The organism is Streptomyces sp. SID14515 (assembly GCF_010548505.1).
GTDB classification, from domain to species: Bacteria; Actinomycetota; Actinomycetes; order Streptomycetales; family Streptomycetaceae; genus Streptomyces; species Streptomyces caviscabies.
In genome coordinates, this window is the sequence record NZ_JAAGMH010000148.1 from 1 (window position 1) to 88,740 (window position 88,740).

The window sequence follows — 88,740 nt, forward strand, 5'->3', positions numbered from 1 at the left end:
GGCGGCCGTGCCGCCCGCGAGCGCGCCGACCCCGGCGGCGGCCGGGATGCCGACCTTGGCCGCCTTGCGGCCGGTGCGGTAGTCGCGCAGCCGCCAGTCGCGGGCGCGGGCGTGCTTGCGGAGCTTGGTGTCCGGGTTGATCGCGTACGGGTGGCCGACCAGCGAGAGCATCGGGATGTCGTTGTGCGAGTCGCTGTAGGCGGCGCAGCGGTCCAGGTCCAGGCCCTCGGCGGCGGCCAGGGCGCGGACGGCCTCGGCCTTGGCGGGGCCGTGCAGGGGTTCGCCGACCAGCCGGCCGGTGTAGACGCCGTCGACCGATTCGGCGACGGTGCCGAGCGCGCCGGTCAGGCCGAGGCGGCGGGCGATGATGGTGGCGGTCTCCACGGGTGCGGCGGTGACCAGCCAGACCTTCTGCCCGGCGTCCAGGTGGGCCTGGGCCAGGGCGCGGGTGCCGGGCCAGATGCGGTCGGCCATGTACTCGTCGTAGATCTCCTCGCCGATGGACATCAGCTCGGAGACGCGGTGGCCCTTGACGATGGACAGGGCGCTGTCGCGGGCGTCCTGCATGTGCTCGGGGTCCTCGACGCCGGCCAGCCGGAACCAGGCCTGCTGCCAGGCGAACCGGGTGAGTTCGCGGCGTTCGAAGAACTTCCGCTTGTAGAGGCCGCGGCCGAAGTGGAAGATCGCGGCGCCCTGCATCACGGTGTTGTCGAGGTCGAAGAAGGCGGCGGCGCGGTCGTCCCCGGCGACGGGGAACGCGGGCTCCTCGGGAGCTTCTTCGGGGGTTCCGGTCAGGAGGGCGGAGTCGTCGTCGGCGGCCGAGGTCTTGCGCGCGGCCTCGGCGGCGGCCTCGCCTGCCAGGACGCTCCGTGCGGTAGCGGAACGCCTACGGGGTGTGAGCCATCCAAGAGCGGCCATGCGGTGAGCATAGCCAGTCCGTCCGTACCTGCCCGACCTGCCGCGATGCGGGGGCGTGAACGCTTCGGGTCGGAATGGTGAATCGGGCGATTCCGGGCGGCCCGGGGCGGTGGTCCGCAGGCGCAGAATGAAGGCATGAGCCCTCTGCTGCGCCGTACGAAGAAGAAGCCCGCCGAGCGGGTGGTCACGCTGGTCGGGAAGCCCGGTTGCCATCTGTGCGAGGACGCGCGGGCGGTGGTGAGCGCGGTCTGCGAGGAGACCGGTGCGTCGTGGGTGGAGAAGGACATCACCGAGGACGAGGAGCTGTACAAGGAGTACTGGGAGCAGATTCCGGTGGTGCTGATCGATGACGAACAGCACACGTTCTGGCGCGTGGACCCGGCCAGACTGCGCAAGGCGCTGGGTGCGGACGCGAAACCCGGTTAACATTGCGGGCGTTTTGAGTGGCCTCGGGGGCTTAGTTGTGAGGAGTGTGTACCGCTTTGCCCCCTTCGAGGCTGCAACGGGCTGATGCGGTCCCCGGTTCCGGGATCGCGCGGGAAATGTGCGTGACCCCGGTCACTTTGACCAGACAAAACGGACACTATCTTTGTGCACGCGTTCACAAAGACATAGCCTGCATTCGACGGGGCGGTCTTGGGACATACGGCCGCCTGCAGCCCCGCTCATCCCGCAGGAGCACCGTGGCAACTGGCCGAACTCACCGACCGGCGACCCGTAGCCGAGGAATTCCCGAGGCCACCGTCGCCCGACTTCCGTTGTATCTGCGCGCCCTGACCGCGCTCTCCGAGCGATCGGTCCCCACGGTCTCCTCCGAGGAGCTGGCCACGGCGGCCGGCGTCAACTCGGCGAAGCTGCGCAAGGACTTCAGCTACCTGGGGTCCTACGGCACCCGCGGTGTCGGGTACGACGTCGAGTATCTCGTCTACCAGATCTCGCGTGAGCTCGGGCTCACCCAGGACTGGCCGGTCGCGATCGTCGGTATCGGCAACCTCGGCGCGGCCCTCGCCAACTACGGCGGCTTCGCCTCCCGCGGCTTCCGGGTCGCGGCGCTGATCGACGCGGACCCCGCCATGGCCGGTACGCCGGTGGCCGGGATCGCCGTCCAGCACACGGACGACCTGGACCGGATCATCAGCGACAACGGTGTGTCCATCGGTGTGATCACCACCCCGCCCGGCGCGGCCCAGCAGGTCTGCGACCGGCTCGTCGCCGCCGGTGTGACCTCCATCCTGAACTTCGCGCCGACCGTGCTGTCGGTGCCCGAGGGCGTCGACGTACGCAAGGTCGACCTCTCCATCGAGCTCCAGATCCTCGCGTTCCACGAGCAGCGCAAGGCCGGCGAGGACTCCGCCGCCGAGGACGAGGGCGCGCCCCCGATGCGTGCCACGCCCGCCAGCCGGAAGGGACCCGACGGGGACATGCCCGCCGTGATGCCGGCATGAGCCTCCTCGTCGTCGGACTGAGCCACCGCAGCGCCCCCGTCTCCGTACTGGAACGGGCGTCGCTCGCTGCCGAGACCCAGGCCAAGCTGCTCCAGGACACCCTCGCCGCGGAACCCGCGACCGAGGCCGCCGTGCTGGCCACCTGCAACCGCATCGAGCTGTACGCCGACGTGGACAAGTTCCACGCGGGCGTCGCCGAGCTGTCGACGCTGCTCGCCCAGCACAGCGGCGTCGGGCTGGAAGAGCTCACTCCGTATCTCTATGTGCACTACGAGGACCGGGCCGTCCACCACCTCTTCTCGGTGGCCTGCGGGCTGGACTCGATGGTCGTCGGCGAGGGCCAGATCCTCGGCCAGATCAAGGACGCGCTCGCGCGCGGCCAGGAGCTGCACACCGCCGGACGGCTGCTGAACGACCTCTTCCAGCAGGCCCTGCGGGTCGGCAAGCGCGCCCACAGCGAGACCGGCATCGACCGGGCCGGGCAGTCGCTCGTCACCTTCGGGCTCCAGCAGCTCGCCGCCGGCGCCGACCCCGAGTGCTGGGCCCGCGGCAAGCGCGCCCTGGTCATCGGCGCCGGATCGATGTCCTCGCTGGCCGCCGCGACCCTCGCCCGCACCGGCTGCGCCGAGGTCGTCGTCGCCAACCGGACCCGCTCCCGCGCGGACCGCCTGGTGGAGATCCTCCAGCAGGGCGACGACACGGAGGTGCGCGCGCACGCGGTCGAGATGTCCGCGGTCGGCGACGAACTGACACGTGCCGACATCGTCGTCTCCTGCACCGGTTCCACGGGCCTCGTGCTCACCGCCGACGCGCTCGCCGACGCCCTGGGCGTGACCCTGGACGCCGCGCCCGAGGAGCCCGCGGTCACCGTCACCCCGGCCCCGGCCGACGTCGACCAGCACGCCGCCTGGGTGGAGAACGGTTCCGCCACCTCCGCCGCGCACGCCGGTCCGGCGACCGCGCTGCGCCGGGTCACCGTGCCCGCCCAGTCCACCGGACCGGTCCGGCTCGCCCTGCTCGACCTCGCCATGCCGCGCGACATCGACGGCGCGGCCCACCGCATCGACGGTGTGCGCCTCGTCGACATCGAGTCGCTCGCCGAGGCGTCCGCCGACGCCCCGATGGCCGCCGATGTGGACCGGGTCCGCACCATCGTGTCCGACGAGGTGGCCGCATTCGGCGCCGCCCAGCGCGCCGCGCACGTCGCCCCGACCGTGGTCGCCCTGCGCACCATGGCCGCCGACGTGGTCGCCGGCGAGATCGCCCGGCTGGACGGCCGCCTTCCCGACTTGGACGAGAAGCAGCGCGCCGAGATCACCCAGACCGTGCGCCGCGTCGTCGACAAACTCCTGCACGCGCCCACCGTGCGGGTCAAGCAGCTCGCCAGCGAGCCCGGCGGCGCCGGGTACGCGGACGCGCTGCGAGAACTCTTCGACCTCGACCCGCAGACGGTGGCCGCCGTCTCCCGGGCAGACCTGAACGACCCGAATAGAGGGCGGTCATGACCGACAACTCATCCCCGGGCGCGCGCCATCCCGCGCCGCTCCGGCTGGGCACCCGGCGCTCCAAGCTCGCCATGGCCCAGTCCGGACTCGTCGCCGAGGCGGTTCGCGAGGTGACCGGGCGCGCCGTCGAGCTCGTCGAGATCACCACGTACGGGGACACCTCCCGCGAGCACCTGGCGCAGATCGGCGGCACCGGCGTGTTCGTCGCGGCCCTGCGCGAGGCGCTGCTGCGGGGCGAGGTGGACTTCGCCGTCCACTCGCTCAAGGACCTGCCGACCAGCCAGCCCGACGACCTCGTGCTGGCGGCCGTGCCGCAGCGCGAGGACCCGCGCGACGCGCTGGTCGCCCGGGACGGGCTGACCTTCGAGCAACTGCCCGACGGCGCCCGCATCGGCACCGGTTCGCCGCGCCGCATGGCGCAGCTCAACGCGTACGCCCGTTCCCACGGACTGCGGATCGAGACCGTCCCCATCCGGGGCAACGTCGACACGCGGATCGGGTTCGTGCGTGACGGGGAGCTCGACGCGGTGGTTCTCGCCGCCGCCGGGCTCAGCCGTCTCGGCCGGAGCGGTGAGGTGACCGACTTCCTGCCGGTCGACACCGTCCTGCCCGCTCCCGGCCAGGGAGCACTGGCGATCGAGTGCGCCGCGTCCAGCGCGGACCTCGCCGCCGCGCTCGCCGAGCTCGACGACCCGTACACCCGGGTCGCCGTGACCGCCGAGCGTGCCCTGCTCGCCGCCCTGGAGGCCGGCTGCTCCGCACCTGTGGGTGCGCTGGCCGACCTCCTGGTCGACGGACAGGTTGTCAACGAACTGCGCCTGCGCGGAGTCGTCGGTACCACCGACGGTTCCTCGCTCGTACAGCTGTCCACCACCGGTCCCGTCCCCACGTCGCACGACGACGCGGCGGCCCTCGGTCGCGAACTCGCGGCCGAGATGCTCGCCAAGGGTGCGGCCGGTCTTATGGGGGAGCGAGCACTTTGAGCCCCACCGGCCCCGCCGCATCCGACTTTCCTGTCCTGTCCGCCCAAGGCCAGGTCACCTTCCTCGGCGCCGGTCCCGGCGACCCGGGACTGCTGACCCTGCGCGCCGTCGAGGCGCTCGCGAGCGCGGACGTCCTTGTCGCCGAGCCCGATGTGCTCGACGTCGTTCGCAGCCATGCGCGAGCAGGCGTGAGCACGCCTGAGCTGACGGTTGTTGACGTCTCGTCAACAGCCGCCGGGGTACCCGTTCTCAGGGATGCGGCCAATCTTGTCATGGAGGCCGCGAAGGGCGGCAGGCGGGTGGTCCGTGCCGTCGCGGGCGACCCGGGCCTGGACGGGGACGCGGGGGCGGAAATGCTCGCCTGCGCCGCCGCCGGGGTGCCCTTCGAGGTCGTCCCGGGCATCGCGAACGCCGTCGGCGTGCCCGCGTACGCCGGTGTGCCGCTGCGTGACGCGCAGGGCGCGGACGTCCGCTTCGTCGACGCCCGTACGGCCTCCGACCGGTGCTGGAGCGAGGTCGGCGCGAGCGACGCCACCGCCGTCGTCTCCACCACGCTGGACTCGGTCGCGGCCGCCGCCGGTGAGCTGGTCTCGGCGGGCCGCAAGCCCGACACCCCGCTCACCGTGACGATCGCGGGCACCACCACCCGCCAGCGCACCTGGACGGCGACCCTCGGCACGATCGCCCAGACCCTCAAGCAGGCCAAGGTGCTGCCCTCGCCCGAGGGCCACCGGCCGGTCATAGCCGTGGTCGGAGAGCGCAGCTCCGCCGCCCAGCGCGACCAGCTCGCGTGGTTCGAGTCCAAGCCGCTGTTCGGCTGGAGGGTGCTCGTCCCGCGCACGAAGGAGCAGGCCGCGTCGCTCTCCGACCAGCTGCGTTCCTACGGTGCGGTGCCGCACGAGGTCCCGACGATCGCCGTCGAGCCGCCGCGTACGCCCCAGCAGATGGAGCGCGCGGTCAAGGGCCTGGTCACCGGCCGCTACGAGTGGATCGCCTTCACCAGCGTCAACGCCGTCAAGGCGGTCCGGGAGAAGTTCGAGGAGTACGGTCTCGACGCCCGCGCCTTCGCCGGGATCAAGGTCGCCGCGGTCGGCGAACAGACCGCCGCCGCGCTGATCGACTTCGGCGTCAAGCCGGACCTGGTGCCCTCCGGCGAGCAGTCCGCCGCCGGTCTGCTGGAGGACTGGCCGCCCTACGACCCGGTCTTCGACCCGATCGACCGGGTGTTCCTGCCGCGCGCCGACATCGCCACCGAGACCCTGGTGGCCGGGCTCATCGAGCTGGGCTGGGAGGTCGACGACGTCACCGCGTACCGCACGGTCCGCGCCTCGCCGCCGCCGGCCGACACCCGCGAGGCGATCAAGGGCGGCGGCTTCGACGCGGTCCTGTTCACCTCGTCCTCGACCGTCCGGAACCTGGTCGGCATCGCGGGCAAGCCGCACAACGTGACCGTGATCGCGTGTATCGGCCCGGCCACCGCGAAGACCGCCGAGGAGCACGGTCTGCGGGTGGACGTGCTGTCCCCGGAGCCGTCGGTGCACAAGCTCGCCGAGGCGCTCGCCGCCTTCGGCGCGCAGCGCCGGGACGCGGCGAAGGAGGCCGGCGACCCGGTGACCCGGCCGAGCGAGCGGCGCCCGGGTGCGCGCAGGCGTCGGACGACGACGTAGCAGTTACGCAGGTGGGTGGGCCCGGTCGCTTCGGCGGCCGGGCCCGCCGCCTTTTCCGGGCCGGCGCCTGGGCCTGTTAGGGGGCCTGTGCGCGGCTCTTTCCCGGCGCCGGTGTCGGTAAGACCGTGGGGCGTACGGGTCTATCGTCGAAGGATGACTGCGTACGCAAATTTCCCCGGCTCCCGCCCCCGGCGGCTGCGGACGACCCCGACGATGCGGCGGATGGTCGCCGAGACACGGCTCGACCCCGCGAACCTGATCCTGCCCGCGTTCGTCCGGGAGGGCATCGACGCCCCGGTCGCCATCTCGGCCATGCCCGGCGTGCACCAGCACACCTTGGACACCCTGCGGAAGGCGGCCGTCGAGGCGGTGACGGCCGGGGTCTCGGGGATCATGCTCTTCGGGGTGCCGGAGGACGAGAAGAAGGACGGCCGGGGCACGGCGGGCACCGACCCCGACGGCATCCTCCAGGTCGCTCTGCGCGCGGTCCGCGAGGAGGTCGGCGACGACCTCGTCGTGATGTCGGACCTGTGCCTGGACGAGTTCACCGACCACGGCCACTGCGGTGTCCTGACGGCGGACGGCCGGGTGGACAACGACGCGACGCTGGAGCGGTACGCGGAGATGGCCCAGGTCCAGGCGGACGCCGGGGCCCATGTGGTGGGCCCCAGCGGCATGATGGACGGCCAGGTCGGCGTGATCCGTGACGCCCTGGACCAGACCGGCCACGAGGACGTGTCGATCCTCGCCTACACCGTGAAGTACACCTCCGCCTTCTACGGCCCGTTCCGCGAGGCCGTCGGCTCCTCGCTCACCGGCGATCGCAAGACCTACCAGCAGGACCCGGCCAACGCCCGCGAGTCGCTGCGGGAGCTGGCGCTGGACCTGGCGGAGGGCGCGGACATGGTGATGGTGAAGCCCGCCGGACCGTATCTGGACATCCTCGCCAAGGTCGCGGAGTCCGTGGACGTGCCGGTCGCGGCGTACCAGATCAGCGGCGAGTACGCGATGATCGAGGCCGCCGCCGAGAAGGGCTGGATCGACCGCGACAAGGCGATCCTGGAGAGCCTGACCGGGATCCGGCGGGCCGGGGCGCAGATGATCCTCACCTACTGGGCGACCGAGGTCGCCCAGTGGCTCGGACACGACAGGGGCTGAGCCCCCGCGTGATCACGGCCCACCCGCTCCGGTCTCCTGGAGCCGGTGGGCCTCCTTGATGGAGAAGCGGGCGCTGTCCCGGACGAGCGGGTCCTCGTCGGCCCGTGCGGTGGTGTCGAGGACCGTGGCGACGATCGGGTCGTCGGTGTAGGGCGCCAGCGACATCGCCGCGTACTGGCGGACCAGGTCCTCCTCCGGGTCGCGCAGGGCCGTGAGCAGGGCGCGGCCCGCTTCGTGGCGCAGGACGGGGTCGGCCGGGGGCCACAGGCGCAGGACGGTGGCGCTCTCGACGCGGGCGAGGTCGTATTCGCCCGGGTCCGCGACGACCGAGACGAGGAACGGCAGCGCCTGGGCGTTGGCGTCCAGCTCGGTGATGATCTCGCGCTTGCGGTCGCTGCCCGGCGGCAGCGCGCGGAACTCGGCTATCAGGCGTTCGGCGACTTCGGCCGCTTCCGTCGCGGAGGCGGCTTCCGTCGTGGTCGGGACGTTCGTGTCGTTCATGGGGGTGGACACTTTCTGTCAGGGCCAGTCGACCAGTGCCATGAATGCTACGAAAGTGACCCCCACGGTGGTGGGTGCGGCGAGCGCCAGGCCCACGCGGCGGGCGGCGAAGCGGAGTTGGTGCGGTACGGCCCAGCTCGCGATCAGCACGGCCAGGGCGATGAGCAGGCCGATCCACAGGACGGTCCACCCGATCATCCAGCTGTCGTGGAAGCGCTCGGCCAGCGCACCGTTGCAGGAGTCGCACTCCATGGGCGAGAGCGCCCCGTAGAGCAGGGCGAGCAGCCCCAGCGGCACGGTGACGACCGAGGAGATCAGCGGGGCGATCCAGGCATGGGGGTCGGGTGTCTCGTCGGGGGAGGGTGCGGGGGCGGTCCCGGGCCTGTCGTCGCTCATGTGTCCGAGTGAACCGCCTGGGGCCGCCGCCCGCATGAGTACGAGGGCTCAGTCGGCGGTGGTCCGGTCGGCGCGGGCCTCCAGCCAGGCGCGCGCCGCGTTCACCTCGCCTTCCGTGAGGGGCGGGCGCACCTGGTCCGGGTAGCGGGCGACGCAGTGCCTGCGGGCGGCCTTCATGCCGATCGCGCGGGCCTCGGCGGACAGGCCGGGGTGGTCCGCCACCTCCTGGGCGCGCCGCCACCAGCTGTGGCTGCGCGGGTCGATCGCGTAGTGCCACAGCGGCTGGGCGGGGTCGGTCACGCCGATCAGGACGTGTTCCAGGACGTACGCGCGGACGCCCGGCTCTCCGATCAGCTTCTCCGCGACGAGCAGCGGGTGGATGCCGTCGAGGCGGGCGCGGAGCAGCACCCAGGTCATCAGGTGCCCGGTGTCGTGCCCGCCGGAGACGATGAACTCCCACAGCTCGGCGGCCTTCGCCTCGTCGGGCGCGCCGAGGTGGGTGAGCAGCCGGACCGGGCCCTTCCAGAGCGGCTTGGGCTTCGCCCACCAGGCCGCCAGCGCTTCGGCGGCCGGGTGGCCCAGGTCCTGGGCGAGGCAGGTCAGGGTGACCAGCGGGTGACGCCACTCGGTGTACGTGGTGCGGTACTGCTTGGTCAGCTCCTTCTTCCAGCGGGGGAGGAGGGCGAGCAGTTCCGTTTCGGTCGCCTCGCCGTGGGCGTACAGCAACTCCAGGCAGAACGCGATGCCCTGGACGCCGGTGGACGGGGCGGCGAGCCGGTCGCGGAGCCACTGGACGTCGGACGGGGTGAGGGCGCGGTAGCGGTGCCAGATGTCGCCGAGGCCGCCCTCGTAGCCGGTGAGGTCGGGGCCGGTGCCGGCGAGGAGGTCGTCGCGGGCGGTCTCGTACCGCTCCACGGCGGCCAGAGCCTCGGCCGCTTCGGCGGCGTCGGTGAGGCGTCCGGCCGCTTCGCGCACGCCGTCGGCCGTGTCGGCGGCGGCTTTCGCGGCGGCGACCCGCAGCGGGCGCGGCAGCCGGTCGTCCGTGGCGAACCGGACGGTGGCGAGGAGGAGCGGGAAGAACGCGTCGGAGGCGGGCGGGCGGGGGGTGCTGTGTTCGTCCGTGACGGCTTCCCGCAGCGCGCGGAGGAGGCTTGTCTGCGCGGTCTCGGGCGCGGAGTGGGCCGTCAGCTCCTCGGAGAGCGCGCGGGCCGACCTCACCGGGTCCGGTTCGCGCAGGGCGTGGTGGGCGCGGAACCAGCCGCGTACGGCACCGTCGTCACCGGTCAGCGCCCATGCACGCAGCAGCTCCAGCGAGCGCGGGGACGGATGCGCGGCGAGGGCGTACGCCGCGTCGGCTCCCAGTTCGGCGGCCACCTCCCAGGCCTCCGGGTGCTCCTGGCGCAGCAGCGCGAGGAGCACGGAACGCCAGCCGCGCCAGGCCGCGAGCCGCCCGGCGTACGTCTCCCGCCAGGCGGACAGCAGCCGGGCCGTCTCGTCCGGGGTCAGCGCCTGCCGGTGTTCCAGCGGGGCGGTGAAGCGGACGGCTGCGGCCAGGTCCACGGGGCCCGCCAGCCGGTCGTGGAGCCAGCGTTCCTCGGCGGCGGTCAGCGGGTCGTACTCCCGCGCGCGGGTCTTCCGGCTGCGGGGCTCGTCGAGGCGGGCGAGGAACTGGCGTACGCCCGCGGTGTCTTCGGGGTCGGGCAGCCCGTCGGCGTCCGTCGCCGTGACCCGGTCCAGCTGGAACGCGCCCTGCGGGCCGCCGTTGACGATCCGGTAGCCGGGCGGGCCCTCCCCGAGACCGGCGGCGACCGTGGCGTGGTCGCCGCCCCAGTGCAGATACAGCACACCGGTCAGTTCGCCGGAGCGGGCGAAGGCGTCCTGGGACTGCCAGTGCCAGTAGGCGAAGGAGGTGTCGGTGGCGATGCCTCGGGTCGCGAACATCTCCGCCGCGTCCTCGTGGCCGTCCGACTGGGTGTAGCGGCCACGGGTCGGCGGCGGGAGGACGGCGAAGCGGTCGCCGCCCAGGGTGCGCCACCAGGCCTTGATCCTGCTGAGGTCCGTGTTCAGTCCCACCAGAACGACCACGCTTCCTGGTTGAGAATGGCCTTCTCCGCGTAGACGCCGAGGTCGTACGGCGGGGACTGGTCGATGTTGTCCGGGCAGAACGCGTAGTGCTCGGCGGCCAGGGCGCGGGCCTCCTCGACCGTGGCGGGCGGGCGGCCCACGGAGACGATCATCGTGTCGAAGCCGAGCACCACGACCCGGGCGTCGTAGCGGTCCTCCCAGGAGCGGAGCACCGCGCAGAGCCGGGCCACGTCGTTCTCGTGGTTCATCGGGCCCGACCAGCCGATGGCCGCCGGTATGTCGGCGCTGCGGCGGGCCGGGACGAGGGCGATGCGGGCTCCGCCGAGCCATTCGTCCGCGTCGGCGGTGATCACTCCCACGAGGCCCGCGGCCACCGCGTCCGGGTCCTCGGGGGCCTCCCGGGCGGGGACGGGCGCGAGGCCGGGCCAGGAGCCGGGCCCGCCGGACTGCTCCCCGTCCTCCGCGTCCTCTCTGGCCTCCCCGTTCCTCTCGCTCTCCTCGCCGGTCCCGTCGGCCGCCGTGCCGTCGCCGACCTCGTCGTCCGCGTAATCCGTCCAATACCCTGCGAGGACCTCGTCGGCGTCGTGGTCGCCGGGGTACGAGGTGCCGTCCGGGCAGAGGTCCCAGTCCTCCGGCCACTGGTCGCGCGAGCCGCCGGTGACCAGCACCGGCAGCAGCCCGAGCCGCCGCCCGGACGTCCGCAGGGCCGACCAGCCGCGCTGGTCCGCCGGGCCGTCCGCGTACCAGAGCAGCGGCTCGTGCCAGGGGCCGTCCAGCGTGGCGTCCACCAGGGAGCCGGGCGGGAGATCCAGGCCGGAGGAGGCCAGGGAGGGCAGAGGATTCGGGAGCGTCGCCATGGAGGTGACTCTAGGCCGGGGCACTGACAGCGAGCTTGGCAGGCGGACCCAGGGGCCTCGGGTGCTCCCCGCAGCCGTGCGGCTCCTGCGGCCGGTCAGCCCCCCGAGGCCGGGGTGCCTGACACGGTGCGGCCCCCGAAGGCTTGTCTCAGGTGGCGGGGTGCGAGCGGGTATCGGTGATGAGCCGGACCATCTCGTGCCACAGCCGCCACCGTCGCGGCTGGTCCGCTTCGCCGAGCTCCGGCAGTACCTGTTCCAGCTCGGAGAGCTTGCGGTCCAGGATCCCGAGCCGCCACGCGTCCAGCGAACCGCCATTGTCCAGCCACGATGTCACGCACCCGGCGATGTCGCTGTCCAGTCTCTCCAGGTCGACGCCCGCCCGTTCGGCGCTGTTCAGCCGGGCAGGCCATCGCTCACTGAGAAGTTCCTGGAGCAGGCGGGCCACAACAGCTTCGGGCGCATCTATTTTCGTCACGGGGCTCATCATCCCCCCGCGAGATCGCTCAGGAAGCTGAACATGGCCGGCGCCTCGTCGCCGGCGCCCTCCGCGTGCCGACGCCTGTCTCGGGAGGGCTCACTTCCCGGTGGACCGGGTGCGGGGGACGTATCGTCGAGCCCCGTTGTGCGCCGCCCGGTCACCGTCGACCGAGCCGATCCGGCAGGAGTCTCCGTGAACAGGATCATCACGTCCATCTCGCTCTCCCTCGACGGCTTCTTCGAAGGGCCCGACCAGGACATCGACTGGCACACGGTCGACGAGGAGGTGCACCAGCACTTCAACGACTACCTGCGGCTGGTGGGCGGCTTCGTGGAGGGGCGCGTCACCTACGAGCTGATGGAGGAGTTCTGGCCGACCGCCGATCAGGACCCGGACAACGAGGGTCCGATGGCCGAATTCGCGGGCATCTGGCGGGACATGCCGAAGTTCGTCTTCTCGCGGACGCTGGAGAGCGTGGGGCCGAACGCGACCCTGCTGCACGAGGTCGACCCCGAGCAGGTGCGCGGCCTGCGGGACGCCGCGTCGGGGGATCTGGTGGTCGGCGGGGCGGATCTGCTGGAGTCGTTCCGGCAGGCCGATCTGATCGACGAGTACCGGATCTACATCCACCCCGTCATCCTCGGCCGGGGCCGCCCCTTCTTCCGGGACACGGAGGAGCGGCAGGGGCTCCGGCTGCTGGAGACCCGGACCTTCGGGAACGGGGTCGTACTGCTCCGTTACGAGACGGTCCGGGCGTGAGGCGTGCGATGGACGGCGGTGCGGTCAGGCGGTGGCCGCGTAGGCGGCGAACGCCGACCAGGCGGTGGGCGCGACGGTGAAGGTCGGGCCCTCGATGTCCTTGGAGTCACGGACGTGGACGGCGGCGGGGTGCGCGGCGATCTCGACGCAGGCCCCGCCTTCGCTGCCGCTGTGGCTTGACTTCCGCCAGTCGTAAGCGACTTCGAGGCAGGCGCCGCCTTCGTCGCCGCTGTAGCTCGACTTGAACCAGTTCAGTGCGGTGCTCATGTCTCTCCCAGTAAACGGGCCAGCAGGCGCAGGGTCTCGAAAGGGGTGAGCGCCTGGGCTCGCAGCATCGCATATTTCTGGGCCAGGATGCTGATCTCATTCCGGTCCGAGATCAGGTGGCTGCCGCGCTGGGTCTCGGAGTACGCGGCGTGTTGGTGGTCCGGTGTCTCCAGGAGAATGAAGGGGCCGTTGAGGCCTGCGTGTGCTCTGCTGTCCAGCGGGAGCACCTGGAGGCAGACGCCCGGGAGTTGAGCCATCGCGTAGAGATGGCGCAGCTGCTCCTGGTGGTCCTCGTCCGACGTCAGCTTCATCATCAGGACCGGCTCCCAGATCACCATGCTGATCGTCGGCGGCTTCTTCCGGTCCAGGATCTGCTGGCGTTGCAGTCGCGTCGCCGTCTGCGTCTCGATCTCCTCCGGGCTGTAGACCGGGATCTTGTTGCTGAACACCGCCTCCGCGTACGCCTTCGTCTGAAGCAGGCCCGGGATGACCTGGTTGTCGTACCAGGACAGCGCCAGCGCCTCGTGTTCCATGTTGAGGTAGTGCTCGGCCCACAGCGGAATCAGGTCGTATTCCGGCATGTTGTCGACCGCCGTCGCCAACGCGCCCTTGGTGTCCAGCAGATCGTCGATCGTCTCCGCCAGATCCGGCACGAGCGAGCGTCTGCCCTGCTCGATGGAGGCGATCGTGTCCTCCTGTACGCCTGCGGCCTGGGCGAGTTCGACCTGGGTCATGCCCGCCTCGGTGCGGAACCGGGCCACGAGCTTGCCCACGAGCTTCATCGTCGACGCGTTCTTACGCTGTCGCTTTCTGGGGTGCATACGGTTCCCACTCCCACCCCGGAACCCGCTTCACGCATGCGCGACCCGTACAACAAATCTGTACGGGTCGCCCATGGTTACAGCACGTCAGGCGCTGGCCTGACCTGCGGTGTTCTGCGGTGCTCAGAACATCAGGGCGTTCTCGACGTCCGACTGCCAGTAGGTGACGAAGCCCAGGCTGTCCGTGTAGGTCTCCGCCGGGAGCTTCAGCGTGGCCTCGCCCTTCGCCTTGTTGTTCTTGTCGACCATGATCACGCCGAGGTTGTCGCTCTTGACCGGCTCGTTCTCGCCGGGCTCGCCGAGCAGCGAGATGCCCGCGTAGGCCTCCTCACCGGGGGAGAGCGTGACGACGGCCTGCGGCTTGCTGTCGTCGAGGATCGGGTACACCGCCTGCGCGTCGTCGAAGCGGAGGAACGGCGCCTGGTAAGCGGCGCAGTTCTTCGAGCCGGTGTTGGTCACCGTGAGCAGCAGGTGGTTGATCGGGCGGCTCACCGAGGAGACCTTCACCGTGGAGTTCTTGGGCGTGCAGGCCGGGATCGACGCCGCCGCCTCCGCGTTCGGCGCGGCCTCCGGCTTCTTGCCGTTGCCGCCCGCGTGCTTGCCCTCGGCGGGAACGGTCTGCGTCTCGGGTGCGCCGGCCTCCGGCGCATCCGGCTGTGCCTTGCCGTCGGTGCCGTCGGTGCCGTCGGTGCCGTCGGTGCCGTCGGTGCTCGACGCCGCGGGGGCCGCCGTCTCGGCGGTGCCGGCCGGCTTGGTCCCCATGGCCTTGTCCTCGCCGCCGCAGGCGGTGAGCGAGAGAGCGGCCGCGAGGGCGGTGGCGGCGATGGCGGTGGTGCGGATGCGGTTGATGCGCATGTCGGTGGTTCTCCCCGTACTCGGTTGATCTGCGGTGCTGCCGTGGTCTGGTCCGAGCTTGTGGGGTGGCGGATTCCGGCCGCAACGCCCGCAGAACCATTGGGGATGCTGGAACGTCTACGCGTACGGTGACCTGCGGGAATTCCGCGTCCCTGGAACGCCGTTCCGGGACGCACGAGGAAGGGGAGCGCCGTCGTGGCGACGCCGGAGGCCGTGGAGTTCGCGGCTCTGCTCAAGGATCTGAAGGACCGTTCGGGGCGCAGCTACGGGGTCCTCGCCGGCAGACTGCACGTCAGTACGTCGACCCTGCACCGGTACTGCAACGGTGACGCCGTGCCGAACGAGTACGCGCCGATCGAGCGGTTCGCGCGGCTGTGCGGGGCGAGCGGCGACGAGCTGGTGGAGGTGCACCGGCGGTGGATCGTGGCGGACGCGGCCCGGCGGCGGCCTTCGGCGGCGGAGGCCCCTGCCCCGGTGGCGGAGGCGGAGGCGGAGGCGTCTGAGGCTGCGGTGGTCGCTGCGCCTGCTGTTGTGCCCGAGGTGTCCGAGCCGTCTGTGGCGTCCGAGCCGTCTGTCACGTCCGATGGCGGCGGTGCCGGTCGTCAGGCCCCGGGCTCCCGGTGGTCCCGGCTCTCCCGGCGTACGCGGGTGCTCATCGCCGCCGCCGGGGTCGCCGCGCTCCTCGTGCCCGGCACCGTCGTCGCCGTCGAACTCGTCGGGTCGGGGAAGGAAGGCGGCGGGAGCGCCGCGGACCGGGTGGAGGACGCGGGCGGGGGCCTCGCGGCGGCCCCGGAAGGCTCCGCCTCGGGTACGCCCCGGCCCTCCGCGAGCCCGAGCCCGTCCGGTTCTTCGGCGAGCGCCTCCGGGGCCCCGTCCGGGCCGCCGTCCGGGAAGCCCTCGGCGGGTGCCGGCTCCGGGTCCGGTCAGTCCCAGAGCGGTGGCGGCGGCGGTACGGGCCTCGGGGCTCCGCCGACCGTCAACATCACCTCGTACAACTGGGAAGAACCCTGCGGGCAGCACTATCTGGTCAACCAGGGCCCCGACAAGCTCGATCCGCCGCCCGCACCGCAGGACCGGCGCGACTGGGCGGCGTCGTACGGCGGGGTCGAGGCCGGGAACGCGCTGCTCCAGCTCACCGTGCAGGGCACCTCGCGCGAGGCGGTCGTCCTGAAGGGCATGAACGTCCGGGTGCTCTCCCGTAACGCTCCGCTGCCCTGGTCGGCGTACAAGATGGGCAACGGCTGCGGCAGCGGGATCACGCCGCAGACCTTCGCGGCCCACCTCGACGCCGGGCACCCCACCCTCCGGCCGGTGCCGGGGACGCAGGGGGACGTCGAAGTGCCGGCCGTGGACTTCCCGTACAAGGTGACGTCCGAGGACGTGGAGGTCTTCAACCTCGATATGGAGGCCGTGAATTACGACGTCACCTGGTTCCTGGAGCTGGAGTGGAGCAGCGGCGGGAACGAAGGGACGCTGCGGATCGACGACCACGGGAAGCCGTTCCGGCTCAGCGGGATGAAGGGGCGGCCGGAGTATGTGTACGGCGGGCCCGGCTACGGCTGGGAGCGTGCCGGTCAGCCCTGAGGCCCGGGGCCGCCGGACTTCAGGGCCGTACACGTGTGCGGAACTCGGGAGTACAGTCTGCGAGGCCCTGGCAGCCCGCCGCCGTGCGACGACGGCGTACGGCCGCCCCGATCCCGTCCCGACCAGGTGACACATGTCCGCCACTTCCGCCACTGCTGCCGAAGCCACCGACCGACCGACTCCGGACGACCGACCGGCCCCGGACGACCTGCCGGCCCTGGACGACCGCACCTGCGAGGAGCGGTCCCTGCGGCTCAGACGCAGGCTGGAGCGGCTGATCGGCATCGCCGCCACCGAGGGGAACGCCCTCGTCCCGCTCCGTAACGGCGACGCGATCTTCGGCGCGATGCTGGAGGCGATCCGGGGCGCGGAGCACACCGTCGACCTGATGACGTTCGTCTACTGGCGCGGTGACATCGCTCTGCGGTTCGCCGAGGCGCTGGCCGACCGCGCCCGGGCCGGGGTCCGGGTGCGGCTCATGCTCGACGGGTTCGGGTCGCGGCTCATCGAGCAGGACCAGCTGGACCTGATGGACGCGGCCGGGGTCACCGTCACCTGGTTCCGCAAGCCCCTCTATCTCTCACCGCTCAAGCAGAACCACCGCTGCCACCGCAAGGTCCTCGTCGTGGACGAGCGCACCGCGTTCACCGGCGGCGTCGGGATAGCCGAGGAATGGTGCGGCGACGCCCGCAACGAGCACGAGTGGCGCGACACCCATGTCCAGGTCACCGGGCCCGCCGTCGACGGGCTGGCCGCCGCGTTCGCCCAGAACTGGGCCGAGTGCCACGACGAGCTGTTCGACGAGCGCGACCGGTTCATCACCGAGGAGCACCACGGGGACGCCGTCGTCCAGGTGGTGCGCGGTTCGGCCTCCTTCGGCTGGCAGGACATGCAGACCCTGATCCGGGTCGTCCTGGAGTCCGCCGAGGAACGCCTCCGCCTCACCACCGCCTACTTCGCCCCCGACGCCTACTTCACCGGGCTGCTCTGCGCCGCCGCCCGGCGCGGGGTCGAGGTCGAGATCCTGCTGCCGGGCCCGTACACCGACAAGCGGGTCTGCCAGCTCGCCGGGCAGCGCTACTACGAGGACCTGACCGGCTGCGGTGTGAAGATCCACCAGTACCAGCCGACGATGCTGCACACCAAGACCCTCACCGTCGACCGGGTCGCCTCGCTCATCGGCTCCACCAACTTCAACCGGCGCTCCCTCGACCACGACGAGGAAGTCATGCTCGCCGTCCTCGACCGGGACTTCACCGCCACCCTCGACGGCCACTTCGAGGAGGACCGGGCGAAGAGCGTGCTGATCGAGCGCGGCCGGTGGAAGCGCCGCGACCTCCTCCAGCGGGCCCGGGAAACGGCCGTCGCGCCGATCCGCCGCTTCCTCTGAGCCCACGGCCTCCTAGGGTTGCCGCATGACCACAGAGAACGGCTTAACCACGGAGAGCGGCTCGACCACCGACACCCCGGACTCGTCCGTCACCTTCATCAACGTCTTCGAGATAGCCGCCGACGAACTCGACGCGTTCGTCGCGAAGTGGGAGGAGCGGGCCCGCCTCATGCGGGACAAGCCCGGATTCATCGACTCCCGGATGCACCGGGCCCGCTCCTCGGACTCCCGCTTCCAGCTCGTCAACGTCTCCCACTGGGCGAGCCAGGAGGCGTGGGAGGCCGCCACCGCCGACCCCGACTTCGCCTCCCGGACCCGGGCCGCGCGCGAGCAGACCGCGCGGCCGATCACCCCGAACCCGGCGGTCTACGACGTCGTCGTGGAACTCACCGCCCCCTGACCCGGCCCCGGCATGCGTCGGCCCCGGCACCTGTGACGGTGCCGGGGCCGACGTACGTACAGCCGGGTGCGGGATCAGAGATCAGAGCCGCTCGGGCGTCCGGATGCCCAGCAGCGCCATCCCCCGGTGCAGGGTCCGGGCGGTCAGCTCGACCAGGAAGAGCCGGTTCTCGACGACCTCCGGGGCATTGTCCGGGCTGAGCACCTGGCACTGGTCGTAGAACGTGGTCAGGTGCGAGGCCAGCTGGTAGAGATACGCGGCCAGCTTGTGCGGCTCGTAGCCCGACGCGACCTCGGCGAGCACCTCGCCGAACTGGTCCAGGTGCAGACCGAGCGCCCGCTCGGCCGGGGCCAGCTCCAGCTCCGGGTGGGCGGCCGGGACCGCGTCGCCGGCCTTGCGCAGGATCGACCGGATCCGGGCGTAGGCGTACTGGAGGTAGACCGACGTGTCGCCGTGCAGCGACACCATCTGGTCCAGGTCGAACTTGTAGTCCCGTACGGCGGAGGTCGACAGGTCCGCGTACTTCACGGCCCCCACGCCGACGTACCGGCCGTTCTCGACGATCTCCTCCTCGGACAGGCCCACCTTCCCGGCCTTCTCCCGGACGACCGCCGTGGCCCGGGAGACCGCCTCGTCGAGGAGGTCCTCCAGCCGCACGGTCTCGCCCTCACGGGTCTTGAACGGCTTGCCGTCCTTGCCGAGGACCGTGCCGAACGCGAGCTGCACGGCCTTGACGTCCTCGTTCAGCCAGCCTGCCCGGCGGGCCGTCTCGAAGACCATCCTGAAGTGCAGCGACTGCCGGGCGTCCACCACGTACACCAGGGTGTCGGCCTTGAGGTCCTGGACCCGGTTGCGGATCGCGGAGAGGTCGGTGGCCGCGTAGCCGTAGCCGCCGTTCGTCTTCTTCACGATGAGCGGGACCTTGTTGCCGTCTGGGCCCTTCACATCGTCGAAGAACACGCACAGCGCACCCTCGGAGCGGACGGCGACACCCGTCTCCTCCAGGATCCGGCAGGTCTCCTCCAGCATGTCGTTGTAGCCGGACTCGCCGACGATGTCCGCGTCGGCGATCTCCATGTCGAGCTTGTCGAACACCGAGTGGAAGTAGATCTTCGACTCGTCGACGAAGCCCTGCCACAGCTCCAGCGTCTCCGGGTCACCGGCCTGGAGCGCCACCACCCGGTCCCGGGACCGGGCCTTGAACTCCTCGTCGGAGTCGAACAGAACCCGCGACTCCTTGTAGACCCGGTTCAGCGTCGACATCGCCGCGTCGCCGTCGCTCGCGCCGCCCTCGTGCTTCAGGGCGCCCGGGTGCTCGATCAGATACTGGATGAGCATGCCGAACTGGGTGCCCCAGTCGCCGATGTGGTGCCGCCGGACGACGTTCTCGCCGGTGAACTCCATGATCTTGACCATGGCGTCGCCGATGACCGCCGACCGCAGATGGCCGACGTGCATCTCCTTGGCCACGTTCGGCTGGGCGTAGTCGATGACGGTGGTGCCGGGCTCCGCCTTCAGCGGCACGCCGAGCCGGCCCTCGGCGTCGGCGGCCCGGGCGGCGAGCGTCTCGACGATCGCCTTGTCGCTCAGCGTGACGTTGAGGAAGCCGGGGCCGGAGACCTCGATGTCCTTGATCAGCTCACCCGCCGGGAGGGCGGCCGTGACCTGGGCGGCCAGCTCGCGGGGGTTGCCCTTGAGCTTCTTGGCGAGCGCCAGGATGCCGTTGGCCTGGTAGTCGGCCCGGTCGCTTCGGCGCAGCAGCGGGTCCGCGGCGCCGGCATCCGGCAGAGCTGCCGTCAGGGCGTCCGCCAGCTGCTGCTGGAGCGTGGAAGCGAGGGAAGGGACCGAGGCCATGTCCGGCTGCCGTTTCCGTAGGAGTACAAGGGATCTGCCCAGTATCCCACGGGGTGCAAAGCCGTTTTCGCGCTGCGGGGGGTAGCTGGGAGAATGGTCCGTACCCCATCGGGAAACGACAGACGAGAGAAGGACGTGCCGACCGTGGCCGAGAGTCAGACCAGCACCGAGACCGACTGGGTCTCCCGCTTCGCGGACGATGTCATCGCCGAATCGGAGCGTCGTGCGCCTGGCAAACCGGTCGTCGTCGCCTCCGGGCTCTCCCCGTCCGGCCCGATCCACCTCGGCAACCTGCGCGAGGTCATGACCCCGCACCTGGTCGCCGACGAGGTCCGCCGGCGCGGATACACCGTGCGCCACCTGATCTCCTGGGACGACTACGACCGCTACCGCAAGGTGCCGAACGGCGTCCCGGGCGTGGACGAGTCCTGGGCCGAGCACATCGGCAAGCCGCTGACCTCGGTGCCCGCCCCGGCCGGCTCCTCGTACCCGAACTGGGCCGAGCACTTCAAGGCCGCCATGACGGCGGCCCTGGACGAGCTGGGCGTCGAGTACGACGGAATCAGCCAGACGGAGCAGTACACCGCCGGGGCCTATCGCGAGCAGATCCTGCACGCGATGAAGCACCGCGCCGACATCGACGCCGTCCTGGACCGCTACCGCACCAAGAAGGACCCGGCGGCCCAGGGCAAGGGCGGCGGCAAGAAGCCGCAGCAGCAGAAGAAGGTCGACGAGGCCGAGCTGGAGGCCGCCGAGGGCTCCGGCGCGGCCGACGAGGACGACGGCAGCGGCAACAGCGCCGGCTACTTCCCGTACAAGCCCTACTGCGGCAACTGCGAGAAGGACCTCACCGTCGTCACCTCCTACGACGACGACACCACCGAGCTGAACTACACCTGCTCGGCGTGCGGCTTCGCCGAGACGGTCCGGCTCAGCGAGTTCAATCGCGGCAAGCTGGTGTGGAAGGTCGACTGGCCGATGCGCTGGGCCTACGAGGGCGTGATCTTCGAGCCCAGCGGCGTCGACCACTCCTCGCCCGGCTCCTCCTTCGTCGTCGGCGGCCAGATCGTCCGCGAGGTCTTCGACGGTGTGCAGCCCATCGGGCCCATGTACGCCTTCGTCGGCATCTCCGGCATGGCCAAGATGTCCTCCAGCAAGGGCGGGGTGCCCACCCCGGCCGACGCGCTGAAGATCATGGAAGCGCCGCTGCTGCGCTGGCTCTACGCCCGCCGCAAGCCCAACCAGTCGTTCAAGATCGCCTTCGACCAGGAGATCCAGCGGCTGTACGACGAGTGGGACTCGCTGGGCCGCAAGGTCGCCGACGGCACGGTGCTGCCCGCCGACGCCGCCGCCTACTCCCGCGCCGTCCGCACGGCGGCCGGGGAGCTTCCGAGCACCCCGCACCCGCTGCCGTACCGGACGCTCGCCTCGGTCGCCGACATCACCGCCGGAGCCGAGGACCAGACGCTGCGCATCCTCAGCGAGCTGGACCCGGACAACCCGCTGACCTCGCTGGACGAGGCGCGCCCGCGCCTGGACCGCGCCGAGAACTGGATCACCACCCAGGTCCCGGCCGAGGCCCGCACCATCGTCCGGGACGAGCCCGACAAGGAGCTTCTGGGCTCGCTCGACGACCAGGGCCGCGAGTCGCTGCGCCTCCTCCTGGAGGGCCTGGACACGCACTGGTCGCTGGACGGCCTCACCACGCTCGTCTACGGCGTGCCGAAGGTGCTGGCGGGCCTGGAGCCGGACGCCAAGCCGACGCCCGAGCTGAAGGCCGCCCAGCGGTCCTTCTTCGCCCTGCTCTACCGGCTGCTCGTCAGCCGCGACACGGGCCCGCGCCTGCCCACGCTGCTGCTCGCGGTGGGGGCGGACCGGGTGCGCAGGCTGCTGGGCGCGTAACACCCTGACACGGCGGAGGGCCGCCGCCCGGGAATCACTCCCGGGCGGCGGCCCTCCGCCGTGCCGGGCGGCCGTGGCCGTACGTCAGGCGGTCTGGTCGGCCGTCGACCGCGCCGGGACGTAGGCCTGCTTGAACTCCGGCCACAGGCGCTGGAGCAGTTCACGCGAGTGCGGGTGGCGGACGTTGCGGGTGTCGGCGAGGTGGATGTCCAGAACCTCCGCGCTCGGGTGATGGCCCTGCTCGTCCGTGTACGCGCTGAACACCTCGAAGGCCATGTCGGCGAACTCGGTGTCCTCCTGGGGCCACTCCTCCAACTGCGGCGCGTCCTCGGGGGCGAGGACCTCGGCGTCGGGCCGCGGCAGAGGCTGCTCGGCCTGGGGCTGCCCGGGGCGGGGCTGCTCGGCCTGGGGCCGGTCCTCGGGGGACGGCTCCTCGTGGCGGGGGTGCGGGACCGCGCCGATGGTGCCGACGTCACCCAGCGGGCGGGTGCGGCCGGGGCCCGCGGGGATCTGGACCGGGGTGGGTTCGAGCCCCTCGACGTACTGCGGGTCGTACGCGCTCTCGTGGACGTTGTCCGGCAGCTTCTGGGCGGCGAACCAGGGGCTGTCGTGGGTGGGCGGGCCGGCCGGAACCTGCTTCTGGAGCGCGGCGGGGTGGGGCTGTTGCTGCCGGGGGTGGGGCTGGGCCTGCTCCTGCCGGGGGCCGTGCCCCTGGTGGTCCTGGTGGTCCTGGTGCGGTTCGTACGCCAGCTCGGCCTTCGGGCGGTCGGCCTCGGCGGGCACCGGTGGCAGCAGGGCCGGTTCGATGCCGGCGGCGGCGAGTCCGGCCGGGGCGGTCTCGGCGAGCGGTACGCCGTACTTCGCCAGCCGCAGCGGCATCATCGACTCGACCGGGGCCTTGCGCCGCCAGTTGCGGCCGAACCGGGCCTGGAGGCGGGCCTGGTAGATCAGCCGGTCCTGTTCGAGCTTGATGACCTGCTCGTAGCTGCGCAGCTCCCACAGCTTCATCCGCCGCCACAGCTTGAACGTGGGGATCGGCGAGAGCAGCCAGCGCGTGAGGCGGACGCCCTCCATGTGCTTGTCGGCCGTGATGTCCGCGATCCGGCCCACCGCGTGCCGGGCGGCCTCGACGGAGACGACGAACAGCACCGGGATCACCGCGTGCATCGCGGTGCCCAGCGGGTCGGGCCAGGAGGCGGCGCCGTTGAACGCGATCGTCGCGGCGGTCAGCAGCCACGCCGTCTGCCGCAGCAGCGGGAACGGGATCCGCATCCAGGTGAGCAGGAGGTCCAGGGCGAGCAGGACGCAGATGCCCGCGTCGATGCCGATGGGGAAGACCAGGGAGAACTCTCCGAAGCCCTTGGCCTCGGCCAGCTCGCGCACGGCCGCGTAGGAGCCCGCGAAACCGATCGCGGCGATGATCACCGCACCCGCGACGACGACCCCGATGAGTATGCGGTGCGTGCGTGTCAGCTGCATCGCGGCCACCTGCGATCCCCTCCCCGACCTCTGTGCCCGGACCCGACCTGTGCGCCCGGCCCTGTTTTTCGGCCAGGCTTCAGACGCCCGGCGATGGCACAGCCTGGCACATGCGTGCGAGTTTCGTTACGCGGGGAGGAGTTGTGGGGTTGTTCGCGGGGCTGTTCGCGGGTCCGGTGGGGGCTTCGGCGGCGGTTTCGGCAGAGGCTTCAGCGGGTGCTTCAGCGGGTGCTTCAGCGGTGGCGGCGAGGGGCGCCGCCACCGCCGAAGGGTCACTCGCAGCCGCGCTGCCAGTTCCAGCCGATGAACGTGTTCTTCAGGTCGACCTCGAACTCACAGGACGCGGTCCCGTCGGCCTTGAGGGCCACGGTGGAGCGGTGCGTGTTGGCGTACACGTTGCCCGTCGGGTCGAAGATCCCCTTGTACGTGAACGAGGCGTCGGCCACGTTGGTGGAGACCGCGCAGTTCGCGACGCAGTCGGCGGACTTGCCCGAGGACTTCAGCGACCAGCCCGCGTTCCACGGCTCACGGTTCCACTGCTGGGTCGCGTCGGTGGACGAGGCGGTGACCACCGTGCCGTCGGAGCTCCAGTCGGACGTCGTGTAGAGCCCCGTCATCCGGATGTTGCAGCAGTCGTACATCTCGGACCAGCTCCGGACCTGGCGGTCGCCCTGGGCGGCGGCCCGGGCCGTCCGCGCGTTCGCGGCCGGACCGGCCTTCGCCACCAGCCGTGCGGGGCCGAGGACCGGCTTGCAGTCGGGGCCGATGGAGACGTTCTGCCGTACGGCCATGCCCTCGGGCGGTACGGGCAGGGCGCCGGACAGCTTCACGTCCGCGCACGCGCGGGCGTCGCCCGATGCCGCCGCCCGCGGCTCGGCCGGAGCCGCGGTGGCGGCGGTGGCGGTGAGCGCGAACAGGCCGGTCGTGAGCGCTGCGGCGAGTGCGATTCGATTGCGCAATTCCCTTGCCTTTCCTCGGGGTTCGCCGTGGAGCGTAACGGCGTTCTCGGCGCTCGGAACGGAACCGGGAGAGGGTTGGCATGAAGGTGACAGGCACATGCCGCCGGGGTTTGCCCGAACGCGCGAAACCCGGCCCTCGGGGAGGGCCGGGTTCCGGAAAAGCCGTGCTGGGAGGGGGTGTTCGCGTCAGCTCGACTTCGGCTTCGACGTGGCCTTGCCCTTGGCCGCGTCCTTCTTGCCGTCCTTCCCGCTGTCCTTCTTGTCGCCCTTGGCGTCGTCCTCGGCGTCGCCCTTCGCCGGCGGGGTGGTCTTGGCGTCGGCGGAGTCGGCGACCGCGGCGACCGCTTCCTTCGCGGCCTTCTGGGCGCCCTTGACGATGTCCGCCGAGGAGGGGGTCTTCGCGCCCGCGTAGCCCGCGCCGTTGTACGTCAGGGTGACGACGACATTGCCCGTGCGCGCCACGACGGTGGCGTACGCGAAGTCCTCGTCCGTCTTGCTGAGGCCGTAGGTGACGAGGGTGGCCTCCTCGCCGATGCCGGCGGTGGGCTCAGCGGCGATCTTCTCGGCGCCCTCGGTGGCCTTCGTCTTGGCGATCTGCTTCGCGTAGTCGTCGGTGGCGCGCTTGGCGCCGCTGCCCAGCGACTGGTCCGAGTCGAACCGGGTGAAGCCGACGTCCAGCCAGCGGTACTGCGAGCCCTTGACGCCCTTGTCGTCCAGGCCGTTCCAGGAGCAGCTGCTCCTGGCCGACAGGTCGTTGGACCGGCCCGCCGTGCCGTTCTTCTTCTTGGCCGAGGGCACCAGGTCCTCGATCGTCTTCTTGGCGATCGAGCCGCACGGGTCGGGCAGATCGGCGAACTTCGCCGGCTCGACGGTGGGCTCCGAGGGCTTGGCGCTGGGGGAGCCGGACGACGAGGAGCCCGCGTTCTTCTTGCCGCCGGAGTCGGAGTCCGACGAGCAGCCGACGGCTACGAGCATCACCGGTACGGCGGCGCAGGCGAGGATGCGGGACAGGCGCGGGGCTGATCGGTGCATGGTTCCTTCACTCGGATGGCACGGAGCTCTCGGTGCTGGAGGTCTCGGTTCGTGCGGTGTACGGGCGGGCTCGGTCGCGGGTCGGTACGTCTTCCGGACAGCCACGGTACGACGGGCGGCGGCCGGCCCGTGCCGCCGCCGAGAGCCCCCCGGGGCCGGAATCCGGCCGGTCGGGGGCCCGTCGGACGGGGTCTATTCGCTGAGTGTCTCGGCCAGCTTCCGGGCCAGTGCCTGGGCCTTCTCCTGGAGTTCCGCGCCGTCGGGCTCCTGGGTGACGAGGGCCGGCTGCTCGGCGTACCGGACGGTCACGACCACGTTCGATGTGCGGAATACCACGCTCACCGTGTGGTTCTGTGCGGTGGAACCTGACCGTTTGGGCAGATCATGCAGAAATGCGGCATCTCCGAGGTTGTCGAGGATGCGCGAGGGCAGGACGTCCTCCGGGCTGCCGCTGCTGCTTGCGCTGCCGCCTCCGCCGGGGGTCTTGGAGGGCGAGGCGGTGGACGAGGGGTCCGACGAGGCCGTGGCGTCGCCCGCCGCGCCCTCGGCCCCGCCTTCGCCCTCGCCGGAGCCCTTGCCCTGCCCCTTCTCCTTGCCCTTGTCCTTGCCCTTGTCCTTCTCGTCCGGGGTTCCGGAGTTCTTCTCCGCGTCCGGCCCGGGGGTCGTCGAGGACGACAGCCCCGCGGCCTTCTCCTTCTTCGCGTACACCGTGTCGGCCCGGTCGTCGTCGCTGATCGCCGGGTCGTAGGAGACGACGCGCTCGAAGTCGATGGACAGGCTTCGCGTGGCGTCCGGCGCGTCGGACTTCCAGCCGCAGCCGACCTTGCGGTCGGTGTCGTACGTGACGGACGCCGTGCCCCGGAACACCTTCTCCTGCTGGTCCCCGGGCAGCTCCGCGGCGCCGGGCAGCAGGTCCTTCAGCGTGGAGCGCGGCACGGCACGGCAGGGGGCGGGCAGGGTCAGGTACTTGCCGGGAGGAGCGGGGGTGACGGTCGGGCTGCCCGCCTTGCTGTCGGCGCCGCTCGCGTTGCTGTCGGCGTCGGCGCTGCAGCCGACGACGAGCGCTGCGAGAAGCGCGACGCCGGGTACGTACGCCATGTGTCGCACCGTCCCAGGCTCCCTTCGGTACGGAAAACGGGTTGCCGCTCGAAGGCGGCCGATGGACACAATGTGTATCGCACGCGCCGCTGTGAATGCCGGTCGGCCGACAGGTTTGCCGATCTTGGCACCGGTTTTGCGCTTTCAGTCTTTTCGGGGGAATCGAGGAGTTATGTCGTACGTAGAGGTACCGGGGGCGAAGGTTCCCATCCGGATGTGGGCGGACCCCGCGTCGGTCGAGGACGTCGCGATGCAGCAGCTGCGCAACGTCTCCACGCTGCCGTGGATCAAGGGTCTCGCGGTCATGCCGGACGTCCACTTCGGCAAGGGGGCGACGGTCGGTTCGGTGATCGCGATGCAGGGCGCGGTGTGCCCGGCCGCGGTCGGGGTGGACATCGGCTGCGGGATGTCCGCCGTCAAGACGTCCCTCACCGCGAACGATCTTCCCGGTGACCTGTCACGGCTCCGCTCCAAGATCGAGCAGGCGATTCCGGTCGGCCGGGGCATGCACGACGACGTGGTGGACCCGGGGAAGCTGCACGGGTTCCCGACGGCGGGATGGGACGACTTCTGGGGGCGGTTCGGGGGGATCGCCGACGCGGTCAAGTTCCGTCAGGAACGTGCCACGAAGCAGATGGGAACGCTCGGATCGGGTAATCATTTTATCGAGTTCTGTCTCGATGAGACCGGTTCTGTCTGGTTGATGCTGCATTCCGGTTCGCGGAACATCGGCAAGGAGCTGGCCGACTTCCACATCGGCCAGGCGCAGAAGCTGCCGCACAACCAGGGGCTGATCGACCGCGACCTGGCGGTGTTCGTCGCGGACACCCCGCAGATGGCCGCGTACCGCAACGACCTCTTCTGGGCGCAGGAGTACGCGAAGTTCAACCGGGCGATCATGATGGGGCTCTTCCAGGACGTGGTCCGCAAGGAGTTCAAGAAGGCCCGGGTGACCTTCGACCCGGTCATCTCCTGCCACCACAACTACGTGGCGGAGGAGCGGTACGAGGGCATGGACCTGCTGGTCACCCGCAAGGGCGCGATCCGGGCGGGGTCCGGCGACCACGGGATCATCCCGGGGTCCATGGGCACCGGCTCGTACATCGTGAAGGGCCTCGGCAACGAGAAGTCGTTCAACTCGGCGTCGCACGGCGCGGGCCGCCGGATGAGCCGGAACGCGGCGAAGAAGCGCTTCTCGACCAAGGACCTGGAGGAGCAGACGCAGGGCGTGGAGTGCCGTAAGGACTCCGGTGTCGTGGACGAGATCCCGGGCGCGTACAAGCCGATCGAGCAGGTCATCGATCAGCAGCGGGATCTGGTCGCGGTCGTCGCGAAGCTCAAGCAGGTCATCTGCGTGAAGGGCTGAGGCCCGGCCCGTACCCCCTACGCCCCGCCCGCCAGGTCCGCCTCCGTCAGGGACGCGACCAGGACCGTGCGCGGGCCCGGTTGGATGCCGGGTACCGACGGGACGGCGAGCAGGCGGCACCCCGCGGCCAGCGCGGCGGCCGCGCCCGTGGGGGTGTCCTCGACGGCCAGGCAGTCCCGCGGGGCCACGCCGAGCGCGGCGGCGGCGGCCAGGTACGGGTCGGGGTGCGGCTTTCCGCGTGCCGTCTCGCCCGAGGCGACCGAGGTGTCGAAGCGGTGCCGGCCCAGCGTTTCGAGCACCAGGTCGGCCACGTGCCGCTCGGACGCGGTGACCAGGGCCGTCGGTACGCCGAGCGCGCGTGCCCGGTCCAGGAGGCGGAGGGCGCCCGGCTGGACGGTCACCCCGGCCGCCACCTGTGCCGTGAACTCCCGGTCCAGCCGGGCCGCCGTCTCCGCCGTCGACAAGGTGGTGCGGCCGTCGCGCACGAGCCGGTCCGCCGCGTCGGCCACCGCCGCGCCCGCGTACGGGGCGAGGGCGCCGGCGTCGGCCGGGGAGCCCTGCGCCCGCAGGAACCCGGCGACGGTGTCCAGCCAGGCGTGCTCGGTGTCGACGAGGGTGCCGTCCATGTCGCACAGCAGGGCGGCGGGGCGGGGGAGCGGGGGCATACGGGGCTCGCTGTTCCTGGGGGTGGGCTGCGCCGGGGTGGACCGCCGGCGGAAGGGCGGTGAGGGGGGTGTTCGGCCGGACAGGGGATGTCCGGTAGGCCGAGGGGCGTCCTGCCGGCCGGGGGCGGGGCGGACCGGCGGCGGGTCAGTCGGCGGCGGTGCGGACCAGGGGGTTGGCCTGCACCGAGTTGCGGACGGTGAAGACGACCGAGCCGGGCCGGTAGCGGTCCTCCGAGGTCTCCACGGGGCGGCCCTCGGAGGTGGTCGTGGTGCGGCGCACCCGCAGCAGCGGGGAGCCGCGCCGGACGCCCAGCTCGCGGGCGTCCGTGGTGCCCGCGGCGACCGCGTCCAGGTGGTGCTCGCCGTTGCTCATGACGATGCCGGCCTCCTCGTACAGGCTCCGGGTGACCGACTCGCAGTCGTCCGGCAGCCGTTCGACGGCGGCCGCCGCCCAGCCGGCGTACACCGTGCGCTCCAGGAGGGCCGGTTCGCCGTCCAGGGTGCGTACCCGCAGGATGTGCAGGACCGGGTCGCCGGGGGCGAGTTGGAGCAGGGCGGCCTGGGCCTCGGTGGCCTTTCCGCGGCGTGAGCGGAGCACCAGGCCGCCGGGGGCGCGGTCGCCGGCCCTGGCCCACTCGGCGAAGCTGCGCAGCTCGGTGAAGCTCTGGCTGGGCGTGGTGGACAGGACGGTCCGGCGGGCGCCCTGCCGGGAGCCGATCAGGCCCTCCGACTGGAGCGTGCCGAAGGCCTGGCGGAGGGTGCCCCGGGACACGCCGTGGGACAGGGCGAGTTCGGACTCGGACGGCAGCTCGGAGCCCACGGGGTGGATGCCTTCGGCGATGGCGCGGCGCAGCTCCTCGGCGATCTGCTGGTGCCGTCGGGTCACGTCTCTCCTTGGAGCTTCCGGGGGTGCGCCGGACGCGCGGTGCGGTCCGGGTGAGCAGGGACGATCATGTCATCCGCACGGGGTGCGTCGCATCTTGGAACTGCGCGCAATCGGTGTTCCGCCGAGGTGTGGACCCGAAGTGCGAACCCTGCGTCTAACCGGTTTCGGAGAAGGTAAACCTACGTCTTGATAACGCTTCTGACCTGCACTTTTTACCTCCATAAAGCTTTACCCGCCGCTCACTTGGCTGCTAGCTTCACCTGGCTTACTGACGATGGCTTGTCCATACAGGTGGCTCGCCGCAGACCCAGGAGTACGCATCGTGAAGGCACACCATCCCCGCCGCGTCCTGACCGCCGCGGCCCTCGCCGGCCTCACCGCCCTGGTGGCCACCGGCTGTGGCTCCGCACCCGACGGCGAGGGTGCGAAGAACAGCAAGGCCGCGAAGGCGGAGTCGGCCGCGGCGCTCGGCGGTATGGAGAAGCTCGTCGCGGCGGCGGAGAAGGAGGGCAAGCTCAACGTCTACGCCCTCGCGCCGGACTGGGCCAACTACGGCGAGATGATCGCGGCCTTCGAGAAGAAGTACGCCATCGAGGTCAACAACGAGGACCCGGGCGGCAGCAGCCAGGGCGCGCTGAACGCCGCGGCCAAGCGCAAGGGCCAGGACCGGGCCGTCGACGCGCTGGACCTCGGCACCTCGTACATGCAGGACGCCAAGAAGCAGGGCCTGCTCGCGCCGTACAAGGTCGCGGGCTGGAAGGGCATCCCGGACGCGCAGAAGCAGCCGGACGCCTCCTTCATGAACAACTACGGCGGCTTCATCTCCATCGGCTGCGACGCCAAGGCCGTGAAGAACTGCCCCGAGACGTTCAAGGACCTCCTCAAGCCCGAATACCGCAACAAGGTCGCGCTCAACGGCGACCCGACCGAGTCCAGCTCCGCGCTGGCCGCGGTCGTCGCCGCGTCGCTGGCCAACGGCGGCTCCCTGGACGACGCGCAGCCCGGTCTCGACTTCTTCCAGCAGCTGAAGAAGAAGGGCAACTTCGTGCCCGCGAAGTCCACGCTCGCCACCATCCAGCAGGGCGAGACGCCGATCTCGATCGACTGGGACTACCTCAACCTGGGTTACGGCCAGAAGCTGGCGGCCAAGGGCGTCGACTGGCAGGTCGCGGTGCCCTCCGACGGCCTGTACTCGCGCTACTACAACCAGGGCGTCAACAAGTACGCCCCGCACCCGGCCGCCGCCCGCCTGTGGCTGGAGTTCATCTACAGCCCCGAGGGCCAGAACATCTGGCTCAAGGGCTTCTCCCGCCCGGCGCTCCTGGACGCGATGAAGAAGGACGGCACCGCCGACAACGCCGCCCTGGCCAAGATTCCCGAGGTCCACGGAACTCCCAAGGAGCCGACCGTGGACCAGGAGGCCAAGGCCAAGGAGACGGTCGTGCAGGGCTGGGGCAAGGCGGTCAGCTGAGCATGGCCGACAAGACCGCACCTCCCCCCGCGGGCAGCGGAGCCGCCGTCCTGGCGGCCTCCGCGCCCGCGGCGGGCCCGGCCGCCCCCGCCCGCCCCGCGCCTCCGGTACGGGACGGCGGAGCCCGCCGCCGTGGCGCGCGGCGGCACCGGTGGCCCGTCGTCGTTCCCTTCTTCGCGTTTCTCGCCGTGTGCTTCGGGCTGCCCGCCGGGACCATGGTGTACGGGGCGTTCACCGTCGTCGACCCGGCGAGCGGCGAGGGCCGCTTCTCCACGGAGAACGTCAGCGGATCTCTGTCGGGGGCGTACGCGACCGGGCTCACCGGCAGCGTCGAGCTCTCGCTCATGACCGCACTGCTGGCAACCGTGATCGGCACCCTGATCGCGCAGGCCGTCGTCAGTTCCCCGCGGCCCGCACTGCGCGGCGTCGTCGTCTCGGCCAGCGGGGTGCTCGCCAACTTCTCCGGCGCGCCGCTCGCCTTCGCCTTCATCGCGACGCTCGGCACCACCGGCACCGTCACCCAGCTCTTCCACCTGGACCGGACCGGCTTCAGCCTCTACAGCTTCACCGGCCTGGTGCTGGCCTACCTCTACTTCATGGTCCCGCTGATGGTGGTGACCGTCCTGCCCGCGCTCGACGGGCTGCGCTCCCAGTGGCAGGAGGCCGCCGCGTCCTGCGGGGCGACCCGCGGGCAGTACTGGCGGCACGTCGGCATCCCGGTGCTGACCCCGTCGCTGCTCGGCGGCGCGGTGCTGATGTTCGGCACGGCGTTCGCCTCGCACGCCACCGCCGCGGTGATGGTCGGCTCCTCGCAGCCGCTGATCACCATCCAGATCGCCAACGCCCTCAACGGCAATGTCCTGGTGGGCCAGGAGAACCTCGCCCTCGCCATGAGCCTCAACATGGTCGTGATCGCGCTGCTCGTGATGGCCGTACAGATACCGCTGCAGCGCAGGAGCACCCGATGGCTCGGATGAAGTTGACCTCGCGGGGCGTCGTCCTGCCGCTCGCCGCGCTGTATTTCCTGGTCCCCATCGGCGCCTCGATCTGGTTCAGCGTCAACGAGGTCGAGGGCATCAGCTTCGACGCGTACACGCAGGGTCTCGGCACCGAGGGGCTGACCACCAGCCTGATGCTGTCGGTACGCCTGGGCCTGGCCACCATCGTCTGCGGACTGCTGCTGATGGTGCCGACCCTGGTCGCGATCTCGCTCTATCTGCCGAGGCTGCGCCGGATCGTCGAGATCCTCTGCATGATGCCGCTGGTCGTCCCGCCGATCGCGCTGGTCGCGGGCGTCACCACGGTGCTGTCCTGGGAACAGGACCTGGCCGACACGCCCCTGTACATGACTTTCCAGATCCTGCGGGACGAGGACTTCCCGCTGATCCTCGTGCTCGTCTACACGGTCATGTCCCTGCCGTTCCTGTACCGCTCGCTGGACGCCGGGCTGCGCGCCGTCGACCTGCGCACCCTCGTCGAGGCCGCCCGCAGCCTGGGCGCGTCCCGCCTGCAGACCCTGTGGCAGGTCGTCGTGCCGAACCTGCGGACCGCCGTGGTGGGCGGCGCCGTGCTCAGCCTGGCCATGGTGCTCGGCGAGTACACCGTCGCCTCCGTGCTCTCCTACCGCCCGTTCTCCGTGTGGATGGTGGAGATCAAGGACTCCGAGGCCCAGCTGTCGGTGGCGGCCGCGATGCTCAGCCTGCTGATCACCTGGGGGCTGCTGCTCCTGCTCACCACCCTGGCCGGTGGCCGTAGCCGCCGTCGTACGCGCCCGGGCTCCGTCCGCGAGAACCGCGAGAACCGAAAGAAGACCGTGTCATGACCGTCCCCGTGCAACTCAAGCAACTGCGCCGGAAGTTCGGCTCCACGGTCGCGCTCGACGGACTCGACCTGGACATCGCCCCCGGCGAGATGGTCGCCCTGCTGGGCCCGTCCGGCTGCGGCAAGACCACCGCGCTGCGCATCATCGCGGGCTTCGAGAGCGCCGACGGCGGCGAGCTGCTGATGGACGGCCAGGACGTCACCTCGGTCCCGGCCCACCGCCGTGACATCGGCATGGTCTTCCAGTCGTACAGCCTTTTCCCGAACATGACGGCCGCCGAGAACATCGCGTACGGCCTGCGGGTCCGCGGCCGGGCGAACGCCGAGCGCAAGCAGCGGGCCCTGGAGCTGCTGGACCTGGTCGGCCTGCCCGGCCGCGAGGGCCACTACCCGCACCAGCTGTCCGGCGGCCAGCAGCAGCGCGTGGCGCTCGCCCGCGCGCTGGCCATCTCGCCCAAGGTGCTCCTCCTCGACGAGCCGCTGTCCGCGCTCGACGCCAAGGTGCGGCTCAATCTGCGCGAGGAGATCCGGCGCATCCAGCTGGACCTCGGCATCACCACCGTCTTCGTCACCCATGACCAGGAGGAGGCGCTGTCCATGGCGGACCGCGTCGCCGTGATGAAGGACGGCCGGCTCGAACAGTGCGCCGCGCCCGGTGAGTTGTACGACCGTCCGGCCACGCCGTTCGTCGCCGAGTTCGTCGGCACCATGAACCGGCTGCCGGGCACCGTCCGGGACGGCGGGGTCGTCGAGCTGTTCGGGCGGCGGCTGCCCATCCACGGCGCGACCCCCGCCGCCGGCACCGAGGTCGACGTCCTGCTGCGCCCCGAGGGGCTGGCGGTCGGCGCCGCCGACGACGCGGCGGGCACCCCCGCGACCGTACGGGTGGCGACCTTCCTCGGCCCCACCACCCGGCTGCACCTCACCACCGACTCCGGCGTCGGGTGCAAGGCCGACCTGCCCAGCTGGGAGGCGACCGCGCTGGCGCCGGGAGCACGCTGCACGATCACCCCGCACGAGAACCCCGTGCTCGTCGCCGAGCGCGCCGTCGCCCTGTCCCCGAAGGTGTAAGTGAAGGAGTGAGCAACCAGTGAGTGCCAAGCGCCGTGTATTCCTGTCCGCCACCGGAGCGGCCGTCGCCCTCGCCGCGACCGCGGCCGTGGCGGTCGCCGGTCCGGCGGCCGAGCCCGACGAGGCCCGGAAGCCCGGCAGGCCGGCCGCCGCGAGCGAGCTGCGCGTCATGACCCTGAATCTGTGGCACGGCGGAGCCAAGGTCGACGACGGTCTGGCCAAGCAGGTCGCCGTCATCAAGAAGCACCGGCCCGACGTGGTCGGACTCCAGGAGACCTCCGGGCACTCCGCGAAGGAGCTCGCGGAGGAGCTGGGCTGGGACCACTGGCAGTCCGATGCCGACCTGGGCATCATCAGCCGCTTCCCGTTCAGCTCGGAGGTCGAGACCAGCGAGGCGGCGGCGGGCGTCCGCATCCGGATCGACGAGGCCACCGGCCAGGAGGTCGAACTCTGGACGGCGCACCTCGGCTACGACCCGTACGGCCCGTACGACGCCTGCTTCGACGAGATGCCGGTCGAGGAGATCTTCCTGCGGGAGGCGCAGTCCGGCCGCACCCCGCAGGCCGAGGCCATCGCCAAGGACCTCGCGCCGAAGATCGCCGCGGCGGACGAGACGCCGGTGCTGCTCGTCGGCGACTTCAACACGCCCTCGCACTTGGACTGGACCGAGGCGACCAAGGACAGCCACTGCGGTTACGGACAGGTCGACTGGCCCGTCACCAAGATCTTCGAGGGCGCCGGTCTGAAGGACTCCTTCCGGGAGGCCAACCCGGACCCGGCGGCGGTTCCCGGCAACACCTGGTCGCCGGTCTACCCCAAGCACGAGGGCTCCACGGGGGTCGACGAGCCGCAGGACCGGATCGACTTCATCGACTACGCGGGCGACAAGCTGACCGTGAAGGACTCGGTGTCCTTCGTCGACGGCGACCCGAAGCCGGTCCCGGACCAGGCGGGCAACGCGTGGCCCACGGACCACGCGGCGGTCCTGACGACGTTCACGGTGGGCTGAGGCCCAGGCGCGGCCGACGGGGCCCGGGACCGGTACGCCGGGTCCCGGGCCCTTCGCTCACCGGCTCACAGGGTGCGGTGGACCTTCGTGTTGGAGGCCTGGGCGCGCGGGCGGACCACCAGGAGGTCGATGTTGACGTGGCTGGGGCGGGTGACGGCCCAGCCGATCGTGTCGGCCACGTCCTCGGCGGTCAGCGGGGCGTCGACGCCCGCGTAGACCTTGGCGGCCTTCTCGGTGTCGCCGCGGAAGCGGGTGGTGGCGAACTCCTCGGTCCTGACCATGCCGGGGGCCACCTCGATGACGCGGACCGGGGTGCCGACGATCTCCAGGCGCAGGGTCTCGGCCAGGACGTGTTCGCCGTGCTTGGCCGCGACGTAACCGCCGCCGCCCTCGTACGAGGACAGCGCCGCGGTCGAGGAGAGGATCACGATCGTGCCGTCGCCGCTCGCGGTGAGGGCGGGCAGCAGGGCCTGGGTGACGTTGAGGGTGCCGATGACGTTGGTCTCGTACATCTGGCGCCAGTCGGCGGGGTCGCCGGTCGCGACCGGGTCGGCCCCGAGCGCCCCGCCCGCGTTGTTGACGAGGACGGCGAGGGAGCGGAACGCGGTGGCGAACTCGTCGACCGCCGCACGGTCGGTGACGTCCAGCGCGTAGGCCGTCGCCTGGAGACCGGCCTCGGTGAGCTCGGCGGCGAGCGCCTCGATGCGGTCCTTGCGGCGGGCGGTCAGCACGACCCGGAAGCCGGCGGCGGCCAGCGTACGGGCGGTCGCGGCGCCGATGCCGCTGCTCGCGCCGGTGATGACGGCGATGGGGGTGGCGGCCATGGCGATCTCCTCGGACAGCTGATCGGGTACGGGGAAAGGATAGGCAGGCGTCGCGGTGCGCCCCGTGCGCGGGCGGCCGGCCGGTGGTCCTGCGCGCGGGGCGGTGGTGGGCTGTGCGGGTGGGGGAGAGCGCGTCAGGGCGGTACGTTCATCGGACTAATCGGTGGGATCGGTATGTTCCCGGCATGCTGATCCTGAGCCGAAGACTGTTGATGCCGCTGTCCGTCGTCGTCGCCGTGGCCGCGGCGACGACCGTGCCGGCCGCGACGGCGGTGCCGGTGCCGGTGCCGGTGCCGGTACCGCGGTCGGTGCCGGCGGCGGATATCGACCCCGTCACCTTCGCCGCCGAGCCCGTCACTGCCGGTGCCCCCGTAGCCCCTGCCGCCGCTCCTGCCGCTCCTGCCACGCCTGCCGCTGCCGCCGCGTCCGAGGCGGACATCGCCCATCACGGGCACATCGCCTTCTGGAACGACCTGCTGGAGATCCGGCTCCGGACCGCGAACCGGGGGCCCGCCGACGTGTCCGCCTCGACGGTGCGACTGCGGTTCTCCGAGCCGCTGGCCGTACGGCAGCAGCTTCCGCAGGGCTGCCTGTGGGGCGGCAGGGCTGCGGTGCTGTGCGAGACGGGCGCGCTGGCCAAGGGCGGGCAGACCCGGCGGACCGCGCTGGACCTGCGGCTCGCCGGCCGCCCGGCCGAGGTGGTCGTGCGGGTCGACACGGTGTGGGGCGGCGGGGCGCGCGACGCGGACTCCAGGAACGACGCGCACACGGTGCTGGCGCCTTCGACGGGTGACCCGTACGCCTTCTGAGGTCCTCCGAGCGGCGGGCCTTCGCCGTTACGCCGTTACGCCGCCGTGCCGTTACGCCACCGCGCCCCCGAATTCGCGGACCGCCTCGGACACGATCGTCTCCAGGTGGCCGTGATGGGCGCCGCGCCAGTACACCCGGTCGCACTCCGTGCACTGGGCGAACGCGTCGTACGCCTGCTGCGTGCCGTGCTCCAGCAGTGCGCTCACGGAGTCCTTGGCTGCTCCGGCCAGGGTGCCGTTGCACGCGGTGCAGCGGGTCCACGGGTCCAGGACCGGAGCGAAGCGGCCGAGGACGTCGCGGAGTTGCTCCTTGGGACGGTCGCTGTAGACGTACGCGCCCGCCCAGATCTCGCGGCGGCGCAGCAGCCCGCGGTCCCGGGAGAGCAGGACGCGCCGCTCTCGTGCCGAGAGGGTGGCCAGGGCGGGGTCGCCGATGTCCTCGCTCTCGTACGCCGCGTCGACGCCCAGGAGCCGCAACCGGCGTGCCAGCGTGCCGAGATGGACGTCGAGGAGGAAGCGTAGCGGCGCGCCGGGCACCCGCTGCGGGCGCTCCACGGCACGCACCTCGACGTGCTCGCCGGGCCCGGGCACATGCGAGCGGGCCACCGGGCCGCCGTTCACCAGCAGCGTTCCGGCCTCGGTGAGCGGGACGCCGAGGGACTCGATGACATGGCCGAGGGTCGAGGAGCCGTCCGTGACGAGGGGCGTGGGCCCGCCACGGCGGTCGTGCGGGACGAAGAGCCGCAGCTCAGGGGCTACTTCGAGGGTGATCTCGGGTCCGTTCACCCGGTCAGGATGCCACCGGGGCGGGACGGGCGGCCAGGCATTTGGCAGGGGGCGGACGGGGAGCCGGGGGGCGTGCGGATGCGCGACCGAGCGCCGTCAGCGCGGGGCGAACGCGGTCGGGGGAACGCCGACCGTCGCGGTGAAGTCCCGCACCAGATGGGCCTGGTCGCTGTAGCCGAGGTCCGTGGCGAGCCGCGCCCAGTCGACGGCCGGGTCGGATCCGGCGCGCTCCAGCGCCTCGTGGATGCGGTAGCGGAGGATGACCCACTTGGGGCCGACGCCGACGTACGCGGAGAAGAGCCGTTGCAGGGAGCGGGCGGAGAGCCCCGTGTCCTGGGCGAGTTCATCGGCCCGGCGCACCGTGCGGTCCTCGCGCACCCGGTCGACGGCGGTCATCGCCAGCGTCGCCCGGGGGTCGGGGCGGGGCTCCAGGGCCAGCAGGAAGGCGTCCAGCGCCGCGACCCGCGCGTCCTCGTCGTCCGGGCCCAGGACCGCGTCGACGGGCGGCGGCAGCCGCAGCACCTCGGCGGCCGGAACCCGGCGTCCGGTCAGCTCGCAGACGTCGTGCTCCGGCGCGAACGGGCGGAAACCGCCGGGCCGGAACTGCACCCCGCAGACCCGTCCGCGCCCGGCCAGCTTCCGGGTGAAGAGCCCCGGATCGACGCCCGCGACCTCGGCGTACCCGGACCGCTCCTCGGTGCTCTCCCCGGCCTCGTACCGCTGGAGGACCAGGTTCACCGACGGGTGCGGGACGACATGGGCGGCGTACGGCTCGGTGAGGTCCCAGTCGATCAGCCAGTAGTGCTCCAGGTACGGGCGCAGCGCGGCGGCGGGCTCGCGGCGGCGGAAGCGTACGCGGGCGAAGAGGTCCGGGGCGTCGACGATGCCCCGGGTGTCACGGCGGGGTCCGGCGGCCATGACCCGATCCTAGGCGGCGCGTACACGGCCTGCCTGTCGTGTTTCTTCAAGACCTCGGGCGGGGTGCGGGCGCAGAGTGGAAGGCATGACGCAGAAGATCAGTGAACTGCTGGACATCGCCGCGGCCCGGGCCCTGCCCGTGGTCCGGGGCATCGACGAGGCGCAGCTGGGCGACCGTACGCCCTGCGCCGAGTACGACGTACGGGCGCTGCTGAACCACCTGTTCCTGGTGGTCGTGAACTTCCAGGCGCTCGCGGCCCGCGAGGAGGTGGATTTCGGCCGGGAGCCGGAGTTCGTGACGGGCGACTGGCGGGCCGGGTTCGCCGAGGAGACCGCCCGGCTGGTGGCGGCGTGGGACGCGCCGGGCGCGGAGGAGGGCACGACCGGGCAGATGGGGCTGCCGGCCCGGACGGTGGGGCTCATGGTGCTCGGCGACCTGACCGTGCACGCCTGGGACCTGGCGCGGGCGACGGGCGGTGCGTTCGTGCCGGACCCGGCCGTGGTCGAGGAGGTGGGCCCCGGACTGGCCGCCCTGGCGCCGCAGGCCCGCGAGATGAAGGTGTTCGGCGAGCCGTTCCCGGTGGGGGAGGGGGCTAGCGCCTTCGAGCGGCTGCTGGCCGTGACGGGCCGCGATCCGGGGTGGCGTCCGGCCGGGACGAGCGGGGCGGCCGGGACGGCCGGGGGCTGAACGCGGCGGGCGGTCCGCCGAGCCCGGTGGCCGGTCCGGTGGCCGGTCCGGCGGGGCACGGGGTGGCGGCCGGGGCCTCGTAGAGGGGGCCGAGCGCGGCGTACGCGTCGTCGACGATGTCCGCGGCCAGGACCAGCATGTCCTGCTCCGCCAGCCGGGCGGCCCGGTGGGTGTACGGGGACGGTGGCGCCGGATGCCCGCGGCGCCACCAGCAGTCGCAGGCCGCGTAGATGCCGCCGCCGAAGACGAGCACGGGGATGGACAGGGCCAGCAGAACGTCGCCCACGGCGGACCTCCTCGATGGTCGGTGTCCTGTGCATCGGCGCGTGAGGTGGTGGCGCTGAAGACCGGCTTCGGCCAAATTCGCCGTGACACCTGGCTCGATCCGACCGAATGTGTGCACGTGGGAGCGCCTGTGTGAACGCTTCGACCGACTGTACGGCCGGATCTCGGACGCTTCGAAGACACCGTGCGCCAGAATCCGGACGCATCGATTACCCGATGAGGCCAGGGAGTTCGACATGCGAGGCAGTAGCTCGGTGCAGCAGCACGACCTGACTTCGGGGGGTGCCTGGCCGGGACCGGCGGATCCGGGGCGGGACGGGACGCGGACCGACATCGGGCGGAACGGGGACGCCCGGTGAACGGGGTGCGGCCCGGAGTCCGGAGGCTTGTATGGGGGGTTTGTCTCGTCGTGTTCGGTGCCGGTTGTGCCGATGGAAGCGGGCAGGGCGGCGGGGCGGGGGACAGACGCGGGGTGTCCTCCTGGGACGAGGGGGTGAGTGCGTCGGCCGTCGCCGAGCGGCTGGGCGTGCGGGTTCCCGGAGCGGCCTCGGATGTGCGGGCCGGGCACCGGAGGGGGCAGGACGACGCGCTGCTACTGGCGTTCGTGGTGCCGTCCGGAGACGTGGACGGCTTTCTCGCCGGGATGGATCCGGAGGAGCCCGTGGCGGAGCGGGCCGTGCCGTTCGCGGGGGAGAGCGTGCCCGCCGCGCCCTTCGCCCGTCTCGGCCTGCCGGAACCGGTCGGCCTGCCCGGTGTCCGAACGGCGCAGGTGTGCGCTCCCTGCGACGACGACCTGAACGCGCTCCACGTCGCCGTGGCGGCGATCGACGGCGGACGCAGCCGTGTCTATGTCAAGGGCGTCGACTGAGCCGTACCCGTGCGCCGGGTACCGGCGGCCCGCGAGCCCGGGGCCGCTCGAAAATCCGCTCGGCCTCGGGTCAGGGCCACACCAGGCAGTACGCCTGGTGCCCCGCGTCATGCAGGCGGTGGGAGAAGTCCTGCCACTCGTGGAGCGATTGAAGGCGGCGGGGCGTCGACCTGGGTATTTTCGATAGAATCCGCGTTGACCTGCGGAAAGTCGTCCCGGTAGTTCTCGCGGGTTAACGCCGTTTCCTGGGCTCATGTGCCCTGGATGTGCCCTGGAAAGTGATCGGCTGGCCACGGGGCAGGTGCCGCGGTGTGGCAGTCCGCGGTCGTCAGCAGCCCGCGCGAGGGCTGGACGAAGCTATGCACCACCCCCCGGGCCAAGCTGCCTAATCGCCGAGGGCGCGAGCTCCAGCGGAGAGGGCTGCGGCTTCGTCGGTTGGTGGAGGCCCAGTTGAGGGACCGGTCCGTGGATCATCTGTACCAAGTGGCCATGGACGCGTCATAATGGCGCGATGGGGCTTTCGTTACCTGACCCGAAGGGTCACCAGCGGGACGTCGTCTTCCTGAACGAACGCGGTCACTGCGTCGTTCTGGGCACGGCGGGCAGCGGCAAGACGACGATGGCGGTCCATCGGGCTCATTATCTGGCCACGGCCCCGGGTATCGGAGGCCGCACGCTGTTGGTCACCTTCAACAAGGCTCTCGTAACCTACCTCAGGGGTATGAGCGCCGCGTCTACGAACCTGCAGATCGAGACCTACCACACCTTCGCGCGTGGCTATCTCGCGCATCGCACCAAATCGCCGGTGCGCATATGCAAGTCCAAGAAGCAAATGGTTGAGCGGGCGCTGGGGGAGGCTCGTGAGCGCCATCCCTCCCGGGCCGTGATTCACCGTCCGCTCGATTTCTTCCTGGATGAGCTGCATTGGATGGTCGGGCACGGCATAGTCGACCAGCAGACGTATGTGGAAGGCCGTGCTCGTCGGGTTGGCCGGGGCAGGCCACTTCAGCAACCCGATCGTGAAGTCGTCTTCGAGGTCTACCAACGGTACGTACAGTTGCGTGCCGAAGCCGGGTACGAGTACGACTTCGACAACATGGCGTCGACGGTCCTGGGTGCCCTGAAGGTTGATCCCACCAAGCGGCTTTACCGGCATGTCGTCGTCGATGAGGGCCAGGATTTTACACCCGAGATGATTCGAAGCCTGGCAGCGGCCATTCCTAGCGACGGATCACTGACTTTCTTCGGCGATTACGCGCAGCAGATCTACGGGAGCCGGATGTCCTGGCGTGCCCTGGGCCTTCATGTGTCAAATGTCGTGGAGTTCGCCCACAACTATCGCAACAGCCGTCAGGTCGCCCAACTCGCCCAGTCCCTTTCGGATATGCCGCACTTCAAGGACGACGTCGATCTGGTCCAGCCGACCGGTGCGGCGGCCGACGGCCCGAAACCCACCATCCTGGAGACCGCGGGCAAGGAAGAACAGCTCGTTCAGGCGGCGAGCAACGCCCTGGCGCTGGGCGCGGACCGCCAGGTCGCCATTCTTATGCGCACCCGGGTCCACGAGGACAAACTCAGATCTCTCCTCGACCGAGGTCGTGTCCCCATTCACCGCCTACACCGTGAGCTTGCGCGGTGGACGGACGAGCCGGGGGTGTTTTACGGGACCTACTCTGCGGCGAAGGGCTTCGAGTTCGACTCGGTGATCCTCCCATTCTGTGATGCGGACGAGCTGCCGAAACCGAGTGAGGTGGAGGCTCACGGCCTCGACGAGGCCAAGGCGCGCGAGGCCCGGCAGTTGTACGTAGCCATCACCCGGGCTCGTACAGACCTCATCATGCTGCACTCAAGCAAGCTGACCGGTCTGGTGCCGCAGGAGATGTCTGACCTGTACGTGCGGGTGAGCTTGTGAGTGACGTCCTTGAGCAGGCCCGGGCCCGCGGTATCACCCGTCTGTGCCATCTCACCAAGTCGGCCAACCTGTCCCATATCCTCGAAACCCGGCAGATACGTCCCGTGGCCACCCTGCAGACAGCTGCGGACGCCTTTCGGCCTGCCGATACCCAGCGCCTGGACGGCGCACTGGAGTTCACCTTCCTGAGCGTGGAGTATCCGAACACCTGGTACCTGGCCCAGGCAGCGAGCCGGGACCGCCATTTTCAGGACTGGGTGGTTCTCACGCTGGACGTCGACCTGCTCGCCACTTCCGGCGCACGCTTCTGTCCGTACAACTCCGCACGAGACAGGAGCGCCGGCGCCCGGCTGGGTGCCGACGGCTTCAATGCCATGTTCGCGCCTACGGTGACCGGCAAGGTGACTCTGCGGCGAGAAAGTGGGCACCCGTCTTGGTGGCCTACGGACGACCAGGCAGAGATACAGATACCCGGGATCATCCCACTGTCGGCCGTACGTTCTGTCATCGTCCGGGACGAGAAGCAGGCAGAGCTGGAGCACTTCAGGCATGCCCAGTTCGGGATGGCGGTTCTGCTGCCACCTCTGGTTGTCGCTCCCATGATCTTCGACAAGTACGTCCTGAGCCGCTCGGTGCGCTCCGGCAATCGGCCACCGGAGAGCCCGTACATCCCCCGAACAACTCTGGCAGAGTGAACACGTGAACGCTGAGCTTCACCCATGGACCGACAGAGCCTGCGGCATGCTGCTAGGAGCAGCCGTCGGGGACGCCATGGGCTGGCCCTACGAGCGGCGGGACCGGACTCGCTCACTTCCGCCACTCAGCCAGGTCGCGGGTCGGTTTTTCGCCTGGCAGCGAACGGCAAGCAGCCGTTTCCGCCCGATCCTTGAGGACATCGGACCAGGCGAGTACAGCGACGACACACAGATGCTCATCGCCGTGGCTCGTGCTCGCCTCACCGCAGGAGACGACTGGCTTTCCTGGTTGCAACGAGTCGAGTGGCCCTTCCTCCTCGATTACGAACGTGGTGCCGGGGCCAGCGTCAAGCGTGCCTGCCGCGCCTGGGAGAAGCATGAATCGGCCTGGGGCAAGAGGGCCGACGACCAGGAAAAGTACTTCAGTAGCGGGGCCAACGGCGCGGCCATGCGCATCGCGCCGCACGTCATAGTCCACCACGAGGGTTCCTTCGGCGACCTGGCGCACGACGTGGTCCGCGACGCCGCGACGACACACGGGCACCCGCGAGCCCTGCTGGGTGCCTTGGTGCATGCCTATGCCCTGTGGACCAGTTTGCGGCAACCTGCGCCATTGGCTTACGGCTGGCTCGTCGAAGCAACACTGGACGGTCTGAAGGACTGGCGGGAACCGGTGTGGCAGGGGCTGGACAGAAACTGGTTGGATGCCGCTGCGAAGGCGTTCCCCGGCGGCTATGAACAAGGCTGGGATGACGCCGTGCGGGAGGTGGAGGATCTCCTAACCAGCGCACGGTCCTCACTGAACAGCGGCGCGCTGAGTGCGCCCTCCGCCTTTCTCGAGCAACACGGCCTCACTCGGCCGAAGACGCGTGGGTCGGGGACGTTGTGCGCGGTGGCAGCCATTTACCTCGCGGCCCGTTCGGCCGCCAGCCCGGAGCGTGGCATCGGTGTCCCCGCGCGCCAGGAGGGCGCGGACACGGACACACTGGCATCTATGGCCGCCAGCCTGCTCGGCGCAGGTCTGGGCCAGGAATGGCTGGGCTTGTTCGGGCGAACTGTTCAGGATGCGGCCCTGCTAGTCACGCTGGCCGAGAATTTGCTCACTCCTGTCTCTCCGATCCTGTCCCTGCCTTCTCGCGCCGCGGCTGGCGAAGCTCGGTCGCGGTTCATCGAGAAGCTCGACAAGGCTGACAGCCGAGCTGATCTGCTGCTCCCGGACCGGCGCCAAGCACGCGTGGTCGCAGCTGGCACGCTGACGTCCGGCAAGTGGACGGCGCGACGTACACATATCGTCACCACGGACGGTCAGAACCTTTTCTTTATCCGCGGAATCCAGCGGGCGGAAGCGGAATCGGAAGGTGTCGAGGAAGCCCCTCGTACCGATGCGGAGCCGACTGACGAGCATCGATCGGTCTGGCCACCGAACCAGGTCCGGCTCCAAGGTGCCTATCTGCCCGTCGCCGACATCGCACGCGTGACGGCGGCCATGTCCGCCCTCGGTCTTAGCGCGCACCGCCGCGGAAGCGACTGGGTCTCTTATGAGAATCTCGTGATCAGGCAGGCACACACCAGCAAAGTCGCTACGGGCGTTCCAGGCGTCCAACTTCGGGTTGCCATCGACGATGTCCAAGCGGCTTGGGAGCGTCTGCGCAGGCTGGGGTTCGACGGAGCAGTGCAACGTGAGGGCGGCGCCCTCTGGGCACAGATCGACCCGTACCTGATCGTCGCCGTCAACAACGCCGAGCCGCCCGCTCGCCCAACCCTGCAGTAGACCCGGCCGGCCCCGGACCTCAGCTTCCAGGCCGCCGAATGATGTTGAACAGCGGTCTGTGGATGAGCATGAGACGGACGACGATGGCGTCGACAGAGTTGAAGCCGAAGGGAGTGTCAGTGGGGAGCGGTACTGTCGGAACATGACTGTGTGGCCGCCAATTGATCGTGACGATCTCCGCAAGGCACGTGGTGACGCGGGCTTCGATACCGTCCTCCCGCTGCTGATTAGGCGCTTGATAGCCGAGACCGCAAGCGGCTTGGAATCGCTGGACATGCCCGGCGGGTCCGGAACCGCCGTCGGCGGATATGACGGCATCGTCACAGCGTCGCGACCGTCGGCGTTCGTGCCCGAAGGAACCTCGGTGTGGGAGCTGTCTGTTGGCGGCGGCAATAGCAAGGCCGAGGATGACTACGAGAAAAGGATCAAAGGCCCGAAGGGGCTCGCGACCCAAGACGTCACCTACGTAGAAGTCGTCCTCGACACGTGGAGAGATGCTCGAACCTGGGCCGAGCGTCACACCGAAGATGGTCGGTGGCGGGAGGTACGTGGGTACAACCTCGACGGGATCGACCTATGGCTGGAGCAAGCGCCAGCCACCACGGCATGGCTTGCTGCCCGGCTGGGGAAGGCACTGCCGGGCGTGCGGTCTCTGGACTCGTGGTGGACGGACAGTTGGCTCCGGTCGACGCACATCCCGCTGGACCGAACGGTGGTGCTGGCAGGAAGAGAGAAGGCAGCCGCCGACTTTGGTGCCCTACTTGCCACCGGCCAGTCGGTAACCACGCTAGGTGGTGATCTGCGTCCCGATGAAGTCTGCGCTTTCGTCGCCGCTGCCCTAGAGCAAGAAGGCACCCTGGGGGCCACTCAGGTGGGGGCGCGGGTCCTGTTTGTTTCCGACAGGAGTGGTATTGAGCAACTGGTCACGCAACGCCAGCCGTTGATCCTGGTCCTCGCCGACCCGGCCCTCGCGCGGGACATTCCGCAGCAGCAGCCTCACCAGTTGGTGTGGGCGGCGATGCCGGGCGCCCGGTGCGACGTGAAGGTACCCAGGCTTCACAGCCAAGCCATTGAGTCCCTGCTGCTCTCCAACGACATGCCGCGTGAGCGTGCCGCTCGCCTCGGCGCGCTTGGTCGCCGCAGCCTGCTTGCGCTACGGCGAGCGCTGGCCCACCACCCAGAGCCACTCACACCGGAGCGGGTCTCCACTCTCGATGTGGTCCGCCGACGGCTGCTCCTTGTGAACTCCTGGGCCGGAGACAATCAGGAAGACCGCCGTGTGGTTGGGCAGTGCTCGGGACTTGAGTACGACGAGTTGCAGGAGCGAGCCCGGGAGCTCGCTGCCGGGGCCGACATCCCCTTCCTTGGCTATCAGGAAGGAATTTGGCATGTGCTCGCCGCCGAGGATGCCTGGGCGTTGCTCGGTACGTCTCTTACCAGTGACGATCTTCAATTCTTTCGAAGGGTAGTTCTAGAAGTACTGACTGAAACAGATCCGACCCTCGATCTAGACCCTGGTGAGAAGTGGAAGGCTGGGGTGATGGGCATTAGACGGTGCTTCTCACACACCCTTCGCGCCGGGCTCGCCCAGTCGCTCGCCCTCCTGGGCACCCTGGGCGCAGACCTACGGGGCCCGGGCGGTGTCACGGGCGATCGGTGGGCACGGTTGCTAGTCCGTGATCTGCTGAAACAGGCCAATGCTGATGAAACGTATAGCCTGTGGCGTTCCCTGGGCGATGTGCTCACTTTGCTGGCTGAGGCTGCTCCGGAGGAGTTTATGGAAGCGGTGCACGAGGGCCTCAGCGGCACCACGCCGCTTCACACCGCCATGTTCACAGACAACCAGCCTGACAACATGGGGCTTGGATCCAGCTCTCCTCATACAAGCTTCTTGTGGTCCTTGGAGAGCCTGGCGTGGTCTCCGGAGCACCTCGATGACGCAGTCGACGTACTGACTGCGCTGGCTGTCGTGGACCCGGGCGGCCGGCTCTCGAATCGTCCCCTCGCGAGTCTGGTGGGGATTCTCAGCGCATGGGCTCCAAACACGACCGCTCATGCCGAGGACCGCATAGCAGTAATCCGACGCCTGGTGCGGAGGCAGCCAGCACTCGGCCGCAAGTTGCTCCTCCAACTCATTCCTGACAGTCACGCTATCCAGGTGAGCCATCCTGGTCCGCGTTTCCGTGATTGGAAAAGGGGAATTGTCGTCACCCCGCATGATCGATGGAGTGTGATCACCGCCGTGGTCGACCTACTCCTGGACGAGGTCAACGCTGCTCCCGAGCTGTATGCCGAATTGATCGGCAAAATCGACGTTCTCCCTCCCCAACACCGCGCTGAGGTCGCGCGAGGACTGACTGAACTGGGCGGCGACCTGGAAGATGACGATCAGCGCGCGGTTCTCCACCGCGCATTGCGCGACCAAGTCGCCCGGCACCGAGAGTATGCGGACGCCGCGTGGGCGCTTCCTGCGGACGAGCTGGCCCCTCTCCAAACCGCATGCCAAGCGCTGGAGCCTCGGAATCCGGTGAGGCGATACGCATGGTTGTTCCAATCCGGTTGGATCACGCTCGGCGACATCAGGCGGCGTGAGGACTTCGCTGCCTACGACGCGGAACTCCTCGCCCGGCGGGCCGCCGCAGTCGGGGAGATAGTCGTGAATGGAGGGTTGGCGGCTCTTGTCGAGCTGGCTTCCGTAGCCGAGTTCGCCGACCTGGTGGGCATCGCTCTTGCCGAGCACTCCGATGAACATGACCAAGAGCTGCTGTCATGGCTTGAGGGGGACGCCTCGCCAGCCAAGGAGGTTGCCGTTGGGTACCTGCGTCGGCGTATGTGGGCGTGGGGGAATGATCTCCGCGACAGGCTTCTTTCTCTTACAGAGCTTCCGCATGTTCAGGCAGTGATCCTGCGGCTCGCCCCAGAACCAGCCGCCGCGTGGTCTAAGCTCTCGGAACTCAGTCCGGAAGTAGCGGGACATTATTGGCGCGAGTTCTCCTACTTTGGGCTCGGCTCTAATTTCCCACGAGCGCTTGATGCCGCCCGGTCGCTGCTGGGTGCAGGCCGTCCGGCAGCCGCGCTGGACCTCATCCTCCTCTACGACAAGGAAGGGGGTGCTCCAGAGGTCGCTGAGATTGTCGTCACCGGGCTGGAAGACCTCATCGCAGCTAGGTTGAGCGATCCTGAGATCGGGCGACTCGGTTCACGTTTCCAGGATCTATTCACGCTGCTGGCACGGAATTGCGATCAGGTGGGGCGTCAACGCATCCTCAGGCTGGAGTGGCAACTCTTGCCTGCGCTCGGATTCGACGCTAAGGCTCCGGTCCTCCACAAGATGCTGGTCGAGGACCCTGAGGCGTTTGCGGATTTGGTGACATGGTCCTTTCGCTCCAGCACCGATTCTGACGAAGATACGGTAGATGCCGTAGAGAAGGAAAATAGGCGCAATATTGCGAACCATTCATATCAAGCCCTTCGCACGTTGCGCACGTGTCCAGGGATTAAGGCCGACGGGACCCTCGACCCGGTTGCGCTGCGCACGTGGGTCATGACGGCACGGGCAGAATTGGCTTCCAGGGATCGCGCCAGGGTGGGTGACGTGCAGATTGGCCAGGTCCTTGCTTTCGCCCCGCGCAACCAGGACGACCTGCAAGTTCCGGAAGCTGTCCGAGATCTACTTGAAGAGGTCAATAGCAACGATCTTGAACAGGGCCTCAGCATTGGCATCTACAACAAAAGAGGTGTGACCAGCCGAGGGCTTCTAGACGGTGGAGTGCAAGAGATGGAGTTGGCCCGGTCCTTCCGGGAGCAGGCCGAACGCGTACGCGCGTGGCCGCGAACCCGGAAGTTGCTGAAAGGGCTTGCGGAGTCGTACGAAGCAGACGCCCGGCGGGAAGACCAAGAGGCAGAGCGACGTCATCAGGGCCTGGAGTAGGCCATGCCGGCAAGACCCGTTACGAAAGCGCGGGCCGACGCTGCTCAGCGAGCTCAGCCACTGAGGTTGAACTCGTGATGTCGTGCGGTTGGTCAGGCGGTCAGATGGCCAGTCCGGTCTCGGCGAGGCAGTCGTCTATGAGGTTGCTGCGGTACTGGATTTGCCGTAGGCCGCGTCGGATGCGCTAGATGAGGTGTTCGGGGGTGCTGAAGGCGACGTTGGAGAGCCAGCTGCGTCGCAGGAGAGATCAGATCCCTTCATGGAGCGATTGGGCTCGGGAGGGCACTGACCTGGGATTTCCCGTGAGGATGTGCGTTGACCTGGGGAAACTCCTCTCGGTAGTTCTCACGGATCAACGCCGTTTCCCAGGCTCATGTGCCCTGGGTCATCACTTTCTACCGACCTATTTACCTGGAACGGGTCGGTGCGAGCTCAGCGCCTGGGGTGGCTGATGTTCTGCTTGTCGCGCCTCATGGCCGCTCCGGGCAGTGGCCCTCACCGTCGCTCACTGCGTATGTCGAGACTTCCGCCGAGCGCACCGACATTACGGGATCGGGTCCGCCATGTTCCCGGAAGCGCGCCGGGTCCCACAGGTATAGGACATCGCCATCCGTGCTGAAAGCGAGCAGTGGACGATCGGTCGGGAGTGGTCCGTTGTGTACGGAAAGCTTGCTTTTGAGCGGCTGTATACAGATTCGCTCGCCCTGGATGCCGAAGTAGGGATCCGGTGCAGTCGCGTTCACTACGTCACGGGCGGCGCGGTGGGCTGCATCGGAGGTCCGGCTCATGAACGCAACTCCTCCAGTGGCGACGAGCGCGACTGCGGCACCAGTGGACACGACGCTCACAATGCTCTTCTCCCAGGCCCAGTGGAAGTGGCGAGCCCACCCGTAGAGGGCCAGAGGCGGCAGGAGTAGCCCTATGCAGCCGAGACTAGGGAGCAGTGCAGCTGCACCGGTCCAATAGACGGGGGTGGAGGCCGAGTCAGCGGGGATTCCGAAAGCGTCCTCCACGTACAGGAACTGCAAGAACGAGCCGACGAACGGCAGAACCCACGGCAGGGGCAGGACGAGCACGGTAAGCAGGCCGACGGCGTGCCTGCTAATCCAGGTTTGGCGAACGGCGAACCAGCAGCCTCGGGGTACAGCCCACAGCAGAGCCAGACAGGCGAACGTGAGCAGAACGCTTCTGATCTGCGCGGCGACGCCGTAAGGGTTCTGCTGGTGCCACATGTACCCGGGCATTGCGCTGCCGACGAGGACCAAGGTCCCGGCCGCCCAGCGCAGGGGCCAGGGGCGGCGCTGGTTGCTCGTGTACCAGTTGCCGACGAACCACGCGGCGACGGCGAGCGGCGCGAACATGGCCAGCTGGCCGACCAAGGAACGGTCGTACGCGAGCCAGCCGTAGAACATGAGCAGGGATGCCAGTGCAAGGCGGAGTGCTACCCCTCGACGGCCGTGCCACCAGGGATTTCCGTCCTCATCCGTCTCATTGGCCTTGGGCCCCACGCTCTTGCGCACGCCGTGGCGGGACTCATCAAACTCGAAGCCTCCGAGCCGCTGTCGCCCGAGTAGCTCGCGGACCTCCGCTTCTTCGACGGATGGAGCAACACCGATGGTGCGCTGCTCGTCGGCGAGCCCCGACTGGGTACGCAGCGAGGCCAACCAGCCGAGACCCCGCCTGCTCCGCCAGCTGGACTCTCGAAAGACGCGCCATGTCACCAACGGCTCAGACGCCTGGGCACGGACGAGAGACCCTCCCACGATGGTTACGGACACGTGCTTGCCCACAACCTCCAGCAGACGCTGGCGGGCACCGGTTTCAGCGCCCCTGCGCGAGCCGGGGAGTCGCACTTCTACGACGTATGCAGCTTGGCCCTCCGGCCGTCCTGGATCTTCCTGCTCACCGGCCGGTCGGATAGCCCAACCTTGTTGCTCGCACAACCCCTTGGCGAGCAACTGATCGCGCCCACGCTTCGGAGCCCGAAAGACCAGATCCACCCGCTCGTCGAACCCTGCGGTCGGCAGAGGGACTTCCACTTCATCGACAGCTGCGCCAATTTGAGGCCCGCCGGACAGAGAATCGTCCATCACCCTGCGCGGACCGGGAACCCTCACCCGTGTCTCCGTTCTCGTCCTCCGTTCACTATTCGACGACGTGAGACGACGAATGAGCAGCGTGCCGAAGCGCATTGCTTTGACATCCCCTTTGCTGTCGGCGCTATGCCAGCGGATGGGATGGGCACGCATGGAGCCGTGACCGTCCCATAACTCAAGTGCGATTACGGTCGCACAGAGCACTGACAATGCCGCCCGCCGCTGCCGCCGCCCACTCCGCCACCCTCAACCTCCGTGGTGGTCAACGGTTGGTGTGGATCATGACGGTAAGCACAGGTGAGGCTGGCGATGGCTGGCTCTGCCCGATGTCCTCGTACCCCCACGACTTGTAGAGCGCGTGGACCTTTCCGTCCCCAGCGGCCGGGTTGACCATGAGCGTGACGTGCGGCTCGTCGTGTGTGGCGAGGAGGGCGTCGTGGATGCGGCGGGCCGTGCCGGTCTTGCGCCAGGCCGGGCGCACGCCGATCTCCTTGAGAGCCGTGGCCGGGCGCTTCGTGTACTTCTCCGCCGGCGTCGGGCTGGTGCGCTGCCAGTAGCGGTCCCCGTGTTCGATGGTGTTGCTGTACGCGTAGCCGACCGGATGCCCGTCCGCGTACGCGAGGACGGCCGTAAAACCTGGTTCGGCGGAGTGCCGGTCGATGCGTTCGCCGAACGCGGTCACCGCGTAGTTCGGCAGGTGGAGCAGCGGAGCGCGTACCTCGGCGTACACATCGAGGAGGTCACCGCGGATGGTGTCCAAGGTGGTGAAGGTGCGCAGCTCGGTGGCGGGTGCCGTGGTCATGCGGCCGTCCTCCAGGTGGTGGTGTGCTCGGTCCAGGTCTGGACGGTGGCGCTTCGCGGGGCGGTGGCGCGGAGCGCTGCCCCGAACTCTTGGAGCATCCGCGACACGCGGGCGTGGCGGGTGGCGGCGTCGATGGGGACTTTCATCGCGGTGGCTGTTGCGGCCTCGGCGGCGCCCTGGGCGAGCAGGGCGTGTGCGAGACGGGTCGTGGTGATGGCCCGGGACCTGAGCATGTGGGGCCGGAGCGAGGACAGGCAGCGGTGAGCGTGGTACTCGGCCGTTGGGTAGTCGCCGAGCGCCAGGTACGCGGAGAGGGCCAAGGAGTCCAGTTCGGCCTGGTCGTAGAAGGCGAGCAACCAGACCGGCCGGTGGTCGGCTGGATCGGCGCGCAGCATGGCGTCCTGCGCCTGCTCGAACGCGCGACGTGTATCGGTCCGGTTCTGGGCCGTACCGTGGATGGCGCCTTGGCGGGCCAGACCGAGGGACGCGAACAGCGGGTCGCGGCGGGTGAGGTGCAGGTTGCGGGCGACATCGTTGGCGGCGCATGCGTCGGCGGGGCGGCCCATGTGGCGGTACATGGTGCCCGCGTGACTCCAGATACGGAACTTGATTGCTTGGTCCCCCGACATCTCGGCGAGGGCCTGGGCTTCGCGCATGTGCGCCTTCGCGACGTCGTAGCGCCGGCCGTCGATGGCGGCCCACATCGCAGACGAGCGGAATGCGGCTCCGGAGGCGTAGAGACTGCTGCGAACCCGCTGCGTGGCACTGCCTGCGTTCTGGAGGTTGAGCGCCTCGTCGGCGAGCGCGGCGGCCCGCTCCTCGATGCCAGGTTGCCCGCCGTGGCGGTGGTCGCTGGCGATGATCTCGGCGAAGCGCTTGTTCAGTCGGTTGACGTCGCTCATGCCGATTCGGCGCGGTGACGCGGTCCCTGGGGCTGCTGCTGCGGCAGCCGCAGCAGCGATGCCGCCGACGAGGGTACGGCGCTTCATGTCGGGCTCCTCCTGCTGCGATGGCGCTGGGGTGGGCGAAGGCCGGCCCCGTGGCACGAACCCTAAGGCGACGGCGGGTAATCCGGTGACGACCTCAAGTGCGGTACGTGTTGCTGACTTTGGCCAGGTGACTCGGCCCGCTTTCCACGCCCGGACCGATGACCCGTCGAGCCCGCCTACGTGTCCCGTCAGCTGTTCAACAGCCCTGTTCACGGCGTCGGCCAGGCTGTTTGAGCTGTATCCGTGCTCGGTCATCCACGCCTCAAGGACGGTATTGCGGATCGCGTCCATGCGGGCACGGTAGCCCGCGCGCTCCCTACCCACCAGGTAAAGAGCAGGTCAAAACGTCCTAGGTAAGCCCGTCGGGCGAGCACCTGAAAGCCCTAACCAGCCCTCCAGGCAACGGAGTTATCTGGGTGTCGGCCGCTCCCCGCGAGCGGCTGTTGACGGCTCGGTCCGCCCCTGGAAAGCCACAAGGGGTGGAGCGAGCGCCGAGACGACACGAAGGCTCCATCCCATGCCGATTCTGAAGAAAGCAGTTGAGACGGTCCTCGCCAGCCACCCCACGTACAGCGAGGTCTTCCCGTGCGTGCCGTCCACGGCCGAGACCGGACGCAGGCTCGTCCGGGGGGTTCTCGGGATGTGGCACCTGGATGTCCTCACTGACCGCGCCGAGCTGATCGTCACTGAGTTGATCGCGAATGCCGCCAGGCATACCCCCTGCCCCGAAGTCCGTCTCGTTGTCGGGCGGCCAACTGCGACACGGGTACGCGTCGGGATCGTGGACGAGGAACCGTCGCGTCTGCCGGAGCTGAGCCACGCGGGCGACGAGGACGAATCGGGTCGCGGGCTGTTCCTCGTCGAAGCTGTAGCCGACCGCTGGGGCTGTGACCTTCAGAGTGCAGGCGGACGTCTGCGTGGCAAAGAGGTCTGGGCCGAACTCCATACCGAGGGCGACGAGTGAGGGCCCGGATGCGATGCCCTCGCTTCTTCTGGTCCCTGCCCGCCCGCCGTTTCAGCTCTGGGCCGACACCGCCAGACACCAGGCTGCCGGATCGGCCGTCTCGGCCAGCTGGGGGAAGGTCCGTTCCTCGATGAATCCATCGTGGATCACCGGTGACTGCTGGCTCGGCTGCGAACGGACCGGAGTGCGGGTGATCTGGCTCGGCCCGGTTCAGTGGGACGGGCAGCACGCCCCCTTCTACGCATGTGAGCTGTGCCTTGATCGTCTCAAGGCACAGGCCCTCACCTACCTCATGGGGCATTGATCGGCCTCCGCTCGATCAGCCCCTCGTACACGACTTCCCGGCGGGAGCGGGCGGTCCGGCCAGCGCTTTCTGTGCGGGCCGCGCCCCCTCGTGCCGGGCGGCCAGGAGCTGGTCCGAGGGCCAGCCGTCCGGTATCGCTCTTCTGGTGGCTCCTGGTGGGCATTCCAGCCCAGCTCAGCAACAACCAACGATGAAGAGGAGTGCAGCATGACGCGCAGCACCGTGGTGCCCAGTCGCACCGAAGTACGACCGCAGATTCCGGGTGCATCAGACGGCTTCGACCTGGATGTCTCGCTCGTGGAGATCGCCGACCCGGCAGGTCTGGTCAACCTGACCGACGACAACTGCGGTTCCACCTGCGGCGCCTGCACCACCAACGTCGCCTGACGCCTGAATTGAAACCCCAGGTCACCTTCGGTCTGGTGCCGTCGCGCTCCCGCGCGGCGGCGCCAGCCGTCCATCCCTTCGCCCACGGAGGTCATCGGTGGTTGCTCAACCCACAGTGTTCCGAGCCGGTTCCACTGCCCTCGTGCGCGCCGTGGCCCGATCGTTTCTGCCGGTTCCTCCGTGCCCTGACCCGGATGACCACTCTTCCGACGGTTCCTCTTCCTGCGTGACGTGGCTTCGCGCGGTCTGGGCGGACCAGCACATCGTCGGCGCCGTGGCGCACTCCAGCCCAGCCTTGGCCATGCAGGTGCGGGCCGTGTGTACCACCGAGAATCCTCCCCTTCGAGACATACGGCGCGTGGCGCTGTCGGTGTCCCGATACCTCCTGCGGGCCCAGCACCGGGCCACGCCCTTCGGCCTGTTCGCCGGAGTGACTACTGTGGCGTTCGGCTCGCAGGCACGTGCGGAGTGGGGCAAGGCACACGTGGCCGTGGGCCGCGCGGGTGCGGAGTGGCTCGCCGCTGTGGTCGAACGGCTCGAGTCCTGCCCGGAACTCCTCGACCAGCTGCCCGTCGTCGTCAACAACACCGTGATGAGCCGGGGGGACCGGCTCATCGTGCCGTTCCAACCCGATCCGATTGACGACCGGATGCGCGCGGTCGAGGCATCCCTGGCTCTGACAGAGCCGGTGCGTGCGGTCCTCGCCGAGGCCCGGACGCCGATTCGCTGCGGAGCTCTCGCGGAAAGGCTCCGGGCGGAGTTCCCCGAGGCCGATACGGAGAAGGTGCACCGTCTGCTTGCGGAGCTGGTCCGGAGGCGAGTGCTCATCACGAGCCTGCACGCTCCAAGTACCGAGACCGACGCCCTCGGGTATCTGCTCGACCAACTCGACACGATCGGCGTCGACAGCCTTGCGTCGGTAGCGGAGACGGCACGCGAGCTGCACGCGGTCCGAATGGGCTTGAAGGAGTGCGCCACGCGCGGCGGCCGGGACAGCACCGCAGCGCGGATGCGGGCCCTCGTGCCCGGCCTGCGTCGACACCCTGTTGCGCTTGACCTGCGGTTGGATGCGCGTCTCCTCCTACCGGAGGAAGTGGCTCGGGAGATCGAGCGCGCCGCCTTCATCCTGACCCGGGTGAGCACCCGCCCGTACGGGACAGCCGCGTGGAACGCCTACCACCAGCGCTTCTACGAGCGGTACGGCATCGGCACGATGGTCCCGCTCGCGGAGGTCGTCGCGGACAGCGGGACTGGCTACCCCGAAGGCTACTTGGGCAGTCCTGACGGTTCGCGTCGGCCCCGTGTCTCCGCTCGGGATGACGCCCTCGTACGCCTGGCGCAGGGTGCTGCGCTCGACCGCCGCGACGAGGTCGTACTCACTGACGAACAGATCGACGTCCTGGACGTGGGGCCCGACGAGCCACGACTGCCGCCGCATCTGGAGGTAGGGGTGCGAGTGCACGCCGCCAGTCTGAAGGACTTGCAGCGCGGACGATTCCAGCTGGAGGTCGTGAGCGTGTCGCGCGGGGCCGGCGTCTCGACAGGCCGGTTCCTCGACGTACTGGCACCCTACGAGCGTCAGGCCCTGGCCACGGAGCTGGCCGATCTTCCGGCTGCGGACAGCGACACCGTGCCCGCCCAGCTCTCCTTCCCGCCGCTGCTCCCGGAGAGCGCTCATGTCACCCGCGCCCCGCAGGTCCTGCCTACCCTGATCAGCCTCCAAGAGCACTGCGCACCGAAAGACACCGTTCTCACCCCGAAGGACCTGGCCGTGGGGTGCGATGGCCGCCGCATGTACCTGGCCGCTCCGGAACGGGGGCATCGCGTCGAGGCCGCCGGCATGAACGCGCTGAACCTGCACACGCACACTCCGCCGTTGGCACGCTTCCTCGCTGAACTGTCCCGTGCCCAGTGCGCGCAGGTCACCACCTTTGACTGGGGCGTCGCGGCAGCGATGCCGTTCCTGCCGCGCCTGCGGTACGGGCGTACGGTGCTGACCCCGGCGCGCTGGCGTCTGGAGGCGTCCGAATTGCCCGGCCGTGCTCGTCCTCGCGCTGAGTGGGACACCGCGCTCTCCGAATGGCGGGCACAGCGGGGATTGCCTCGCCGCGTGCTCCTTGTGGAAGACGACCGACGTCTCTTCCTCGACCTCGACGAAGGCGGCCATCGGACGCTCCTGCTCCGACACCTCGACCGCGCTCACCAGGCCGTACTCACCGAGGCCCCGGAACCAGAAGCGAACGGCTGGTGCGGCGGGCGAGCCCACGAGATCGTGGTGCCGCTCAGAGCGACCCGGCCGCCGTCCTGGCCGCCCCTGCCTGCTCCCACTGAGGCTCGCGCCCTCTCGTCGGCCCAGCTGCAGACTCCCGCTGCTTCATCGGTGTTGCTCGCCGCCTTGTACGGAGATCCCCGCCGCCAGGACCTCCTGCTTTCCCAACACCTCCCCGGACTCATCGAACGACTGGGCAACCCGCGGTGGTGGTTCATCCGCTTCCGTGACCCGGACCAGCACCTCCGCGTCCGCATCGCTCTCCCTGACCGCAGAACTTTCGCTCCGACGGCGCGGACTGTGAGCGCGTGGGCCGACGACCTGCGCAACGGCGGCCTGCTGGCAGACCTGCGCTATCCCACCTCTTATCGAGAAATGGGTCGTTGGGGCTCCGGTGCCGCCTGGGAGGCGGCCGAGGATGTGTTTCGGGCAGACTCGCACGCCGTTCTGGCCCAGCTCACAGAGCCGCAGAGGCCGGCGCAACGCACGCTGGTGGCGGCCCACACCGTCGCCATCGTCTCCGCGTTCCTCGGCAGCACCGAGGTCGCGATGCGCTGGCTGGCCGACCACGTCTCGCCGACGGCGCCTGCGTCCGTTCCCCGCCCGCAGTTCAGCGAGGCCGTACGGCTCGCGAACCCAGCCGACGACTGGGCCGCCCTGCGCGAGGTCCAGGGCGGAGACGCCATCGTGTCGGGTTGGGCAGAGCGCGATGCGGCACTCGCCGCGTACCGGTTGCACCTTCCCGGCCCGGACACCCAGGGCATCGCCGTCGATGACGTCCTGACCTCCCTTCTGCACGTCCACTTCGTGCGGCACGTCGCGGTGAACTTCCCCGAGGAAGAGGTGTGCCTCTACCTGGCTCGCGCTGCTGCTCTGGCGTGGACTGCCCGCACCACCAGGAGGCCGGCGTGACCGTGCTCCCGACGCTCGGCCTGGTCGATGCCGTTGCTGCGAGGCTCGCCGACCCCGGCACGGTGCCTTCCGTCCTCCAGACACATCGGCAACATCTCGCCTACGGCCCGCCCGGGATCGCGCTTCTCCACATCGAGCGGGCCGCGAACGGCCTCGGACCGTGGCAGCATGCGCACAACTGGCTCGCTGCTGCGTCCCACGGATCCCTCACGAGTGGACCCGACAGCCACCCCTTCTACGGCGTGCCCGCCTTCGCCCACGCCCTTGCCTGCGCCGCCGACCATCTTCCTGGCTCCTACCAGCGCGCCTTGGACTCGATGGACCGACAGATCGTGATCGACGTCAGACGCCGTCTCGACGCAGCGCATCGCCGCATCGATGCCGGATGTCTTCCGCAACTGGCCGAGTTCGACGTCATCCGGGGCCTGACCGGATACGGGGCTTACCTTCTACGTCGGAACCCAGACAGTCCTATGGTGCGCGCTGTCCTCGACTACTGCGTGCGCCTCACCGAACCGATCAGGGAATTCGGCGAGGACCTTCCGGGTTGGTGGACTGCGACGGGGCCCTCGGGCAGACCGGACGAACAATTCCCCGGTGGGCATGCCAACACCGGCATGGCCCACGGCATCGCCGGAGTGCTCGTGCTTCTGGCCCTCGCCGCCCGGAAGAGCACCGTTACGAACGGGCACCTCAGAGCGCTGCACACCATCCTGACCTGGCTCGACCGCTGTCAGGAGGAGACAGGCCGAGGAGCAACCTGGCCGTACTGGATCACCCGGAGCGAGCTACGTACCGGTCGCTGCGCCGCGTCCAAACTCCGGCGTTCGGCATGGTGTTACGGCACCGCCGGCCTCGCCCGCGCTCAGCAACTTGCCGCGCTCGCTATCGGAGACACCGAACGCCAGATCACGGCGGAGAACGCGCTCGCCGCCGCCCTCAGTGACCCGGCCCAGCTCGGAGCCACGACGGACAACGGCCTCTGCCACGGTTTCGCCGGCCTCACCCACATCGCCGTCCGCACGGCCGCAGACGCCCATCCCTCAACCGTCGGTCGACTCCGAGCCGCGATCCCGGGACTTTTGGCCGCGATCTGCCCGGTGGACAACGACCTCGAACGCGCGGCCACGGCACTTGTCAGCGGCACAGGAGCGGGGCCCGGCCTGCTCGATGGAGCCGCCGGAACAGCCCTGGCTCTTCTCGCTGCCGATACCGCCGCACCACCCCAGTCCGCCTGGGATTCCTGCCTGCTCATTGCCTGATTCACCGACCGAAGGACTTCGATGCCCCCTGACTGGCAGCAGCACAACATCACCTTCATCGACCGCGAGAGCGCCCGGCACGCCATCGACGAACGCCTCGGGCCCGCCCTGATCACAGCCGAGACCGAGGGGCAGCTCACCGGCTGGTGGTTCATGAACAAGCAGCCCTGGCCGCTGCGGTACCTCGCCGACGAGCCCTCCCCGATCATGGAGTCGCTGCTGAGCGATCTCGTGGGTGACGGGGCGGTCGTGTCATGGCTGCCCTCTGTCTACGAGCCCGAGTCCGAGGCATTTGGCGGTCCGGACGCTATGGACACGGCCCACGGACTGTTCCACAGCGACTCCCGCCACCTGCTCACCTACCAGCCGAGCCCGGACCACCTGGGGCGCAAGGAGACTGCGGTCCTGCTGGCGAGCGCCATGATGCGCGGCGCCGGACTCGACTGGTTCGAGCAGGGCGACGTATGGGCGAAGGTCTCGGCTCTTCGGCCGCCCACCGACCCAGCGCGCTCCGAGAGAGCCGCTGAGTTGGTTCCGGCGATGCGGAAGCTCATGACCGCTGACGCCTACAGCCTCTGCAACCAGGGTGGTCCACTCCACGCGCACGAGGAGTGGGTGACCGCCTTCGAACGGGCCGGTGCCGCGCTCGCCGCGCTGGCCTGCCGCGGCACCCTCACACGCGGCCTGCGAGCCGTCATAGCCCACCACATCATCTTCCACGCCAACCGCGCCGGTCTCATCAGGGACGACCAGAGCGCTTTGTCCAACATTGCACGAGAGGCAGTCATGGGAACGAGTGACCACACCGCGTCGCCGACCGAGTCGACGAGCGACGCCGATAGCGTGAAAGGGGTGAACACCGACACGATCGTTACTCCGACGTCCGATGCCGCGCGCCTCCGTAACGCCCTGGTGGACCAGCTCCGCGCTGACGGAAGCGCCCGCGCTCCCGGCGTGGAGACCGCGTTGCGGACCGTGCCCCGTCACGTGTTCGTGCCCGATGTGCCGCTCGAAGACGCATACGCCAACGCGCCGGTGCACATCAAGTACGACACTGACGGCAGCTCGATCTCCTGTGCCTCCCAGCCGGGCGTGGTCGCCCTCATGCTGGACCAGCTCGACGCCCAGCAAGGCGAGCGCGTCCTCGAACTTGGCGCAGGCACCGGTTACAACGCCGGTCTGCTCGCCCACCTGGTCGGTGAGAGCGGGCACGTCACCACGCTCGATGTCGACGACGACCTCGTAGAGGGCGCCCGCGCGCATCTCTCCGCCGCCGGAATCACCAACGTTGAGGCGGTCACCCGAGACGGGGCCCTCGGCTACGCGGAAGGTGCGCCGTACGACCGAATCATCGCCACCGTAGGCGCGCACGGCGTGCCGCACGCCTGGTTGCAGCAGCTTGCTCCCGGGGGCCGGCTTCTCGTCCCGCAGCGGCTCAAGGGCACGGTGTCCCGCTCCATCGCCTATGAGCAGCGCGATGGCCGGTGGATGTCCCTCGGTAGCGAGATGAACACCTTCATGCCGCTCAGGCGGGGCATCGCTGACGACGACCGCCGGGTCATCCCGCTCAGCACGGACGGAACCGTACGGCTCCAGGCCCCCGCCGGGCAGACAATCGACGCCGAGGCCCTCGACGGCGTCCTGCACGAGCCGCGCACCGAGGAGTGGACGGGCATGACGGTCCGTGCCATGGAGTCGCCGGAGTGGATGGAACTGTTCCTCACCTGCTCCCTTCCCTCCGGCCTGATCCGGATGCTCTTCCCGCAAGTCGCCAAGGGCACTTTGCTCACCGAGGACCCCTACCCCTCCTCGACCGCAGCCGTCGACAAAGGCGCCGTCACCTACCTCGCACGGCGTCTGTCTGAGAAGAAGACCTCCGAGGGCGGCAAGCTGTGGGAGTTCGGGGTCATCGGCCACGGTCCCGGCAGCGATGAACTGGCCGCAAGGGTCGCTGCGGCCATCCGCGTGTGGGACCTGGAGTACCGGGGCCGTGAAGCCACGTTCGAGATCCAGTCTCTCGACGCCCCCGCGATCGAGCAGCGAGCCGGCCTCTTCGCGCTTGACACCCCGCTGAACCGCATCGTCGTCGACTGGAGTTGACACCCCACGCGTAGTGGGCGGCGGCCGCCGGCGCGCAACCGGCGGCCACCGTGGCCTTACCCGTCTTCACGCACACCTGGGGGAGTCCATGGACCCGCACGGATCCACAGCTCAGCGCTTTCCGCTCGTCGCCCGATTCCGGCCCGCCTGTCTTCCCCTGCCGAAGCGGGTGCGCGCACTCGTCGGCCTGGCCGACACCGCGGTGACGGAGACCGATCAGGGGGTGGCGTCCTCCGTCTACAACCAGGCTGCGCTCATTGCCTCCGATCTCGGCCTTGCCGACCTCGCCAGCGAGATGTGCTACGAGCATGCCGCCGCATATCTCCATGCCTGCCCCCTGCCTGCCATGAGCGCGATTCGCGGCTTGGAGCCCGTCGTCAATCTCGCCCGCCTCCATATCCGTGGTGGCCACGCCGATGTGGGTCGTCAGCGGCTGCTCGACCTGTACGCGGCTGTCGAGGCGGGCACACCAGCCAGGTTCGAAGGCGTTGCGATTCCGGCGAACCTCGCCGCCATAGATAAGGACCGCCACGAGGTCGTCGCGTGGCTGTGGCGTGTGCTGCTCGCCGACGGGACGCGCGCTCTTACTGCCGAAGGGCGCTGGTCCGAGGCATTGGCGCACATGGAGACCCACCGAGGCGTGGGCAGGCGAATGCTCGATGGGCGCCAAGTAGCGGTACTCGCCTCGCTCGCTGCGGGAGATACGGCACACGCTGCGAAGGTCCTCGCCGGTACGGTGCCCGGCGAGCCGTGGGAGCAGACTGTCACGGCATGCCTGACTGCCCTGTGGCGCCGCGACGCGGGACAACCAGTCGGCGGTTACCTGGCGGACTTGGCGGACGCCTACCTTGAGCGGGGGGCCGAGCCGGGGATGACCGTCTTCGATATCCGACTGGGCCTGACCGTCCTCGACGTGGTCGGGTCCTCCAATCTTCCGGCCGCGCACCGCATCGCCGAGGACTTGCACCGGAGAGCGACGGAGGCCGAGAACGGCTACGCGGCACGTGAGAACTTGGCGAGCTCTCTGTTCATCGAACTCGCTACGAACCGGCAAGAGCAGGACTGCCGCGCTTTGGTGCGGGCTTGCGCCCTCGGGACAGAGACCCTCCCGGACCAGATGCAAGGAGCGCTGTCAGCAGCTCTGCGTGCCGCCGACAGCGTCATTCGGAAGAGTCTCGCGCCATCAACGCCTCTGTCCCCGCGGTGAGCGCGAAGCCTGGACGGTGGCTGCCACGTGGTTGCCCTCAAGGCCCACATGAAGGAGTTCCCGCCCGTTGCCGTCACCCTGCCCTGGGCCGAGCCGGGCGGCGAACCGAAGACCGCCCGCCACCTCTTCGTCGATGACGAGAGCCGGGCCTACAACCGCAGCGTCTTCAACATGGGTGCCTGGAAGCTGGCCCTGGCCGCCGCTGGTGTAATCCCTCCCCGCGAGCGCGGTGCGAGGTACCTCCAGGCGGTTCCGAAAGACGGCATGCACGCCCTCCGGTACGCGTGCGCCTCCGTGCTCCTGAACGCGGGGGAGAACATCAAGGTGCTCTCCGAGTCCCTGGGGTACTCGGACCCGCAAGGCGATCGACGACGTCTTCAGCGAAGCCGAGGCGGGAGGACGGCGGTACGCCGAAGGCTCATGGCACAGCAGTGGTCCCGCCGAAACCCATGTGCCCTCAATGTGCCCTGGCCGCCTGACGGCCTCTACAGACACATGACGAGGGCGGTGCCCGGAAACCCCGCCCGAATCCAGCGAAACCCCGGGTCAGGGCCAGACCAGGCAGTACGCCTGATGCCCCGCGTCGTGCAGCCGGTGGGAGAAGTCCTGCCACTCGTGGAGCAGCTGGTAGACGTTGAAGGCGTCGCGCGGGCCGCCGCGGTCGGGGACCGTGGACCAGATGAAGGCCGCCGCGCCGACCGACTCCTCGCCGACGCCGCGCAGCGGGTCGACGACGGTCATCGGGAGTTTGACCACGGCGTAGTCGGGGTGGAGGACGACCAGTTCCAGCGGGGGGACCTTGTGCAGGGGTATGCCCTGGATTCCGGTCAGGACCATGGCGGCCACGGTCTCCGGCTTGATCTTGGTGAACATGCCGCCCATGCCGAGCTCGTCACCGCCGAGCTCCTCCGGGCGCATCGAGATGGGCACGCGGGCGGCGGTGGCGCCGTCCGGGGCGCCGAAGTACTTGTAGGTCACCCCCATCCCGCCCCCGCTCCTGGTCCCGGGGGGCGGCGTGCTCTCCGCGCCCCTGCTCTGGGCGCGCTCCGCCCTGCGCCGGTGCCGCCCTCGCCGGGCAGGCTCGGGCCCCAGGTCGTCGGTCCCTTCGCCCACTCCGCCACCGCGATGCATATCTCATCCACCCGACTACTTCTTAGGAGACACAGCCCCCGCCGCGCAACCCGATCATCGTGTCAGTGACCTCCCCCGCGGGCGTGCGGTGAAACACCTGTCCGCAAGACCGTCCGTGCCTCTGACACCATGGCATGTGTGAGCTTTCCCTATGTCGCCCCAGTTTCGCAGACGTGAGGGTGTCGACGCTCTTTCGTGATACGAGGGGAGCGCGCTCTCTGCTCACCGGTGGCCGGGATGAGTTTGGATTTTCCGGCCCGGCCTCCCGATACCCGAATCGCAGATCAGGACCAAAGTGGCGTATTCATACGAAGCCCCAGTTTCGCAGTCGCTGTTCGACCGGGCGTCCGTCGTGACGCCCGGCGGCGTGAACTCTCCCGTGCGTGCCTTCCGGGCCGTGGGCGGTACGCCCCGGTTCATGGTGTCCGGCACCGGTCCGTACCTCACCGACGCCGACGGCCGTGAGTATGTCGACCTCGTGTGCTCGTGGGGGCCGATGATTCTCGGCCACTCTCATCCCGAGGTCATCGCCGCTGTCCAGGAGGCGGTGTCCCGGGGTACCTCCTTCGGTACGCCGGGTGAGGGCGAGGTCGCGCTCGCCGAGGAGATCGTGGCGCGGATCGAGCCCGTCGAGCAGGTGCGCCTGGTCTCCTCCGGCACCGAGGCGACCATGTCGGCGATCCGGCTGGCCCGCGGTTTCACGGGCCGCGCCAAGGTCGTGAAGTTCGCCGGCTGCTACCACGGGCACGTGGACGCGCTGCTCGCCGCCGCCGGTTCGGGCGTGGCCACCTTCGGGCTGCCCGACACCCCCGGCGTCACGGGCGCCACGGCCGGCGACACCGTCGTGCTGCCGTACAACGACCTGGACGCGGTCCGCGCCGCGTTCGCCGCGCACCCGGGCGAGATCGCCTGCGTGATCACCGAGGCCTCGCCCGGCAACATGGGCGTCGTCCCGCCCGCGGACGGCTTCAACGCCGGCCTCAAGGAGCTGTGCGCGGCGAACGGCGCCCTGTACATCTCCGACGAGGTCATGACGGGCTTCCGTACGTCGAAGGCCGGCTGGTACGGCGTCGACGGTGTCCGGCCCGACCTGATGACCTTCGGCAAGGTGATGGGCGGCGGCTTCCCCGCCGCGGCCTTCGGCGGTCGCGGCGACGTGATGGCGCACCTGGCCCCGGCCGGCCCGGTCTACCAGGCGGGCACCCTCTCCGGGAACCCGGTCGCCACCGCCGCCGGGCTCGCCCAGCTGCGGCTGCTGGACGACGCGGCGTACGCGAAGATCGACGCGGTCTCCGCCGAGCTGCGCTCCCTGGTGGGCGAGGCGCTCACCAAGGAGGGCGTCGCCCACACCGTGTCCGCCGCGAGCAACATGTTCTCCGTCTTCTTCACCGACGAGCCCGTCCGTGACTACGACGACGCCAAGAAGCAGGACGTCTTCCGCTTCACCGCGTTCTTCCACGCGATGCTGGAGCAGGGCGTCTACCTGCCGCCCTCGGCGTTCGAGTCCTGGTTCGTCTCCACGGCCCACGACGAGCGGGCGATCGAGCGCGTCGCCGCCGCCCTGCCCGCCGCCGCCCGCGCCGCATCGGAGGCCACCGCATGAGCGAGAAGAGCACCGGCCCCGAAAGCGCCGGCCGCGACGAGCGGCTGACCGTGGTGCACGTGGTCCGGCACGGCGAGGTGCACAACCCGGACGGCGTCCTCTACGGCCGCCGCCCCGGCTACCACCTCTCCGACCTGGGCCGGCAGATGGCCGACCGGGTCGCCGAGCACCTGGAGAAGCGCGACATCACCCATGTCGTCGCCTCCCCGCTGGAGCGCGCCCAGGAGACGGCCACACCCGTCGCCAAGGCGCACGGCCTGGACCTGGCCACTGATGCCCGGCTGATCGAGGCCGCCAACGTCTTCGAGGGCAAGACCTTCGGCGTCGGCGACGGCGCGCTGCGCAAGCCGGACAACTGGAAGCACCTCACCAATCCGTTCAAGCCGTCCTGGGGCGAGCCGTACGTCGACCAGGTCGTCCGGATGATGGGCGCGCTGGACGCCGCCCGGGACGCGGCGCGCGGGCACGAGGCGGTCTGCGTCAGCCACCAGCTGCCGATCTGGATCCTGCGCTCGTACGTGGAGCGCCGCCGCCTCTGGCACGACCCGCGCAAGCGGCAGTGCACGCTGGCCTCGCTGACCAGCTTCACCTACCGGGGCGACCGGATCGTCTCGGTCGGCTACTCGGAGCCGGCCCGGGACCTGGTGCCCGTGCACCTGCTGGCCGGGGCCAAGCCGGTGAAGGGGAAGCCGGGGCAGTCCAAGGCGTTCGGCGCGTAGCCGTATAGCGCTGCAGCGGTCGCCGCAGCCGCTGGAACAGTGTGTGGGACATGACGGGACCGGTCGCCGGAGCAACGGCGGCCGGTCCCGTCCCCCTTTGTACGAGGGCGATGTGCCGGGCCGTCAGATGCCGGCCGGTTCGTGGAAAATCAAGCTCCGTTTTAGTTAGCTTAGGCTAAGCTAAGTTGACCTCAGGTGGGTGGGACGACGTCCCGTCGGGCCCGGTCGTGCGGGCGGCGGCGGTGGCCGTCGTGACCACCGCGGCAGCGGTGAACGCTGCGCCCCTGCGACCGTCGTGACCGCTTCGAACGTCTCGCCTTCCCTGTCCCCGCTGTGACCCGTGGTGGCAGTGGTTCCCGTGGGGCTCGTCGTGGTCGCGAACGCCTACGACGAAACGGTGTAACGATGACGCGCACTGCCCCCGGAGACGTGCTCGACCGGAGACCGTCGGAGCGGTCCCTCCCGGTGAGGCCGGCCGATGAGTGACGCCGTCCGTGCGGCGGACGCCGCCCCCCGGCCGGTCACCGGCCCCCGTATAGCCCGACTCGCCCGCCAACTCGAAGCCGCCCGGGACGCCGCCGCCCGGGACGCCCTGACCGAGGCGTTCTGGGACGGGGTCACCCGATCCGGAACCCCGCTCGTCGAAGCGCTCGACGACGCCCCCGGCCATCGCGCCGTCACCTTCCTCTGGCGCGGCCACCGCGCGACCCGCCAGGTCCTCCTGATGGCGACCGGCATCGGCGACCGCGACCGGCCGGCCGACTCGCTCCTCCACCACCTCCCGGGCACCGACATCTGGTACCTCGGCTACCGGCTGCGCGCCGACCACCGCGGGTCCTACCGGCTGGTGGCCGACATCTCCCCGGGTCCCGCGCCCGCCGATCCCGTCCGGCTCCAGCGGCGGCTGGTGGCGCTGATGGCGCACGGCGTGGCCGACCCGCTCAACCCCCGCCGCCTGCCGGTCCGCTGGCGCGCCGTGGAGAACTCGGTGTTCGCCCTGCCGGAGGCCCCGCCGCAGCCCTGGGCCGGTCGGCGGACCGGTATCGGGCGCGGCACCGTCGAACGGCACACCGTCACCGGCCGGGCCCTGGGCGAGGAGCGCGAGGTCTGGGCGTACCTGCCGCCGGAGGGGGCGGGCCACGCGGCCGGTCCCGGCGCCGACGGGCCGCTGCCGGTGCTCGTGCTCTGCGACGGCGACATGTGGTTCGGGCGGCTCGGCTTCCAGGACGCGCTGGACGCGCTGATCGCCGACGGGGCGCTGCCGCCGCTCGTCGTGCTCGCCCCGGACGCCGTCGACGCCGCGACCCGGCGGCGCGACCTGGGCGGGCGCGAGGCCTACGCCGCCTTCCTCGCCGACGAACTGCTGCCCTGGGCGCGCGCCCGGTGGCCGCTGACCGCCGACGCGGACCGTACCGCCGTCTCCGGCCAGGGGTTCGGCGGGGCGGCGGCGCTGTACGCCGGTCTCACCCGGCCCGAACGCTTCGGCCGGGTGCTCGTCCAGTCGCCGTCGCCGGGATGGTCGCCCGGCGAGGGGCCGCGTACGGACGGCGGCGAGCGATGTACGGACTCCGGCGGGCCGCGTACGGGCGCCGACAGGCAGCGTACGGACTCCGGCGAGTGGCGTACGGACGTCGGCGGGCCGCGCTCGGACAGTGGCGAAAGCGCCCGGCCCGTCGTCCATCTCGGTCTCGGCCTGCAGGACGGGGCCGCGGCGGCCGAGCACGGTGAGGCCCTCGTCGCGGTGCTGCGCGCCCGGGGGCACCGGGTCGTCCGCACCGTCCACAACGGCGGCCGCGACCACGCCTGCTGGCAGGGGCTCCTGGTCGACGCCCTGGTGGAGGCCTTCCGGCAGGAGTGGCCGGCGGACGGTCTTCACGCCCGCGCATGAGTTCGAGGTTTCAGGGAATCCGACCCGTCGGCCGGCGATCCGTCGGCCGATGGCAGAACTGCGGAGGGCTGTCGCCGCGTCCCTCCGCAGAGATGCCCGCAAGGGCGTGCGAGCGCCGTACGGACGTCGCACCAAGATCGGCCGTCGGCCGACAAGGTAAAGCGTAAAGAAAGTCCCCAAATGCACGGAACCGACGTGTTACGCGCCTCATCTAACCCTTCAGCAGTTTGTATGGGCTTGAGATAAAACGACCGCAGATGGGGACGGTATGCGCGACATCAATCGAAGGGGCCTGCTCGGGGCGGGGCTCGGCGCCGCGGCCGCGATCGGACTCGCCGGCTGTGGCGCCTCGGGCTCCTCCGGCGACGGAGGGTCCGGCCAGGGCGGCAACGGCGACGCCGGCACCGGCGGCAACGGCAGCGGAAACGGTTCGCCGAAGAACAAGGTCCGGCTGATCGGCGACGGCTCGACCGCCGACACCGGCAAGCAGCCCCACCAGCCGTCGGCGCCCGTTCCGCTCGAACCCGGCCAGAAGCCGCCGCAGTTCGTGATCTTTTCCTGGGACGGCGCGGGCGAGGTCGGCAACGGGCTCTTCCCGCGCTTTCTCGAACTCGCCAAGGAACACGACGCGGCGATGACGTTCTTCCTCTCCGGGATCTATCTGCTGCCCGAGTCGAAGAAATCCCTCTACCGTCCGCCGAACAACCCCCGCGGCGCCTCCGACATCGGCTATCTCACCGACGACCACGTCAAGGACACGCTGAAGTACGTGCGCCAGGCATGGCTGGACGGCCATGAGATCGGCACCCACTTCAACGGGCATTTCTGCGCCGGTTCCGGATCCGTGGAGCGCTGGACTCCGGCCCAATGGCACAGCGAGATCAATCAGGCTGTGTCCTTCGTCACGGAATGGCGGACCAACACCGGCTGGGAGAACGAGGACCCGCTCCCGTTCGACTATCGCAAGGAACTGATCGGCGGCCGCACCCCGTGCCTGCTCGGCCAGGACAATCTCCTGCCGACCGCGAGCAAGCTGGGCTGGCGCTACGACGCGAGCTCGCCCGGCGGCCGTCAGACCTGGCCCGTGAAGCGCGGCGGCGTCTGGGATCTGCCGCTGCAGGCGATGCCGTTCCCGGGGCACTCCTTCGAGGTGCTCTCGATGGACTACAACATCCTCGCCAACCAGTCGCAGAATTCGACCAAGGGCATGCCCTCGCGTTATCCGGGCTGGCGCAAGCAGGCGACCGACGCCTATCTCGCCGGTTTCCAGCGCGCGTACGAGTCGAATCGCGCGCCGTTCTACATCGGCAACCACTTCGAGGAGTGGAACGGCGGCATCTATATGGACGCCGTGGAAGAAGTGATCAAGAAGGTCGCGGACAAGGACGACGTACGTCTCGTCTCGTTCCGGCAGTACGTCGACTGGCTCGACGCCCAGGATCCCGCCGTGCTCGCCAAGCTCCGGACACTGGAGGTCGGTCAGGCGCCCGCCGGTGGTTGGAACTCCTTCTTTAAACAGGCTTGACAAGGGGCTTTACGGGCACCGAGGGGGGCGCGGGGAAGCCCGGAAACTGCCATGCGAAACTTTTCACATGAGCTTTGGCCGCGCATCCCGACGCCGCTTCACCCTGCTCGCCGCCACCGCCGTGGCCGGTGCCCTGACGCTGACCGCGTGCGGCGGCGGCAACAAGGCCGGGGGCGGCGGCAACACCAACTTCATCACCGGCAGCGGAGGCATCTCCACCGCCGCGAAGGGCGACCGGGTGGCCGCGCCGAAGCTCGACGGCAACACCCTGGAGGGCAAGCCGCTCGACCTCGCCGACTACAAGGGCAAGGTCGTCGTGCTCAACGTGTGGGGCGCCTGGTGCGGCCCCTGCCGGCTGGAGGCGAAGTACTTCGCGAAGGTCTCCGAGGAGACGAAGGACCAGGGCGTCCAGTTCGTCGGGATAAACACCCGGGACCCCGAGCGGGACAAGGCGATCAACTTCGAGAAGGACTACGGGGTGAAGTACCCCAGCTTCTACGACCCGATCGGCAAGCTCATCCTCCGCTTCCCCAAGGGCACCCTGAACCCGCAGGCCATCCCGTCCACCGTGGTCATCGACCGGGACGGGAAGATCGCGGCCCGCACGCTCCAGGCGCTGAACGGCGAAGAGCTGCGCAAGATGATCGACCCGATCATCGCGGAGAAGTGATCCGGTGACCACGCTCGCCATGGCCAACGAGACCGTCCTGTCCGGGGCGCTGCTGGTCGCTCTGCCGCTCGCCCTGCTGGCCGGGCTCGTCTCCTTCTTCTCCCCCTGCGTCCTGCCGCTCGTCCCCGGCTACCTCAGTTACGTCACCGGAGTCAGCGGCACCGACCTGGCCGACGCGCGCCGGGGCCGGGTGGTGGCGGGCGCCTCGCTGTTCGTCCTCGGCTTCACCGCCGTGTTCGCCTCCACCGGCGCGCTCTTCGGCTACTTCGGCCAGGAGCTCCAGATGCACGCCGAGGTGCTCAACAAGGTCCTCGGCGGCCTGATGATCCTCATGGGCGTCTTCTTCATGGGGCTCCTGCCGGGCGTGACGCAGCGCGAGTTCCGCCTCCACAAGCGGCCGGCGGCCGGACTGGCCGGCGCGCCGCTGCTCGGCGCGCTCTTCGGGATCGGCTGGACGCCGTGCATCGGCCCGACCCTCGCCTCGGTGCTGGCGCTGTCGACCGAGAGCGCCACCGCCGGACGCGGCGCGATACTGACCGTCGCGTACTGTCTCGGACTCGGTGTCCCGTTCGTCCTGGCCGCCGTCGCCTTCCGCAAGGCGCTCGGCGCGTTCGGCTGGGTCAAGCGCCACTACGCATGGGTGATGCGGATCGGCGGCGGCATGATGATCGTGACCGGAATCCTGCTGCTGACCGGTGCGTGGGCCACGCTCATGCAGGACATGCAGAGCTGGTCCAGCGGCTTCGTTGTAGGGATCTGAGTCCAATGAGCAAGGCGAACAGCACCGAGACGCGGCAGCGCGCGGACGAGGCGGCGCAGGGCTCCGCCCACGGCGCGGCCGGCGACCGGCTCTCCACCGCACCCCGCGAGGAGCGCCCCGACACCGGGGCGGCCGTGCCCGCGATGGGGGTGATCGGCTGGGTCCGCTGGTTCTGGCGGCAGCTCACCTCGATGCGGGTGGCGCTGATCCTGCTCTTCCTGCTCTCCCTCGGCGCGATCCCGGGGTCGCTGATCCCGCAGACCAGCGTCGACGACATGAAGGTGCAGGCCTTCAAGGACCAGCACACCACCCTCACCCCGATCTACGAGAAGCTCCAGCTCTTCGACGTCTACAGCTCGGTGTGGTTCTCCGCGATCTACATCCTGCTGTTCGTCTCGCTCATCGGCTGCATCGTGCCGCGCACCGGCCAGTTCGTCGGCCAGCTGCGCAGCCGCCCGCCGGGCGCGCCGAAGCGGCTGACGCGGCTGCCCGCCTACACCACCTGGCGCACCGGGGCCGAGCCCGAGGAGGTCCGCGAGGCGGCCCTCACGGTGCTGCGCAAGCGGCGCTTCCGTACGCACGTGGTGGGCGACGCGGTCGCCGCCGAGAAGGGCTACCTCCGCGAGGCCGGGAACCTGGTCTTCCACATCGCCCTGATCGTGATGCTGCTGGCCTTCGCCTCCGGACAGCTCTTCAAGTCCGAGGGCGGCAAGCTCGTCGTCGAGGGCGACGGCTTCTCCAACACGCTCACCCAGTACGACGACTTCAAGTCGGGCTCGCTCTACGACTCCGACTCGCTGGCCCCGTTCAGCTTCGTGCTGGACGACTTCGTCGGTACGTACGAGAAGAGCGGCCCGCAGCGCGGCACCCCGCGCACCTTCGAGGCCCGGGTGACGTACACCGAGGGGGCCGAGGGCGCGGAGCGCAAGGGCGTCATCAAGGTCAACGAGCCGCTCGTCGTGGACGGCACCAAGGTCTATCTGATCGCCCACGGTTACGCGCCCGTCGTCACCGTCCGGGACGGCTCCGGCAAGGTCGTCTCGAAGTCCGCCGTGCCGCTGCTGCCGATCGACAACAACATCACCTCGTCCGGCGCCATCAAGGTGATGGACGGCTACAAGGACAAGAAGGGCGTCAAGACCCAGCTGGGCTTCAAGGCGTTCTTCGTGCCGACCTTCGCCGGACACGGCAAGGGCCAGATGTTCTCGCAGTTCCCCGGCCTGGACTTCCCGGTGCTGGCGCTCAGCGCCTACCAGGGCTCACTCGGCGTCGACTCCGGGCTGGCGCAGAACGTCTACCAGCTCGACACGTCCAAGATGAAGGAGTTCAAGGACGAGGACGGCGAGCTGCTCAAGAAGATGCTGATGCCCGGCGAGAAGCTGGATCTGCCCGACGGCGCCGGATCGATCAGCTTCGACGGCGTCGAGGAATGGGCCAGCTTCCAGGTCTCGCAGCAGCCGGGCACCGGCTGGGCGCTCGTCGGAGCCGTCGCCGCCATCGCCGGACTCGCCGGGTCGCTGTTCATCCAGCGCCGCCGCGTGTGGGTGCGGGCGGTCCGGGGCGCCGACGGCGTCACGGTCGTGGAGATGGCGGGCCTGGGCCGCAGCGAGTCCGCGAAGCTCCCCGAGGAACTGGGCGACCTCGCGGCCGCTCTCGTCACCGACGCGCCGGTCGCCCCCGCCGCACCCGAGCCGGCGGACGCCCCGGAGAAACCGGACGCGCCGGACGGGGCCGACGCACCCGAAGCCACGAACGAGGCCGGGAGCCGGCCCGTACACCCTGCCGAAGCACCTGCCGAAGGGGCTGAGAAGTGAATCTCGCCGCCGCTACCAACGAGAGCCTGGCGCACACCAGCAATGTGCTGATCTATTCGTCGATGGCCGTCTACACCCTGGCCTTCTTCGCGCACATCGCGGAGTGGGTCCTCGGCAGCCGCAGCAAGGTCGGCCGTACGGCCGCCGCGCTGTCCGCCTCCGGAACGGCCGCCTCCGCCGCCCCGGCGGTGAAGGCGCAGGCCGGCGGCACCGCCGTACTGGAGCGCCCCGAGGTCATCACCCGCTCCGCCGCCGGTACGCGTGACGTGCCCGACGGCCCGGGCGCGGCCGGCGGCACGTTCAAGGGCGACCTGTGGGGCCGGATCGCGGTCTCGCTGACCGTGGTGGCGTTCCTCGTCGAGGCGGGCGGGGTCATCACCCGCGCCCTGTCCGTACAGCGCGCGCCCTGGGCCAACATGTACGAGTTCTCCATCACCTTCTCCACGGTGGCGGTCGGCTCCTACCTGGTGCTGCTCGCGCTGAAGAAGAACGTCCGCTGGATCGGGCTCCCGCTGGTCACCACGGTCCTGCTGGACCTCGGCATCGCGGTCACGACGCTCTACACCGACAGCGACCAGCTGGTGCCCGCGCTGCACTCGTACTGGCTGTGGATCCACGTCTCGACCGCGATCATCTGCGGCGCCGTCTTCTACCTCGGCGCGGTGGGCACGGTCCTCTACCTCTTCCGCGACAGCTACGAGAACAAGCTCGCGTCCGGCGGTACGCCCGGGAAGTTCGCCGCCTCCGTCATGGAGCGGCTGCCCTCGGCGTCCTCGCTGGACAAGTTCGCGTACCGGATCAACGCGGCCGTGTTCCCGCTGTGGACGTTCACGATCATCGCCGGGGCGATCTGGGCGGGCGACGCCTGGGGCCGCTACTGGGGCTGGGACCCCAAGGAGGTCTGGTCCTTCATCACCTGGGTCGCCTACGCCGCCTATCTGCACGCCCGCGCCACCGCCGGCTGGAAGGGCCGCAAGGCCGCCTACCTGGCGCTCGTCGCCTTCGCCTGCTGGCTGTTCAACTACTACGGCGTGAACATCTTCGTCTCCGGCCTGCACTCCTACGCCGGGGTCTGAACGACCGTACGCAGGAAGGCGCCCCGGACGGATACCGAATCCGCCGGGGCGCCTTCGTACGTCATCAGCTCGGTGGGGTGTCCAGGACCGCCCTGCGGCGGCTGATCCATCTGCCGGGCAGCCACAGTCCGAAGAGGGCGCCGTGTCCTGGTTCGCTGGTCACGCTCACCGAGCCGCCGTGCAGCTCGGTGAGGTCGCGCACGATGGCAAGGCCGAGTCCGCTGCCGCCGGACCGCCGGGTGCGGGACTTGTCCGCGCGCCAGAAGCGGTCGAAGACGTGCGGCAGGTCGTCCTCGGCGATCCCGGGGCCGGTGTCGCGCACCTCGATGCGGACGCCTCCGCCGGTGCCGGGAGCCGCCTCCTCCTGGTCGGCGGGACGGCCGGTGACGGTGACCGTGCCGCCCGCCGGGGTGTGCCGGATCGCGTTGGTCACCAGGTTGCCGACCGCCTGGCGCAGCCGTACGGGGTCGGCGTCGAGCCACAGGTCCTCGTCCGCGTCGACGGCGAGGGTGATTCGCTCGGCCTCCGCGCGGGCCTGGTGGCCCGCGGCGACCTGGCCGAGGAGGGAGCGCAGGGGGGTCGGCTCGGTGTGGAGGGTGAGCCGGCCGTCGTCGAGGGCGGCGAGGTCGCGCAGGTCGTCGATGACGTGCTGGAGCAGCAGGGCTTCGTCGTGAAGGGAGTCGATGTACGCGGCGTCCGCGGTGGCGACGCCGTCCTGAGCCGCTTCCAGCCACCCGCGGATGTTGCTGAGCGGAGTCCGCAGTTCGTGGGCGATGTCGCTGATCATGGCCTTGCGCTGGCTCTCCAGCCGCGCACGGTGCTCGGACAGGTCGTTGAAGGCGGCGGTGAGCCTGCCGATCTCGTCGTGGCCGCGGACGGGTACGGGCGTGCCGCTGTCGGCGGTCTTCAGCTGCTGGGCCGCGCGGGTCAGCTTGCGCAGCGGCCGGACCACCGGCGAGGCGGCGAGGAGCGCGGCGCCCATGGAGAGGGCGAACACCAGGGCCGCCAGGCCGGCGACTTCGGCGGTGCTGCGGGAGGAGAGGCCGAAGGCGGTGGGTTCGGCTCCGGTGGTCGGCCCCAGGGACAGCCTGGCGGGTGGGGCGACGTGGGCCTTCAGCTGTTCGCGGCGGCTCTGCGCGACGCAGGAGGTGATGTCGTCGCTGTTCGCCGTCGTCGTGCCGGTCGCGGTCGTGGACCAGGAGAAGTCGCGGCCGACCCGGATGCCGGGGATGCCGGTCCCCCGCAGACACGCGGCCACGAGGGTGTCGAGCTGGTCCAGGGCCCTGCGCTCCGTGCCGGTCGTGGTCCGTTCCAGGACCCGCTCGCACAGGGGGGCGGGGCCGGGGGTGGTGGAGCGGCCGAGGTGACGGATGGTGGGGCGGCCGTTGGGGGCGGTGTCGACGGCGGCCTTGATCCCGTTCTTCGCCAGGCAGGCTGCTTCCTGTTCGGCGTAGCGGGCCAGACGGGTGCGTTCGGCCTCGGTGAGACGGTACGGCCCCACCGCGCGGGGGTCGATCCGGTCCCTGGGGCTCTGTGCGCCGGGCGGGGCCGCGTCGAGGGGGGCGGTGTCGACGGCGAGCGGGTCCAGCACAGCCGCTGATCGTGCGGGAGGCGGGGAGGTGTGCGGCGCGGAGTCGGCGAGGGGCTGCTGGTCAGGTGAGGCCAGGACGATGCGCCGGCCGGTCTCCTCGGACAGGCGGCGCACCTCGGGACCGATGCCGTCCCAGGAGGTGTGGGTGGCCGCGTAGCCCAGGAGCCGGTCACGGATCCGGGCATCGTCGGCGGCGATCTGCCCCTGCTCCCGCTCGATCGCCCCGGTCGCCGTCCGCGCGGTCAGCCAGGCCGTGGCGGTGACGCTGCACGCCCCGACCACGGCGGAGACCAGGAACAGCCGGAACAGCAGCCTCCGGTGGAGGGGGACGCGGCCGGACGGTTCAGGACCCGGCACGGGTGGCTCCCAGGACGGTCCCGCCGCCGGGTTCCTCGTCCTGTGCTCCGGTCGGACGGTCCGACGCGGCCTTGCCGGGCTGCTCGGTGCCGTCGGGCGGCAGGAGTTTGTAGCCGACCCCGAAGACGGTGATCAGCCGACGAGGGTTGCGGGGGTCGTCCTCGGTTTTTCTGCGCAGGTTCATGATGTGCATGTCCACCGCGCGGGAGGAGGTGTAGTGGCCGAAGCCGTCGAGCACGTCGAGGAGCCGGTCGCGGGTGAAGACCTGCCCCGGCCGGGCGGCCATCGCGGCGAGCAGCCGGAACTCTCCGGGCGTGCACTCGACGGGGCGGTCGTCCACCGTGACCTCGTGCCGCTCGGGACTGACCCGCAGCGCGCCCACGCACAGGTCGCCCTCGTCGGCGGGCGAGGGACCGCTGCGTGCCGTCCGGCGCAGCAGCGTACGCACGCGGGCCACGAGCTCCCGCGGGCTGTAGGGCTTGGTGATGTAGTCGTCCGCACCGAGGTCGAGGCCGAGCAGCAGATCGTCCTCGGTCGATCGGGCGGTCAGCAGCAGGACCGGAAGCTCACGGTCCTCGGCGCGCAGGACACGCAGCACGTCGAGCCCGTCCACCCGCGGCATCATCCAGTCGAGGACGGCGAGGTCGGGCTCCCGTCGGCGGACCTGGTCGAGCGCCTCCCGGCCGTCATGGACGGTCCGGACGGTGTGCCCCTCCCGCTCCAGATAGCGGGTCACCAGTTCGGCCTGTTTTCGGTCGTCCTCGGCGACCAGGATGTGCGCACGCATGGCGACGATCGTAGGCCACATAGAACCGGCCATTTGGCCGGTTCTATGTGTTATGGCCCTGCCGCTCGCGGGCCCTCCCTACCGGAATCAGGCAAGAGCCTGACGACTCCCTGACACGGCTCGACTACCAAGGAGCCATGACCCTCGCTCCTTCCGCCCGCCGGGCCCGCCGCGTACCAGGTGCCCTCTCGCTGACCCTGTCGCTCAGTCTGGTCGGCCCGCTCGCCCTGCCGGGCGCCGTGGCCACCGCGACGGCGCAGCCCGTTCCCCAGCGCTGGACGCAGCAGGTGGGCTCCGCCCTCCTGAAGCACAGCCCGTCGCGGAAGGAGACTCCCGTCAACGCGTGCGTACCGAAGCGGCTGCACGGCAAGGCGGTCAGCTTCACGGCTGCGGACGGTGTCCGGCTGTCCGGTCTCGTTCTGGGCAGCGGGCCGCGGGGCGTGGTCCTCTCGCACGAGAACGGCTGGGACATCTGCAGCTGGCTGGCGTTCGCGGAGGAGCTCGCCGCCGCCGGCTACCAGGTCATCGTCTACGACCAGCGCAATGTGCCCGGCGGGGCTTCCGAGCGCGGCGGCAGAGCCGACAACCTGCACTTCGACCGGGACGTCCGAGCCGCGGTCCAGCAGCTCAGGGACCGGGGCGTGACACGCATCCTCGCGGGCGGAGCCTCCATGGGCGGTACGGCGACCGCGACCGCCGCCCCCGAGATCCCCGGCCTCGTCGGCCTGCTCATCCTGTCCTCGCCCCGCGAGCTCCCGGTGATGAAACCCCTCCCGGGACTTGCCGCAGTGACGGTGCCCTCCTTCTTCGCCGCCGCCACGGGCGACCAGACCTTCGTCGACGAGGTGCGGGCCCTGTACAAGGCGTCCGGTGCGAAGGACAAGCAGATCCGCATCCTCGACAGCCACGTGCACGGCGTCGACATGATGGAGGACGGCGCGGCCGGGGCACGCCTGCACGACCAGGTGCTGGCCTTCGTCGACGGCGCCTTCCGCAAGTCCGGCGCCTCCGCACCCGCGGTCCCCCCGGCCGACCACAGTGCCACGCCGCCGTCCGAACCGACCGGATCACCCGCCACCCACGCCGCGGACGAACCGCACACACCCCGGGCGGCGAACCGGACCGGCGAAGAAGCGGACCGTCTGCTGCCCCTCGGCATCGGGGCGGCGTGCGCCCTGCTCACCGCGGCGGCCGTCTGGACCGCCAGGACCAGGCTGCGAGGGCGAGGCGTCCGACGCCGCCGCTGAAGCAGGCACGCACCGGGCCGGTCTCACGGTGACCAGGTCCAGGCACTTCCGGCGGAGCGGACAAGCAGCGGCCGGGAGAGGACAACCCTCCGACATCTTCCTGACAGATCCCTGACACGCGATGGCGACAATGGCGAGCCTCAGGCGTCCGGGACGGCGTGCCGGCCATGTGCCGACCCGCCCGCGACGACCCGAGGCGATGCGAAAGGCAGGACATCGAATGACGGTGAAACACCGCAGGCCGCTCTTCTCCGCAAGGCCCGGCCGCAGAGCCCGTATGGCCGGGATCGCCGCCGTGGCGGCGGTCGCGGCGACAGCGGTCGCACCCTTGGCGGCGTCGGCCGGCGAGGCCGCTCCCGGCCCACGGCCCGGCCCGAAGCCCGCTCCGGCGCCCGCTGCCCAGAAGGTGGGCGAGGTCCGGTACGACCTCGGCGGAAAAGCGTTCACCCCGCCCGCTCCCTACAAGGGCCGGACCGAACTCGCCGCCGTCGTCCACTATCCGAAGGATCTCGGACGCGGCAAGCACCCCCTGATCGTGATGCAGCACGGCCTGTGGCACACCTGCGCGGACGCCAAGGCGCAGGCCGGGCTGAAGGCCGCGGAGAAGGCACTGGCCGAAGCCGAGAAGGCCGGTGACGAAGCGGAGGTGGCACGCCTGCAGAAGCTCGTCGAGAAGGCGGCCGACCCTCTGTGGTCCTGGCCCTGCCGGGACAAGGTCGCCCCCCTGCCCAGCAGTTCCGGCTACGACTACCTGGCCAGGACCCTTGCCCGGCAGGGCTTCGTCGTCGTCTCCATGGGCGCCAACGGAATCAACGCGACCAGCGGCGGGCAAGCCCCCTCGGTGTACCGGGCCCGCGCCGCGCTGATCAATAGGCACCTGGAGCTGTGGCGGCAACTGTCCCTGGGGAAAGGGCCTTTGAAGGGCAAGCTGAAGGACGCGCGGACCGGCAAGGTCAGCCGGGCGGAGTTCACCGGCCATGTGGACCTCGGCCGGGTCGGCACCCTCGGCCACTCCATGGGCGGCGGCGGAGTGATGCAGCACGCTTCCGACGACCGGCACGCCTCCTGGCCCAAAGGCGTCAAGGTGAAGGCCGCCCTCGGCCTCGCCCCCACCGCGACCTGGGACAACGAGCCTGTCACCAAGGTCCCGCTCGCCGTCCTGTGGGGCACCTGCGACCAGGTCAACACCGGCAAGTACATCGACTGGAACAAGAACAAGAACCGGGCACCGCTGCACGGCATCACCCTGACCGGCGGCAATCACAACTACGTCAACACCCAGTGGTCCCCGCGCAGCGGACAGGTCGGCGCGAAGAACGACGCCGTCCCCGCCCGGCGCCCCGGGTACTGCCTCTCCCAGGACGGCAAGGAGCGGGAACACCGCGGTCTGAACGAGGCGACCCAACGCCGCATCACCACCGCTTACACGACCGCCTTCTTCCGGCGCTACCTTCTCGACGACACCTCCGCCGACGCCCTGCTCACCGGTAAGCGGCAGCTGTCGTACGCGCCGGGCACGGTCGGCGTGGAGTACGTCCGGGCCCACCGTCCCGGATAACCCGAACAGCCCGAAGGGCCGCGGAGCCGCCCAGCGGCCCCGCGGCCCTTCACCGGAGAAGCAGAGCCCGTCAGGAAGTGGGCGGGGTCTTGTCGTCGGGGCCCGTACCGCCGTCGCGGCGCTTGAGCTCCTCCTCGGCCTTGGCCTTCTCGGACTCGGACTCGGCCTCTGCCGCGGTGGCCTCGGCCTTCTTGACGTCCTTGTCGTCCTTGAGGGACTTCAGGAAGTCCGGGTTGTCGTCCGGGGCCACCCACTGCTGCCGCCTGTTGCGCTGCCACGAGGACGGCCCGGCGCCTTCGGCCGTGGTGTGGCGGACCTTGCCCGCGATGAGCCAGACGACCGGGCCGACGATCCAGAACAGCAGGATGATGAAGACCCAGGCGATCTTCGGCAGGTGCTTGGTGTCCTCTTCCGAGGTGTTCAGGCAGTCGATGAACGCGTAGATCGTCAGAGCCAGCGGGACGATGAACATCAGGGCTCTCATGGTGCGTCCCCCAGGAAGTGGCGGCGGGCGGGACGATTGCCCCGTATCGCGGCCAGGGTACCGGCTCGTCATGAAGGATCCGGGGCGCGGGACGGGGGAGCCCCGGCGGGGCCGCGGGGGCGGGGATGACAAACTGGACGGCATGGCTTACGACGATCTTCGCTCCCTGCTCCGGGCTCTTGAGCGCGATGGTGATCTCAAGCGCGTCAAGGTCGAGGTCGACCCCCACCTGGAGGTCGGTGAGATCGTCGACCGGGTCAACAAGGCCGGCGGCCCCGCCCTGCTGTTCGAGAACGTCAAGGGGTCCTCGATGCCCCTGGCCATGAACGTCTTCGGCACCGACCGGCGGCTGCTCAAGGCCCTGGGCCTCAAGTCGTACAGCGACATCAGCGACAAGATCGGCGGGCTCCTCAAGCCGGAGCTGCCGCAGGGCTTCGTCGGGGTGCGGGAGGCCTTCGGGAAGCTCGGCTCGATGGTGCACGTGCCGCCGAAGAAGGTGAAGTCCGGCGACGCGCCCGTCCAGGAAGTGGTGCTGACCGGCGACGACGTCGACCTGGACAAGCTGCCCGCGCTGTTCACCTGGCCCGAGGACGGCGGCTCGTTCTTCAACCTCGGCCTCACCCACACCAAGCACCCCGAGAACGGCGTCCGGAACCTGGGCCTCTACCGGCTCCAGCGCCACGACAAGCGCACCATCGGGATGCACTGGCAGATCCACAAGGACAGCGCCAACCACTACCAGGTCGCGGCGAGGCGCGGTGAGCGGCTGCCCGTCGCCATCGCCTTCGGCGCGCCGCCCGCCGTGACGTACGCCTCCACCGCGCCGCTGCCCGGGGACATCGACGAGTACCTCTTCGCCGGGTTCATCCAGGGCAAGCGGATCGAGATGGTCGACTGCAAGACCGTGCCGCTCCAGGTGCCCGCGCAGGCGGAGGTCGTCATCGAGGGCTGGCTGGAGCCGGGCGAGATGCTCCCGGAGGGCCCGTTCGGCGACCACACCGGCTTCTACACCCCGCAGGAACCGTTCCCCGCACTGACCATCGACTGCGTCACCATGCGGAAGCGGCCGCTGCTCCAGTCCATCGTGGTGGGCCGCCCGCCGACCGAGGACGGGCCGCTGGGCCGGGCCACCGAGCGGTTCTTCCTGCCACTGCTGAAGATCATCGTGCCGGACATCGTGGACTACCACCTGCCGGAGTCGGGCGGCTTCCACAACTGCGCGATCGTCTCGATCGACAAGAAGTACCCGAAGCACGCCCAGAAGGTGATGAGCGCGATCTGGGGCGCGCACATGATGTCGCTGACCAAGCTGATCGTGGTCGTCGACTCCGACTGCGACGTCCACGATCTGCACGAGGTCGCCTGGCGGGCGCTCGGCAACACCGACTACGCCCGCGACCTCATGGTCACCGAAGGCCCCGTCGATCACCTGGACCACGCCTCGTACCAGCAGTTCTGGGGCGGCAAGGCGGGCATCGACGCCACGAAGAAGCTGCCCACGGAGGGCTACACGCGGGACGGGGGCTGGCCGGAGATGGTCGTCTCCGATCCGGAGACGGCGGCGAAGGTCGACCGCCGCTGGAAGGAATACGGGCTGTGAGCAGCACGGCAGAAGCGGCGTCCGTTCCCGGACCCGCGCCCTCGAACAGCAAGGTCAAGGCCTTCCTGCGGCTCGTGATGATCGAGCACTCGGTCTTCGCGCTGCCCTTCGCGTACATCGCCGCGCTGACCGCGATGTTCCTGCTGGACGGCACCATCCACTGGGGCGTCCTGCTGCTCGTCACGCTGGCGATGGTGGGCCTGCGGACCTTCGCGATGGCCGCCAACCGGATCATCGACCGGGAGATCGACGCCCGGAACCCGCGCACCGCGGGCCGTGAGCTGGTGACCGGCGCGGTGTCGGTGCGGTCCGCGTGGACCGGCGCGATCGTCGCGCTGGCGGTCTTCCTGGGCGCGGCGGCCCTGCTCAACCCGCTGTGCCTGGCGCTCGCGCCGCTGGCCGTCGTGCCGATGGTGGTCTACCCGTACGGCAAGCGGTTCACGAACTTCCCGCACGCGATCCTGGGCCTCGCGCAGGCCATCGGGCCGGTCGGCGCCTGGCTCGCGGTGACCGGCAGCTGGTCGTGGGACGCGGTCATCCTCGGGCTCGCCGTGGGCATCTGGATCGGCGGCTTCGACCTGATCTTCGCCTGCCAGGACGTCCAGGCCGACCGGGCGCACGGGGTGCTCTCCTTCCCGGCGCGCTTCGGGATCCCGGCCGCGCTGTGGGGCGCGCGGGTGTGCCACGCGGTCACGACCGGGCTGCTGGTGTGGTTCGGGCTGGCCACGGACGCCGAGGTCTTCTACTGGATCGGCATGGCGGTCGTCGCGGTGGCGTTCGTCTACGAGCACCGGGTGGTGCGGCCGCACGATCTGTCCCGGCTGAACCGGGCGTTCTTCTCGGTGAACGGCTTCATCGGCATCGCGCTGTTCGCCTGCGCGCTGCTCGACCTGCTGTCGCGCGGCCTGACTCCGTAAAGATCCTCGGCAGAGCGGCAGAGCGGCAGAGCGGCAGAGCGGCAGAGCAGCGGTCAGCGGATCAGGGTTCAGACCGTGACCAGGTTGTCCGGGCCCCGACGCGCGGACGGGCGGCGGAAGAGGAACGCCGCCGCCACCCCGCCGGCCAGTCCGAAGAGGTGGCCCTGCCAGCTGACGCCGGACTGGGTGGGCAGGACGCCCCACAGCAGCGAGCCGTAGACCACGGCGACGCCGATGCCTATGAGGACGTCCCAGGGTCGGCGGTCCACGAAGCCGCGGACCAGCAGATAGCCGAGCAGTCCGAAGACCACGCCGGACGCGCCGAGCGTCACCGTGTTCTCCGGGGCGGTCAGCCAGACGCCGAGACCGCTGGCCAGGATGATCGTCACGACGACGGCGGCGAACCGGCGCAGCCCGGCGAGGGCGGCTATGAAGCCGAGGACCAGCAGCGGGACGCTGTTGGAGGCCAGGTGGTCCCAGCCGCTGTGCAGGAACGCGGCGGGCACCACGTCCCGCAGCTCGGAGAGCTCGCGCGGGCTGATGCCGTAGGTGTCCAGGGCATGGCCCGAGGCCGTGTCGATGCCTTCGAGGATCCACAGGAAGGCCACCCAGCCCGCCATCAGGAGCCCGGCGGTCAGGGCTCGCGCACTGCCGGTGGCGCCGTTGTTCGAGGTGCGGTCGGTCGTCCAGTAATCGCCCATGGTCTGCCCCTGCCCCCGGGTTGCCCGTCACCCGGAGAACGTCCGGGGCGCCCGCCCGGTTCCGGGTGCCGGGTGCGGGGGCGTGCCGGATAGGCTCGCAGGTGTGGAATCCAGGACTTCAGTGACTCATCAGCGGCGGCGGCCTTGGATTGTCGGGGTATCCGGTGCTTCGGGTACCCCGTTCGCGGCCGCCGTTCTGCGCGGGCTCCTGGCGGCCGGCGAGAGCGTGGACCTGGTGGTGAGCCGGGCCTCGCGGCTCACCCTGCTGGACGAGACCGGCATCGCGTTCCGGGACGGGCACTGGCGCGAGGACCTGCGCGGTTGGCTGGATCGTGGCGCCGACGGGAAGCCGGACGCGTTCGCGGTGGGCGACGCGGAGCTGGAGCGCGTACGCCATTGGCCGGCCGGTGATCTGGCCGCCGGGCCGTCCTCCGGGTCGTACCCGGCGAAGGGGATGCTCATCGTGCCGGCCTCGACGGCCTGTGTGGCCGGAGTGGCGCTCGGTCTGTCGAAGGATCTGCTCCAGCGGGCCGCGAGCGTGACGCTCAAGGAGCGCCGTCCGCTCGTCGTCGCGGTGCGCGAGACCCCGCTGAGCGGTCAGACGCTGAAGCAGATGGTGGCCCTGGACGAGGCGGGCGCGATCGTGCTGCCCGCCTCTCCGGCGTTCTACGCGGGTGCGACGCACATCCAGGACCTGGTGGATTTCGTCGCGGGGCGGGTGCTGGACGCGGCGGGCGTGCCGCACCGCTTGTACCGCCGTTGGGAAGGAGAGCTCGGTGGCTCCCGGGGTCCGCAGGACCGTTAGGCCGCTGGTCAGCGCTTCTTGTGCGCGCGCGGGGTGCGGGTCTTGTCGACGCGGTGGGCGGCGGCGGGCTGGTGGGCACGCGAGCGGTTGGCCAGGTCCTGCAGCTCGCGCATCCGGGCGTAGGCCATCTCGATCGTGTACACGGTGAAGTTCACTCCTGAAGATTCGAAAGCGTTTCTTGGATGTTCTAGAAGATTTGCAGGGTGTCAGCCCTGCATGCCTTAGATTCTACACGTAAACTCGCGGTACTGCTGAACAATGGAAGGTTTCAGTCATATGGACGCGGTGGACAGGCAGCTCATCCAGGCCCTCAGAGAGAACGGCAGGGCCTCGTACGCCGAGCTGGGGCGGCTCGTGGGGCTCTCCGGACCCAGCGTCACCGACCGCATCAACCGGCTGGAAACCGCTGGGGTCATCACCGGCTACCGCGCCACCGTCGACTCCGCGTCGCTCGGCCTCGGCGTGACCGCGCTGATCGGCATCTCGCTCTCGGACGCGGCCGACCACGAGGACGTGGCGCGCCGGCTGAAGGACCTCGCGGAGATCGAGGACTGCTGGTTCATCGCAGGCGACGACTCGTACATGCTCAAGGTCCGCGTCGGCGACGTGGACGGCCTGGAGAAGACGATCCGCCGCCTCAGCGGGACGAAGGGCGTCTCGCGGACGCGTACCACGATCGTGCTCTCCACCAAGTGGGAGAACCGGGTCGGGGAACTTCCCGAGGAGTCGTAGGCGTACGGTTGGTCGGAGTCTGATACACGGAGATATGGGAGGCGGCCTAGTGGACGCGGGACTCAAGCGCGAGCTGGAGGAGAAGGTCCGGGCCGGCGAGCGGCTGACCCGCGAGGACGGGGTCGCCCTCTACGAGTCCGACGACCTGGCGTGGCTGGGCGGTCTTGCGCACGAGGTGCGGACGCGCAAGAACGGCGACGTGGTGCACTTCAACGTCAACCGTCACCTCAACATGACGAACGTGTGCACCGCCTCGTGCGCGTACTGCTCGTTCCAGCGCAAGCCGGGCGAGAAGGACGCTTACACGATGCGCATCGAGGAGGCCGTCCGCCTCGCCAAGGCGATGGAGGGCGAGAACCTCACCGAGCTGCACATCGTCAACGGACTCCACCCGACCCTCCCGTGGCGCTACTACCCGCGCTCGCTCAGCGCGCTGAAGGAAGCCCTCCCGAACGTCGCGCTGAAGGCGTTCACGGCGACGGAGATCCACCACTTCGAGACGATCTCCGGCCTCTCGGCCTCCGAGATCCTCGACGAGCTGATCGAGGCCGGTCTCGAATCGCTGACCGGCGGCGGCGCGGAGATCTTCGACTGGGAGGTCCGCCAGCACATCGTCGACCACCGCACCCACTGGGAGGACTGGTCGCGCATCCACCGCCTCGCGCACGAGAAGGGGCTCAAGACCCCGGCGACGATGCTGTACGGGCACATCGAGGAGCCCCGTCACCGCGTCGACCATGTGCTGCGGCTGCGGGAGATGCAGGACGAGACCGGCGGCTTCCAGGTCTTCATCCCGCTGCGCTACCAGCACGACTTCGTGGACATGAAGGACGGCAAGGTCCGCAACAAGCTCCAGGCGCGCACGACGATGGCGACCGGCGCGGAGGCGCTGAAGACCTTCGCGGTCTCCCGGCTGCTCTTCGACAACGTGCCGCACGTCAAGGTGTTCTGGGTGATGCACGGCGTGCAGACCGCCCAGCTCGCGCTCCAGCACGGGGCGGACGACATGGACGGCTCGGTCGTCGAGTACAAGATCACGCACGACGCGGACGACTTCGGCACGCCGAACAAGCTCGGCCGTGAGGATCTGCTGGACCTGATCCGCGACGCCGGTTTCCGGCCGGTCGAGCGGAACACCCGGTACGAGATCCTGCGCGAGTACCCGGGCCCGGAGGCGGACCGGCGCGAGTCGCCGCAGCCGATGCGCGTCTGACGCGCCTCTCCTCGTACCCCGAGCACTCCGAGTTCCCCGAGCACCCCGTGCAAGCCCCGGCCGCCGTCCCCGGCCGGGGCTTTCCCGTGTCCGGCGCGGAGCGCCTTCCCAGGGTGTGGAATGGGGTTGAGCCGATCAAGGCGTAATGGTTAGTCTGCCGTTATGGCGCTTACATTCGAGTTGGATCCCTCGTTCACCCCTGCCCTCCGCGACGGCATCACCACACTGTGGGCGGACGTCACCAACGCGGGCGGAGCCGTCGGCTTCGTCGCGCCCGTCACGCCCGAGGAGATCCGGCCCGACCTGCTCAAGCACCTCGCCGCCATGGAGAAGGGCCGGGTCCGGCTGCTGGTCGGCCGGGACGAGGACGGCTCCGTCGCCGCCACCGCCTTCCTCACCCTCAACGACCACCGGCTGCTCCAGCACTGGCTGATGCTCTACACCGTGATGGTCCACCCCCGCCTCCAGGGCCGGGGGTACGGTCGCGACCTCATGGCGGCCGCCGCCGACGCCGCGCGCTCCATCGAGGGCATCGAGGCGATCCGGCTCACCTGCCGGGGCGGCACCGGCGCCGACCGCTTCTACGCCGCCTGCGGATACAAGGAGGTCGGCCGGGTGCCGGACGCGATCCGGGTCGCTCCCGGCGACGACCGCGACGACATCGTCATGCTGCTTCCGCTCGGAGGCCCGGCAACCCCCTGAACCGAGAGAATTCGGGCCATGCTTCACTGGACGGGCAGAAGCGTGTCGAGAGTCCATGGGAAGAGAGAGGGCCAGCCGTGTCCGCTGCCAAGCCGAGCGCCTTGATCCGTTACACGGCGTTGCGCCTGCTGATCTTCGTCGGCTGCTTCTTCGTCGCCGGTGTCGCCGTCCACTTCGGGCTGGTGCCCGCCGGGCTCGGGGGCTCCAACGTCGTCTGGGTGGTCCTCCTCGGCCTCCTTCTCTCCGCCCCGCTCAGCTATGTGCTGCTGCGCAGGCAGCGTGACGAGATGTCCGAGCAGATCGTCTCCACCGTCGACCGCACCAAGGCGCGCCTCGACGCCAACCGCACCCGCGAGGACGCCGTTCAGTAAGGTTCCTCACACGCGCGCCGCGCGTCCCCTTCTTTCCCGCCGGACCCCGTACCGGAGCAAACCGCTCCGGTACGGGGTCCGCGGCGTTTTCCGGCCAGGTGCGTCGGCGGTGGGGCTGCTCGTGAGCCAAAGAAAAGCTTTGAGGTTCCCAAAGTTCAAGTGTTAACGTATTCGACATGAAGACAGCTGTGCGCATCCGCCATGCCGCGAGCATCCCGCTCGTGGCGCGCCTGCATGTCGATCTCTGCCGCTGTATGTCCGCGGTCTGTTGCCGCGAGGTCTGATACGGCATCATGCAGCGGCGCCGCCCCTGACGCGGGCGCCGCGACCCCGTCCCCGTTCCACCGCACGACCGCACGGAGCGCCTCCGTGTGTCCCGATGCGTTCTCCCATGGAGTGTGTCCGTGTCCGCGAACCCCGCGTCCGCCGCCCCCGAGGCCGAGCAGCCGTCCTCCGGCTCCGGCCCCGGTTTCCGCATACCCAAGGTCCCGTTCTGGGCCCAGATCGTCGCCGGTCTGGTGCTCGGTGTGCTGCTCGGCTGGCTGGCCCGCAGCCAGGAGCTCGGCTGGCTGGTCACCACCCTCGACGAGATCGGCTCGCTCTTCGTCCAGCTGCTGAAGCTGGCCGTCGCCCCGCTGGTCTTCTTCGCGATCCTGGTGTCGATCACCAACCTGCGCCAGGTCAACAACGCGGCCCGGCTGGCGACCCGCACCCTGCTCTGGTTCATGATCACCTCGCTGATCGCGGTCGCCATCGGCCTCACGATCGGCCTGGTCACCAACCCGGGCTCCGGCACCGGCCTCACGCCGAAGGACGGCAAGCTCTCCGAGACCAAGGGCAGCTGGATCGACTTCCTGACCGGCATCGTCCCGGACAGCGTGATCACGCCGTTCACCGAGCTGAACGTGCTCCAGATCGTCTTCATGGCCGCCGTCGCCGGTGTCGCCGCCCTCAAGCTCGGCGAGAAGGCCAAGCCGATCCTCACCCTCAGCCAGGCGATCCTGGAGCTGCTCCAGAAGGCCCTGTGGTGGGTCATCCGCCTGGCCCCGATCGGCACCGTCGGCCTCATCGGCTACGCCATCGCCGACTACGGCTGGGACCTCATCGGCAAGTACGCGACGTTCACCGCCGACGTCTACATCGGCTGCGCCATCGTGCTGTTCGGCGTCTACCCGCTGCTGCTGGCCACCGTCGCCAAGGTCAGCCCGCTCCAGTTCTTCAAGGGCGCCTGGCCCGCGATCCAGCTCGCCTTCGTCTCCCGCTCCTCGGTCGGCACCATGCCGGTCACCCAGAAGGTCACCGAGCGCCTCGGCGTTCCGAAGGAGTACACCTCTTTCGCCGTGCCGTTCGGCGCGACCACCAAGATGGACGGCTGCGCCGCGATCTACCCGGCGCTGGCGGCGATCTTCATCGCGCAGATCTTCGACGTGCAGCTGGGCATCGGCGACTACCTCCTGATCGCCTTCGTCTCAGTGATCGGTTCGGCGGCCACCGCCGGTCTCACCGGCGCGACGGTCATGCTGACCCTTACCCTGTCCACGCTGGGCCTCCCGCTGGAGGGCGTCGGCCTGCTGATGGCCATCGACCCGATCCTGGACATGATCCGTACCGCCACCAACGTGGCCGGTCAGGCGGTCGTCCCGGTCATCGTCGCGGCCCGCGAGAAGATCCTCGACCACGACAAGTACAACTCGGCCTCGGCCTCCCCGATCGACGCCTTCGGCGACGCCGACCAGGACGAGATCCGCGACACCGAGCCCAAGAGCGCGGTGCCGGTCACCGCGTAACTCCGCACTCCGCGCACTCCGCACTCCACAGGGCAGCGCCCCCGGATCCCGCGTACGTCTCCGTACGCGGCCCGGGGGCGCTGTCGTGTGTCGTCGTGCCGTCCGTCCTGCCCGTGTCAGGGGTTCTGGAAGAGGACCTCGGGGTTGGCCGGGGTCGGGCCGTTCAGCAGCCGGGCGGGCCGGCCGCGCAGGTTCCGGTCGAAGAAGGCGGTCACATAGCTCCTGGTGATCGTCGTCGAACGGGCCGCGGAGAGCGTCGCGGCCGGGTCCGGGTCCTCGATGCCGAGCTGCTCACCGATCTCCGGGGTGTCGGTGAAGGTGAAGTGCCCGGCGTCGCGCACCGTCAGCCACCGCTTCCAGCCGTTCAGCCGGTCCCAGCCCTCGTCCCAGGACGTGTCGCCGGCCCCGGGCCCGTGCCCCGGGTCGGTGCCCAGCATCAGGAACGGCCGCCCGCCCAGCCCCCGTGCCGGGACCGGGGCGAAGAACGTGCCGTCCATGTTGACGCCCGCGTCCACCCGGCGGTCGGCGGCCATCGTGGAGGCGGCCGCGTTGCCCCCGATGGAGTGGCCCGCCATGCCCACCCGGTGCGGGTCGATCGTCCGGGCGTGCCGCCACGCCGGCTGCGGGCCGGTCAGCCGGTCCAGCAGGAACGAGAAGTCGGCGGCCCGCCCGGTGGCGACGGCGGCCAGCACCTTCCGCCGCGCGGCGTCGTCGGGCTGCGCCGCCACCCGGTCGCAGGCGGCGCAGGTGAGGACCCGCCCGTCGGGCAGCTCCGTACCGGTCGACTCGTACGGATGGTCCGCGGTCGCCACGACGTAACCCCGGCTCGCCAGCTCCTCCGCGAGCCCGGTCAGCGTGGCCCGGGGCGTGCCGAAGCCGGGCGAGAGCAGGACCAGCGGGAAGCGGCCGGGGGCGGGCCGGGCGGCGTTACGGGCATGGGCCCGGGTGCCGCCGAGGACGTCGGCCGGCACGACGTCCTCCAGACCGCGCTGCGCGAGCATCAGCCGCGCCTCTTCCGTCGTCATGTACGGGGCCGGGGCACCGCCGCTGCCTGGGCGGGCCGGGTAGTGCAGCGACACCAGCAACTGGCGCGGCCCGGCGGCCGGTACCCATGGGTCGGGCCGCGCGTGGTCGGTCAGGAACAGGGTGTCGCGGCCGGTGGCGTACGGGCCGGTGGGGCGGGGCAGCGTCGGCGCGGCCGGCCTGGCGAGGTCGCCGGGCGCGGGGCCCGGCGCGGGGGC

General features: G+C 70.1%; 79 protein-coding genes and 1 pseudogene. 49 read left to right on the forward strand and 31 right to left on the reverse strand.

Annotated features, from left to right (window positions below):
• Nucleotides 1–918: HAD-IB family hydrolase (locus G3I54_RS37880; RefSeq protein ID WP_164621831.1), on the reverse strand; the 918-nt coding region annotated here is incomplete at its 3' end.
• Nucleotides 919–1,053: 135 nt separating this feature from the next.
• On the opposite strand from G3I54_RS37880, the gene G3I54_RS37885 reads away from it, so the two are divergent.
• The 6 genes from G3I54_RS37885 to hemB all read left to right on the forward strand — a co-directional run bounded on the left by G3I54_RS37885 (nucleotide 1,054) and on the right by hemB (nucleotide 7,676).
• Nucleotides 1,054–1,344: a glutaredoxin family protein gene (locus tag G3I54_RS37885; protein WP_032787715.1), complete on the forward strand. Its 291-nt coding sequence runs from the start codon at nucleotides 1,054–1,056 to the stop codon at nucleotides 1,342–1,344.
• A gap of 257 nt (nucleotides 1,345–1,601) precedes the next feature.
• The gene (locus tag G3I54_RS37890) at nucleotides 1,602–2,363 is read left to right on the forward strand and encodes a redox-sensing transcriptional repressor Rex (protein ID WP_003968336.1); all 762 of its coding nucleotides are present in this window, start codon (nucleotides 1,602–1,604) and stop codon (nucleotides 2,361–2,363) included.
• Entirely contained in the window at nucleotides 2,360–3,868 is a 1,509-nt protein-coding gene (locus tag G3I54_RS37895; protein ID WP_164621833.1) for a glutamyl-tRNA reductase, read from the forward strand. Before G3I54_RS37890 ends, G3I54_RS37895 begins: the two co-directional genes overlap by 4 nt.
• Entirely contained in the window at nucleotides 3,865–4,851 is a 987-nt protein-coding gene (gene hemC, locus G3I54_RS37900; RefSeq protein ID WP_164621835.1) for a hydroxymethylbilane synthase, read from the forward strand. The genes G3I54_RS37895 and hemC overlap by 4 nt, the downstream gene beginning before the upstream one ends.
• The gene (locus G3I54_RS37905; protein ID WP_164621837.1) at nucleotides 4,848–6,518 is read left to right on the forward strand and encodes a bifunctional uroporphyrinogen-III C-methyltransferase/uroporphyrinogen-III synthase; all 1,671 of its coding nucleotides are present in this window, start codon (nucleotides 4,848–4,850) and stop codon (nucleotides 6,516–6,518) included. The genes hemC and G3I54_RS37905 overlap by 4 nt, the downstream gene beginning before the upstream one ends.
• A 153-nt stretch (nucleotides 6,519–6,671) precedes the next feature.
• Complete coding sequence (hemB, locus tag G3I54_RS37910; protein ID WP_164621839.1) at nucleotides 6,672–7,676, forward strand: porphobilinogen synthase; 1,005 nt, start codon at nucleotides 6,672–6,674, stop codon at nucleotides 7,674–7,676.
• Nucleotides 7,677–7,688: 12 nt separating this feature from the next.
• Here hemB and G3I54_RS37915 read toward each other — a convergent pair whose 3' ends face one another.
• From G3I54_RS37915 to G3I54_RS37935, 5 genes are all read right to left on the reverse strand, one after another.
• Nucleotides 7,689–8,177, reverse strand: coding sequence for a hypothetical protein (locus G3I54_RS37915; protein WP_164621841.1), 489 nt, complete (start codon nucleotides 8,175–8,177; stop codon nucleotides 7,689–7,691).
• Between the two features lie 18 nt (nucleotides 8,178–8,195).
• Complete coding sequence (locus G3I54_RS37920; RefSeq protein WP_164621843.1) at nucleotides 8,196–8,573, reverse strand: hypothetical protein; 378 nt, start codon at nucleotides 8,571–8,573, stop codon at nucleotides 8,196–8,198.
• A gap of 48 nt (nucleotides 8,574–8,621) precedes the next feature.
• The gene (locus G3I54_RS37925; protein WP_164621845.1) at nucleotides 8,622–10,658 is read right to left on the reverse strand and encodes a hypothetical protein; all 2,037 of its coding nucleotides are present in this window, start codon (nucleotides 10,656–10,658) and stop codon (nucleotides 8,622–8,624) included.
• The gene (locus G3I54_RS37930) at nucleotides 10,637–11,515 is read right to left on the reverse strand and encodes a DUF4253 domain-containing protein (protein WP_164621847.1); all 879 of its coding nucleotides are present in this window, start codon (nucleotides 11,513–11,515) and stop codon (nucleotides 10,637–10,639) included. The genes G3I54_RS37925 and G3I54_RS37930 overlap by 22 nt, the downstream gene beginning before the upstream one ends.
• A gap of 148 nt (nucleotides 11,516–11,663) precedes the next feature.
• Nucleotides 11,664–11,990, reverse strand: coding sequence for a hypothetical protein (locus G3I54_RS37935; protein WP_343240521.1), 327 nt, complete (start codon nucleotides 11,988–11,990; stop codon nucleotides 11,664–11,666).
• Nucleotides 11,991–12,185: 195 nt separating this feature from the next.
• Between G3I54_RS37935 and G3I54_RS37940 the strand changes: the two genes are divergently transcribed.
• Entirely contained in the window at nucleotides 12,186–12,752 is a 567-nt protein-coding gene (locus tag G3I54_RS37940) for a dihydrofolate reductase family protein (protein ID WP_164621851.1), read from the forward strand.
• Between the two features lie 24 nt (nucleotides 12,753–12,776).
• Here G3I54_RS37940 and G3I54_RS37945 read toward each other — a convergent pair whose 3' ends face one another.
• The 3 genes from G3I54_RS37945 to G3I54_RS37955 all read right to left on the reverse strand — a co-directional run bounded on the left by G3I54_RS37945 (nucleotide 12,777) and on the right by G3I54_RS37955 (nucleotide 14,695).
• Nucleotides 12,777–13,019, reverse strand: a complete 243-nt coding sequence (locus G3I54_RS37945; protein WP_164621853.1) for a DUF397 domain-containing protein — start codon at nucleotides 13,017–13,019, stop codon at nucleotides 12,777–12,779.
• On the reverse strand, nucleotides 13,016–13,801 hold the full coding sequence (locus G3I54_RS37950; RefSeq protein ID WP_164621855.1) for a helix-turn-helix transcriptional regulator: 786 nt from the start codon (nucleotides 13,799–13,801) through the stop codon (nucleotides 13,016–13,018). Before G3I54_RS37950 ends, G3I54_RS37945 begins: the two co-directional genes overlap by 4 nt.
• A 162-nt stretch (nucleotides 13,802–13,963) precedes the next feature.
• Nucleotides 13,964–14,695, reverse strand: coding sequence for a DUF4232 domain-containing protein (locus G3I54_RS37955; protein ID WP_164621859.1), 732 nt, complete (start codon nucleotides 14,693–14,695; stop codon nucleotides 13,964–13,966).
• A gap of 195 nt (nucleotides 14,696–14,890) precedes the next feature.
• On the opposite strand from G3I54_RS37955, the gene G3I54_RS37960 reads away from it, so the two are divergent.
• From G3I54_RS37960 to G3I54_RS37970, 3 genes are all read left to right on the forward strand, one after another.
• On the forward strand, nucleotides 14,891–16,279 hold the full coding sequence (locus G3I54_RS37960) for a helix-turn-helix transcriptional regulator (protein WP_164621861.1): 1,389 nt from the start codon (nucleotides 14,891–14,893) through the stop codon (nucleotides 16,277–16,279).
• Nucleotides 16,280–16,412: 133 nt separating this feature from the next.
• A complete protein-coding gene (locus tag G3I54_RS37965; protein WP_239144780.1) occupies nucleotides 16,413–17,669 on the forward strand; it encodes a phospholipase D-like domain-containing protein in 1,257 nt (418 codons plus the stop codon).
• Nucleotides 17,670–17,694: 25 nt separating this feature from the next.
• Nucleotides 17,695–18,069, forward strand: a complete 375-nt coding sequence (locus G3I54_RS37970; protein WP_164621863.1) for an antibiotic biosynthesis monooxygenase family protein — start codon at nucleotides 17,695–17,697, stop codon at nucleotides 18,067–18,069.
• A gap of 81 nt (nucleotides 18,070–18,150) precedes the next feature.
• On the opposite strand, the gene argS is transcribed toward G3I54_RS37970, so the two are convergent.
• Nucleotides 18,151–19,923 carry an arginine--tRNA ligase gene (gene argS, locus G3I54_RS37975; RefSeq protein ID WP_164621865.1) on the reverse strand — a complete coding sequence of 591 codons (1,773 nt, stop codon included), beginning with the start codon at nucleotides 19,921–19,923 and terminating at the stop codon, nucleotides 18,151–18,153.
• A gap of 135 nt (nucleotides 19,924–20,058) precedes the next feature.
• Between argS and lysS the strand changes: the two genes are divergently transcribed.
• Nucleotides 20,059–21,825 carry a lysine--tRNA ligase gene (lysS, locus tag G3I54_RS37980; RefSeq protein ID WP_164621868.1) on the forward strand — a complete coding sequence of 589 codons (1,767 nt, stop codon included), beginning with the start codon at nucleotides 20,059–20,061 and terminating at the stop codon, nucleotides 21,823–21,825.
• 84 nt (nucleotides 21,826–21,909) lie between these two features.
• On the opposite strand, the gene G3I54_RS37985 is transcribed toward lysS, so the two are convergent.
• The 4 genes from G3I54_RS37985 to G3I54_RS38000 form a co-directional block, all read right to left on the reverse strand.
• Nucleotides 21,910–23,313, reverse strand: a complete 1,404-nt coding sequence (locus tag G3I54_RS37985; protein WP_164621870.1) for a DUF2637 domain-containing protein — start codon at nucleotides 23,311–23,313, stop codon at nucleotides 21,910–21,912.
• Between the two features lie 263 nt (nucleotides 23,314–23,576).
• Nucleotides 23,577–24,263, reverse strand: a complete 687-nt coding sequence (locus G3I54_RS37990) for a hypothetical protein (RefSeq protein WP_164621871.1) — start codon at nucleotides 24,261–24,263, stop codon at nucleotides 23,577–23,579.
• Between the two features lie 186 nt (nucleotides 24,264–24,449).
• On the reverse strand, nucleotides 24,450–25,295 hold the full coding sequence (locus tag G3I54_RS37995) for a DUF3558 domain-containing protein (protein ID WP_164621872.1): 846 nt from the start codon (nucleotides 25,293–25,295) through the stop codon (nucleotides 24,450–24,452).
• Between the two features lie 192 nt (nucleotides 25,296–25,487).
• Complete coding sequence (locus G3I54_RS38000; protein ID WP_164621873.1) at nucleotides 25,488–26,393, reverse strand: DUF3558 domain-containing protein; 906 nt, start codon at nucleotides 26,391–26,393, stop codon at nucleotides 25,488–25,490.
• 172 nt (nucleotides 26,394–26,565) lie between these two features.
• Here G3I54_RS38000 and G3I54_RS38005 point away from each other — a divergent pair, with 172 nt between their 5' ends.
• A complete protein-coding gene (locus G3I54_RS38005; RefSeq protein ID WP_164621874.1) occupies nucleotides 26,566–27,759 on the forward strand; it encodes an RtcB family protein in 1,194 nt (397 codons plus the stop codon).
• Nucleotides 27,760–27,776: 17 nt separating this feature from the next.
• Here G3I54_RS38005 and G3I54_RS38010 read toward each other — a convergent pair whose 3' ends face one another.
• Entirely contained in the window at nucleotides 27,777–28,424 is a 648-nt protein-coding gene (locus G3I54_RS38010) for an HAD family phosphatase (RefSeq protein ID WP_164621875.1), read from the reverse strand.
• A gap of 145 nt (nucleotides 28,425–28,569) precedes the next feature.
• Nucleotides 28,570–29,310 carry a GntR family transcriptional regulator gene (locus tag G3I54_RS38015; protein ID WP_164621876.1) on the reverse strand — a complete coding sequence of 247 codons (741 nt, stop codon included), beginning with the start codon at nucleotides 29,308–29,310 and terminating at the stop codon, nucleotides 28,570–28,572.
• A gap of 322 nt (nucleotides 29,311–29,632) precedes the next feature.
• Here G3I54_RS38015 and G3I54_RS38020 point away from each other — a divergent pair, with 322 nt between their 5' ends.
• The 5 genes from G3I54_RS38020 to G3I54_RS38040 are packed head-to-tail and all read left to right on the forward strand — an operon-like array spanning nucleotide 29,633 to nucleotide 34,682.
• Nucleotides 29,633–30,781, forward strand: a complete 1,149-nt coding sequence (locus tag G3I54_RS38020) for an extracellular solute-binding protein (RefSeq protein WP_164621878.1) — start codon at nucleotides 29,633–29,635, stop codon at nucleotides 30,779–30,781.
• A 2-nt stretch (nucleotides 30,782–30,783) separates the two neighbouring features.
• The gene (locus G3I54_RS38025; protein WP_164621880.1) at nucleotides 30,784–31,758 is read left to right on the forward strand and encodes an ABC transporter permease subunit; all 975 of its coding nucleotides are present in this window, start codon (nucleotides 30,784–30,786) and stop codon (nucleotides 31,756–31,758) included.
• A complete protein-coding gene (locus G3I54_RS38030) occupies nucleotides 31,746–32,603 on the forward strand; it encodes an ABC transporter permease subunit (RefSeq protein WP_164621882.1) in 858 nt (285 codons plus the stop codon). The genes G3I54_RS38025 and G3I54_RS38030 overlap by 13 nt, the downstream gene beginning before the upstream one ends.
• Nucleotides 32,600–33,673: an ABC transporter ATP-binding protein gene (locus G3I54_RS38035; protein WP_164621884.1), complete on the forward strand. Its 1,074-nt coding sequence runs from the start codon at nucleotides 32,600–32,602 to the stop codon at nucleotides 33,671–33,673. The genes G3I54_RS38030 and G3I54_RS38035 overlap by 4 nt, the downstream gene beginning before the upstream one ends.
• Before the next feature lie 19 nt (nucleotides 33,674–33,692).
• Nucleotides 33,693–34,682, forward strand: a complete 990-nt coding sequence (locus G3I54_RS38040) for an endonuclease/exonuclease/phosphatase family protein (protein WP_164621886.1) — start codon at nucleotides 33,693–33,695, stop codon at nucleotides 34,680–34,682.
• 65 nt (nucleotides 34,683–34,747) lie between these two features.
• Here G3I54_RS38040 and G3I54_RS38045 read toward each other — a convergent pair whose 3' ends face one another.
• Nucleotides 34,748–35,506, reverse strand: coding sequence for an SDR family oxidoreductase (locus tag G3I54_RS38045; protein ID WP_030088106.1), 759 nt, complete (start codon nucleotides 35,504–35,506; stop codon nucleotides 34,748–34,750).
• Between the two features lie 185 nt (nucleotides 35,507–35,691).
• On the opposite strand from G3I54_RS38045, the gene G3I54_RS38050 reads away from it, so the two are divergent.
• Complete coding sequence (locus G3I54_RS38050) at nucleotides 35,692–36,315, forward strand: hypothetical protein (protein WP_239144782.1); 624 nt, start codon at nucleotides 35,692–35,694, stop codon at nucleotides 36,313–36,315.
• Nucleotides 36,316–36,366: 51 nt separating this feature from the next.
• Here G3I54_RS38050 and G3I54_RS38055 read toward each other — a convergent pair whose 3' ends face one another.
• Both G3I54_RS38055 and G3I54_RS38060 read right to left on the reverse strand, forming a co-directional pair.
• Nucleotides 36,367–37,101 carry a Mut7-C RNAse domain-containing protein gene (locus G3I54_RS38055; protein WP_164621888.1) on the reverse strand — a complete coding sequence of 245 codons (735 nt, stop codon included), beginning with the start codon at nucleotides 37,099–37,101 and terminating at the stop codon, nucleotides 36,367–36,369.
• A 96-nt stretch (nucleotides 37,102–37,197) separates the two neighbouring features.
• Nucleotides 37,198–38,019, reverse strand: coding sequence for a helix-turn-helix domain-containing protein (locus tag G3I54_RS38060; RefSeq protein WP_164621890.1), 822 nt, complete (start codon nucleotides 38,017–38,019; stop codon nucleotides 37,198–37,200).
• Nucleotides 38,020–38,104: 85 nt separating this feature from the next.
• Between G3I54_RS38060 and G3I54_RS38065 the strand changes: the two genes are divergently transcribed.
• On the forward strand, nucleotides 38,105–38,707 hold the full coding sequence (locus tag G3I54_RS38065) for a TIGR03086 family metal-binding protein (RefSeq protein ID WP_164621892.1): 603 nt from the start codon (nucleotides 38,105–38,107) through the stop codon (nucleotides 38,705–38,707).
• Here the strand turns inward: G3I54_RS38065 and G3I54_RS38070 are convergent.
• Entirely contained in the window at nucleotides 38,613–38,993 is a 381-nt protein-coding gene (locus G3I54_RS38070) for a hypothetical protein (protein WP_164621894.1), read from the reverse strand. The two genes, G3I54_RS38065 and G3I54_RS38070, sit on opposite strands and share 95 nt — an antisense overlap.
• Before the next feature lie 492 nt (nucleotides 38,994–39,485).
• Between G3I54_RS38070 and G3I54_RS38075 the strand changes: the two genes are divergently transcribed.
• From G3I54_RS38075 to G3I54_RS38095, 5 genes are all read left to right on the forward strand, one after another.
• Entirely contained in the window at nucleotides 39,486–39,860 is a 375-nt protein-coding gene (locus tag G3I54_RS38075; protein WP_164621896.1) for a hypothetical protein, read from the forward strand.
• A 511-nt stretch (nucleotides 39,861–40,371) separates the two neighbouring features.
• Entirely contained in the window at nucleotides 40,372–41,772 is a 1,401-nt protein-coding gene (locus tag G3I54_RS38080) for a UvrD-helicase domain-containing protein (RefSeq protein ID WP_164621898.1), read from the forward strand.
• Nucleotides 41,769–42,467, forward strand: coding sequence for a DarT ssDNA thymidine ADP-ribosyltransferase family protein (locus G3I54_RS38085; RefSeq protein ID WP_164621901.1), 699 nt, complete (start codon nucleotides 41,769–41,771; stop codon nucleotides 42,465–42,467). The genes G3I54_RS38080 and G3I54_RS38085 overlap by 4 nt, the downstream gene beginning before the upstream one ends.
• A 4-nt stretch (nucleotides 42,468–42,471) precedes the next feature.
• Nucleotides 42,472–44,238 (forward strand): ADP-ribosylglycohydrolase family protein, encoded by a 1,767-nt coding sequence (locus G3I54_RS38090; RefSeq protein WP_164621902.1) that lies wholly within the window; start codon nucleotides 42,472–42,474, stop codon nucleotides 44,236–44,238.
• A gap of 142 nt (nucleotides 44,239–44,380) precedes the next feature.
• Nucleotides 44,381–48,169, forward strand: coding sequence for a hypothetical protein (locus G3I54_RS38095; protein ID WP_164621904.1), 3,789 nt, complete (start codon nucleotides 44,381–44,383; stop codon nucleotides 48,167–48,169).
• 100 nt (nucleotides 48,170–48,269) lie between these two features.
• Here G3I54_RS38095 and G3I54_RS39945 read toward each other — a convergent pair.
• The 4 genes and pseudogenes from G3I54_RS39945 to G3I54_RS38115 all read right to left on the reverse strand — a co-directional run.
• Nucleotides 48,270–48,434, reverse strand: a pseudogene (locus G3I54_RS39945) (IS630 family transposase); the annotation flags it as partial.
• A 205-nt stretch (nucleotides 48,435–48,639) separates the two neighbouring features.
• Nucleotides 48,640–50,259: a hypothetical protein gene (locus G3I54_RS38105; protein ID WP_164621906.1), complete on the reverse strand. Its 1,620-nt coding sequence runs from the start codon at nucleotides 50,257–50,259 to the stop codon at nucleotides 48,640–48,642.
• Nucleotides 50,260–50,527: 268 nt separating this feature from the next.
• On the reverse strand, nucleotides 50,528–51,067 hold the full coding sequence (locus tag G3I54_RS38110; protein WP_164621907.1) for a GNAT family N-acetyltransferase: 540 nt from the start codon (nucleotides 51,065–51,067) through the stop codon (nucleotides 50,528–50,530).
• Nucleotides 51,064–52,347 (reverse strand): XRE family transcriptional regulator, encoded by a 1,284-nt coding sequence (locus tag G3I54_RS38115; RefSeq protein WP_203687753.1) that lies wholly within the window; start codon nucleotides 52,345–52,347, stop codon nucleotides 51,064–51,066. Before G3I54_RS38115 ends, G3I54_RS38110 begins: the two co-directional genes overlap by 4 nt.
• A 226-nt stretch (nucleotides 52,348–52,573) precedes the next feature.
• Between G3I54_RS38115 and G3I54_RS38120 the strand changes: the two genes are divergently transcribed.
• The 7 genes from G3I54_RS38120 to G3I54_RS38145 all read left to right on the forward strand — a co-directional run bounded on the left by G3I54_RS38120 (nucleotide 52,574) and on the right by G3I54_RS38145 (nucleotide 61,461).
• On the forward strand, nucleotides 52,574–53,020 hold the full coding sequence (locus tag G3I54_RS38120) for an ATP-binding protein (protein WP_164621909.1): 447 nt from the start codon (nucleotides 52,574–52,576) through the stop codon (nucleotides 53,018–53,020).
• Nucleotides 53,021–53,150: 130 nt separating this feature from the next.
• Nucleotides 53,151–53,324, forward strand: coding sequence for a hypothetical protein (locus tag G3I54_RS39200; protein WP_203687754.1), 174 nt, complete (start codon nucleotides 53,151–53,153; stop codon nucleotides 53,322–53,324).
• A 207-nt stretch (nucleotides 53,325–53,531) separates the two neighbouring features.
• Nucleotides 53,532–53,711 carry an FxLD family lanthipeptide gene (locus tag G3I54_RS38125; protein WP_016825826.1) on the forward strand — a complete coding sequence of 60 codons (180 nt, stop codon included), beginning with the start codon at nucleotides 53,532–53,534 and terminating at the stop codon, nucleotides 53,709–53,711.
• Nucleotides 53,712–53,937: 226 nt separating this feature from the next.
• On the forward strand, nucleotides 53,938–56,892 hold the full coding sequence (locus tag G3I54_RS38130) for a lantibiotic dehydratase (protein ID WP_164621911.1): 2,955 nt from the start codon (nucleotides 53,938–53,940) through the stop codon (nucleotides 56,890–56,892).
• Nucleotides 56,859–58,154, forward strand: a complete 1,296-nt coding sequence (locus G3I54_RS38135; RefSeq protein WP_164621913.1) for a lanthionine synthetase C family protein — start codon at nucleotides 56,859–56,861, stop codon at nucleotides 58,152–58,154. The genes G3I54_RS38130 and G3I54_RS38135 overlap by 34 nt, the downstream gene beginning before the upstream one ends.
• A gap of 21 nt (nucleotides 58,155–58,175) precedes the next feature.
• A complete protein-coding gene (fxlM, locus tag G3I54_RS38140) occupies nucleotides 58,176–60,254 on the forward strand; it encodes a methyltransferase, FxLD system (RefSeq protein WP_164621915.1) in 2,079 nt (692 codons plus the stop codon).
• Between the two features lie 88 nt (nucleotides 60,255–60,342).
• A complete protein-coding gene (locus G3I54_RS38145) occupies nucleotides 60,343–61,461 on the forward strand; it encodes a hypothetical protein (protein WP_203687755.1) in 1,119 nt (372 codons plus the stop codon).
• 546 nt (nucleotides 61,462–62,007) lie between these two features.
• On the opposite strand, the gene G3I54_RS38155 is transcribed toward G3I54_RS38145, so the two are convergent.
• Nucleotides 62,008–62,592 carry a hypothetical protein gene (locus tag G3I54_RS38155; RefSeq protein WP_073780093.1) on the reverse strand — a complete coding sequence of 195 codons (585 nt, stop codon included), beginning with the start codon at nucleotides 62,590–62,592 and terminating at the stop codon, nucleotides 62,008–62,010.
• Between the two features lie 295 nt (nucleotides 62,593–62,887).
• Between G3I54_RS38155 and hemL the strand changes: the two genes are divergently transcribed.
• From hemL to ccsB, 8 genes are all read left to right on the forward strand, one after another.
• Nucleotides 62,888–64,195: a glutamate-1-semialdehyde 2,1-aminomutase gene (gene hemL / locus G3I54_RS38160; RefSeq protein WP_343240523.1), complete on the forward strand. Its 1,308-nt coding sequence runs from the start codon at nucleotides 62,888–62,890 to the stop codon at nucleotides 64,193–64,195.
• On the forward strand, nucleotides 64,192–64,914 hold the full coding sequence (locus G3I54_RS38165; protein ID WP_164621917.1) for a histidine phosphatase family protein: 723 nt from the start codon (nucleotides 64,192–64,194) through the stop codon (nucleotides 64,912–64,914). Before hemL ends, G3I54_RS38165 begins: the two co-directional genes overlap by 4 nt.
• A gap of 478 nt (nucleotides 64,915–65,392) precedes the next feature.
• Complete coding sequence (gene fes / locus G3I54_RS38170) at nucleotides 65,393–66,802, forward strand: enterochelin esterase (protein WP_164621919.1); 1,410 nt, start codon at nucleotides 65,393–65,395, stop codon at nucleotides 66,800–66,802.
• A 268-nt stretch (nucleotides 66,803–67,070) separates the two neighbouring features.
• A complete protein-coding gene (locus G3I54_RS38175; RefSeq protein WP_164621921.1) occupies nucleotides 67,071–68,327 on the forward strand; it encodes a hypothetical protein in 1,257 nt (418 codons plus the stop codon).
• A gap of 67 nt (nucleotides 68,328–68,394) precedes the next feature.
• Nucleotides 68,395–68,997 (forward strand): TlpA disulfide reductase family protein, encoded by a 603-nt coding sequence (locus G3I54_RS38180; RefSeq protein ID WP_164621923.1) that lies wholly within the window; start codon nucleotides 68,395–68,397, stop codon nucleotides 68,995–68,997.
• Nucleotides 68,998–69,016: 19 nt separating this feature from the next.
• Complete coding sequence (locus G3I54_RS38185) at nucleotides 69,017–69,757, forward strand: cytochrome c biogenesis protein CcdA (protein ID WP_164621962.1); 741 nt, start codon at nucleotides 69,017–69,019, stop codon at nucleotides 69,755–69,757.
• 5 nt (nucleotides 69,758–69,762) lie between these two features.
• On the forward strand, nucleotides 69,763–71,571 hold the full coding sequence (locus tag G3I54_RS38190) for a cytochrome c biogenesis protein ResB (RefSeq protein WP_164621925.1): 1,809 nt from the start codon (nucleotides 69,763–69,765) through the stop codon (nucleotides 71,569–71,571).
• Complete coding sequence (gene ccsB, locus G3I54_RS38195) at nucleotides 71,568–72,647, forward strand: c-type cytochrome biogenesis protein CcsB (RefSeq protein ID WP_164621927.1); 1,080 nt, start codon at nucleotides 71,568–71,570, stop codon at nucleotides 72,645–72,647. The genes G3I54_RS38190 and ccsB overlap by 4 nt, the downstream gene beginning before the upstream one ends.
• 64 nt (nucleotides 72,648–72,711) lie before the next feature.
• On the opposite strand, the gene G3I54_RS38200 is transcribed toward ccsB, so the two are convergent.
• Together G3I54_RS38200 and G3I54_RS38205 are read right to left on the reverse strand one after the other, a co-directional pair.
• Nucleotides 72,712–74,595, reverse strand: a complete 1,884-nt coding sequence (locus G3I54_RS38200; protein WP_164621930.1) for a HAMP domain-containing sensor histidine kinase — start codon at nucleotides 74,593–74,595, stop codon at nucleotides 72,712–72,714.
• Nucleotides 74,582–75,382, reverse strand: a complete 801-nt coding sequence (locus G3I54_RS38205) for a response regulator transcription factor (protein ID WP_203687756.1) — start codon at nucleotides 75,380–75,382, stop codon at nucleotides 74,582–74,584. The genes G3I54_RS38200 and G3I54_RS38205 overlap by 14 nt, the downstream gene beginning before the upstream one ends.
• A 137-nt stretch (nucleotides 75,383–75,519) precedes the next feature.
• On the opposite strand from G3I54_RS38205, the gene G3I54_RS38210 reads away from it, so the two are divergent.
• Nucleotides 75,520–76,629, forward strand: a complete 1,110-nt coding sequence (locus tag G3I54_RS38210) for an alpha/beta hydrolase (RefSeq protein WP_164621932.1) — start codon at nucleotides 75,520–75,522, stop codon at nucleotides 76,627–76,629.
• Between the two features lie 220 nt (nucleotides 76,630–76,849).
• Nucleotides 76,850–78,187, forward strand: a complete 1,338-nt coding sequence (locus G3I54_RS38215) for an alpha/beta hydrolase (protein WP_164621934.1) — start codon at nucleotides 76,850–76,852, stop codon at nucleotides 78,185–78,187.
• A 70-nt stretch (nucleotides 78,188–78,257) separates the two neighbouring features.
• On the opposite strand, the gene G3I54_RS38220 is transcribed toward G3I54_RS38215, so the two are convergent.
• The gene (locus G3I54_RS38220; protein ID WP_164621966.1) at nucleotides 78,258–78,659 is read right to left on the reverse strand and encodes a PLD nuclease N-terminal domain-containing protein; all 402 of its coding nucleotides are present in this window, start codon (nucleotides 78,657–78,659) and stop codon (nucleotides 78,258–78,260) included.
• Nucleotides 78,660–78,813: 154 nt separating this feature from the next.
• On the opposite strand from G3I54_RS38220, the gene G3I54_RS38225 reads away from it, so the two are divergent.
• Both G3I54_RS38225 and mqnP read left to right on the forward strand, forming a co-directional pair.
• Entirely contained in the window at nucleotides 78,814–80,271 is a 1,458-nt protein-coding gene (locus G3I54_RS38225) for a menaquinone biosynthesis decarboxylase (protein WP_164621936.1), read from the forward strand.
• Entirely contained in the window at nucleotides 80,268–81,188 is a 921-nt protein-coding gene (mqnP, locus tag G3I54_RS38230) for a menaquinone biosynthesis prenyltransferase MqnP (protein WP_164621937.1), read from the forward strand. The genes G3I54_RS38225 and mqnP overlap by 4 nt, the downstream gene beginning before the upstream one ends.
• Before the next feature lie 68 nt (nucleotides 81,189–81,256).
• Here mqnP and G3I54_RS38235 read toward each other — a convergent pair whose 3' ends face one another.
• Nucleotides 81,257–81,889 carry a rhomboid family intramembrane serine protease gene (locus G3I54_RS38235; protein ID WP_164621939.1) on the reverse strand — a complete coding sequence of 211 codons (633 nt, stop codon included), beginning with the start codon at nucleotides 81,887–81,889 and terminating at the stop codon, nucleotides 81,257–81,259.
• Between the two features lie 121 nt (nucleotides 81,890–82,010).
• Between G3I54_RS38235 and G3I54_RS38240 the strand changes: the two genes are divergently transcribed.
• Nucleotides 82,011–82,694: a UbiX family flavin prenyltransferase gene (locus tag G3I54_RS38240; RefSeq protein ID WP_164621941.1), complete on the forward strand. Its 684-nt coding sequence runs from the start codon at nucleotides 82,011–82,013 to the stop codon at nucleotides 82,692–82,694.
• Nucleotides 82,695–82,702: 8 nt separating this feature from the next.
• Here the strand turns inward: G3I54_RS38240 and G3I54_RS38245 are convergent, their stop codons facing one another.
• Nucleotides 82,703–82,849 (reverse strand): hypothetical protein, encoded by a 147-nt coding sequence (locus G3I54_RS38245; protein WP_007460445.1) that lies wholly within the window; start codon nucleotides 82,847–82,849, stop codon nucleotides 82,703–82,705.
• Between the two features lie 121 nt (nucleotides 82,850–82,970).
• Between G3I54_RS38245 and G3I54_RS38250 the strand changes: the two genes are divergently transcribed.
• The 5 genes from G3I54_RS38250 to G3I54_RS38270 all read left to right on the forward strand — a co-directional run bounded on the left by G3I54_RS38250 (nucleotide 82,971) and on the right by G3I54_RS38270 (nucleotide 87,499).
• Nucleotides 82,971–83,426 (forward strand): Lrp/AsnC family transcriptional regulator, encoded by a 456-nt coding sequence (locus G3I54_RS38250; RefSeq protein WP_010063935.1) that lies wholly within the window; start codon nucleotides 82,971–82,973, stop codon nucleotides 83,424–83,426.
• 49 nt (nucleotides 83,427–83,475) lie between these two features.
• Nucleotides 83,476–84,639 carry an aminofutalosine synthase MqnE gene (gene mqnE / locus G3I54_RS38255; protein WP_164621943.1) on the forward strand — a complete coding sequence of 388 codons (1,164 nt, stop codon included), beginning with the start codon at nucleotides 83,476–83,478 and terminating at the stop codon, nucleotides 84,637–84,639.
• 162 nt (nucleotides 84,640–84,801) lie between these two features.
• Nucleotides 84,802–85,341 (forward strand): GNAT family N-acetyltransferase, encoded by a 540-nt coding sequence (locus G3I54_RS38260; RefSeq protein WP_164621945.1) that lies wholly within the window; start codon nucleotides 84,802–84,804, stop codon nucleotides 85,339–85,341.
• Nucleotides 85,342–85,418: 77 nt separating this feature from the next.
• Complete coding sequence (locus G3I54_RS38265) at nucleotides 85,419–85,712, forward strand: DUF4229 domain-containing protein (protein ID WP_164621947.1); 294 nt, start codon at nucleotides 85,419–85,421, stop codon at nucleotides 85,710–85,712.
• A 404-nt stretch (nucleotides 85,713–86,116) separates the two neighbouring features.
• Nucleotides 86,117–87,499: a dicarboxylate/amino acid:cation symporter gene (locus G3I54_RS38270; protein ID WP_164621948.1), complete on the forward strand. Its 1,383-nt coding sequence runs from the start codon at nucleotides 86,117–86,119 to the stop codon at nucleotides 87,497–87,499.
• Between the two features lie 116 nt (nucleotides 87,500–87,615).
• Here G3I54_RS38270 and G3I54_RS38275 read toward each other — a convergent pair.
• On the reverse strand, nucleotides 87,616–88,740 hold a 1,125-nt coding region (locus tag G3I54_RS38275; protein ID WP_164621950.1), incomplete at its 5' end, for an alpha/beta hydrolase.

Coding starts and splice junctions, on each gene's coding strand:
- G3I54_RS37915 (WP_164621841.1), bottom strand. CDS start 8,177: ATGAACGACACGAACGTCCCGACCACGACGGAAGCCGCCTCCGCGACG.
- G3I54_RS37955 (WP_164621859.1), bottom strand. CDS start 14,695: ATGCGCATCAACCGCATCCGCACCACCGCCATCGCCGCCACCGCCCTC.
- G3I54_RS38005 (WP_164621874.1), top strand. CDS start 26,566: ATGTCGTACGTAGAGGTACCGGGGGCGAAGGTTCCCATCCGGATGTGG.
- G3I54_RS38145 (WP_203687755.1), top strand. CDS start 60,343: ATGGACCCGCACGGATCCACAGCTCAGCGCTTTCCGCTCGTCGCCCGA.
- G3I54_RS38175 (WP_164621921.1), top strand. CDS start 67,071: ATGCGCGACATCAATCGAAGGGGCCTGCTCGGGGCGGGGCTCGGCGCC.
- G3I54_RS38115 (WP_203687753.1), bottom strand. CDS start 52,347: ATGGACGCGATCCGCAATACCGTCCTTGAGGCGTGGATGACCGAGCAC.
- G3I54_RS38205 (WP_203687756.1), bottom strand. CDS start 75,382: ATGCGTGCGCACATCCTGGTCGCCGAGGACGACCGAAAACAGGCCGAA.
- G3I54_RS38210 (WP_164621932.1), top strand. CDS start 75,520: ATGACCCTCGCTCCTTCCGCCCGCCGGGCCCGCCGCGTACCAGGTGCC.
- G3I54_RS38225 (WP_164621936.1), top strand. CDS start 78,814: ATGGCTTACGACGATCTTCGCTCCCTGCTCCGGGCTCTTGAGCGCGAT.
- G3I54_RS38165 (WP_164621917.1), top strand. CDS start 64,192: ATGAGCGAGAAGAGCACCGGCCCCGAAAGCGCCGGCCGCGACGAGCGG.
- G3I54_RS37945 (WP_164621853.1), bottom strand. CDS start 13,019: ATGAGCACCGCACTGAACTGGTTCAAGTCGAGCTACAGCGGCGACGAA.
- fes (WP_164621919.1), top strand. CDS start 65,393: ATGAGTGACGCCGTCCGTGCGGCGGACGCCGCCCCCCGGCCGGTCACC.
- G3I54_RS38010 (WP_164621875.1), bottom strand. CDS start 28,424: ATGCCCCCGCTCCCCCGCCCCGCCGCCCTGCTGTGCGACATGGACGGC.
- G3I54_RS37885 (WP_032787715.1), top strand. CDS start 1,054: ATGAGCCCTCTGCTGCGCCGTACGAAGAAGAAGCCCGCCGAGCGGGTG.
- G3I54_RS38185 (WP_164621962.1), top strand. CDS start 69,017: ATGGCCAACGAGACCGTCCTGTCCGGGGCGCTGCTGGTCGCTCTGCCG.
- G3I54_RS38220 (WP_164621966.1), bottom strand. CDS start 78,659: ATGTTCATCGTCCCGCTGGCTCTGACGATCTACGCGTTCATCGACTGC.
- G3I54_RS38190 (WP_164621925.1), top strand. CDS start 69,763: ATGAGCAAGGCGAACAGCACCGAGACGCGGCAGCGCGCGGACGAGGCG.
- G3I54_RS38045 (WP_030088106.1), bottom strand. CDS start 35,506: ATGGCCGCCACCCCCATCGCCGTCATCACCGGCGCGAGCAGCGGCATC.
- G3I54_RS38060 (WP_164621890.1), bottom strand. CDS start 38,019: ATGGCCGCCGGACCCCGCCGTGACACCCGGGGCATCGTCGACGCCCCG.
- G3I54_RS38095 (WP_164621904.1), top strand. CDS start 44,381: ATGACTGTGTGGCCGCCAATTGATCGTGACGATCTCCGCAAGGCACGT.
- G3I54_RS37965 (WP_239144780.1), top strand. CDS start 16,413: ATGTCCGCCACTTCCGCCACTGCTGCCGAAGCCACCGACCGACCGACT.
- G3I54_RS38080 (WP_164621898.1), top strand. CDS start 40,372: ATGGGGCTTTCGTTACCTGACCCGAAGGGTCACCAGCGGGACGTCGTC.
- G3I54_RS38035 (WP_164621884.1), top strand. CDS start 32,600: ATGACCGTCCCCGTGCAACTCAAGCAACTGCGCCGGAAGTTCGGCTCC.
- G3I54_RS39200 (WP_203687754.1), top strand. CDS start 53,151: ATGAATCCATCGTGGATCACCGGTGACTGCTGGCTCGGCTGCGAACGG.
- G3I54_RS37930 (WP_164621847.1), bottom strand. CDS start 11,515: ATGGCGACGCTCCCGAATCCTCTGCCCTCCCTGGCCTCCTCCGGCCTG.
- G3I54_RS38000 (WP_164621873.1), bottom strand. CDS start 26,393: ATGGCGTACGTACCCGGCGTCGCGCTTCTCGCAGCGCTCGTCGTCGGC.
- fxlM (WP_164621915.1), top strand. CDS start 58,176: ATGCCCCCTGACTGGCAGCAGCACAACATCACCTTCATCGACCGCGAG.
- G3I54_RS37895 (WP_164621833.1), top strand. CDS start 2,360: ATGAGCCTCCTCGTCGTCGGACTGAGCCACCGCAGCGCCCCCGTCTCC.
- G3I54_RS37970 (WP_164621863.1), top strand. CDS start 17,695: ATGACCACAGAGAACGGCTTAACCACGGAGAGCGGCTCGACCACCGAC.
- G3I54_RS38025 (WP_164621880.1), top strand. CDS start 30,784: ATGGCCGACAAGACCGCACCTCCCCCCGCGGGCAGCGGAGCCGCCGTC.
- G3I54_RS38030 (WP_164621882.1), top strand. CDS start 31,746: ATGGCTCGGATGAAGTTGACCTCGCGGGGCGTCGTCCTGCCGCTCGCC.
- G3I54_RS38120 (WP_164621909.1), top strand. CDS start 52,574: ATGCCGATTCTGAAGAAAGCAGTTGAGACGGTCCTCGCCAGCCACCCC.
- G3I54_RS38155 (WP_073780093.1), bottom strand. CDS start 62,592: ATGCATCGCGGTGGCGGAGTGGGCGAAGGGACCGACGACCTGGGGCCC.
- G3I54_RS38250 (WP_010063935.1), top strand. CDS start 82,971: ATGGACGCGGTGGACAGGCAGCTCATCCAGGCCCTCAGAGAGAACGGC.
- G3I54_RS38180 (WP_164621923.1), top strand. CDS start 68,395: ATGAGCTTTGGCCGCGCATCCCGACGCCGCTTCACCCTGCTCGCCGCC.
- G3I54_RS37920 (WP_164621843.1), bottom strand. CDS start 8,573: ATGAGCGACGACAGGCCCGGGACCGCCCCCGCACCCTCCCCCGACGAG.
- G3I54_RS38050 (WP_239144782.1), top strand. CDS start 35,692: ATGCTGATCCTGAGCCGAAGACTGTTGATGCCGCTGTCCGTCGTCGTC.
- G3I54_RS38105 (WP_164621906.1), bottom strand. CDS start 50,259: ATGGACGATTCTCTGTCCGGCGGGCCTCAAATTGGCGCAGCTGTCGAT.
- argS (WP_164621865.1), bottom strand. CDS start 19,923: ATGGCCTCGGTCCCTTCCCTCGCTTCCACGCTCCAGCAGCAGCTGGCG.
- G3I54_RS38110 (WP_164621907.1), bottom strand. CDS start 51,067: ATGACCACGGCACCCGCCACCGAGCTGCGCACCTTCACCACCTTGGAC.
- hemC (WP_164621835.1), top strand. CDS start 3,865: ATGACCGACAACTCATCCCCGGGCGCGCGCCATCCCGCGCCGCTCCGG.
- G3I54_RS38215 (WP_164621934.1), top strand. CDS start 76,850: ATGACGGTGAAACACCGCAGGCCGCTCTTCTCCGCAAGGCCCGGCCGC.
- G3I54_RS38065 (WP_164621892.1), top strand. CDS start 38,105: ATGACGCAGAAGATCAGTGAACTGCTGGACATCGCCGCGGCCCGGGCC.
- G3I54_RS37950 (WP_164621855.1), bottom strand. CDS start 13,801: ATGAAGCTCGTGGGCAAGCTCGTGGCCCGGTTCCGCACCGAGGCGGGC.
- G3I54_RS38260 (WP_164621945.1), top strand. CDS start 84,802: ATGGCGCTTACATTCGAGTTGGATCCCTCGTTCACCCCTGCCCTCCGC.
- G3I54_RS37995 (WP_164621872.1), bottom strand. CDS start 25,295: ATGCACCGATCAGCCCCGCGCCTGTCCCGCATCCTCGCCTGCGCCGCC.
- hemB (WP_164621839.1), top strand. CDS start 6,672: ATGACTGCGTACGCAAATTTCCCCGGCTCCCGCCCCCGGCGGCTGCGG.
- G3I54_RS38235 (WP_164621939.1), bottom strand. CDS start 81,889: ATGGGCGATTACTGGACGACCGACCGCACCTCGAACAACGGCGCCACC.
- G3I54_RS38125 (WP_016825826.1), top strand. CDS start 53,532: ATGACGCGCAGCACCGTGGTGCCCAGTCGCACCGAAGTACGACCGCAG.